This is a genomic window from Actinoplanes awajinensis subsp. mycoplanecinus, from assembly GCF_001509495.1.
Taxonomy (GTDB): domain Bacteria; phylum Actinomycetota; class Actinomycetes; order Mycobacteriales; family Micromonosporaceae; genus Actinoplanes; species Actinoplanes palleronii.
In genome coordinates this window covers 52,645-162,998 of sequence record NZ_LLZH01000234.1, presented here as the reverse complement: position 1 = coordinate 162,998, position 110,354 = coordinate 52,645, and the positions used below count along the sequence as shown (strand labels likewise).

Sequence of the window (110,354 nt, the reverse complement as noted above, 5' to 3'; positions counted from 1 at the left end):
TGGCTCGACGGGCTGGCCGACGAGAAGACGATCATGCGCTGGTTCGGCGAGTTCGTCGCCGGCCAGGGCGAAACTGTCCTGACCGATCTCATCACCACGCCGCCGATGGTCAATGCCAAGGTCGGTGGGCGCGGTGGCCGGCTGGACCTGATCGCGTCACACCTCGGCCTCGTCAACATCGACCTGGCGCTCGCGCCCGAGTTGGTGGCAATGACGCCGGTGCAGTCCAGCGAGAAATTCGTCAAGGTCTACAGTCGGCTCCTCGACGGGCTGGCGGCGGACGCGTTCGACACATACGACATCGTTCTCATCGATTGTCCGCCCAACTTCAACATCGTGACCAAAGCCGCGATGATCGCCAGTACCCACTATCTCGTGCCGGCTCGCGCAGACGATCTGTCGACCCTGGGCATCCAGTACCTGCGTAAGGGCATCAGCGATTTGGTCGGCGACTACAACGAGAGCCTCACTGTGTCGCCGGGCGACCGGGCCAAGGCGGAACCGGTCATGGCCGGGGTCGTCTTCACCATGGTCGAGGTGCGCAACGGGCGGCCAACCCGGATCAACCAGGACTTCATTCACCGTGTGAGAAGTCAGCCGGGCCTCTGCGTGCTCGACACGACGATCAGGCACAACCAACGCCTCCATGCGGGCGCGACGACCAGCGGGGTCCCGCTGGCCGTCACCGGTGGCGTGCCGACCGACATCGCGGCCGAGCTCGCTGCTCTGGCAACCGAGTTCCTTCAGACGCTCGAAATGACAGGAGGTCCCGCCGGTGGACGCTAAGAGCAGGTTCGTCGCTCTGTTGAGAGACGTCGCCACCACAATCAACAGGCTGAGCCCCGAACAGTTCGACCAGATGGCAGCCGGCGATGCCCGGCTGGCCTTCGTGCCGCCCGGCGGCGACGTGGTCGTCGCCGGGCCCGACGCGGGGCCCATCCGGGCCAAGCTGGCGGCGACGGAAAGCCGGCGGGCCGCCGCCGCCTATCTCGACGGCCTTGGCCTCAAGAGGGACGCGCTGATGTCACTGGCCCGGCAGTTGAGCGTGGCCGTGCTCAGCAAGGACCCCAAGCCGATGCTCGTCCAAAAGATCGTTGACGCCACGGCCGGGGCGCGGGAGGACACGACCGCCATTCACAGCCCTAAGTGGCGCTGAGGTTCAGGCCGAGGCGTCGAGCACGACGAGGACCGCCGCCGCCAACTGTTCGATCCAGTCGATGGTCTGTGTGACCACGGCGGAGTCGATCGTCCGCTTGTTCGGCGGGTCGTCGGGGTCCTCGTCATACTCGTGGGCGATCTTGTTCCGGCGCCGGACGATGCGGATCAGCTGCTCGCGGACTTCGGCGCCGCTGCTGACCGATCCCTCGCCGGCCCGCTCGCTCAGGACCTTCGCGACGGCAGCCCAGAGGTTGCCGACGTTGCTCACCAATGAGAACGCCTCTCTGATCTTGTCCGGGTGCTGGTAGGCCAGGTGCCCGCGCGACTGGCCGAGCCGTTCGTCGACCACTTCCACCAGGGTCGCGCGCGACTGGAGAACTCTTTCGATGTCTTCGAGCGAGATCTGGAACGTCGCGTATCCCTTGGGCCGGGGTAGCCGGGTCGGACGCGCCGCCAGGTTCAGCATCCGGCCACGGACCTCTTGCCGGACCCACTGGTCGAGCGCGGCGACGCACTGCACCCAAGCCGCCCGGAACACGTCCGACACCTCGAACGAGCCCACCTCGAGTTGGGCCAGGTGCTGACCGGCCGTGGCCAGGCTTCGCGCGTAGTTGAGGTTGCGCTGAAGGCTCACAAACGGCGTGACCGGTTGACCGGCGGCGGGCCCGCGCCCGTCCGGGTTCTTGTCGTCCACTAGGGCCAAGATCCGCGCCATAACCGCGTCGGCTGCTCCGGTCTCGATCACCATGTTGAGCGGCGGCAGGCTGGGCAGTTCGCGCTCCACCACGGAGCGGGGCAGATCCAGGCGCAACCACCGGACTGGGCGAACGTGACGCACTTCGTCGCGCAGGTCGAGACGGTAACGGTAGTCGCCTGTGATCCAGCCGACCGCCACGTCCGGTCGGCTGCGCCGCAGCAGCAAAACCAGGTCTTCGGGGCCGATGCCGCTGCGGAACTGGAACAACTGGACGGCGTAGGCGTCGGCCGAGGCCGTCTCCACGAAGGGGTATGCGGCTTTGACCCGGGCCCGAATGTGGGCCTGGTCCGCCACTGCGGCCAGATCACCCACGGCGGCCCAGCCCACGGCAACCAGGCCTTCACGGAAGGCGATCTCCTCGTAGGCTGCGGCGCGTAGCGAACGGATGATCCATAGTCTGGCCATCGCAGTCCCCCTGGATCAAGTGGTACTCATATCGATCAACGTCTTTTGCTCTTTTGCGACAACCTTCGACGTCGACCAATTTCGCTCCACTGAATACGATGGTTGTCGCGCTTAGGTCGCACGGCGGGACCCTCGCTTGGCGATCATTTCCGCACAGCATCGGGCGGTCCGGAGGTCTTTCGTTGCCACCACGTCAAGCCGCTGACGCCGGCGCCGTGGCGGCCTTGCTGCGGGAGTTGCTCGTCAGCGACGAGCGGTACCGCCGGCAATGGCAGAATTTCAGCCAGCGCCGATCGTCGTCGTTACACCAGGCTGCGGTTGCCAAGGTGCTCGCCCTTCATTTGTGGGACCGTGGCGAACGCAGCGATGCCGCGGTGTCGTTGCCCCGGGAGCTCAAGGACAGGGTGTCGCGAGCGTTGAACGGCACGGCGATCTCGGTTGAAACGCTGACCTGGGTCATCGCCGCGTTCGCCATCGACCAGGTGGACCAGGCACGGCTGTGGGAAGCGTTCGACGGATACCGCGACCCGCGGGGTGTCTCTCGAACGCTACTCAGGCAACGGCAACTGGCGCGCCGTCAGCGGCACCACACCGTCAGCCTGTTCGAGCGGTACCTGGTGACCGGCGATCGTTCGCTGCTCATGCGCAGCACCGCCCACACTATTCAGGCGGCCGAGGACGGCGTCACCGCGTACATTTTCAACCACGAACCTGCAGCCGACTGGGTCGAAGTGATCCACGGCGGACACCTCGGCGAGCGGCTGCGATATGGCGATGGGCTCCATGCAGTCGAAATAGTCCTGGACCATGAACTGCACCAGTGGGAAAGCACCAGCCTCGAGTACCGGACGCACTTCCGGGCCGGCACGCAGTTCCCGACCGAGGTGCGCCGCCCCGCCTTCGCGCGGGCTCGGAACATCGATCTCGCGGTGCATTTCGACGGAGCGCCGCCCCGCCATGCCTGGTGGTGCGTGTGGTCCGACCATGTCGACGGCAATCCGCTCCGGGAAGCGCCTGAGACCATACGTGGGGCATCGATCCGGCGTTACGTGCCGTTCATTGAGCAGACGGTTGTCGGTTTCCGCTGGGAGTGGTGACAGGCCCATGAAGGTAAGGCGTCGGTGGGGCGGAGGGCCCTGTCGTGGTAAGTGATGAAGTCGAGAAGCTGTAGGGCGATGACACTGACCGACGCTGATGCGTGGCGTGTGAGATCGGCACGTACGGCCCTGGGCAAAATCGCATGTAGGCCGCGTCGCCACGGTCAATGGCACTGCGCATCAGAAGACAAAATATCCAAGATCGGCTTTACTCTCATGCCGCGATCGCCGGGCGGCGGTTTCTCGCGGTAGCCCGCTCGGTCGCCAGCTACGGCCGCAGGCTGATCCGGGGGTCGCCGCTCTCGCCGATCCAGGGCAGGTTGAGTGCTGTCAGCCACGTGGTGAACGGGCCGCCGATGATGCCCAGCTCCTCGTGGGCGGACTCGGCCTCGACCGCCGCTGCCTCCACGCGCTCGACCGGGATCTCGAACAACCGGGCCAGCGAGGCCCGAGCCGCTGCGCCCTCGACCAGGACGGCGCCGGGCTCGAGACCGCCGAGCGCCGGGATGTCCGTCGACGTCGGTTCGCCCTCGTCGAACGGTTCGCCGGTCTCGTCGTCGCGGGGATGGATGTAGACGTGGTGCACCCGGTGCGGCCGGCCGTCGACGAGCCCGAGCGCAAGGTGTTCTGCCCCGTATTCGTCGTGGTCGAGAGCGACCAGAGCCCGCCGCACCGCGCCGGGCTGAAGCATCGCGTCGGCGACCGAGCGGGCCAGCTGCTCGTATCCGACCCCGTCCGCCAGCAGTTCGATCCGGCAGCCGTCCGGCGTGCTCACCACCCAGGCGTCCAGGGGGAAACGGCCGGCGCCGTCACGCAGGGCGTCGAGGACCGTGGTGGCGTCGGCCGCGGACCGCAACTCGATCCAGGCCGCACCCATGAACGTCGACATCCCGCCTCCACCGGCCTCACGCGTCGGACCCCCGAACAGTAGAAGACGTTCACCGACTACCGCCGGCCAAAGAAGAACTGGCGGGAGGGCCTTGCCGCCAGCAGGCCGGTGGTCACCACCACGAGCGCCATGGCTGCCACGGCGCCGAGCCAGTTCACGACGATCGACAGAGGCGTCCCTGCGTCAGTCGTCCCCTCGACCCACCTCGTGGAGGTGAACTGCATCGTTCTGGAGGTGAACGGGCCCGCCACCACCAGGGTCAACACCGGGAGCAGGAGCCCGGCCAGGCTTGCCCAGTACGCCAGCCGGACGCCGCCGCGCAGCCCGACCGCGGTCACCGCGAGCCAGGCGGCGAGCGCCAGCAGCGCATAGGGCGCAGCAAGGTCGCCGAATGCCTGCCTCGGCAGCAGCCCGGCCGTCACGACCACCACAGCCGTGACGGTGAGGACCACGGCGAGGATGAGCTGACACCAGAAAGCGGCAGTCACCACCCACGGCCGCCCGCTCCGGCCGTGGGTTGGTCGCAGGACAGCGGCTATGCGGCGCGTCCCCACAGGTCATAAGCCGTGCGGCCCGGGCGGAAGCCGTGCGCCTCGGCCATGGCGACGGCCTCCGGGAAGCCGTTGGCGACCAGGTCGGGGCGGTGGGCGTCGCTGCCGAAGCTGACCGCGTCGCCGCCCTCCTCGTGCCACCATTTCAGGATGGTCGCGTCCATCGGGATGCGCGTGTTGATTTCCAGGGCGCGGCCGGATGCGGCGGTGGTGCTCAGGGCGTACCGAAACTCTTCTTCGAACAACGCCGGGTTGAACGGCCCGGACGTGTCGGCGGGCCAGGACCGCAGCGGATAGTCGATGTGCGCCAGAATGGCGAACGGCTCATTGCCGGCGACCATGCGCGGGATTTCGGCGAGGTATTCACGGACCAGCTCGAAAGGGTCGCGGTGCGGGTAGAGCGCCCACGGCTCGCCGTAACCGTCGCCGTCGGGCAGGCAGTGCAGCGAGCCGAGGACCCGGTCGAACGTGCCGGCGGCCAGGATCGCCGCGACCTGCTCGGCGTGCCAGTGCGGTTCGCCGACCTCGAGGCCGCTGAGGATCCGCAGGCCGGGGAAGCGGTCCCGGCACTCGTCGACGGCGGCGAGGTAGCCGGTCACGTCGAAGGGCGGCGGGTGGACCAGGCCGTCCGGGTCGGCTGCGGCGGTCAGTTCGGCACTCATGTACGGACCGGACGTCGGCGCGGGCCAGCTGATGTGGTCGAGGTGCTCGGTGAACGCGATCACCGGCAGCCCCACCGCGACGGCGCGCTCGCACGAGCCCACCATGTCCCCGGCCGTGGTGTCCCAGGACCATTCGGTGTGGACATGACTGTCCGCCGGTAACGCCATGCCGATCATGATAGTAGGGGCACCCCGAGCCGCTCGCGGAGCTCCTCGAGGGAGATCCCGTACGTCTCCCGCACCACCACCCCGCCCGCCGTGATCAGGAACGTCGCCAGGTCGGTGTAGACCCGGTCGACGCAGCCCAGCCCGGTCAGCGGATACGTGCACTCCGGCACCAGCTTGGCCGACCCGTCCTTGGCGAACAGCGTCATCATCACGTACACGCTCTTCGCGCCGACCGCGAGATCCATCGCGCCGCCCACCGCCGGGATCGCGTCCGGTTCGCCGGTGTGCCAGTTGGCCAGGTCGCCGCGGGCCGACACCTGGAACGCGCCGAGCACGCAGACGTCCAGGTGACCGCCGCGCATCATCGCGAACGAGTCCGCGTGGTGGAAGTACGACGAGCCGGGCAGCTCGGTCACCGGCACCTTGCCGGCGTTGGTCAGATCCGGGTCGATCGCGTCGCCGGTCGCGGCCGGGCCCATGTTGAGCATGCCGTTCTCGGTGTGCAGCACGATCCCGGCGTCGGCGGGCAGGTGATCGGCGACCAGGGTGGGCTGCCCGATGCCGAGGTTCACGTACGATCCGGGTTCGATGTCCCGGGCCACCAGGGCGGCCATCTCGTGCTTGTTCAGGCTCATGCGGCCACCACCCGGTCGACGTAGATGCTCGGGGTCACGATCACTTCGGGGTCCAGCGCGCCGGTCGCGACGATCTCGTTCACCTGGGCGATCACCAGGCCGGCCGCGGTCGCCATCACCGGCCCGAAGTTGCGGGCGGTCTTGCGGTAGACCAGGTTGCCCATCCGGTCCGCGCGGTGCGCGCCGATCAGCGCCACGTCGCCCTTGATCGGGAATTCCAGGACGTACGTCCGCCCGTCGATCTCCCGGGTCTCCTTGCCCTCGGCGAGCGGGGTGCCGGCGCCGGTCCGGGCGTAGAACGCGCCGATCCCGGCACCTGCCGCGCGCATCCGTTCGGCCAGGTTGCCCTGCGGCACGACCTCCAACTCGATGCGCCCGGCCCGGTACAGACCGTCGAACACCCACGAGTCCGCCTGGCGCGGGAAAGAACAGATCATTTTTCGTACGCGTCCCTTGGCCAGCAGCGCGGCCAGCCCGGTGTCACCGTTGCCGGCGTTGTTGGACACGACGGTCAAGTCACCGGCGCCCTGCTCGATCAGCGCGTCGATCAGGTGTACCGGCATCCCGGCCATCCCGAACCCGCCGATCAGCACGGTCGAGCCGTCCCGGATCCCGGCGACCGCCTCAGCGGTGCTGTCACAGATCGTCGTGGCGCTCATGCCACATTCTCCAGCACGACGGCGAGGGCCTGGCCGACGCCGATGCAGATCGCCGCGACGCCGTAGCGGCCCTGCGACTCGATCAGCCGCGCGGCCAGGGTGCCGAGGATCCGGCCGCCGGACGCGCCGAGCGGGTGTCCGATAGCGATCGCCCCGCCCTTGGCGTTGACGATCTCCGGGTCGATGTCCCAGGCGTCGACGCAGGCGAGCGACTGCACCGCGAACGCCTCGTTCAGCTCGACCGCGGTGACGTCGTCCCAGGTGATCCCGGCGCGGGCCAGGGCCCGGTCGGCGGCCTCGACCGGCGCGTACCCGAACATCGGCGGCTCGACCGCGGCCACCCCGCGCCCGGCGATCCGCGCCAGGGGCGCCCGGCCGATCCGGTCCGCGGCCTGCGCCGAGCCCAGCACCAGCGCCGACGCGCCGTCGTTGAGCGGTGACGCGTTCCCGGCGGTGATCGTGCCGGTCGCCCGGAACGACGGCTTCAGCCCGGCCAGCTTCTCGGCGGTGCTGCCCGGCCGGATCCCCTCGTCCCGGTCCAGGTCACCGACCGGAACGGTCAGGCCGGCGTAGAACCCTTCGTCCCAGGCCCGCGCGGCCAGCACGTGCGAGCGCGCGGCGAACGCGTCCTGCCGCTCCCGGGAGATCGAGAACTTCTCGCCGAGCATCTCGTTCGCCTCGCCCAGCGAGACCGTCCACTCCTTCGGCATGTTCTCGTTGATCAGCCGCCAGCCCAGCGTGGTCGAGACCGCGGTGACGTTGCCGGCCGGGAACGCCCGCGACGGCTTCGGCAGCACCCACGGCGCCCGGGTCATCGACTCGACGCCACCGGCCACGATCACGTCGGCGTCACCGGACTCGATCGCCCGGGAACCGATCATCGCGGCGTCCAGCGACGAGCCGCACAGCCGGTTGACCGTGGTCGCCGGCACCGACACCGGCAGCCCGGCGAGCAGCACGGCCATCCGCCCGACGTTGCGGTTGTCCTCACCGGCCTGGTTCGCGCAACCCCAGACCACGTCACCGATCGCTGCCGGGTCCAGGTCAGGGATTTTTTTCAGTACGCCCTGGAGCGCGGCCGCGGCCAGGTCGTCCGGTCGCTCCTCGGCGAGGGCGCCGCCGAAACGACCGAACGGGGTGCGCGTCGCGGCGTAGAGGTAGGCGGAGTTCATGCCGTTCACGGTAGGCCGCCCGTACCGATTGACTCCAATACTGAATCACGCGCCATTGATAACCTCAGTGCATGGAACTGCGGCACCTGCGTTCGTTCGCCGCCCTCGCCTCGGAGCGGCACTTCGGCCGCGCCGCCGAACGCCTGCACATCGCCCAGCCCGCGCTCTCCCAGCAGATCAAGCAGCTGGAGCGGGAACTCGGCGTCGAACTGGTCACCCGCACCACCCGCCGGGTGGAGCTGACCGAAGCCGGTCACCGCTTCGCCGAACACGCCCGCACGGTCCTCGGCGCGGTCGACCGCGCCGCCTCGGAGATGGCCCTGGTCGCCGCCGGCCAGGCCGGCCGGGTGTCGGCCGGATTCATCGGCACCGCCACCTACGACCTGCTGCCCCAGGCCACCCGCTCGGTCCGCCACCAGCTCCCGGACATCCGCCTGGAGCTGCACGGCGAGCTGCTGAGCCCGGTGTTGCTCGAGGGCCTGCTCACCGGCACCTACGACCTGGTGGTGCTGCGCCCGGACGGCATCACCCGCCCCGAGGTGAACGTCCGGACCCTGCGCTCCGAACCCTTGGTAGCGGTCCTGCCCGACCGCCACCCCCTGGCCGCGCGCTCGTCCATCGACCTCGCCGAGCTGTCCGCGGAACCGTTCGTGACCCACCCGTCCGGCCATCGGTCGTCCATGCACGAACACGTCCTCGCCGCCTGTGCCGCCGCGGGCTTCCACCCCACGTCGATCATGGAGGTGGGGGAGACGGCGACGCTGGTCGTCTTCGTGGCGGCGGGCCTGGGGGTGGCGCTGGTCCCGGCCCCGGTGCGGAGTCTGGCCCTGGAGGGCGTCGCCTACGTCCCCCTCACCACCCCGCCCACGATCGACCTGGCCCTGATGACCCGCGCCGACGAGACCTCCCCAGCAGTCCACCAGGTAGCCACCATCATCACCCAACTGAGCCACCCCTGACCCACCAGCGAGGCCCATGGACGATGACCGCTCGCCGGTGTTTGTAGCGGTCGTGAGACGACCGTGGCCGCTCGCCGTTCGGCCGGGCGACGTGATGCCACGACACGCGCTCGCCCGCCGTGATCAGCCGGTGTCAGCAGCCCAGCTGGCCGTGACGGCCGTTATGGAGCCGGATAAGGGCCGTCACGGCCAGCCGAAGCTGCCCGGCTGGGCCTGGTGGCCGTTGTGGCGGCGGATAACGGCCGTCACGGCCAGCTGAAACTGCCCGGCTGGGCCTGGTGGCCGTTGTGGCGGCGGATAAGGGCCGTCACGGCCAGCTGAGGTTGTTCGGCTGGTGCTGAGGGCCGTTAAAACGGCCGTGAGGACCAGCCGGGGCCGCAACGCGCGCTGCTACCGCCCCGGAGCGCGGCACCGCGACGTACCGTGTGCGCTCACCGCCCCCAGAAGACCCGGACCAGCCCACTTACCGGGACCACCGCCCACGTTGCGGGACGACCGCGCCCCGGCTCGGCCGCGCCCGGCGCGTCAGACCGCGCCCGGCCACCGCGACGGGCGCATCAGGCCCCGGCCGCGCGTCAGCCGAGCGGGGCCTTGGCTGCCGGGGAGCGGTGCCGGACCGCCAGCCCGACCGCCAGCCCCAGGCCCACCGTGCACACCCCGGACAGCAGCAGTGTCGTCCGGCCGCCCAGCGCCGCCACCATCGGGCCGCCCAGCAGCGTCCCCACCGACGTCGCCGGAACGGTCAGTGCCGCCCGCGCGGCCAGCACCCGGCTCAACGCCTCCGGCGGCGTCCCCCGCTGGAACAACGCCGTGGAGATCGCCGTGTACGGCCCGTAGATCAGCCCGCCGAACGCCAGCCCGAGCATTCCCGGCAGCACCGCGTCGGTCAGCCCGAGAGGCAGCAGCGCCGCACCCCACCCCACGATGATCACGACGACGACGTTCGCCGGGGGGAACCGGGACAGCAGCCCGGAACCGAGCGCACCTACCGTCGCGCCGACGCCGAACACCGTCCAGTACAACCCGAGCAGGCCCGCCGAGCCGTGCAGTTCTGTCGCCACGTGCACCGGCAGCGCCACTTCCACCGGGCCGTACAGGAAGAAGAAGATCATGGTGACCACGAGCAGGCCGAGCAGTCGCGGACGGGCCCGGACCAGCTGCCACACCCCGGTGGCCGACTCGGCGGGCGGCGCGACCTGCTGGGCGCGCCGCGACACCGACCAGGCGGCGACGGCGAGGACCGCGAAGCTGAGCGCGTCCGCGCCGATCACCCAGCCGGGGCCGGCAAGCCCTGCGACCAGGCCGGCGATGGCCGGGCCGACCACGATCGAGGCTTGGGTGAACGTGGACAGCAGCGCGTTGCCGGCCACCCGCTGCTCGTCCGGCAGCAGCTCGGCGACCAGGGTGTATGCCCCGGCGCTGCCCCAGGCGTGCAGCAGCGAGGAGACCGCCAGCAGCACGACGTAGCCGACCGGGTCGAGGAGGTCGGTGATCGCGAGGGCGCTGATCGTACCCAAGCAGATTGCTCTTAAAGTGGCATCGGTCGCGACCAATCGGGCGGCCCGCAAGCCGCGCATGAAGCGGGACAGCAGGGCCGCGCCGATCGAGGCGGGCAGGGCGTAGGCCGCGACCGCGAGCCCGGTCCACACGCCGGCCTGCCCGGGCGGGGCGATCCGCACCGCCAGCCAGGCGACCGCGACCAGGCTCATCCCGTCGCCGAGCGCGGAGACCAGCAGGCCCGGCACGACGGGGTGCCGCAGCAGTTCACGCATCCGCTGATCGTCTCAGCTCAGCGGACCTGGAATTCCAGCAGCGAGTAGCCGTATGCGCTGAGCCGCTGCAGGCCGAACACCCGCACGTAGCGGGCGACCCGGTTCTTCGCCGGGATCTCCACGGTGCCGCCGGTGCCGTCGGCGGTGCCGTAGAGCTTGGTCCAGGTCTTGCCGTCCAGCGACGTCTCGACCCGGTAGCGCACCGCGTAGGAACGTTCCCAGCTCAGCGTGATCGTGGTCAGCTTCCAGCGGCGTTTCAGGTCGGCGCGCAGCCACTGCTTGTCGGTGAAAGCGCTGGACCAGCGGGTCGCCGGGTCGCCGTCACACGCGTATTTCGGCAGCCACGGGTCGCCCTCGACTCCGGAGGCGGTGCAGGTGCCGGCGAGCGCGAGGTTCGTACCGGAGGGGTTGGCTTTTCCGGTCGGACTCTTGCTGGCGGCCGGAGCCTTGCTCGGCGCCTGCGCCGCCTCGGTCGTCTCGGTCGCCTCAGCCGGTTCCGCCGTCTCCGTCGGAGACGGGGGCGCGAGGGTGGTTGCGGTCGGCGTGGGAGTCACGGACGCGTCCGATTTTGATCGGTACGCCACGGCGCCACCCGCCGCGAGCCCCACCACGAGCAGCCCGACCAGCCAGCCCCGCCCTCGGCGCTTCCGCGCAGGCTCCGGCGCTGGCGGCGGGGGCACCGGAGTCGGCACGGGCAGCACCGGCACCCCGGACGCGCCCGGCCTCGGTGGCCGTGGCGGCATCCGGGTCAGCCGCAGATTGTCCGCTCGCGACGGCACGCGCCGCTGGTTGTCGAACTCCGCCACCCACGCCCCCTGATACTCACCTGTGGAGGCATATCTTGGCGTACGCATCGCCCGGTTCCGGAACCGGGCGATACTTATCGGTCAATGGCAGGTCAGGCGGCCAAGGGGGTCGACAGCGACGCCAGCAGATCCTCCGGGTGCACCGGTCGGCACAGGTGGTAGCCCTGACCGAGATCGCAGCCGAGCAACCGCATGGCGTTGCGCTGCGCCTCGGTCTCGATCCCCTCGATCACGGTCCGCAGCCGCAGCGTGCGGGCCAGCTCGACGATGGTCCGGATCACCGCGAGGTCCGCGGTGGTCGGCTGCCCCTTGCTGATGAACGCCCGGTCGATCTTCAACTCGTCGACCGGCAGCCGCTGCAGGTACGACAGCGACGAGTACCCGGTCCCGAAGTCGTCGATGGACACGTCCACCCCGAGGTCCTGCAGGTCGCGCAGGCAGGCGATCGCCGTCCGCGGGTCGCTCATCAGCACCGACTCGGTCAGTTCCAGGGTGACCGCCTGCGGTGGCAGCCGGGTGTCGTTGAGCATCCGCTCCACGTCCGAGGCGAACTGCGGGTCGGTCAGCTGCCGACCGGACACGTTCACGTTGATCCCGAGGTCCGGCCGGATCCGGCGCCACACCGCGGCCTGGCGTCCCGCGGTGTTCAGCACCCACCGCCCGAGGTCGCTGATCAGGCCGGTCTCCTCGGCCATCGGCACGAAGTCGGCGGGGGAGACGTAGCCGCGTTCCGGGTTCTGCCAGCGGACCAGCGCCTCCACCCCGACCGGCTCACCGGTGTCCAGGGAGATCAGCGGCTGGTACTGCAGCCGGAACTCGCCGAGCGTGAGCGCCCGCTGCAGGTCGCCGTTGAGGGTCAGCCGGGCCAGCGCCTCGGCGTGCATCTGCGGCTCGAACAGCACGACCCGGCCCGGGCCCTCCTGCTTGGCCCGGTACATCGCCACGTCCGCGTTGCCCAGAACCTCGCCCGGCGCCGGACCGGGACCGGCCGCGATGCCGATGCTGGCGCCGATGAACACCTCCTGGCCGCCGACCACGAACGGCTGCTTGATCGTGTCGATCAGCCGCTGCGCGACCGGGACCGCCTGGTCGGCCGGGCAGGTGTCGAGCAGGATGGCGAACTCGTCACCGCCGATCCGGGCCGCCGTGTCGGCCGGGCGCAGGCAGGCGCGGACCCGCCCGGCGACCAGGCCGAGCAGTTCGTCGCCGGCCCGGTGCCCGAGGCTGTCGTTGACCGCCTTGAACCGGTCCAGGTCGATGAAGAGCACGCTGGTCGGCGCGTCCCCGGCGAGCTTCTCGGCGAGCATCTCCAGGAACAGCACCCGGGTCGGCAGGCCGGTCAGCGAGTCGTGCCGGGCCTCGCGCAACGAGTCGATCAGGGCGAGGCGTTCGGTGGCCTCCCGTTCGCGTTCCTCGCGCAGCCGCCGCTCGGCGGTGAGCAGACCGATGTTGGCCAGGGCCAGCCCGATGGTCTGCGCCATCGCCTGCAGCAGCTGGCGCTCCTCCGGGTCGAGAGGATCGCCGGCCCGGGCGACCAGCAGCGCGCCGTTCGGGTCGCCGCTGAACCGGGCGCTCGTCACGTGCAACTCGTCCAGTCCGGGCACGGTCAGCGTGGCCGGGCGCTGGTCGCCGGCCAGCAGGGTGTCCAGCTCGTCGCGGCCCAGGCCCCAGGCGACCTGGACCCGGCCGTCGCGCAGCACCGCGCCGATCTCGGTCTCCAGCACCTCGGCGGCCCGTTCGACGGCGACCATGACGGCGGAGAGCTCCTCCTGCGGCCCGCAGACCGCGGCGAAGAACTCGGTGAGCTGATGGGTGGTCCAGTGGTTCATGCCGCTTCCCCCGCTTTTTCCTCGCGCCGGTTCAATGGGGGCGCCCTCAGGCCAGTGCCAGCGTGACGAGCGTGAAGTGGTGCATGCCGAGCGCGCCGCGGACCCGGGCGATCTCGCCGGTGCTGTAGAAGCCGCCGTACGGGACCCCGTCGAGCCGCTTGCCGAACTCGGCGTTCTCCTGCTCTACCCCGGCCGGGCCCAGCTTGATCCACCGGCCGGCGCAGTCGAAGACCAGCATGCCCAGCGCGGGCGCGCCGCCGAGCGCGTCGAGCGCCTGCCCGGACGCGTCGGCCGCCCCGTTGATCAGTGACTCCTGATCCGTCTCCATCAGCCAGATCAGGGCGCCCTGCGGCACGTCGGCGAGGCAGAACAGCGACCGGTCGCTCCGGTCCCCGTCGTGGATCACCCGGATGTCCTCGCCGCTGCGCCGGGACAGCCCGAGCGGATGGTGGAACGCCAGGTCCCGGAACGCGGTGATGTCGTCGAGCGCCGAGTCGTCGACACCGAGCCGGCGCAGGAACACGTCGAGGGCCGGCTCGCCGTCGAGCTCCAGGATCCGCCCGCCGTTGCTGCTGGTGACGACGAGGGCGTCACCCTCCTTGCGCCAGCCGTGCGCGATGCCGACGCCCATCGGCCCGTCCGACCCGATCGCGATCCCGATCACCGCGTCCGACATGATCTCCACGCCGTCGCGGCCGCCGTGGAACTGGTAGGTGCGCACGTAGGTCAGGTCGTCGCCGGCGTACCCGCCGACCAGCGGGATCGCGGCGCCGACCACGGAGAACGCGCCCCGGACGATCTCGTGCTGGGTTCCGGTCAGCCCGTCGCCGATCATCAGCAGCGCTTTGTGCTCGCCGTCGAGGCCGGCCAGGCAGGCCGCTGCTTCGGCGCCGGCTTCGCGGAGGCGACCGGTCACGGCACGAGCGATTTTCGTACGCACGGTGAAGCCCGCCCCGCCCCACGCCGTGATCGCGACCCCGGCCCGGCTGACCCGGCCGTCGGCGAGCTGCCCCGACGTGGTGCAGCCGACGATCACGGTGTCCGCGCCGGCCTGTGCCCGCAGCGCGTCGAACAGCTCCGGCACGTGGTACCCGACCGAGCAGAACACGAACACCACGGCCGCGTCCCGCCCGGCCAGCGCCGTACCGGCCGCCTCGGCACCGGCGGCGGCGGGGTCGGTCAGGGTGCTGTGGCCGGTGCCGAACCAGCGGGTGGCCGTCCCGGTGCTGCTGACGTGACTCATGCCCGTGGTCATCGGCCGCCGACCCGCCGAGTTGAGTTCTGACACCGCGATCGGCCCCGCATCGACCGCTATCGTGCGACGGGTGACCGCCTTCATCCGCAACGTCTCGTTCGACGCCGCCGACCCGTATGTGCTCGCGGTCTTCTGGAGTGAAGTGGTCGGGCATCCGGTGCACCCGGACTGCGCGCCCGGCGACCACGAGGTGGTCATCGAGCCGCCCGGCGGGCCGCGCCTCTACTTCCAGGCGGTGCTGGAGTCGAAATCGGTCAAGAACCGGGTGCACGTCTGCCTGCAGTCGGCCGACCTGTCCCGGGACGCCGAGATCGACCGGCTGCTCGCGGCCGGCGCGACCCTGTTCGCCGACCACCGCACCCCGGACGGCGCCGGCTGGGCGGTCCTGCAGGACCCGGCCGGCAACGAGTTCTGCGTGACCCGCGCCGACGCCGAACGCCACCCGTGACCCGGCGCCGCCGCCGGGCGCCATCCCTGACCCGCGCCGCCGAGTCTCACGCTTGACCCGCGCCGCCGGGCCTCACGCTTGACCCGCGCCGCCGGGTCCCGCGCTTGAGCCGCGCTGGCGCTGAACCCCACGCCTGACCTGTGGGCGGACGGCCGCGGCGCGCGTCACCGCCCTTGGCTGGTTGTCAGGGGTGCCTCCGGCCTCTCGAGGCACCCCTGACAACCAGCCGGCTGCCGTGAGCTGGCTGCCAGCGGTGTCTCCGGCGTGCGGAGGCACCCCTGACGGCCAGCCGGGGATCGGCGGCTGGTGCTGGCGGTGGTGTCGGCGGGGTTGAGGCAGCCGTCAGCACCAGCCGGGGCCGTGACGTGGAGCGGCGTCCGGGCTTGATCGTGGTCAATATGCTCCGGGCATGTCTCCTCGCGTCGCCGCCCTCTGGGCCATCCCGTTCGCGATCGTGGGGTTCCTGCTCCGGATCGCCGCCCGCTGGGTCTCCTTCGACGAGGTGTTCGATTCGTTCCCGGCCGGCCTGCTCGCGGACTTGCTGGTGTTCGTGCTCAGCGTCGGGCTTCCGCTGGGCGGCTATCACCTGCTGACCCGGCCGGCCCGGCTGGAGCCGGCGACCTGGGTGCTCGACCCGGCCCGGAGCCGGTTCGTGGCCCGGTCAGCACCGCGGCCGGCGGGGTTCCCGCTGATCCTGATCGGACTCTGGGCCGCGACGGCCCTGCCGACCGAGCGGGTGCCGCACGAGAGTCATCGGCAGTTCGCCGCGTTCAGCACGCTGAACACGATCGCTTTCACCGCGGTCGGGCTGGTGTTCCTGGTGATCTTCTTCTCGGTGCTGGCCGGGCGGCCGTGGGTGGCGGTGGACCGGGACGGCGTCATCCGGCAGGATCTGCGCCAGGACCGCGTCGCCTGGGGCGAACTGACCCCCGAGCAGCCGGAGTGGTGGTCCTGGCTCTGGGTGCGGGGCCTGGCCGTCGGCAAGCTGAAGTTGCCGGTGACGTCGCTGCACATCGACCAGACCCTGCTCGCGTTCACGATCCGCAACTACAAGCGGGTGCCCGGGCTGCGCGAGCAGATCGGCACCGCGGAAGGCCTGGAAGTCCTGCAATCCGCCTACCAGAAAACCATCGCGCGGCGCTGACACGGCGGTTTTTTTGATACAGTTGCACCATGAAGAACGTTGACGGCATCAGCGCCTTCACCTCCGAGGAGGCCGAGCGCCGCTTCGCCGCGGCCTATCGGCAGGGGTTCGCCGACCTCTGGCCGGGGCCGGCCGTGCCCATCCCGGTCGCCACCAGTTATGGCGAGGCGGTCGCCTATCGGGTCGGCCCGGCCGAGGGGGTGCCGATCGTGCTCGTGCCCGGCTCGGGTGGCAACGCGCTGACCTGGTATCGCTATGTCGAGGCGCTCGCCGACCGGCATCCGGTGATCGCGCTCGACCCGATCGGCGAGCCCGGCGGCGCGACGCAGACCCGGCCGATCCGCGACGCCGGTGACGTGGCGGCCGCGCTCGAGGAGACCCTGGCCGGGCTCGGCGTCGAGCGCGCCCACCTGGTCGGCATGTCCTATGGCGGCTGGGCGCTGCTGCGCCACGAGCTGGCCTTCCCGGGGCGCGCGGCGAGTCTGACCCTGCTCGATCCGGGCGGTCTCGGCCGCCTCGGCGCGCGGTTCTGGATCTGGTTGGTGGGCGGCGCGGTCGCCGGTCTGGCTCCCGGTCCGCTGCGGCGGCGGCTTTCCTTTGTGGTACGCAACGCCGTGCTCCGCGACGACGCCCTGATGGCGTTCCTGCCCCTGATCATGAAGTTCCGCCGCCGTCAGCCGATGCCCGACGCGCTGACCGACGCGGATCTCGCGGCGCTCACCGTGCCGACGCTGGTCATGATGGGGGAGCACAGCGCGCTCTACCGGCCCGAGGCGGTCGCCGAGCGGCTGCGGCGTGTCCTGCCCGCCGCCCGGGTCGAGATCGTGCCCGGCGCGTCGCACGACCTGCCGGCGCACTCGCCCTACGTGGTCGCGGCCCGGATAGCCGAGATGGTTTCGCCTGTTCAGCGCCGGGGTAATTGATGACCATACCTCCGGTTTGGGACGACACTGCGGCATCGCCGTGTCGTGTCGGCCCGTCCCGCGGAGGTAACAATGCACAGCATGGTTCCGCTCGCCCTGATGGCGACGACGATCGGGTTCGCACCGACCGCCCAGGTGTACGACGCACGGATCTACGACCGGGACAGCCGGCTGCTCGCCGAGGCGCGCTTCGACGCCGCCGGTGACACGTTCACGGTGACGAAGCGGTCCGCCGACGGAGGCCGGGCCTATCTGGAGTTCCGCTACGTCCGGGTGGACGGCACGGTGCAGACCGGCAGGCATCAGGGCCCGGCCACGGCCGGCGCGAGTGTCAGTTTCGGTCACGATTTCGGCGAGGGCCGCCGGCTCACGTTCCGGGTGTGTGTCACCGAGGTGCACGGCTTCAACCCGTGCAGCGGCACGGCCGCCGGCGAGAACTGGACCGTCGCCTACGCCTGACCGGGCCGTGCCCGCGTGACGGGCCGTGCCCGCGTGACGGGCCGTGCCCGCGTGACGGGCCGTGCCCGCGCTTGCGGGACCGGGCGGCACGCTCCGGCCGCGGCGGGGAGTCCCGGTAGCGGTCGGCGGCGCCGCGCGGTCCGGAAACCGGATCGCTCGGTCTCGTCCCCTCAGTCGATCAGGCGGTAGCGGCGGCGCTGCGTGGTCACCTGGTAGATGACGTCGTTGGCCCGGCACAGGGTGGCGAGATCGGCAGGCCGGGCCGGCGCAGCACCTCCTCGACGGCGCGCATTCGGGCCGCCCGCGTCCGTCGGCTAGGCCCGGCCGCGGACCTCGGCCAGCCGGTCCAGCAGGAACGTCCGCTCCCGGTGGTTGCCGGTCAGGGTCAGGGCTTCCTCGTACGCCGACGCCGCCTCGGTCCACCGCTCCAGCCGGCGCAGGAAGTCGGCGCGGGCCGCGCTCAGGTACGCGTACGTCGCCAGCGCCGGGTCACCGAGCAGCGGGGCCAGCGCGGTCAGTCCCGCGGCTGGGCCGTCGCGCAGGCCGATCGCCGCCGCGCGGTTCAGCCGTACCACCGGCGAGCCCGGCCACAGCCGGTCGAGCACCCCGTAGAGCGCGACGATCTCACCCCAGTCCGTCTGCTCCCAGCTCGGCGCCGCGGCGTGCACCGCGGCGATGGCCGCTTCCACCGCGTACCGTGTGGGTGGTCTCCTCCGGAGCGCGTCAGTGAGCAGACCGCTTCCCTCAGCGATCTGGCCCGCATCCCACCGTGACCGGTCCTGGTCAGCGAGCAGCAGCATCCGCCCGTCCGCGCCGACCCGGCTCGCGGATCGCGCGTCGATCAGCAGGAGCAGCGCGAGCAGCGCGCCGACCTCGGCGTCGGCCGGCATCAGCAGGTGCAGCAGCCGGGCCAGGCCGATCGCGCAGCCGGTCAGGTCGGTCCGGATCAGGTCATCGCCGGCCGCCGCGGTGTGCCCGGTCGTGAAGATCAGATGTACCACCTGGAGCACCGCGCCGACCCGCTCGCCGAGCTGGTCCGGCCCCGGCACCCGGTACGGGATCCGCGCCGTGGCGATCTTGCGTTTGGCCCGGGTGATCCGCGCCGCCATGGTCGGCTCCGGCACCAGGAAGGCCCGGGCCACCTCGGCCGTCGACAGCCCGCAGACCAGCCGCAGGGTGAGCGCCACCTGGGTCTCGCGGGCCAGCGCCGGATGGCAGCAGGTGAAGATCAGCCGGAGCCGGTCGTCGGTGACCTCGTCCGGCCCGGGCGCCACCTGGTCCGCGACCAGCAGCGGCAACCGCCGGCGCAGCGCCGACTCGCGGCGCAGCACGTCGAGGGCCCGATTGCGGGCCACCCGGGTGAGCCAGGCGCCGGGCCGCTCCGGGACACCGGAGCGCGCCCAGACCTCGAGGGCCTGGGCGTACGCGTCCTGGGTGCACTCCTCGGCCAGCCCCAGGTCCCGGGTCAGTCGCGCGGTGGCGGCCAGCACCCGGGCCCAGTCGCGGCGGTGCGCGGCCGCCACCGCCGCGCCGGCCTCCCCGGTCATCCGCGGGTCACGACCGGGCGGATCTCCACGCCGCTGTGCGACGCGTGCACCTCGGGCAGTAGATCGACCAGCTTGAGCACCTCGTCGAGGTCGGCGGCCTCGATCAGGTAGAAACCGCCGAGCACCTCCTTGGTCTCCAGGAACGGCCCGTCGGTGATCAGCTGACTGTCCGATCCCGATCGGACGGTGGTCGCGGTCGAGGAGGCCTCGAGCTGCTCGCCGCCGAGCACGCGGGCGCCGGCGGCGTCGTTGAAGGCCTGGTGGGCGGCACCGTGCGCGGCCCACTCCGCCGGGGTCATCGCGTCCCAGCGCGCCTCGTCGCCGTGGATCAGGAGCATGAACTTCGCCATCGTGTCGTCCCTCTCGCCTCCGGCCCGGAGCCGGGCCACTGAACCTACGACGAACGGCGGCCGTACCGGATCGACAGCTCGGCGATCCGATCCGCGCCGACGTCGTACGCGCGCTGCCCGGCCCGGCGGTCCCGGGCGTGCAGGGTGTGCAGCACGGGGGAGTGCGGCCCGCCGAGGTCGACCAGGCTCGCCGACGCGCCGCGGACCGCGCGCACGGTGTCCGGCGCGGCGGTCAGGTCGATCCGGTTGACCACACCCGGCGTCACCCACACCGGCACGCCGGCCAGGAACCCGGACACCTGCGAGTGAAAGTGTCCGCAAAGGATCAAGCCGACGTCGGTCCCGGCGATCACCGCGGCGAGCTCGTCACCGTCGCGGAGGCCCATGGCCTCCTGCGCCAGCACCCCCGGGACGGCGAGAGGTGGGTGGTGGAAGGCGAGAATGCTCTGGTACGGCGTGCGCGCCAGCACCCCACGCAGCCAGTCCCGTTGCGCGGGGCTGATCCACCCGTACGGCTCGCCCGGCACCAGCGAGTCCAACGTGATGATCCGGTACCCGCCGACGACCGTCACGGCAGCGCGTTCCCCGCCGGCCGAGCGCAGCCACTCCACCGCGCCGTCCCGGCCGTCCGCACCCAGGTGGCCGCTGCCGAGCACCTCGGTGAACGCGCCCCGCTCGTCGTGGTTCCCGGTCGTGAAGACCACCGGCACCCGCCGCTCCCGGGCGAACCCGCCGACCATCGCCAGCACGTCCCGGTAGGCCGTCACCGACCCGTCGTCGGCCACGTCGCCGGTCACCAGGACCACGTCGACGCCGGGGACCTCGGCGCAGTCGAGCAGCATCCCGCGCAGCGCTTCCCGGGCGTCGATCCCGTCCCGGTTCACCCCGGCGGCCGCGGTGACGTGCGTGTCCGACAGGTGCAGGATCCGCATCCCGACACGCTATCGGCTGAATCCGCCGGTAGCCGCCCGCCGTCCGCCTTTGCCACAATCGTCGCGTGACAGCCGATGAGCTCGTGACGATCGAACTGACCGAAGAGGAACGACAGGTGCTCTCCCGGGCTCTGCACGAATGGGCCGGCCCGGCGCACTGCACCGAGGCACTCGCCGTCGCGATGGGCTTCGGTGGCGTCGCCGACCTGCTCGCCGAGGGAAGCCGGATGCGCCCACTGATCCGCGCCGGCGAGCCGCTCAGCCGCCGCGACTGGCGCCGGGCACTGATCTCCGCCGAGATCGTCTTCGCCAGCGACGTGTTCGGCTCGGGCATCGACTGGTCGATCGCCACCGGCCTGAGCGACGAGGAGACCATCCAGATCCTCCGCCCGCTCCAGCGCAAGATCGCCCGGGTCGCCCGGATCCACCAGCTCAGCGAGGCCTGACCGCCGGGGTCAGGTGAGTTCGGGCAGGACGGTGACCAGGTCGAACGCGTCCGCGACCGGCAGGTCCAGGTAGCCGTCCAGGTTGCGGTAGCGCTGCGGGCCGTCGGCGCCCCGCAGCGGCCGCAGGTCGGTGACCTGGGGCGCACCCGGCGCCGGCAGGAACGCTTCGACGCTGCCCGGGACCGGTGCGGTCAGGTCGACGGTGAGGACCTCGACGCCGGTCTCGGTGCCGGGGGCCGCCCGCCGGGTCGGGGTCCGTCCGCCGGTGCAGGTCAGAGCAATGCCGACGTACGCGTCGGCCAGCTCCGCGGCCAGGTGACTGCCCATGACCGGGACCTCGGCGGTGCCACCGAGCAGGATCGGTATCCGCTGCAGGTGGGTGTTGGCCGCCGAGATCACCAGCTTGCGGCCGTCGCGGAGCAGGTGCCGGGCGGTCTCCGCCATCGCCGCGTCCCGCACGTTCACCGCGGTGTGGATGCCGGAACCCCGCACGGCGTGCAGCTGGGCACGCAGCATCTGGTCGAGCAGCACCGCCAGGCGCAGCTCGTGGCGCGCGGTGGCGTACCCGTCGGCGCCACCGCCGTGCCGGTCGGGCCCGGCGTGCCCGGCCGCGCTCCCGTGCCGGGCGTACTGCGGGCGCAGGACGTCGACCCGGGCGGCCAGCTCGGCCAGCAGGACGGTCAGCGCGTCACGGTCGGTGGCCGGCGCCGCCGCGTAGGCCCGGAACGCCGGCATGGTGTGCGGGCTCGCCCACTTCCCGGCGTACGTCCGAATCTGATCGATGATCTGACCCGCCTCCGGATCGACTGCGGTGAGATAACCGGCGACCCCGTCCACCGCCGACAGCAGCGAGCCGAGCTGGGCCGGCAGGTCCAGCCCGGCGAAGCGCACGTCCCCGCCGCGCCGGTGCTGGTCCCGCAGCCAGCTGAGCCAGCGCCGGGTCTCGGCGGTGTGGCCGAATCCGTAGGTCAGGCCCCGCTCGGCGATCTCCGCGACGTCACCGGTCTCCTCGCCCCGCACCCACCGGCCGACGGTCAGGCCCTCGCTGAAGCCGGACTCCAGGGCCACCGCGGAGAATCCCATCCGCTCCACGAGGAACCGGGTCATCCGGTGCCTGACCTGCTGGTATTCGCGGACGTTGTGTGCCGACTCGCCGATCCCGACCACCTGCGCGTCCCCGAGGAGCTGCCGCAGCGGTTCCAGGTCGTCCAGCCCGGCATCCGGGTCCAGCGTCGCCATCGTGAACGCGTCAAGCTCGATCGCTTTGATCACCGGTGATCCTTCGTGTCCGATTTCAGGCAGGGACCGCCACCTTAGCGGCCACCCCGGGTTCCTAGAGTCCTAGGACGCTTGAGGGGTTGCGGTCGGGTTCACGCCGGGCTGATCGACGACCCCGGCCCGGTGACCGTCACTGGGTGCGCTGTTGGACGCAGCGGTGCGAGACCGGGAGCGCCGCCGGCCGGGTCGTGCTCGGTTGACGCGTCCGTCAGGGGAAGGACCTGGCTGACCGGCAGACGGGCGTGGGTAGGCTCGCCCATGCTGATCACGCACGTCAGCGGTGTGCCCGTGGCAGGGGGAGTTCGTGGAGTTCTCGGAGGCGGTCGCGAGCGGCGCGGGGATGTTCGGGCTGTGGTCGCCGCCGGCGTTTCGCGGGGTGGTCGACTACGGGACGTGGGAGGCGGAGCTGCTGGAGGACCAGGACATCGACCGGCACATCCGGTCCGGCGCGTTCGTCCCGATCAACATTCACAGCGACGGCGAGTTCCAGTTCCTGGTTCGCATCGGGTCCGCGGGCCTTCCGGCGGCTTTGACGGTACGGGAGAGGGCCTACCTGGTCGTCGCCTCGGAGCCGTACCTGTTCGTCGCGACGGACGGCGCCCTGCTCAGCGGCATCGAACACGCCGGCGCCAAGCCCGGACCGGCCCTGCGCGTGCCACTGCCACCCGGCCGCTGGCAGGTGTGCATCTTCCTGCTCGACTGGACCGCCGAACCCGGCCGCCAGGACGGCGAGGGCGCCCCGCTACCAGGAGCCCTCCCGGACTTCACCCTGCTGCTCAACCCGGCGCCCCCGACCGCCGTCTTCCGCACCAGCATCGAAACCTTCCCCCGAGCCATGCGCTGACCAGCAGGTCCCAAACCACCCGCACCACCCGTGCACCCGTGCACCCGCACCACCCGTGCACCCGCACCACCCGTGCACTCCCTGGCCGAGGGACCGTGCGGTGCGCTGCTGTCGCCACCGCAAGGGCGGTGGCAGTCCGCGGTGCCGCGACGCTTGCGCGGACCGCCCCCCTGAGGGCCGCAATCGCCCGCGATCGGCCATTGCGGACCCGCACCGCCCCCTTCACCCCTTGCCCGCCCCGACACCCGCGCCCGCTGCCACAGAGCGACGCTTTTGGCCCCGGCCGCCCAGCCCAACCCGGCACCTTCCAGTCCGGCCCAGCGCCGCTGCGCCCGGCCCGGCATCGTCGGCCCGCCGCTTCACCTCACCGGGACCGCCAAGCCACCCATAGCCGTCCGAACCCCAGCCGCTCGCCCACCCTCACCCCGCCCGCACAGGAATTTCGGCAAGCACAAGCGGCGGGCTGGTCCTGGGGGGTGTCAAACGGTGTCGGAGGCACCCCTGTCCGCCAGCCGGACGCGGCCGGCTGGTGCTGGGGGGTGCAAAACGTGCCGGAGGCACCCCTCACCGCCAGCCGGGTCCGTGCGGCTGGTGCTGGCGGCTGTCTCAGCGGCATCGAGGCGACCGTGACCGCCAGCCGGGTTCGTGTGGCTGGTGCTGGCGGCTGTGTCAGCGGCCTTGAGGCGACCCTCAGCGCCAGCCGCGTGCGGTTGCCGCCCCGCTGGGTGGAACAACGGGGGGCATAAGCCGCGCACTGCCCCTCACCGCCAGGGCCGGTCCGCCGGCTACCTGTTGAGACCCGCCGCCGTGACCTCCGCGGGCGCTGGGCTACGCGCTCTCGGCCCACTCCGCGACCACCTCGAAGATCGGGGCGCGTCCGGCGAACCGCTCCGCCATGTCCCGGCCGTCGTAGCTGTACCCGTTGGTGCCCGCCGCCGTGCCCGCCGCGGCCACCATCCGGGGCGCGAACCAGAAGAACCGCGCCGCGCCCGTCACCCGGATCGCCCGGCGCACCACGTCGGGCGCCACCGCCCCACGCATGCCCCGCACATACGCCGAGGTGACCGTCTCCAGGACCTCGTCCAGCAGTTTCACGTCGAGCAGGCCGTCGAAGAACGCGTCCAGCGCCATGTTCGCGGCGTCGCCGCCGATCGCGCCCGGGCCGACGAACGTCCAGTCCAGCAGCACCGGCCCGCGGTCGGCGCCGATCAGGTTCATCGCCCACAGGTCGTGGTGGCACATGGTCTGCGGCAATGCCCGGGCCGCCGCGAGCACCTCGAAGCGTCGCTCCCACAGCCGTCGCAACCCGGTCCGCAGCCGCGGTGACCAGGCCGCGGTCACCACCGGGTGATCCCAGTCCAGGTGGTCCGGCACCGGCTGGGCCAGTGTCGCGTCGGCCAGGAAATCCCGGGGCAGCCAGGCCGCTTCCAGGTGCGGGCGGGTGGTCCATCCGGCTTGGGCAAGACCGATTTTGTACGCGAGGTCGCCCATCTCGGCCGGCCCCCACGTCGCGCCGGGTGTCCCCGCGACGTCCTCGAGCCACATCGCGACCGAGCCGTCCGCGCGTTCGTGCGTCGACAGGCACTCCGGCGCGGAGAGCCCGCCCTCGGCGAACAGGGTGGCCGGGACTCCCGCCTCGTACGCTGAGGGCTCTCTCCTCCAGTAGTTGAAGTGACCTGGATCCGCGCTCGCGGCCATGTGTGCCGCGGCCCCCGCGCGCCGGGGTGTAGCGATCTTGAGGATGGCGGTCCGGTCGCCGCGGCGGACCCGCCACACGCCGCCGGTGGTCTCGTTCGCCGACCCGTGTTCGAGTTCCTCGGCGACCCACCCGTCCCGCAGCAGATCGATCGGCACCGTCATGATCCGAACGTACCGAAAAATAGTTCTGCCGGGGATGTCGAGAACGGGCGGGTGGCTCCGTCCCCGTGGCGAAGGTGACGACAATGGGTCGCACCGGCACCGAGGAGAATCATCATGGCGAAGTACCTGCTGCTCAAGCACTACCGTGGCGCTCCGGCCCCGTGCAACGACGTGTCCATGGACAAGTGGACGCCGGAGGAGGTCACCGCGCACATCCAGTACATGAACGACTTCGCGGCGCGGCTCGAGGAGACCGGCGAGTTCGTCGACGGGCAGGCCCTCGCGCCGGAGGGTGAGTGGGTCCGGTACGACGGTGAGGGCCGCCCGCCGATCACCGACGGGCCGTTCGCCGAGACCAAGGACCTGATCGCCGGCTGGATGATCATCGACGTGGACAGTCACGAGCGGGCGGTCGCGCTGACCGGGGAACTGTCGGCTGCGCCCGGCGCCGGTGGCGAGCCGATCCACGAGTGGATCGAGCTGCGGCCGTTCCTGGCCCACCCGCCGACGATCACGGAGTGACCTGCTGACCATGGATGATGCGCTGCTCCGGAGCCTCACCCCGGGCGTGCTCGGTGTTCTCGTCCGCCGCGGAGCCGACTTCGCGGCGGCCGAGGACGCCGTCCAGGACGCGCTGGTCGAGGCGGTCCGCACCTGGCCGGCCGACCCGCCGCGCGACCCGAAGGGCTGGCTGGTCGCGGTCGCCTGGCGCCGGTTCCTGGACGCGACCCGGGCCGACGCGGCCCGCCGCCGGCGCGAGGACCTGGTCGACGACGAGCCGGCACCACCGCCGGTGTCCGGGCTGGACGACACGCTGCACCTGTACTTCCTGTGCGCGCACCCGTCGCTGACCCCGTCGTCGGCGGTGGCGCTCACGCTGCGGGCGGTCGGCGGGCTGACCACGCGGCAGATCGCCCAGGCGTACCTGGTGCCGGAGGCGACGATGGCGCAGCGGATCAGCCGGGCCAAGCGGACCGTCGCGGGGGTCCGGTTCGACCAGCCCGGTGACGTCGGCACCGTGCTGCGCGTGCTCTACCTGGTGTTCAACGAGGGCTACTCCGGTGACGTCGACCTGGTCGCCGAGGCGATCCGGCTGACCCGGCAGCTGGCGGCGGCGATCGACCATCCGGAGGTGGCCGGGCTGCTGGCCCTGATGCTGCTGCACCATGCCCGCCGGTCGTCGCGGACCGCGCCGGACGGCAGCCTGGTGCCGCTCGCCGAGCAGGACCGGACCCGCTGGGACACCGCGGCGATCGCCGAGGGCGTGGCGATCCTGCAGACCGCGTTGTCCCGGGACCGGCTGGGTCAGTTCCAGGCGCAGGCCGCTGTCGCGGCACTGCACGCCGACGCGCCGACCGCCGAACAGACCGATTGGGTCCAGATCGTCGAATGGTACGACGAGCTGGTGCTCCTGACCGACAGCCCGGTGGTACGACTGAACCGCGCGGTGGCGGTCGGCGAGGCGGACGGCGCCCGGGCCGGTCTGGCGGTGCTGGCCACCCTGGACGACACGGTGCCCCGCTACGCGGCGGTGGCGGCCTACCTGCACGAGCGCGACGGCGACCCGGCCACGGCGGCCCGGCTCTACGCGGAGGCGGCCCACAAGGCCCCGAACGCGGCCGAACGTGATCACCTGACCCGCCAGGCGGCCCGCCTCAACACCGGTCGGTGACGTCTCCGGTCAGCTGGCGGGCCCCGGTCGGCTCGCCTCGGCGATCAGGCGCAGGACCCAGCGGGAGCCGATTTCAGCGCCCGGGCCGGCGAACCGGAGTTGGAGGCGCCGCTGCTCCTGCCGCCCGGCGGCGTCGAGGTGCCCGCCGCCAGCCAGGCAGGTGGCCGCCAGCCGCACCACCTCGGGGTCGGCGTCCGCACCCCGAATGGGCCGGCCCTTCGCCCGCCGCCGGAGCAGGTAGCCGAGGGCGGTCAGTGCCGCGGCGCGGCTGTCGCCGTACCAATGGGCGGGTTTCATCGGGAAGCGCCCGGCGGCGGACGGCGTGCGGTGACCGAGGCGTTTCGCCGTGCTGCGCCGGGTCGCATAGGCGCGGACCTCGGCCAGCCACCGCTCCCGGCTGGCCGTGAGCAGGTCGACGGCCCGCAGCAGCGCCGCCTCGTCGTGGCGGAACGGCCCGGCCACCTGTTCCAGATGGACGAACGTCGCCTTGAAGCCGACCGGTTGGTAGTGCTGCACGCAGCCCGCGAGGGCGGAGACCCGTCGCCCGTAGGGGAGCGCGGGGTCGCGCACCCGGCGCGCGTAGGTCCCGAAACTCATCCGGGCAGGCTAGTGCCTTGTGGTCGCATGGCTTCCGTATGCTCGCCGGTTCACGTTCATGTTCGGGTTGCGAAGCGCGGCGGGTTGTAATAGGAATGGTTACGATGGCATCGAACAGCAGAGTGACGATCGCGGCGCACGCGCTGGCCTGGCTGGAGCTGGCCCGGCGGCGCGGGCAGGGCTCGCTGACGTCCGACGAGGTGGCCGCGAGTGTGAATACGAACCCGGTGATCCTGCGGCGCAGTCTCGGCGACCTGAAACGCGCCGGTCTGGTCACCGCCCGGCGCGGCACCCGGGCCGGTTTTTCGCTGGCCCGGCCGGCCGAGGAGATCACCATGTACGACGTGTGGATGGCCGTCGCGGCGGAACCGCTGCTGGCCCTGCACCGCTCCGAGCCGAACAAGGAGTGCCCGGTCGGCAACGGCATCCAGCCGGTGCTGACCGATGTGTACGACGAGGCGTCGTCCGCGTTCGGCACCGCGCTGTCCCGGCGCACCATCGCCGACATGCTCGACCGGATCCTCAAGTGATCGTCGAGCTGCGGCGGTACACGCTGCGCCCGGGCCGCCGCGACGAGCTGATCGAGCTGTTCGACCGGGAGTTCATCGCGTCGCAGGAGGCGCTGGGGATGGCCGTGCTGGGCCAGTTCCGCGACCTGGACCGGCCCGACATGTTCGTCTGGTTCCGCGGCTTCCCCGACATGGCGGCGCGCTCGCGCGGGCTGCGGGAGTTCTACGGCGGCCCGGTTTGGAAGCAGCACGGCCCGGCGGCGAACGCCACCATGCTCGACTCCGACGACGTCCTGCTGCTACGCGCGACCGTGCCGCCGCCGGCGTCACCGCGCGACGGCGACGATCGGCGTGAGGCCGCGGTGGTGACGGCGACCATCTGGTACGCCGATCGGCCGTTCGACGAGGCGTTCGCGCAGTGGTTCGCCGACCAGGATTCCGGGGCGGTGGCGGTGCTGTCGACGGAGTATGCGGAGAACGACTTCCCGGCCTTGCCGGTCCGTGAGGGCGAGCACGCGTTCGTCTGGCTGACCCGCGACGGCCGCGAGATCGACGTGCCCGCCCGGTTCGCGGTGACCCGCACCGAGCGGCTCCGCCTGACCCCGACGACCCGCTCCGCCCTGTACTGAGCAGCGGCCCAGGGCGGGCGGTCCGTCACCGAGCGGCGGCGGGCAGCGCGATGCCTGCCAGCCGGCGGCGGTCCGGGGTGATCAGTCGGCCGGTTCGCCGAACCAGCGGGTCAGGTGGGTGTCGAGGTCGTGCTGGTCGTCGCCGATCCAGGCCACGTGGCCGTCCGGGCGTAGCAGGACGGCCGGAGCGTCCAGGGCCGCGGCCGGATCGCCGAGCTGGTCGACCCGGTCCGCCCAGCCGCCCACGGTCAGGCGCCCGGTGCGGTCCAGCAGCAGGGCGCGGCCGTGGTGCAGCTGGTCGTACAGATGACCGGTTTTGATTTCCAGGTCGGGCAGGCGGCGGCCGAGCAGATCCGGGCCCGGGCCGAAGTCGTAGCGGATCCCGATCGCGGTGATCTTCTCGAGCAGGCGGCGGTTCACCTCGTCGAAGTCCATCAGCTCGATGAGCAGCCGGCGCACCGCCTGCGGGCCCGGGCCGGCGGCGAGCAGCTCGGCCTGGGCGCGGGTGTTGTCCAGCACGTCGGCGGCGACCGGGTGGCGTTCGGCGTGGTAGCTGTCCAGGAGGGTGTCCGGGGCCCAGCCGTGGACCTGCGCGGCCAGTTTCCAGCCGAGGTTGACGGCGTCCTGGATCCCGAGGTTGAGGCCCTGGCCGCCGATCGGCGGGTGGATGTGCGCGGCGTCGCCGGCCAGCAGGATCCGGCCGACCCGGTAGTTCTCGGCCAGCCGGGTGGCGTCGCCGAACCGGGACAGCCAGCGCGGCGAGTGCACCCCGAAGTCGGTGCCGGCGACGGCCCGCAGCTGCCGCCGGAAATCCTCGAGCGTGGGCGGCGCGACGCGCTGACCGGCTTCCGCGCGGTCGCCGAGCGCCGCGTCGGGGGATGCCGCGTCGCCGAGAGGCGCGTCGGGGACAGGCGCGTCGGGGACGACGATGCGATAGACGCCGGGGCCGAAGGGCTGCACGCTGAACCGCTTGTCGGTCCGGTGGATCTCGCGCACGGCGGCGGCCACCTCCTCGGGTGGCACCCCCACCGCCATCTCGCCCATCAGCGTGGCGTTGCGGGACGGCTCGCCCGGGAAGCCCACCCCGAGCAGTTTGCGGACCGTGCTGCGGGCGCCGTCGCAGCCGACCAGATAGCGCGCCCGCAGCCGCTCCCCGCCGGCCAGTTCGACGGTCACCCCGTCGTCGTCCTGCTCGACACCGGTCACCGTCTCGCCGCGCCGGACCTGCGCGCCCCGGTCGGTCGCGTGCAGTTCGAGTTGCTCGACGACGACCGGTTGCGGGATGCCCAGCAGGTAGGCGTGCGCGGAGTCCAGGCCGGCCGGCGCGGGCTTGTCGATGGCGGCGAAGTAGCTGCCGGCCGGCCGCTGCCGCCCGCGGTCGCGGAGGCGGTCGAGCAGGCCGCGCATGGCCATCAGCTCGAGGGTGCGGATGTGCAGACCGACGATGCGGACGATCGATGTCGGCTCGGTGTCCTTCTCCAGGACGAGCACGCGTACGTCGTGCAGCCGCAACTCGGCGGCCAGCATCGCGCCGGTCGGCCCGCAGCCGGCAATGATCACGTCAAACGGAGAGAGCATGGGTGAAACCTTCCGGGAGTGATGGGGCACTCCCGGCGACGCCTACGTCAGTCGCCCGCCCGTGACGGCAGGGGGAGCACCCAGTTCGCTGCAACAGTCATGGGTCTCACCTCCTCGGGCCGTGTCACGGTCTAGCGGCAAACTACACGCCCGGTCACAGGATGACGAATGCGGGTGCCTCGTGGCGCAGGAAGTCGTGGTGCGAGATGTCCCAGCCGTACGCGCCGGTGCGGGCGAACACCAGCAGGTCGCCGACGCGCAGCCGGTCCACGTGCTGGCCGCGGGTGAGCACGTCGCGCGGGGTGCACAGCTCGCCGACCGCGTCGACCGCGGTGCCGGTGACCTGCGGGCGCGGGTACGGGCGGTCCCACGTGTCGACCGGCAGGACGGTGAACGGGTGGCTGTAGCCCCACGCGGCGGGTAGCCGGAAGTGGTGGGTGCCGCCGCGCAGCACCGCGAACGTGCGCCCGTGCGTGGTCTTGAGGTCGATCACCTCGGCGGCGTAGTGGCCGGCGTCGGCGGCCAGGTAGCGGCCCGGCTCGACGATCAGGTCGACGCCGTCCGGGACGGTCACGGCGGCGAGCGGTGCCACGTCCATCGACGCGTCCGAGAGGTAGTCGACGCCGAGCCCGCCGCCGGCGTTGACGATCCGCAGCTGCACGCCGTACCGAAGACTGGTTTTGATCGACCAACTGATCGCGTCGGTGAGGAACGCTGCGTGGGCGGTGCCGTCGAGGTTGTTGGAGACCGCGTGCAGGTGGAAGCCGAGCACGGTGAGGCCGGCCGGCAGTGCGGCGAGGACGTCGCCGAGCTGGGACTCGTCGATGCCGAACGGGGTGGGTGTGCCGGTCATCGCGTGGCTGCCGGTGACGCCGACGCTGGCGCGGTTGACCCGCAGGCAGATGCCGGCGTGCAGGCCGAGGGCGGCGAGCCGTTGCGCCTCGAACAGGCTCTCCACGTTGATCAGGGCACCGGCCCGGACCGCGGCGGTCAGCTCGGCGTCGGTCTTGGCGGGGCCGCCGAAGACGATCCGGCGGGCGCCGGCGGTGACGGCGAGGGCCAGTTCGCCACCGGAGGCGACCTCGAGGCCGTCGCACGCGTCGGCGAGAGCCTGGACGACGGCGGGGTGGCCGTTGGCTTTCACTGCGTACAAAATGGTGGTTTTCGGGGGGAGGGCGGCCCGCAGCGTGGCGGCTCTCGCGCGCAGCGCGGTCGTGTCGTAGACGTAGGCGCAGGCCGGCGTCGGCAGTGCGCGCACCGCGGCGGCGACGGGCGCGGGGACCTCAGCCATGCAGGGGATTCTCCACCGGGAGGTAGATGTCGCCGGCGCCGGCCAGCCGCATCCGGACCAGGGCTTTGTGCGGAACGGTCGGTGCGGTGAACGCGGCGTGGTCCTCGGCGGCGGCGGGCGACGTCAGGGTCGCGTAGGTCTCGTCGACGACGTCCCGGACGATCCGCCACGCCGCGGATTCATCGAGGGGGAGGTGCAGGACGATCTCGCCGAGGTGGGCCTGGAACGCGGTGTAGCCGAGCTTGGCGCGCATCACCGCCGGATCGTCGGTGCCGACGACCGATCCTGGCCACAGGTCGACGTGGTGTCCGGCGGCGGCCAGCCGGGGCAGGTGCAGGCGCAGGCCGGCGAAGTCGCGCAGCGCGAGGCGGTGGGGCCGGCCGTCGACGAAGGTGGGCAGGCAGTTCTGCAGGTGCGCTTCGAGGGCGACACCCTGGGTGGCCAGGCGCAGTAACGGCGGCAGGATCAACCGGCTGTAGTCGTGCAGCCAGGCGGCCGGGTCGCCGCCGTGCTTGCCGAGGAGCTCGGCCAGCCGGTACGGCAGGGCGCTGCCCGGGATCGCCTCCTCACCGGGTGCGAGCCGCCCGGTCAGCCCCTCGCGCAGGATCGCGGAGAAGTCGCGCCCGGACCCGGCGGGCACGGCGGCGCCCGCGGTCTCGGCCATCAGCAGCAGCGACGGCTCGTCGGCGGCGAGGCGGTGCAGCAGGGTGGAGACCGCCGGGCCGTTGCGGGTGCTGGCCACGCTGATGCTGCGCCGGGTCGAGGTGACCTGGATGTCCAGGGCGACCTTGAGGTAGTGCCGGGTGCCGTCGGCGGCCGCGGGCAGCAGCAGGGTGCGCAGCGCGGCGGTGGGGATCGCGTCCAGGTGCCCGTCGAGGTGACGCAGCGTGCCGTCGGCGAAGAGGTGTGCATAACGGTGGGTGACCATCTGGTGCTGCCAGGCGTGGAGTGGTTGCGCGCGGTAGCCGGCGGGTGCTGGGGGAATGTCGACGACGAGCGCCAGATCATCGCCGAGGTGGGCGGCGTCGCGGACCGCCACGAACCGGATCTGCGTGCCGCCGGACTCCAGGTCGTGCTCCAGCACGTCGCCGGTGTCCCAGCCCAGCCGGGTCCGCCCGCACGGGTGCAGGTTGTGACCGGAAATGGCCAGCCGCTCCCCGGCGATCGCGGCCTCGTCGGCGTCGCCGCCGGGCACCGGGCCGGGCCGGGCCAGCGCGATCGCCAGGTTGATCACCGCGTTGCGCAGCTCGGCCGCGAACGCCGGCGCGTCGATCCCGGCCAGCAGCTCCACCGGGTCGGCGACCCCGGAGCGGGCGAACTCGACCCGGTGGAAGGCGTGCCGGGTCCCGCCGGCCCGGTCGTCGGAGAGCCCCTCGCGGGCCAGGGCGCCGCGCAGCCGCCGCCCGACCGTGTCGGCGGCCTGCGGCAGCTGGTCGAGGAAACCCTCGACCAGCTGCGGCGCGTGCACGGCCAGGGCGGCCTGGGTGTGCGCGACCGCCGCGGCGAGTCGTCCGGTGGTGAGACTGGAAGTCATGCGTGCACCGCCATCGGGTTGGGCTGATGGGTCCAGATGTCGTCGAGCTGGTCGGCGGCGAGGCGCATCGCGGTGGTCGCCTTGATCGGCAGCGGTTCGGTGAGCAGCCGCGGTTCGGCGCGCAACCCGGCCGCGACGATCGCCCACAGCCGGTCCGGTTCCGCGCCGTGCCGCTCGGCGAACCCGTCGACGAGCTGGGTGGCGACCGTGCCGAGCGCGGCCGCCGCGACCTTGACGCGCAGCACGTCCGGGTCGTCGGTGGGCAGGTCGCCGTGCAGGTCGAGGCCGAGGCGCCGGTCGACCCGGACACCGCCGAGGTCGCGGTAGAGGGTCCGGACCGGGTGACCGTCGCGGAGCACGACGAGGGTGTTCTGCCCGTGCGCCTCGAGCGCGACACCGCGGCCGAGCACGGTGGTCAGCGGCGCGAACAGGACCGCGGTGAGTTCTTCGAGCCATCGGTACGGGTCGTCGACCGTGCCCAGCAGCCTCGACACGAAGACCCCGAGGGGTACGGCCTGCTCGCCGGGTGCCAGCCGGGGCGCGCGCCGGACCAGGTGGGCCAGCCGCCGGTCCGGCCCGTGCTCGGTGATCACCGCGCCGGCCTCGGTCTCGGCGAGGACGTCGATCGGCAGGTCCGCGGTGAGCCGGGTGAGGAACGCCGACAGGATCGGGCCGTTGTGCACCGCGGCCGGGGAGACGGTGCGCACCGCCGAGGTCATCTGCACGTCGACAGCGGTCTTGAGGTGCGGCCCGCCGCTGACCGGGGCGACCGTGCGCAGCGACATCAGCGGGCGCATCGGCCGGGTCGGGCCGGCGTCGGTCAGCCACGGGTACTCGCGCAGCAGCCGGGCGGCCTGCCACGGGTGTGCGTACAGGACCGGCTGGGCGGTGCCGTGCCAGCGCTCGGGCGGTACCCGCAGCCGGCGCAGGCGGATCACCGGGCGGTGCTCCGGGGCGTAGGCGAGCACGTCGGCGACGGTCATCCCGGTGCGGGTCCGGCAGCACGGGTGCAGGGGGTGCCCGTCGGTCTCCCACTGCTCGATCCGGCCGAGATCGGTGTCCGCCCGGTCCGGCGGGACGGCGTTCGCGCGGGCCAAGGCCAGGTTGGCGACGCTGTTGGCGACCTCGCCGACGAACGGAGTGCCGGGCCAGAGCTTCGCGGTTAACTCGACCGGGTCCATTTCTGAAAAAGAGGCGCCCGGAAGGGGCTCGCGCTCGATGGCCAGCCGGAGCCGGCGCAGCACGGCCGCGCGGGCTCCCGGCAGCGCCGCGTCGTAGCGTTCGACCAGGTCAGGCCGGAGGTTCTCGAGATCGATCCGGGTCTGCGCCGGGTCGGCGGTGGGAGTCGGCAGCGGCACCCCACCATTGTCGCGTTGATCCGCGGCAGCGTCCTTTCAGGGCGTGCCGGGGCGAGAAGGGCCACATTCACCGTACGAGCAGGGCGTTCAGCAGCTGGGTGAGCCAGGTCCGGGCGGCATGCGCGTCGGCGTCAAGCAGTAATTGGACAGTCACTCCGTCGTACGCGGCGATCACGGCGCGGGCCGCGGCCGGGACGTCCGGCAGCGCGGCCGGCAGTGTGAGCGGGGTGCTGGCCAGCCGCTGCTCGATGGCCTCGCGCAGCCGGGCGCGGTGCTCGGCGAGCCGGCCGGCGACGTCCGGGTGGCGTGCGGCGTGCAGCAGGAAGTCGGTTTTGATCAGCAGCCAGTCGCGGTCGAGCAGCAGGGTCGACGCGGCCCGCTCGACGGCGTGGTGAAACGACGGGTCGGGGTCGGCCAGCGCCGCGGTGACCTGGGTGGCGATCAGGTCGGCGCGTTCGTCGTAGAGCGCGAAGAACAGCTCGTCGAGGCTGTCGAAGTTCGAGTAGAACGCGCCGCGGGTGTAGCCGGCCGCGTCGCAGATCTCCTCGATCCGCACCTGGCCCCAGCCCTTGGCGGCGAAGACGCGCAGGGCGGCGTCGAGGAGCCGGCCACGGGTCTCGGCTCGGCGGCGGGTGACCATGCCGCCGAGCATAGCCTTTGCATACATTCGTGTATCGGATACATTCGTGTATCGGAGTGGTGCAGGTCACCGTTGGAGGTAGCTGTGGACGTCATCGTGGTGGGCGCCGGACTGGCCGGTCTGGCCGCGGCCCATGAGGTCACCAGCGCCGGCAAGCGGGTGATCCTGATCGACCAGGAGAACGCGGCGAACCTCGGCGGGCAGGCCTTCTGGTCGTTCGGCGGGCTGTTCTTCGTCGACAGCCCCGAGCAACGCCGGGCCCGGATCCGCGACAGCGTCGAGCTGGCCTGGAGCGACTGGCGCGGCTCGGCCGGGTTCGACCGGATCGGCGACGAGGACTCCTGGGCGGTCAAGTGGGCCCGGGCGTACGTCGAATTCGCCGCCGGCGAGAAGCGGTCCTGGCTGGCCGGGATGGGGTTGAGCTGGCTGCCGTTCGCCGGCTGGGCCGAGCGCGGCGACCTGCGCGCCGGTGGGCACGGCAACTCGGTGCCGCGCTTCCACATCACCTGGGGTACCGGCACCGGCGTGGTCGAGCCGTTCGCGGCGTCCGCGCAGCGTGCCTCTAGTGATGGGCTTCTGGAGTTCCGGCACCGGCATCGGGTCGACGAGCTGATCGTCGAAGGCGGCGTGGTGGTCGGCGTCCGCGGCCGGGTTCTGGCCGATGACGACGCCGCGCGCGGGGTGTCCTCCAACCGCGAGGAAGTCGGCGATTTCGAGGTCCGCGCGCAGGCGGTGATCGTCACGACCGGCGGCATCGGCGCCAACCACGACCTGGTCCGGCAGTACTGGCCGGCCCGGCTCGGCACCGCCCCGAAGGAGATGATCACCGGGGTGCCCGCCTACGTGGACGGGCGGATGCTCGGCATCGCCGAGGGGGCCGGCGCGCGCCTGGTCAACCGGGACCGGATGTGGCACTACACCGAGGGCATCCGCAACTGGGACCCGATCTGGCCCTCCCACGGCATCCGGATCCTGTCCGCGCCGTCGCCGATGTGGTTCGACGCGCTCGGCCGGCGGCTGCCGCAGCCGTACTACCCGAGCTACGACACCCTCGGCACGCTGCGCTACCTGCGCACCACCCCGGAACTGGCCGAGCACGACCACTCCTGGTTCATCCTCACCCAGAAGATGATCGAGAAGGAGTTCGCACTGTCCGGCTCCGAGCAGAACCCGGACCTGACCGCGAAGGATCGCAAGGCGTTCCTGCGTGACCGGCTGATGGGCAAGGGCGCGCCCGGCCCGGTCGAGGCGTTCAAGCAGCACGGCGCGGACTTCGTGGTGGCGTCCACCCTTGAGGAACTGGTCGCCGGGATGAACAAGCTGACCGACTCGCCGTTGCTCGACGCGGCGCACGTGCGCGGCCAGATCGAGGCGCGCGACCGGCAGCTGGCCAACAAGGTCACCAAGGACGCGCAGATCCAGGGGATCTACAACTCGCGGCGCTACATCGGCGACAAGATCGGGCGTACGTCGACGCCGCACCGGATCCTGGACCCGGCGGCCGGCCCGCTGATCGGCGTCAAGCTGCACATCCTGACCCGCAAAACCCTCGGCGGCATCCAGACCGATCTGGATTCCCGCGTCATCGGTACGGACGGGCAGGTCCTGCCGGGGCTCTACGCCGCCGGCGAGGTCGCCGGGTTCGGCGGCGGCGGGGTGCACGGCTACAACGCGCTGGAGGGCACGTTCCTGGGCGGCTGCCTGTTCAGCGGCCGCGCGGCCGGCCGGCACGCGGCCGCGGCGGTCTGATCTTCTTGGCCGGGCTTCCGAGAGCCGGGCAGTCTGGGAGGTAGCGGGTGGCAACGGTTCTGATCACCGGGGTCGGGCGGCAGCGCTCGATCGGCGCCACCCTCGCCGTCGGCCTGGCCGAGGACGGCTGGGACCTGGCGCTGAGCTACTGGTCGCCCTACGACGAGCGGATCGGCCTGGAACGCGGCGGCCACGACCCGGAGGACGTCGCCGCGCGGTGCCGGGCCCTGGGCCGCCGCGTCGACCTGCTGCCCGCCGACCTGACCAGCGTCACCGAGCCGGGCCGTCTGGTCGCGGCGGCCACGGCCCACGGTGACCTGCGCGGGCTGGTGCTGTCGCACGCCGAGAGCACCGACAGCTCCGTGCTGGACACCACCGTGGAGAGCTGGGACCGGCACTTCGCGGTCAACGCCCGCGCGTCCTGGCTGCTGATCAAGGCGTTCGCCGAGCAGTTGCCGCCCGCAGCCCCGGCCGGCGGGGTCACCGGGCGGATCGTCGCGCTGACCAGCGATCACACCGCGCACAACCTGCCGTACGGCGCGAGCAAGGGCGCCCTGGACCGGCTCGTGGTGGCCGCGGCGGTCGAGCTCGGGGCGCGTGGCGTGCGCGCCAACGTGGTCAATCCCGGCCCGATCGACACCGGCTGGATGACCCCGGAGATCCGCGAGTCCGGGATCCGGCAGACCCCGGCCGGCCGGCTGGGCACCGCGAACGACACCACCGACCTGGTCCGCTTCCTGATGTCCGATGCCGGCGGCTGGATCACCGGCCAGCTGCTGCACAGCAACGGCGGCTTCAAGACCAGCGGCTGACCGTTATCCGCTTCTCGCGGGCGACCCGGATTGTTAGCGTCCCGGGCATGCTGTCCGATCCGGCCCCGGAGCTGGCCACCGCGTTCGCCGCCGGCTCGGCGACCGGGCCGTTGATCCCGGTCGCCGGTGGCGTCTCGCACGAGCTGTTCGAGCTGCGCACGACCACCGGCCGCTATGCCGCCAAACGCCTCCACGAGGTGCCGGAACAGTGGTGGTGGGACGAGTACCACGCCGCGGCCCGGATCGAACAGGCCGCCGCCGCGGCCGGGGTGCGCCTGCCCGCCCGGCACGCTCCGCTGGTCGTGGCGCTCGACTCCGGCGCTGGTCCGCGGCACTGGCAGCTGCACGACTGGTGCGACGGGTACCACCTGACCGGCCCCGGTGACGAGGTCGCCGACTGGACCGGCACCACCCTCGCCCTGCTGCACCAGCGCCCCGGTGACGACCTGCCCGCCTTGGCCGCCCTGCACCCGGTCGACGCCTGGCACGACTGGCTGGCCGGCCACGAGACCGCTTTCGCCCAGCAGGTCCGCGAGCAGTTGCCGACCGTCGCCGCGGTACTGGCCTACGTCGCCGAGCCCGGGCCGCCGCTGACCGCGGTCGCCTCGCACCGCGATGTCAAACCCGACAACGTGCTGATCACGGCCACCGGTCCGGTCCTGCTCGACTGGGACAGCGCCGGCCCGGAGACCGCGGAACACGAGGTCCTGCGGTCGGCTCTGGCCATGGGTTTCCTCGAAAAACACCATTTCGTACGGACGATCGCGGCCTACCGCAAGGCCGGCGGTCGTGCCCTCCCGGCGGACCCGGCCCTGTTCCACGGCATCGTGGAAGCACAACTGCGGACCGCGGAGTGGCTGCTGTGGCGCGCTCTCGGGCACCGCGCCGACGACGCGCCCACCCGCGCCCGGTCCGCAATCGCATGCCTGGCCCGGCTCCGCGGCGCCGCCAAGAACCTGCGGCTCATCCCGGAGTGGGCCGGCTGGCTCAAGGGCACCTGAAAGTGCCTTCTGTCCGGTCGGGGCACGCCGCCATAACGTCGGATCATGACCGAACACCGGATTCACACGTACACCGCGGCCGAGGCGGGACTGTTCGTCAACAGCTACCTGGTCGAGACCGCCGACGGGGTCGTCCTGGTCGACGCGAGCCTGTTGCTGTCCGACGCCCGCGCGCTCGCCGACCGGATCGCGGCGTTGCACAAGCCGCTGCTCGGCGTGTTCGTCACGCACGCGCACCCGGACCACTTCAACGGGCTGCCGACCGTCGCCGGCCCGGACGTCCCGGTGTACGCCGCCGCCGAGGTGGCCGCCACGATCGCCCGGATCGCCGACGAGAAACGCGCCCAGTGGCAGCCGGTCTACGGCGACGAGTGGCCCGACCGGCACCGGGTCCCGGAGTACCGGCTCGCCGACGGGGAGGCGGTGGAGCTGGGCGGGCTGCGGTACGTCGTGCACACCGTCGGCGCGGCGGAGAGTCACGCGGACTCGTACGTCGTACTGGAAAATCGGGTCTTCCTCGGCGATCTGGCCTTCAACGGGGTCCATCCGTATACCGCCGACGGGCACACCGGCGCGTGGCTCGCCGCCCTTGACACGCTCACCGCCGCCCTCGACGGTCGCGAGCTGCTGCCCGGGCACGGCGCGCCGGGTGACGTCGGCATGCTGCGCGATCAGCAGCGCTACCTGCTGAAATACCGCGAGACGATCACCGACCTGGCCGCCGGCGCACCGACCCTGACCGACGACCAGCGCGAGCAGCTGACCAAGGTGATGACCGGCTACCTGCCCGACGCCCCGCTGACCTGGATGATCGGGCTGGGCGCCGACGCGGTCGCCGCCGAGCTCGCCACCCGCTGACGCCGCCGCCCGGCTGGTGCTCACGGCTGGTGCTCACGGCTGTTTCGGCGGCCGCGAGGCGGCCGTCAGCGCCAGCCGGGGCCTGCTGTCGTTGTTCGCCGGTTCGCCGGTTCGCCGGTTCGCCGGTTCGCCGGTTCGCCGGTTCGCCGGTTCGCCGGTTCGCCGGTTCGCCGGTTCGGCCGTTCGGCCGTTCGGCCGTTTGGCCGGGAGTGAGGCAAATTTCGGTGGGCTGTTCCACTTCGGTGGAGCGGGGCCGGTGGGTCACTACCGTGCGGATCATGAAGCAGGGATTGTCACGGCTGCGGTTCGTTCAGCTGGTCAACCGGGGTGTCACCCGGCTGACCCTCTCGCCTCGATGGGGGCGGCTGGTCGGCCGGGGCATCGCGATGCTGACCTACACCGGGCGCAGGTCCGGGCGGACCTTCACCATCCCGATCGGGTACCGCCGCACCACCGCCGGCATCCTCATCGCGGTGGCGCTGCCGGACGCCAAGACCTGGTGGCGCAACTTCCTCGGCGACGGCGGCCCGCTCTCGGTGAAGCTGGACGGCGTCGACCGCGCGGGCCACGCGACCGCCCACCGCGACGACCGCGGCCGGGTCACGGTCGCCGTCCGCCTCACCGACGTCCCGGGGTAGGTGGGCATGGCCACCCCGCCACTCCCGGCCGTCCCAGCCCCTGATTCCGCACATCACCGGGTACGCCGCAGCGCGCGCTCCTCCCCGCTCCCGGGCGACAAAAGGCACCTGCCGCAGCCGGGCTGGCGCTCACGGCCCCCTCAAGCGCGCTGAGTCAGCCGTCAGCGCCAGCCGGACGAGTCGCACCGCGCCCAGCCGCCCCGTGCCGGCTGGTTACCAGGGGTGTCTCAGGCACCCGGAGGCACCCCTGGTAACCAGCCGGCCCGCGCTGGCTGGGCAGCAGGGGTGTGTCGCGCGTTCGGACACACCCCTGGCGTCCAGCCGCCCCGTGCGGGCTGGCTTTCTGGGGTGTGTCGCGCGCCCGGTGGCACGAACCCCCGCATCGGCTGGTGCTCAGGGGTGTGTCGGGCGCCTGGATACACCTCTGGCGTCCAGCCGCCCCGTGCGGGCTGGCTGCCAGGGGTGCCTCGAGCGCCGCGACACACCCCTGACGACCAGCCGGGGGCCGGGACCGGGGGCCGGGACCGGGGTGAGGGCTAGGGCAGCAGCAGTTTTTCCTCTGCTGCGGGGGCGAGGCCCACCGATGGCCGGTCGGTGCGCTGCGGGGCCGCGCCCGGCAGGGACGACAACCACGCCCACGTGTCCGCCACCGTCTCCCGCACCGGGCGGCACCGCAGGCCCGCCGCCAGGGCCTTGCTCACATCAGCGCGGTGCATGAAGTCGTGGCTGTCGCCCGGCGGGAGCCAGATCGGCAGGTCGGTCCAGGGTTCGACGCCGGCGGCCAGGATCCGGTCCGGGTCGGTCCAGCGCAGCTCGGCGTGGCCGCCGGTGACCTCGTTCGCGGTGTCCAGCAGGGAACCCATCGTGGCGTGGCCGGACTCGCTGACCACGTTGAACGCGCCGGTCACCCCGACGTTCGCCAGGAGGAACAGGGCCAGGTCGCGGGCGTCGACGTACTGCAGGGGCAGGTCGCGCGGGCCGGGGGCCAGGGTCGGGCCGCCGCGGTGCAGGCGGTGCAGCCACCAGGGGAGCCGGCCGACGTCCTCGTGCGGGCCGAGGATCAGACCGGCCCGGGCGAACAGCACCGGGCCGCCGAACGCCGCGGTCGCCTGCTCGCCGCGCAGCTTGTCGCCGGCGTAACCGGGGTCGTCGAGGTCGGTGAGCGGGGCGTCCTCGGTGAGCACGTCGGTGGACAGCCAGCGGTAGACCGAGCGGCTGGAGACGTACGCGAAATGGCCCGCACGGCCCGCCAGCAGCGCCGCGGCCGTGCCCACCGCGGACGCCTGCGCCGACCAGGTGTCGACGACCGCGTCCCAGGTGCCGGTCGCGAGCGCGGTCAGGCCGCCGTCGGCGAGCCGGTCACCGAGCAGCGTGGTGGTGCCCGGCACCGGATCGCGCTGACCGCGGTTGAACACTGTCACGTCGTGGCCGGCCGCGAGCGCCTCATCAGCGAGCGCACGACCGACGAAACCACTGCCGCCGAGGATCAGAATCCGCATGGGCCGAGCCTGCCCCGAGAAGCCGGCCCGGCCCACAAAGATCTGCTGACGGCAGAGCGGAATCAGCTGCCCAGGAACGTCGAGATCGCCTCGACCACCAGCGCGTGGTCCTCCGCCTGCGGCAGGCCGGAAACGGTCACCACCCCGACCACCCCGACCCCCGCGATCCGCACCGGGAACGCGCCGCCGTGCGCCGCGAACAGCGTCGGGTCGACACCCATGGCCGGCCCCAGCTCCCGGCCCTTGGCCGCCAGCTGCCGCCCGATCAGGAACGACGAACTCGCGAACCGGTACACCACCCGGACCTTGCGCTCGATCCACGCGTCGTTGTCGGCGGTCGAGCCGGCCAGCCCGGCGTGGAAGAGTTGCTGCTCGCCGCGGCGGATGTCGACCGCGACCGGCAGGCCCCGTGCGGTGGCCAGCTTCACCAGCAGGGACCCGAGGGCCCACGCGTCGGCCTCGTCGAAGTGCGGGAAGACCAGCCGCTTCTCCTGGTCCTCGATCTCGGCGATCAGTTGCTGCGCTTCGTCGCTCATCACATCATTCTGAACTGATCGACGCCGAGCTTGATGATCAGGGCAAGGACAACGATCAAGAGCACTATGCGTACGAACCCGGAGCCCTTGCGCAGCGCCATCCGCGCACCGACCACCGCGCCGGCGACGTTGCAGACCGCCATCCCGGCGCCGAGCAGCCACGCCACGTGGCCGGTCGCGGCGAACACGATCAGCGCGCCCAGGTTCGTGCCGGTGTTGACGAGTTTCGCCATCGCGGAGCCGTGCACGAAGTCCGCGCCGACGATCGTGGTGAACGCGAGCACCAGGAACGTGCCGGTGCCCGGCCCGATCAGCCCGTCGTACGTGGCGACCAGCCCGCCGGCGACCGCCACGGCCAGCCCCCGCCGCAGCGTGGTGCGTTTCTCCGCGTGCTCGGTCAGGCCCATCGCCGGGCGCACCGTCACGAACACCGCGACCGCGATCAGCACCGCGAGCACCACCGGCCGGTACGCGCTCGCCGGGATCTGCCCGGCCAGCAGCGCTCCGCACCCGGCGCAGAGCAGCGCGAGCCCCGCGGACGGCCCGGCCACCGCCCAGTCGATCTTCGTGCGGCGCGCGTAGGTGACCGCGGCCGTGCTGGTCCCGCAGATCGCGGCGAGCTTGTTGGTGCCGAGCGCGGTCGGCAGCGGCAGTTGCGGCGCGGCGACCAGCAGCGCCGGCAGCAGCAGGAGCCCGCCCCCGCCGACGACCGCGTCCACCCACCCGGCGGCCGCGGCCGCGATCAGGAGCGTGACGATCACTTCCGGCCACGGTGCTTCTGCAGCCACATCCCGAACATCGCGACGGCGATGAACACCATCATCGTGCAGCAGAGCGCCTTGGTGAACATCCACACGTCCCGTCGATAGCCGCGTCCGTACCGCTGGAGGCTACCTGCCCGGCCGTGTTGACCTTGTGCGGCACAATCCCCGGGTGCTGTCCGACGCGCTCGACCAGGTGCCCTACCCACAACGGATCTCCACCCTGCTGCGTCTGCTGCGCGCGCAGGACGATCCGGGTGCGCGGATCGCCGAGCTCGCGACCGGCGGACCCTACGAGCGGTACCTGGCGGTGGTCGCGGCCGCCGCGTTCGCCTTACGACCGATAGTGGTCACTGCCCTGCACGATCCAGATTTTTCGGTACGGGCGGAAGCGACCCGGCAGGCGCTCCGGCTGGGCTGGGCGACCGGGAGTGAGGTGCTGGCCGAGGCTCCGCCCGTACTCCGGAAGTTGATCCTGAAGTTGTTGCGGCAGCGACCCGGCAGCGGTGATGCGGTGATCGGTCTGGTCCGCAGCCGTCACGGCGACCACGAGGCGGCGGCCCTGCTCGCGGCGTGCACCCCGGAGACGGTCGCGCGGCTGCTCCCGGAGCTGGCGCCCGCGGTCGTCGGATGGAAGGTCCTCGCGCGGCGGCACGCCGGCGTCGTGCTGGACTGGGTGGACGCCCGGCTGACGACGACACCGGACTGGGCGGCGGTGCTGGCCCCGGTCCGGGCATGTCTGCACGCTGAGCCGGCCCGGGTGCTCGACCTGCTGGAACGCCACGCCCTGAGCACCCTGCCGGAGGTGGACCTGGCCCCGCTCGCCGCCCGGTTCCCGGACCGGGTGGTGACCCTGCTGACCACCCGGGACCTGGGCGGTCACGCCTACCGGTACGTAACGCCTCGGGTGCGCCGGCACCTGATCGCCGGGCTGGGCCTCGACGGCCTGGTCGCCGTCGACGCGCTCGACTACCAGTTCCTGCGGATGTTGCCGCCGGCCCGGCGCGACGAGGTCTTCGCCGCGGCGCCGCAGGCGGAGCTGCCGTGGGAGGGCCGGATCGAGGTGCTGCCGGCGCACACCCGGGTGCGTGAGGTGCGCCGGGTGCTGGCACTGCCGCAGATCGCCGCGGACGCACACGCCACGCTGCGGTGGAGCCGCTACCTGCCGGCCGCCGAGGCGCTGCCGCTGCTCGACGGGCAGTTGCGCTCCGCCGACGCCTACGCCCGGGGCCAGGCCTACGACTGGCTGGTCGGGGTCGCCTGCCGGGAGCCGGCCGCGCAGCCCGAGGTGATGCGGCGGCTGCTCCGGATGCGCAACGAGCGCGAAGCGGTCTGGCGTCCCATGCTGGAGGAGCTGTCCTCGCTGATCCCGCACCTGGTGCCGGCCGTGGTGCCGGCGCTGACCGACGTCACCGACGCGGTGATCGAGGCCCGGGACCTGTCCTCGCGCACCCGGACCGTGCTGGCTGAGCTGGCCTACGGGGCGCTGACCGACTCGCTTCCCGGCGCCGAGGTGACCGGCTGGGTGCTCGGCATGATCGCCCGGTTGCCGATCGAGTCCTGGCTCGGCCGGCCGCTGCGGCCCGGCGCCGAGCACCTGCTCACCGCGACGCTGCGCAAACGGATCACCGCCGACCCGGCCGAGCTGTTCCGCCTGGTCGAGCTGCTGGAGAACCGGGCCCGGCACGTCCCCGAGCTGCAGGACCTGCTGCGCCGCGCGGCGGCGCCCACGTCCGCGCCGGAGATCCGCGCGGAGGCCGTGAAGTGGTGGCTGGACGATCCGCACACCCGCGCCGCCCGGGTCGCCGAGCTGCTGCGTGAGGACCCCGCGGCGATCCGGCTCGCCCCGGTGTGGCGGGAGGTGACCGGTTACAGCACCACGCTGCTCGACCCCGTGGTGACCGGCCCGCCCACGCACGTCCGCCGGTGGACGCCCCGGCAGCAGCGGGTTCATGCCACGGCGTTGGCGGCCGTCGCCGCCGACCCGGATCTGCAGGTGGGCTCACGCGTCACGGCGCTGAAGCACCTGGCCCGGGTGCCGGTGGCCGGCCGTGAGCTGCTGGCCGGTTTCCTGGACGCGCCCGATGTGCCGATCGCGGAGGCGGCGCTGGGTGCGCTGCCGTGGACGGATCGGCCTGACAGGGCGCTGCCGGTGCTGCTCGGCTATGCGGGCGGGCCCCGGGCCCGGGTGGCGCTGCCGGCCGCCGAGCGCGCGGCCTGGTTCGTGAGCGCCCCGACGCTGCTCGCGCTGTTGCGCGGGGTCCTGCTCGCGCCACAACCCGGTGTTTTGCCCGCGCCGCAGTCGGGTGTTTCGGTCGCGCCGCAGGCCGACGTTTCGGCCGCCCCGCAGTCCGGGGCCTCGGCCGCGCCGCAGGCCGGGTCGATCGGGGTGACCAGCCGGAAGGCTGCGATCCGGATCCTCGCCCGGTATGGCCCGCCGGAGTCCACCGGTCTGCTCGCCGAGGTGTGGCAGGCACCCGGCGCCCATCCGGACGTGCGGGCCGTGGTCCTCACCGCCCTGCGGACCGCGACGCCGATCCCCTGGGAGATCTTCACGGAGGCGGCGCATTCCGCGGTCCCCGTCGAGGTGCGGGCGCTGCTCGCGGTCACCCCGGCGGAGCTGACCGAAACCGATCGGCCCCGGTTCGCGGCGCTCGTCGTCGCGGTCTGCGCGAGCCCGGACCGGCAGATCTCCCGGGCGGGGTTCGACAAGCTCGGGCAGTGGATCCGCTGGGCGCCCGAGGCGACCGCCCGGATCGTCGACGTGCTCGGCGATCCGGACCGGACCGGTCCGCAGGCGTCCTGGTATGGCGACGGCCCGAAGTCGCTGGTCGAGGCGCTGCTGACCGTCCCGCAGAACCCGGAGTGCAGCGCGCTGGAGACCGTCGTCGACCGGCTGGTCGCCCACGACCGGCAGGACCCGGAGCCGGGCACCTGGGATCACGACCGCCCGGCCCGCCGCTGCGTGATCCGCATCGTCGCCGACGTGTCGACCTGGGCGCAGTCCCACCGCCCGGCGCGGGACCAGGCCGCGGCGCGGGACCACGGCCCGGCGCCCGCCGCGGGGGAGCGCGGTCCGGCCGGCTTCGCGTCGCTGCGTGCGGTCGCGCGCCGGCTCGCGTCGCACCCCGGGTTCCTGGGCGAGGGCGCCGAGCTGCTGCTCACCCTGGCCGATCTGGACCCGGACCGGCTCGCCGAGGTCGCCGACCTGGCCGCCGCCCGCCCCACCCTCGCGGTCCGGCTGGCCGCGCAGCTCGCCGGGACCCGACCGGAGCGGGGCCGCGAGGACGAGCATCTGGCCACCGCCCGGCAGCTCGCCGGGCGTACCGACCTGGCCGGTGGCCTGTTCGCGCTGACCCTGGTCACCGCGCTGGGCGAGACGTCCACGCCGTCCCGCTGGAGCGACGCGTGCCAGCGGGAGATGCAGCAATTGCGCCGCCACCCGCACCCGGAAGTCGCGGACGCGGCGCTGCGCCAGGCCATGGTCAGGTAGGCCGGGCGGCCCGGCCGTGCCCGCGTTGACTAGGGTCGGCGTGTGCGTCTGGCCACCTTCAATCTGTTGCACGGCAGGTCGCTGTCCGACGGCGTGGTGCACGCCGACCGGATCCGGGCCGCGGTCGCCGACCTCGACGCCGACGTGCTCGGTCTGCAGGAGGTCGACCGGGCCCAGCCGCGCTCCGGCAACCTCGACCTGACCGCGCTGGCCGCCGAGGCCCTCGGTGCGTCCGTGCACCGGTTCGCCGCCGCGGTGGTCGGCACCCCCGGCGAGATCTGGCAGCCCTGGCACGCCGAGGCCGACACCGCCCACCCGCAGTACGGGATCGCCCTGGTCACCCGCTATCCGGTGCAGCGCTGGCAGATCACCCAGCTGCCGGCCGCGCCGGTGCGGTCGCCGGTGCTCACCCCGCAGGGTCTGCTGCTGCTCAAGGACGAACCGCGGGTGCTGCTCGCCGCGGTCCTGGAGACTCCGCGCGGGCTGCTCAGCGTCGGCACCACGCACCTGTCGTTCGTGCCCGGCTGGAACGTGCGCCAGCTGCGCCACGCGGTCCGCGCCCTGCGTGCCCTGCCGGCGCCGCGGATCCTGCTCGGCGACCTGAACATGCCGTCCGGCCCGGTGCGCGCGTTCACCGGCTGGCGGTCGCTGGCCCGCGCGGCGACGTTCCCGAGCCCGTACCCGCGCACCCAGCTCGACCACGTGCTGGCCGACCCGCGCGGCGACAAGGCGCTGGGCCGGGTGGTCCAGGTCCGCACCCCGCACCCGGCGGTCTCCGACCACCGCCCCCTGGTCGTCAGCCTCGACCGCTGACCGCCGCCGGGTCCCCGGCTGGTTCTGAGGGGTCTTTCGGTACGGGTGAGACACCCCGGGGAGCCAGCCGGCGCCCGGGAGGCGCGCCGCGGTCCGGAGTGGCAGCGGTGTCGCGTCCGCCTCACGGGCGGGACGTGGCTCGTAGCCTACGGACGGGACCCGGGCATTCGTACCATATTGATGTTGGCGGTCAGGGGCGGAGATAAACGTCTTCGAGGCCGTCTTCCGGGTCCCACTGCTCGCCGATCTTGCGGAAGCCGAAGCCGCGGATGGTGGCGCGGGAGCCGGCGTTGTCCGGGCGGATGCTGGCGCGGACGCCGGTGACGCGCGGATCGGCGTCGGCGCGGTCGAGCAGGGCCCGCAGGATCGCGCGGGCGTAACCCCGGCGGCGGTGTTCCGGGTCGACCGAGTAGGCGACCTCGACGATGCCGTCGGCGTCCGGGGGACCGTGGAAACCGCCGTGGCCGACGACGACACCCTCCGGGTCGGCGAGTGCGGCGCGGGCGATCCAGTCGGCGGCTTCCGGGTCGGCGTGGATGTCGTCCAGGCGGATGCGCCACAGCCAGTTCTCGTCGACCAGGAACTGACTCAGCGGCGTCTCGGCGGCTTTGCTCGCGGCGTCCAGGTCGCCGTCGATGAGAGCGGCCAGGACAGCGGGCGAGAGCTTCAGGAAGCGGATGACCGGCATCTCGCGATGATCACACGGGGTGGTGGCCCACGCCACCATTCAGTTGTGCACAACTGAATTGCGCACTACTGTTCTGGCATGGCGGAGAGCACGGCACTGGACGAGATGATCTGCTTCCAGCTCTATGCGGCCAGCCGATCCCTGACCGGGCTGTATCGGCCGCTGCTGGACCCGCACGGCCTGACCTACCCGCAGTACCTGGTGTTACGGGTGCTCTGGCACGACGGCTCGACCACGGTCCGTGACCTCGGCCGCACGCTCCAGCTCGACAGCGGCACCCTCTCGCCGCTGCTGAAACGCCTCGAGGCGCAGGGCCACCTGGTCCGCACCCGGGGCGCCGACGACGAGCGCACCGTCCTGATCACCCTCACCGGCGCCGGCCAGGCGCTGCGCGACGAGATCGGTGACCTCACCCAGGCTCTGCTCTGCTCGATCAACCTCACGGTCGACGAGCTGACCCAGCTGAACCAGCTTTTGCTCCGCGCCCGCGGAACCTCGGCGCTCGACGAATCCCCCTAGAAAGGTGACCCCCGCATGACCGCGATCTACACCGCCTCTGCCACCGCTACCGGTGACGGCCGCAACGGTCACGTCCGCTCCAGCGACGGCGTGCTCGAGTTCGACCTGGCCATCCCGAAGGAGATGGGTGGCCCCGGCGGTGCGCTGACCAACCCGGAGCAGCTGTTCGCGGCCGGTTACGCCGCCTGTTTCCACAGCGCCCTCAAGCGGGTCGCCAGCGCGCAGAAGGTCACCCTGACCGACACCGCGATCACCGTCGACGTCGGCATCGGCCAGCTGCCCAGCGGCGGTTTCGGCCTGTCGGTCGAGATCGAGGCCGAGCTGCCCGGGCTGAGCGAGGAGCAGGCGACCGCGGTGCTCGAGGCCGCGCACCAGCTGTGCCCGTACTCGAACGCGACCCGCGGCAACGTCGAGGTCAAGCTCACCGTCGCCTGAGACGCCGGAAAGCCCGGAGCCCTTTGGGGGTTCCGGGCTTTTCTCATCCCTTCTCGCGGTCGAGCAGCGCCGCGACGGCTTCCAGCCGATCACTCGAGGTAGTCGATCACGTCGCGGCGGGCGGCCATCCAGGTCCGCGATTGTTCGGTACGGCAGGGGAGCCGCGGTCGGCGACCTGCCGGCGCGCCTCGCCGGCCAGGTGCGGGTAGGTGGCGGCGATCACCGCGTACACGGTGTCGCGGATCGCGGCGGTGGCCTCGGCCCGGCCCACCCGGGCGTAGAGCCCGTCGAGCACGGCGTCGTAGACCGTGGTCTCCTGGCGCAGGTAGTCGACCATCCAGCGGTGCAGGGTGGCCGGTTCGACGGTGTCCGCGGTCGCCGGATCGGGGGCCTGGCCGAGGTCCGCCGACCGTTGCCGGTCGAGCCGGTTGCGGTGGGCGACCGCCAGCCGGGCCAGTTTCACGGTGTCCAGGATCGGCACCCGGATGTCGAGCGCGGCGACCTCGGCCAGCAGCGCGGCCCGGCGGCCCTCGGTGATCGCCCGGCCGCGGGCGGCGCGCAGCACCGACCGCTCGCGCCACCGCCGCCACTGCTCGGTCTCCTCGGCCGCGACCACCCGGGCCAGGTCGAACAACAGCATCGGGGCCGGGCGGAACACCGGGCCCGGCTCGGTGAGGTCGGGTGCGCCGAGGAACCGGCGGATCGCCGCCACGGTCCAGCCCCGCTCGGCGAGACCGCCCGCGCTGACGTAGTCGTCGTCGTCCGTCACCGGCGGGGGCGCCGGACGTCGTGGGGCATGCCGCAACTGCATGCCCGTCATCTTGTCGTCGGTCAATGCCGCCCTGCCAGACAGCTGGTCCGTCTGGGTGCTCCGAAACACCCGGACGGACCAGCCCCGGCCGGTGCGGCACTCGGCCGGCCCGCGGCTCTCAGCCGGTCGGCGGCAGGTGGCGGGCACGCTGTGCCTGCATCGCCTCGACCTGCTCCGGCGTCATCGCGGCCAGCGCCGCCGAGCGCCGTTCCCGCATGGCGGTCAGCTCCTGCGGGGTCAGCGTGGCGGCGTACTCCTGCCGCCGGCGCTGCATCTCGGCGAGCTGTTCCGGGGTGAGTGGCTGATCCATGGTGACCATCTCCTCGATCAACTGGACGAACTCGGACGTCGACGGCTCGGCCATCCGGTCGAGCGCGCCGAGCACCCCGTGCAGGCGGGCCCGCAGGCTCATCCCGCGCCGGATCCGCTCCTCGGTCTCGGCGAGCTGGCGGCGCAGCAACCCGACCGGGTCACCGGACGCCGCGCCGAGCGTGTCGCGGATCTCGGCCAGACTCAGCCCGAACCCGCGCAGCGCCAGGATCACGTGCAACCGGCGCACGTCCGCGCCGGTGTAGCAGCGATGCCCGCCCGCGGTGCGGGCCGACGGCACGAGCAGACCGAGCCGGTCGTAGTGGTGCAGCGCCCGGACCGTCACACGGGTGGCCCGGGCCAGCTCACCGACCCGCCATTGGCGTGGGGACTCGTCCACCGAACACTCCTTTCCGGGGTACGCCGTCGACGGTATGACCTGACGCGACGTCGGGTTCAAGCCCGGTTCGTCACGACGCCAGGAAACCCTCCGCGCCGAGCCAGGCCGCGCAGTTCTCCGCCCAGCGCGCGGTGTGCGGAATGTGGATCTCGCCGTGGTCGCCGTACGCGACACCGTTCGCCAGGCCCAGTCCGTGCTGCCCGCGCGGGTAGATGTGCAGCTCCACCGGGATGCCGGCGGCGAACAGCGCGGACGCGTAGGCCAGGGCGTTGGGGAACCCGGGCGGGTCCTCGGCGGTCGCCCAGAGGAACGTCGGGCAGGTCGCGGCGTCGATGTTCCGGGCCGGGGAGAGCTCGTCGCGCAGTTCCATCCGCCCGTCCAGCACGAACGAGACCGGCGCGTCCGGCAGCAGGTGCAGATCCGCCACCGCGTAGGCGAGGATCGCGAAGTCCGGCCGCGGCGGCGCGGCGTCGAGCCGTTCCGCGGACATCACCGTGCCGGTCGCCAGCAGCCCGGCGATGTGCCCGCCGGCGCTGGAGCCGATCACACCGACGTGCTCGCCGACGTCCAGGCCGTGCTCGCCGGCCCGGATCCAGTCCAGGGCGGCGCGGCCGGCCTCCAGCGGCGCGGGGAAGCGGTGGTCGGTCATCAGCGGGTACCGCAGCACGAACGCGTGCAGTCCGATCCCGCTCAGCCAGCGGGCATAACCCTCGCCCTCGTGCCCGGCGTGGAACCGGTACCCGCCGCCCGGGAACACCAGCACGGCCGGGCGTGGCCCGGTGAAGCGCCGGTCAGCGGGGTAGGTGGTGATGTCGAGCGCACCGTCGGCGTGGTCCCGCCGCGCGGTGGTGGTGTCGATGGTCATGCATACCTCTCGTCGTCAGTGCGGACGACGGAGGCGGCAACAGCCCGGATGACAGCACGGTGAGGAGCGAGAGGCACAGAAATCCGGATAGGACCGACCGAGAGCGCAGCGCTCAGCGGTGGCTCGAAGTTGCCGCCTCCATCGTGTCGGCCCATCCGGGGCTCGCCGACACGGTAACACGCGGATTTCTCTGACCTGAGTCAACTATCGTGGGGCGGGTGGACGAGATCGAGCGGATCCGCGCGTTCAACCGGTTCTACACCCAGCACCTCGGCCTGCTCACCGACCGCTACCTGGACCAGGAGCGGGCGCTCGGGCCGGCCCGGCTGCTCTACGAGATCGGGGACCGGGCCGACCTGCGGGACCTGCGCGCCCGGCTCGGTCTGGACGCCGGGTACCTGAGCCGGCTGCTGCGTACCCTCGAGGACCACAACCTGGTGCGGGTCGGCCCGCACCCGGCGGACGGCCGCGCCCGGGTCGCCGCACTGACCGAGACCGGCCGCCGGGAACGCGCTGACCTGGACGAACGATCCCGCCGGGCGGTCACCGACGCGCTCGGGAACCTCACTGCGGAGCAGCGGGCCGAGCTGGTCGCCGCCCAGACGACGGTCCACCGGCTGCTGCGGCTGGCCGGCACGGGGATCGCTCCGGTCGATCCGGCCGCCGCTGAGGCCCGCACCAGCCTGCTCCGGTACGCGGTGGAGCTCGCCGAACGGTTCCCGGAGGGCTATGACCCGGCGACGCTGACCGCGCCCGGCGACGTCGACGGCACGATGCTGCTGGCGACCGAGAACGATCACACGATCGGCTGTGGTCTGTGGACCCGGCTGGCCCCCGGGACCGCCGAGCTGCGCCACCTGTGGGTCGCCGCCGAGGCGCGCGGGCTGGGGCTCGGGCGGCGGCTGCTGGCGGCCCTCGAGGCGGACGCCGCGGCGCACGGGATCACCGCGCTGCGGCTGGGTACCCACGCGGCGCTGACCGAGGCGATCGCGCTCTACCGCGGGGCCGGCTACCTGCCGATCGACGACTACAGCGACTCGCCGTACAACCAGCTCGCCTTCGAGAAGGTGCTGCTCACTCCAGGTTCGCGCGGGGGATCGGCGGGCCGATCTGGAAGTCGCGGAACATGACCTCGAGCCCGGCGCGCTCGGGTGAGCAGCACATGACGCCGACGTCGACGGTTTCCGGCAGGTCCAGGTGTCCGAGACGGATCAGCTGCCAGGTGCCGTCGGGTGCGGCCCGGTGCACGCAGACCGCGGAGCCGAAGCGGGTCAGGCGCAGGGCCAGCTCGTCGCGGTGCTCGGGCACCGGCACGACCGACAGGTCGGAGTCGTCGCGGGTCAGCACGGTGCTCAGCTGCACAGCGCCGGAGGTCACCTCGAGGCCGGTCTTGAGCCAGGTGCGCTCGTCGGCGCGCAGCATCAGCCCGGCCTGGTCGAACAGCGCGGAGTGCCCGGCGGAGACCACCACCTCGGCGGTGAAGTCACCGGTGACCGGGCGGTGGTAGAAGTGCCCGTTGTCGGTGACGTAGCCGTAGAACGTGCGGCGCCAGAAGTCCGTCTTCAACCCGGTGACGACGCGGATCACGCCGGCCTCGTCGGACCAGGACGGCGGTTCGTTGAGCCAGGACATGCGGTTCGGCATCGCGTCAGCTTATGGGCGTCGATACCATCTCGTCTCGTGCGGGACAGGCCGGTGGGGGTGGACGAGCGCGATCTGACGCCGGCGCTGCTCGACGGGTGGGGCATCACGGCCGGTGAACTCGAGTACCTGCCTGTGGGCGCGGGGAGCTATCACTGGGCGGCCGGTCCGTGGTTCGTGAAGGTCGACGATCTGGGCGTGGACGCGCCGTCGCGGGTGTTCGAGGATCTGCGCCGGTCGTTGACGGTGGCGCTGCGGCTGGGGCTCGCGTGTGTGGTCGCGCCGGTCGTGGCGGTGGACGGGTCGGTGGTACACCGGCTCGGTGATCGTTTTGCGGTGGCGGTGTTTCCGCTGGTGGCCGGAGTGGCGGGGGAGTTCGGGCCGCACCGGGCGGAGGATCTGGGCGAGGTGGCCCGGTTGCTGGCGCAGGTGCACGGGGCGACGCCGGCGGTGGTGGATCTCGCGCCGCGTGCGGATCTGCGGCTGCCGGGGCGCGGTGGGCTGGAGGAGGCGCTGCGGACGGTCGAGGTGCCGTGGACCGGTGGGCCGTTCGCGGAGCGGGCGCGGGCGGTGTTGCGTCGTCATGCCGGGCTGGTCCGGGACTGGCTGGCCGAGTTCGATCGGCTGGTGGCCGGGGTGCGGGGGACGTCGGCGGGGTGGGTGGTGACTCATGGCGAGCCGCATCCGGGGAACGTGCTGCGGACGGCGGACGGGTTGCGGCTGATCGACTGGACGACGGTGCAGATCGCGCCGCCGGAGCGGGATCTGTGGATGTTGGGCGAGGGGCTCGAGGTGTACACGGCGGAGGCCGGTCGTGAGGGCTCGCCGATGTCGCCGCGTTCACCGCTGACCTTCGCGGGCCGCACGGTGGCGGGCGGGACTCGGCTGCGGCGTTGCGGTATCTCAGCGGTTATTTCGAAAACTGAGGCGCTGGGGAGACCGTTCGGTTACTTCCTAGAATCCTAGGATGGCCTACGGGCAGTGCGGCGAGCCGCACCAACTGCAGAACGACGGCTGCGCCGACAGGACAGACAATTTGGTTTGTGCGGGCTGCTGACCCGGTCACCGGCTCACTAGGCGTTGATCAGCGTCAGCAGCCGGGCGCATTCGGACCGGCCCGCGATGCGGGCGATCGCCGTGCGGTAGAGCAGCACGTCGGCCAGCACGTCGAAGCGGCTGCCGCGGGCGTGCTCGGTCAGCCACCGGTCGATCAGGGTCCACGTCTGATCGTCGCTCAGCTCGTCGAGGCGGCACGACAGATGCCCCCAGGCGTGTCCGCGCAGGGTCGCGGTGCCGAGGTTGCGGTGCACCTGTGCCACCCACTCGACGATCTCCGACGGGTCGAGAAGGTACAGCACCTCGGCGAGGACCTCCTGTTTCAGCTCGGCCGGGTCCGGTCCGCCGATCGTGTACAGCACCCGGTACGCCGACGCCCGATCACCGTGGTGGGCGTACCCGACGGCGAGGCCGGCCTTGACGTACGCCCGCAGGGTCCCGCTGTCGATCCCCGAGGTGTCGGCTCGTTCCTCGAGCAGTGCCAGCTGCTTGGCGGAGAACAGCGGGGTCAGCGCCAGCGCCTCCCGCGCCCAGTCGTCGAACTCGCCGCGGCCGTGGTTGTGCTCGGGCCCTTCGACACCGTCGCCGTAGCCACCGTCGAAGAGCAGGTCGCGGATGAGCGGCCGGACGTCGGGGGCGAGGAGGCGGACGAGGAACGGGGTCCACCCGTCGGCGCTGCCGGCCAGCCAAGGGCTGTCCGGCGGGAACGGGTACACCGGACCGCGCTGCGCCGCGATCTCGCGCAGCCGGCCGATCCGGGCCTGAATCTCGGCCAGGGCGGCGTCGCGGTGATCGCCGGGCGGCCGGCGGGTGACCGCGGCGAGGCGGCAGAGGGCGAACCACGGCCCGGATCCCGATCCGGGCTCCAGCCGGGGGCCGCCCGGCGGGTACCGGCGTTCCCCGCCATCCGGCGAGGATCCCCAGTACGCGGCGGTCCACCACGCGGTCAGCGGCGGCTGTTCCGGCGGCTCGTCGAGGTGTTCCGCCGGAAGGTGGGTGTTCAGCAGCCAGCCCAGCTCGCCGGACACCTCGGAGGTGCGGCCGCCGTGCACCTCTTCGAGCACCGCTTCCGCCTCCCGTGGGCTGGTGGCCGCCCGGCGGGCCAGCAGTTCCTTGCGGGACCGATGGAAGGTGGCGGCCGCGGCGATCGGCATGAGGTCGCGGGCCTGCTCGAGGGTGAGGTGCTCGGCGGCGGCGGCGACGAGCCAGGTCTCCGCGCCGGTGCGTTCGATCAGGTCGACGATCAGGTCGGTGCAGCCCGCGCGGACCATCGCCGGCACGGCCGGTATCAGCTTGTTGAGACTGTCGGTGAAGGCCTTGAGGTCCTGCGGCGCGGCTCCGGCGATCTCGGCGGCGGTGTCCTGCCGGGCCGGTGGATCGAGCAGCGGGAGCAGCTGCGCCAGGCAGCACAGCCGATTCGCGCCGGTCAGCTCCGCGCGGACCCAGGTGGCGACCTCATCGGCGTCGGCGGCGGGCAGCACGCTGAGCAGCCCGTCGTAGTTGATGCCCGGCAGGAGTACCTGCTCCTGCTCGTACCGGCTCATTCTCGCCGCCGGATCGGGGCCGAGCCGATCGAAGAGCACCCATCGGATGATCGCGCTGACCTGGTCCTGCGGCATCCAGGGCGCGGCCGCGACGAATGCGTGGTGCTGCAGGTGGTTCAGGTAGACGAAGGGGGTGTCGCCGTACCCTTGCTGGCGGTACCGGTCCAGCGCGCCGATCAGGAAGGCCGCCGGCTCGGTGAGGCCGAGCCGTTCGGCGCGCTGCGGGTGCAGCGTCGCGGTGAGATGACCGATCGCGTACGTGTCGTCGTGCTCCTGATCCGACTCGGTGATCTCCCGGACCACCGTGGCGAGCGCGCCGGCGGCCAGGTCGTCGGGCATCCTCGCGATCAGTTCGGTCAGTGTCCAGATCGCGACGTACCGGCGGGAGTCGTGGCCGTCGGGCAGCCGGAACGCCGCTTGCAGGGCTTCCGCGACGTGGCCGAGCTCGTGGAGGCGTACCGCCCAGGCGGAGATCGCGGCGGCGAGCTCCTCGGAGTACGTGTTGCGGTGTGCCTCGTCGAGCAGCTGTTCCAGCGCGGGCAGGTCCTCGACGGGGATGACCGGCGCGAGGGCGGCCACCCCGTACGCCCGATCGGAGAGCCCCGGGTGGGTGGTGGTCGCGAGGTAGCCGAGGGCCCGGCCGGGCCGCCACAGCCCGTGGCGGACCAGTGCGGCGGCGAGCCCCGCGGACATGCCGGTGCCGAGGGCGCGCTGTTCGGCGGCGATCTCGGCGGCGCAGATCACCCGTTCCGGAAGTAGCCGGGGTTGCTCGCCGCGGGTGCGGCGCTGCTGGTCGAGGCGGCGGGCGTGACTCGCGACCGTCTCCACGTCGGCGCGGAACGCCCCGATGTCGTCGCCGGCGGCGTCCTTGACCCGCCGCCACAGCGGACCGGCCAGCTGCGGCGCGTACGGATGGAAGGTGTCCTGCGACGTCAGGTGGCCGGCCAGGTGCCGGGCCAGGTAGGTGGGCACCTCGCCGGGGGACAGGTCGCCGGTGTGCAACCGGTCGAGGGTGTCGACGCCCCACGACACGAACGCCTGCCGGTACTCCGTGGTGGAGCCGTCCTGCTCGAGACGGTCCCGGAGCATGTCCGTGATCACCTGATGGGCGACGATCACGGTGCCGCCGGTCCGGCCGGGGAGCACGAACCTGCTCAGCACGGTGAGGGCCGCGTCGACGCGTACCGCGTCCAGGGGTTGCCGCAGGCGGCCCGCGAGGGTGAGCAGGTCCGCGCGGGTGACCGGCCCTTCGGCGATGACGAGGATGCGCAGCAGCCGCTCGGCGTCGTCGACGCGGCCCTCACCGTGCCCGGACCAGAGGGTGCGCTGCTCCTTCCACCAGACGGCGAAGAAGCCGGCGAGCCCCGGCGGGGTCCGGGCGGCGTTCGCGGTCCAGGCGGCGAGCCGGCCGCCCGGCTCGGCGGGGAGCGCCTGCAGGTGCAGGGCGACGGTGACCGGTTCGCCGTCGGTGAGCGACCACAGCCGGGCCGCGGCCGCGTCGAGGTCGGCGGCCGGCGCGTCGGGCAGTGCCTGGCGCAGCAGCCCGGCCATGGCGGGCGCGCCGAGGCGGGACAGGGTGGTGGTGCGCGCGGCGGGCAGGCCGAGCTCACCGGTCGTCCAGGCGGCCGCGTCCGGGTGTTCACCGGTGTGCCGGGCGGACAGCAGCAGCCGGACCCCGGCGCCGGGGTGGTGCGGGAAGAGCCGGGGCCCCGGTGTCCAGCCGGCCGCCTCGTCGAGCGCGTCGACGATCACCACGATCCGGGTGCCGGTCGGCGCGGGTCGGCTGAGCAGGGCGCGGACGCTCTGGCGGGCGTCGGCGGCGCTCATGGTCCGGTCGTAGCTCTCCTGGTGCACCCGGCTGAGCCGGTGTACCAGCGCGAGCAGCGTCTCGCGGGCCTCGTTCGTCTCGTACCGGACGCTGATCGGTACCAGCACGACGTGCAGGTCGCGGCGGGCGGCGATCCGAGCGGCCCAGCGCACCAGCAGGGTGCTCTTGCCGATGCCAGCGGGTCCGCTCACCAGGTGGTGCGGCGGCGCGTCCGGCTCGGCGAGCCATCCGTCGAGGGCGGCGAGGTCGTCGTCGCGCCCGGCGAACGGCAGATCACCGCCGGGGCCGCGCAGCTGGGCGGTGACGAAGTCCTCCACCGCGAGCCGGGACGGGGCCTGCAGGTCACCGGCGAGGTCGAGCGCCGGTGCCGAGACCGGTCGCAGCGCCGGCCACCGGGCGGTGACGTCGTTGACGCGGGTGGCGTAGACGACACCGCCGACCGCGGTCTCCGGGTCGTCGTCGGACTCCTGCATCCAGCGAGCGACGCCGACGGCGACCGGACCGGCGGGGGTGCGGGCCAGCGCCGGTGAACCGCTGAACCCGCGGGGCCGGACCCCGCCGATCAGCTGGTCGGCGTAGAGCTGGAGCACCGTGGTGCCGGCGCCGATGACGCTCTGCTGTTCGACCCGGCATGGCAGGGTCCGCGCGGCCACCGCGGTGATCCGGTCCAGCGGCCAGCCGGTGACGTCCACCGCAGACTCACGCGGGGCGTCGTCGTCGCGTCCGAGCGCCACCGGTGACCAACCGGCGGGCAGCCGGAACGGCGGCCGGAAACCGAGCAGTGCCACGTCGGTGTCCTCGTCGTCCTGCAGCAGGACGACGGCGCCGGTCAGGTCCGGCGCGAACGTGACGGTGATCGCGGCCCCGGCGGGCCGGTCCCGGACACAGTGCCGGCAGGTGAGCAGCAGGTCGTCGGTGACCACGAACGCGGTGCCGCGCGCGCGGCCGCCGATCCGCACCTCACCGATGGCGAGCCCGGCCACGACGTCACGCCCTCGCGGTCCATTGGATCGCCACCTTGAACGCGGCGGCGGTCTTGCCCTTGCAGACCACGATGCCGGTCTCGGCCTCCAGGTTCAGGCCGAATTCCATGCTGACCTGCGACATCTCCCAGCGGCCTGGTTCCGGCGCCGGCGGGGTGTCGCGTTCCAAGGCGGCGCGCAACCGCTCGGCCATGCCGGCGACGGCAGCGCCGATCTCGTCGGCCCGGGTGCTGAAGCGTTCGAGGACGTCGACGGCGCCGATCTCGCCGCGCCGGTCGGGGCTCACCTCGACCTCGATGCGGACCAGCTCCAGGGACTGCGCGCCGTCACCGGCGTCCGCAGGGTCGGCGACGGCGGCGGTGTCGGCGAGGATGCGGCGATAGTTGATCGGATCTGACATGTCGGCCACGGTTGTCAGCTATACCGCAGCCACCGTCCGTGTCCTAGCAGGAATGCGTCAACGTGCGTGGGGGGCCATCCGCAGGCGGGCGCGGCCGGACCTGGGCGGTGTGCGGTGGCGGGGCGCGGGTGTCACGGGCCCCAGTCGAGCTGGGCTTCCGGGACGCCGACGGACCGGCCGTACGAGATGGCTTTTCGGCGGGCGGCGGTGTCGCCCACCGCGTACTGAAAGACGCGGCCGGCGAAGACCACGACGTGCCCGGTGCCGGAGCGGAAATCCGCATACCACCCGCCGTCGGCGGCGAGGCCGGCGCTGAGCGCCGCGGCCAGCTCCTCGGCGCGCTCGTCGGGTGCGGTGACGTCGAGCAGGGTCCAGACCGGTGGCTGGGCGGGGCCGGGCTCGGTGACGCTGACCCGGGAGACCCTGGTCAGTTCGAGGCCCGGCACCGCCAGCGCGGCGCCGGGACGAAGGCTTTCGGCGATGATGCGTCCCTTGACCATGCCGTGGATCCTGCCACCGAGGTACGACGGTTTCAGGGGCGCGGCCGGACCCGGGAGGTGTCCGGGGGCCGGGTCGTGTCGACGTACCTCGGGATCTGCATTTCGTCGGCGCGCAGCGGCGCGAGAGCCGCGTCGATCCCCTCCATGATCAGCCGCGTGGCGTGCATGGCCTGGGCGCCGGGTGTGCCGGTGTTCGCGGTGAGGTCCACCGGGGTGCCGAAGTGGACCTGGACCACCGGCCGTCGCAGCAGGGCGCGGAGCAGAGCGCGGCCCATGCCGGTCGGTGCCGCGTAGGGCAGCACCGCGTGGGCGCCCCACTGGGCGACCGGCAGGACCGGCGCGTCGGTCATCGCGGCCATCCGGGCGACGCCGGTCTTGCCGCGTTCCGGCCACATCCACGGGTCGAGGCCGATCCGGCCCTCGGGGTAGACCAGTACCGTCGCGCCGTCCTTGAGGGCCTGCGCGGCGGCCGGGAGGGCGTCGGCGGCCCGGCTGTCGCCGCGGTCGACCCGGATGTGCTGGCAGGCGCGCATGGCGGCGCCGACGATCGGGGTGTCGAACACCCCGCCGGTGATCATGATGCGCGGGGCGATGCCGATCTTGTGGCAGGCAGCCACCATGATCAGGGGGTCGAACGGGCTGACGTGGTTGGCGGCCAGCAGGACCGGGCCGGTGCGCAGCTCGGCCGGCACGGTCCCGGTGACCCGCAGGCGGCACAGTGGGAGGATCGCCACGCGGGACAGGGCGAGCAGGAAGCGCCACAGCAGCGGCGGTCGCCAGGTTGTTGACGTCTCCATAGGCGGGCCATGATGGCATGCCGGTGCCAGGGTCAGCTATCGGCCGGTCAGCGCGTCCAGGTCGCGTTCGGCGAACAGGCGGTGCTCCCATTCCTCGTTGAGGATGGCGCCCAGGCAGCGTTTGATCGGGTAGCCGGCCGGGTCGGGGTAGCCGGGCGCGTCGACCGGGGTGGTCGTGGCGCCGAGGTCGAGATCGGGGTCGTCGAGGACCCGCCGGACGGTGGCCATCCGGTCGGCGCGCAGTGCGAGGATCTCGTCGAGGGTGGGCCGGGCGCTGGGGTCGACCGGGACGGTGCCGGGCGGCATCTCGTCGTGCGGCAGGCCGAGCGGGGACCACGGGGCCGGTTGGCCGAGGACGGCGCGCAGCACCCAGGCGTCGGTGGCGAAGACCAGGTGGCGCAGGGTTTCGATGAACGACCATTCGCCGTCGACGCGTTCGTCGAGCAGTTCCGGGGGCAGGGTGCGGGCGCGCTCGACGGTGCCGGCCCAGAGCCGTTCCAGGATGGTCCAGGCCTCGCGGTAGCCGGCCGGGTCGGTGGGGGACATCTTGGCGCGGTCCGGGTAGCGGCGGTTGAGTTCCGCCTCGATCAGCGGCGCGACCTCGACGCCGTTGACGGTCAGGCCGGTGATGTAGCCGTCGATGTCGGTGTTCTCGAGCACCGCGCCGCGGATCAGCGCGCCGCTGAGATCGACGTTGCGGAACCGGGCGTTCTGAAGGTTTTCATTGATGAACTCGATCACTTTGCCATCCTGCCGGGAGTGCTAGCGTTTGTCACGGCACCGCGACGCGGCTGCCCCGGACGAGTTGCGTGTCGTACCCGGCCTGACAAGACGACCGCCTTTTCATCGAGGTGAGTCAGTCATGGCATGGATGGTGCTCGTCGTCTCCGGTGTGCTGGAGACCGTGTGGGCGATCGCTCTGGACCGCAGCGCCGGGTTCTCCCGTCCGCTGCCGACCGCGGTGTTCGGCGTCGCGATCGTGCTGAGCATGCTGGGCCTGGGGTATGCGCTGCGGACGATCCCGGTCGGTACCGGCTATGCGGTCTGGGTGGGCATCGGGGTGGTCGGCACCGCGCTGGTCGGGATGGTCGCGCTCGGCGAGAGCGTGTCGCTGCTGCGGGTCGTCTGCTTGTTGCTGGTGGTCGGTGGCGTGGTGGGATTGAAGTACGCCCACTGACCACGGTCCGATCTCTTCCTAGAATCCTAGGACGCTCTAGAGGTAGTGCGGCAAGCCGCACCGAGGAAACCACCCAAAGGACGGCTTCGCCGACACCCATAAAGATTTTGTTTTCGTACGGAGGTCAGGAGCCCTCATGTCGTTCACCCATCGCCTCGCCGACCGTGCCGACCTGCCGGACCTGCTCGTGGTGATCGAGGCGTCGATAGCCGAACTGCAGAAGGAGTTCCTGGACGCCGCGGAGATCGCCGCCAGCCGGGCGATCATGGGCCTCGACACGGCGCTGATCGACGACCGGACGTACTTCGTGGTCGAGTCCGCGGGCCGGATCGCCGGCTGCGGCGGCTGGAGCCGGCGGGCGACGCTGTACGGCGGTGATCACTCAGCCGGGCGGGACGCGGCGCTGCTCGAGCCGGGCCGGGACCCGGCGAAGGTGCGGGCGATGTACACCCACCCGGACTTCGCGCGCCGCGGTGTCGGGCGGCTGGTGCTCGGGCTCAGCGAGGCGGCGGCCGCGGCGGAGGGGTTCACCGTCCTCGAGCTGATGGCGACGCTGTCGGGTGAGCCGTTGTACCGGGCGGCCGGGTTCGTGCCGGTGGAGCGCCTGGTCGACGAGGCCGGTGGCGCCGCGGTGCCGCTGGTCCGGATGCGCAAGCCGATCGTCTGAGGTGCCGCGCGGTCGCGGCACCGGTCACCAGTCGCGCCACTGGTCGGTGAGTTCGGCGCGGTCGATGCCGCGGCGGGTGGTCAGCGCGGTGACGTCGATGCCGGCCTTGTCGAGGACGTGGTCGAGGTACTCGGCGAGTTCTTCGCGCTCGATGGTGTCGATGCCCTCGTCGGCCTGGTTGAGGGCGGTGACGACGTGCTCGACGGTGGCCCAGATCTGCTCGTCGGTGGCGGCCGGGGTGAGGGCGCGGACCTCGGCCTCGTAGCCGGCCAGGGCCTGGTCGACGGCGGCGATGAAGGCCGGGTCGATGTCGACGGCGTAGGACTCGCCGGGGCGCACACCGGCGGCCACGGCCGCGGTCTTCGCGTTCTGCCAGGTCTGGCTGGGGCGTTCGGTCATGCCGGGAACCCTAGCGGCGCCCTACGACATTTCCGGCCGGCCGGGGATCAGGGCGGCGGTGTCCGGCCAGGCCATGCGCAGCACCTGCGGGGTGCCCTGCAGCACGCCGGCCGGGGCGCCGTCGAAGCGGGTGGTCTCCACGACCGTGGCGCCCATCGCCCGGTAGAAGCTTTGCGCGGGCTGGTTGACGGCGAACACCCACAGGTACAGCGGGCTGCCCGCGCCGATCGCGGTGGCGGCGCGGGTCAGCAGTTCCCGGCCGAGGCCGTGGCGCTGCCGGTCGTGCGCGATGTGGATCTCGTCGATCTCGGCGCCCCACTGCGGGTCGGAGCCGGCGACGAAGTGGACGAATCCGGCGAGGTGGCCGTGGTCGTCGGCGACGATGGTGCGGCGCGGGCCGGGGACGCTGAGCCGGCGGGTCCAGACCGGGAGGCGGTCGGCGAGCGGGTCGCCGTCGAGGAACGTGTCGGTGAAGCAGCCGCGGAAGTGGCGTTGCCAGCTGTCGGCGTGCAGGGCGGCGATCGCTGCCGCGTCGTCCGGTCCGGCGGGGCGATAGATCGTCATGAGGGGGACCCTATCGGCTGTTTTCCGCCGTATGTGCCCCGCGTCCGTTTACCGGTGGCGGTTCAGATCCCCAGGGCCGCTTTGACCAGGGCGAGTGCGGTGTCCGGCGGGATGCCCAGGGCGCGGGTGCTTTCGGCGTACGTCATGGCGGCGGCCTGGGCCCGCCGCGACGTCCCGGTGGCGCGGGCGGTGACCACCGTGCCGAGCCGGCCCCGGGTCTCGACGAGGCCGGCCTGTTCGAGTTCCTTGTAGGCGCGCGCGACGGTGTTGGCGGCCAGCCCCAGGTCGGTGGCGAGCTGGCGTACCGGCGGCAGTTTGGTGCCGGCGGCCAGGGTGCCGTCGGCGGCGAGTGCCGCGATCTGGGTGCGGACCTGCTCGTAGGGCGGGTCGGCTGCGTCCGGGTCGATGGTGAGGTTCATCAGACCAGTGTCGGCGGGGTGTTGCCGGCCGCGACGATGGCGCGCCGGATCGGGACCAGGGCCAGCAGGACGCCGCCGACGAGGAAGAACACCACGAGCGAGACGATGCCGAGGCGGTAGCTGTCGGTGAGCTGGAAGACCAGGCCGAACAGCAGCGGGCCGAGCCAGCTGGTGCCCTTGTCGCTGATCTCGTAGAAGCCGTAGTACTCGCCTTCGCGGCCGTCCGGGATGAGCTGGGAGAACAGGCTGCGGCTCAGGGCCTGGCTGCCGCCGAGGACCAGGCCGATCCCGGCGCCGAGGATCATGAAGGGGATCGGGGCGCCGGCCGGGAGCCAGAACGCGGCGATGACCACGCCGAGCCACAGGGCGAGGCTGATCAGGATGGTGTTGCGGGCGCCGATGCGGGTGGCGAGCGCGCCGAGCAGCAGGGCGCCGCCGAACGCGAGGAACTGCACGATCAGGATCGTGATGATCAGGGTGGACTGCTCGAGTTTGAGTTCCTCGGTGCCGAACTGGCTGGCCAGGGTGATCACGGTCTGGATGCCGTCGTTGTAGATCAGGTACGCGCCGAGGAAGGCCAGGGTGAGCGGGTAGGCGCGCATGTGCCGGATGGTGTGCCCGAGTTGTTTGAAGCCGTCGGTGAGCACGTTGGCGCCGGGGCTGGTGGTGGCGTCGGCGCCGGGGCGTTCGCGCAGCCAGAGCAGCGGCAGGATGGTGAACGCGGCCCACCAGATGCCGGCCGAGACGATCGACCAGCGGGCCAGGTCGAGGGTGCGTTGCGGGTTGCCCTCTTCGCTGAGCGCGGTGACGGCGACGAGGTTGAGCAGCAGCAGCAGGCCGCCGCCGAGGTAGCCGATGGCCCAGCCCTTGCTGGAGACCCGGTCGCGCTGGTCGGGTTCGGCCAGGTGCGGCAGAAACGAGTTGTAGACCACGACGGCGGCGCCGAACGCGATGTTCGCGATCAGGAACAGGATGCCGCCGAGCAGGTAGCGCTGGCCGGTGACGAACCCCATGGCGATGGTGGCGGCGGCACCGACGAACGCGGCGCCGGCCAGCAGCGGCTTCTTGCGCGGTGCCCGGTCGCAGATCGCGCCCATCACCGGCAGGACGAACACCGTCAGGAGTACCGACAGCGACACGACGTACGGGTAGAAGCTGCCCGCGGCCACGGTGAGCCCGAGCGGGTGCACCACGGCGTTGCAGTCGTCGGCGTCGATCGCGCAGCCGGCGGCCTGTTCGGTGACCGTGGTCAGGAACGGGCCGAGGAACACGGTGATGACGGTGGTCTGGAACGCCGAGTTGGCCCAGTCGTAGAGGTACCAGCCGTGCCGCTCGCGTTTACCGGCGGGTACGGGTGTCGGCGTGCCGGTGACGGCCATCGTGTGCGCTCCTGGGTGTGGGTCGGTGCGCGCACATGATGCCATCCGCGCGCTCAGCGCACGAGACCCTGATCACTGTTCACCGGGTGTCCACCAGCGGGCCAGGGCGCTGATCGCGGGGTCGTCGGAGGCGGCCAGGGTGGCCCAGGGGTCGGCGCCGTCGGGGATCTCCACGCCGGCGTGGGCGGCCAGGGCGAGGGGGTCGACGGTTTCCAGCGGCGGGGTGTAGGTGTCGGCGCTGCCCAGGGTGGTGGCGTCGACCCAGGGGAAGCCGTCGACCGGTTCGGGCAGGTCGCCGACGTCGAGGGCGGGCGGGAAGTCGTCGGTGGCCGCGACGGTGTCGTGCGCGTGGTCGGGCTGGTCGTGGCCGTCGTCGTCGAGCGGGTCGTGGTGGGTGAGGTCGTGGTGGTCGAGTTCGGGCAGCTCGTGCAGGTCCGGGTCGTGGTCGGGTACCGGCACGTCGGGCAGTTCGTGGGTGTCGGGCAGGTCGTGGGTCTCGCCGAAGTCGGGCAGCCCGTCATCGTCGTGGTGGTCGAACCCGCCCCAGTGGTCGGTCATGATGACTGCCTTTCGTCGTCGATCGGTGCCGGTGTCAGGGCGCGTGCCCGTAGCAGGGCCTCGTCGGCCTGCCGGAGTCGTACGCGGACGGTGTCGAGCTCGTGCTGGGCTGCGGCGCGCCGTTTGGCGCGGCCGGATGCGTCCTCGGCGGCGGCCGCGTCGATCTCGGCGATCTGGGCGTCCAGGTCGCGCAGCCGGCGCTGGGCGGCGTCGTCGAGGGCGACGGAGAGCGCGTACTGCAGGTCGGTGAACCGGACGGTGATCTCGTCGGCGAGCGCGGCGCGAGCTTCGGCGAGCACGTCGCGCAGCCAGGTGCGGGCGTGCTGGCGGTCGCTGTGCACGCGGCGGCGGTAGAGCACGTAGCCGCCGGCGGCCAGGCCGAGGCCGAGGCCGGCGACCGGGACGAGCAGGCCGCCGGCGACGCCGAGCACGGACATGCCGAGGGCGGCGCCGCGGCCGGCCATGAACGCGATGCCGCCGGCGGACAGGGCGATGAGCATGTTGTCGCCGGAGCCGTCGCGGGGCGGGGTGGCGGCGAGCACGTGCCGCAACGTCGCGTTGATCTTGCCGAGGACGGCGTCGCGGTCGTCGGCGTCGACCGCGCTGGTCAGCACGGTCTCGGCGACCTGACCGAAAGTGATCTCGAGGCGTTCGGAGAGTTCGGCGGCGAGGGCCTGCAGGTGCAGGTCGAGGTCGTCGGGCAGTTTGGCCAGTTGCTCGCCGCGCAGTTTCTCGATCCGGACGCTGAGGTCCTGCTGGATCTCGGCGATCCGGCTGCGCAGGGCGCCGACGGTGGCCACCCGGGCGCGCTGGACCTCGGCGTTGAGCAGCAGGGTCCACTGGCGGGCCTCGGTGCGTTTGCGGGCGCCGAGCTCGGCGCGGTCGGTGCGCAGCTGGGCCTGGCGGGCCGGGTCGGCGGTGGCGGCCTGCACCTTGGCGTCGGCGAGGGTGTCCAGGCGGGCGAGTTCGCCGCGGGCGGCGCGCAGCACGTTGGCCAGTTGCAGCTGGTGGCCGCGGCCGGCGAGTTCGATCAGGGCGTGTTGCAGGCCGGGGATCTGCGAGGCGTCGGCCAGGGTGCTCTGCTGGGCGCCGGTGGCGGCCAGGGCGAGTTCGGCGAGCCGGGCGGAGACCGGGAACCAGGGTGCGGCGGCGAAGCGGGGGGCGTGGGCCTGCAGCAGGGCGCGGTTGTCGTCGGCGATGCGGCGCCACTGCGGATACGCGTCGATCTTGGTGAGGGCGAAGACGACGGCGTCGACGCGGGCGGCGGCCTGGGCCAGGAAGTCCAGTTCGGGCTGGGACAGCGGGGCGGACGCGTCGGCGACGAACAGCAGGGCGGTGCCACGGCGCACCGCGTCGAGGGCGACGGTGGCGTGCACCGGGTCGAGGCCGCCGGCGCCGGGGGTGTCGAGCAGGCTCAGGTACTGCAGCAGCGGCGCGGGGTGGGTGACCTCGATGCGGCGGGCGCGGCGCCGGCCGGCGGCCCAGTCGGCGAGGTCGTCGACCGGGACCGGTTCGCCGCCCTCGGGCAGCCAGGCGCGGGCGGCGAAGGCCGGGCCTGGCACGAAGTCGAGGAACGCGGCGGTGGTGACGGCGGCGTCGACCGGTGACAGCCCGGGCACCCCGAGCAGTGCGTTGACCAGCGAGCTCTTGCCGCGTTTGGTTTCGCCGACGACGACGATGCCGGGGCGGGTCAGCTGGATGCGGCGCAGCTCGGCCAGGTCGGCGGCGGCGTCCATGTCGGCGGTGCGCAGGTAGGCGAGGGTGTCGCGGACGGCGGCGTCCATGGTGGCGGTCAGGTCGCGCACGGCCGTGCCCCCTGCTCGTGCTGGTCGGGTGCTGATCGGAGCTCCTGGGCCAAGAGTTGGAAGCCGCGGTGCGCGACGTGGGCGAGGCGGGCCTGGGCGGGTCCGGCGCCGTCGACGGCGTACGCGCGCCAGCGCCCGGCGGCGGTGATCGCGGCGGTGGCCAGGTCGGTGTCGGCGGCCTGTGGCAGGTCGAGGATCCAGCGCGGGTCGGTGGAGGTGGCCAGCCGGACCAGTTCGGTCTCGCGGTCGGCGGGCAGCCGGACGGCGCCGGTGGCGGCGCGCTGGGCGGCGTCGAGCAGTCGCAGCCGGTGGTAGGCCGGGTCCTGCAGGACCTGTTCCATGCCGTCGCGGACCCGGGCGCGCAGCGCGGGGTCGCCGGTGTGCCCGGCGATGCGTTCGAGGCGGGTCAGTGCCCAGCCGGCTTTGATGGCGTCGGAGCGCCAGCCGAACGACTGGTCCAGGCGGTGCCGCAGCCGGGGCATGCCGGACGCGGCGAGCAGGCGCCGGACGAGTTCGCCGGTGCCGAGGCGGGGTTCGGCGCTCAGCTGGGCGCAGGCGAAGCCGATGCCGTACAGGTCGAGGCGGGTCAGCAGGCGTTCGCGGTGCTCGGCGTCGACCGGGGCGGGCTGGCTGCGGAACAGGTCGACGGAGATCAGCAGCAGGTTCAGTTCGGTGCCGGGCAGCGCGGCGAGCCGGGCCAGGGCGTCGCGGTCGGTGTCGGTGAGCCGGCCGGCGCCGGCGGTCTCGGCGAGCAGCCCGGCGATCGGGACGACGTCGCCGACGGTGCGGCGCAGCAGGTGCGCCTGGGACGCGGCGAGGGGCCCGGCGATCGGCCACGGGTCGTCGGCGCCGCCGGCCAGGGTGTCGATCTTGCCGAGGACGCCGATCGCGTTGATCGGGCTGGCCGCGAGGCGGGCCGACGCGTCGTGGAAGGCGTTCAGGGCGTGCAGGTCGTCGGCGCGCACGGCCTGGGTGAACACGTAGATGACGGCTTCGGCGGCGGCGACCTCGGCGGCCGAGCCGGCGTCGATGCGGTCGTCGAACGGGGCGTCGCCGACGACCTGCTGGGCGCGTTCGCTGGACGCGACGTCGGTGGAGGACAGCCCGGGGGTGTCGACGACGGTGAGGGTGCGCAGCCGGTCGTCGGTGAGGGTGACGTCGAGGTAGGCGATCCGGGTGGCCGGGGTGCCGAGCCGGGCCGGGATCATGCCGTCGTCGTCGAGGGGCAGGCTGCGCCGGGCGCCGTCACGGGTGACCACGTCGATGCGGTCGGCGGGCCCGTACCGGAACCGGGTCACCACCCTAGTGCACTCGCCGGCGGCGGTCGGGGCGACGCGCCTGCCGATCAGAGCGTTTACTAGTGTCGACTTTCCGGCTTTCAGACGCCCGGCGATCGCGACGCGTAACGGCTCGTGGAGACGGTTTTCGATCTGTCGTAGCTGGCCACCAGCCTGGGAGCCGAAATCCGTGACGATCTCATGACACAGCGTAGCCAGCCTGGCGCTGAGGGGTCCGGTCACCACGACTCGTCAGCTGAGCACACCGTCAGCGACAATGTGCAGAACGCGGCAGTCGACGTCACGTACGGGGCCTTTCTCGCTGGGGAGCAGGATGCGATCACCTGCCCGCAGCACAGCCTACGGACGCGGATGCCACGTGCGGGATCCCGAGTTCGTGCCAGGCAACGAGGAGGACACTAGTGGCGGACGAGCCTTACCTGGCCGCATCCTCCACTCTGCGTCACGGCCCGGCCCTCGTCGTGCTGACCGGACCGCCCGGATGCGGGCGCAGCACCCTGCTGCACCGCATCGCCGCGGCGGCCGGCGGGCCGGTGCACGCCGGTGGTGGCCTGGCCATGCTCGCCACCGTGCCGGCGCTCGCGCTGAGCCGGGCGGTGCGGGCCCGGCTGCCCGGTGACGACGTGCACCTGCTCGCCGAGGCGGTCCGCTCCCGGGTTCGCGGCGGCCTGCTGGTCCTCGACGACCTGCAGCACTGCGACCCGGCCACCGTCGCCGCGCTGCCGCACCTGGCCCGCACCTGCCGGGTCCTGGTCGCGCTGCGCACCCCGCACCGGCTGCCCGACGACCTGCACGACGCGCTGCGCGCCGCCGCCACCGCGTGGGTGCCGGTCGCGCCGCTGAGCGGCGAGGAGGCCGCCGCGCTGGCCCGGCGCACCGCGGCCCGCCTGGACGAGGCCACCCTGGACGCGGTCACCGCCCGGGCCGGCGGCAACCCCCTGGCGATCATCGCGCTGGCCCGGCAGGCGGCCGCCGGTCGCGGCCCGGCCGCCCAGGACATCGACCAGATCGCGTACGCGATCGCCACCGCCCTGGCCGACCTGCCCCGCCCGGCACGCACCGCGCTGGCCGCGCTCGGGCTGCTCGGCCGGCCCGCACCGGCCGGGCTGCTCGGCCCCGGCGCCAGCGACCTGCAGGCGGCCGGGCTGGTCGACACCGAACCCGGCGGCGCGCTGTTCCCGGTGTCGGCGTACGTCGCCGAGACCGCGGCCGGCCTGCTGGACGCGGGCGCCCGCGCCGAGATGCACCAGCGCCTGGCGCAGCTGACCCCGCCGGCCGAAGCCGCCCGGCACCTGGCCGCCGCCGGCGACAACGCCGGGGCGTACCGGCAGGCGCTGCTCGCCGCCGACCAGGCCGCCGGCGGTGAACGCGCCGCGCTGCTGCTGTTCGCCTGCGGCCTGGACACCCCGGTCGACCTGCGGGTCCGGCTCGCCGCCGCGGACGCCGCCCTGATCGCCGGGCGCGCCGGCGACGCCGCCGCGGTGCTCGCCGCCGCCGGGGCCCGCCCGACCGGCGCGGCCGCCCCCCTCGCGCTGGAGGTCGCCGTGCTGCACGGCGAGGCGCTGCTGCAGGCCGGCCAGCCGGAGCAGGCCCGCGCCGCGGTCCGTGGCGTGCCGGACACCGCCGCGGTCGCCGTGGTCGCCGCCCGCGACCGGGTGCTGCTGCTCGCCGCCCTGGACACCACGCCGATGTCGGCCCTCGACCTGGCCGAGAAGGTCGCGGCCCGGCACCCGGCGCCACTGCCCGGGGTCGCCGCCGCGCTGGCCGCGGTCCGCGCCGCGCACCGCACCCCCGGCTGGGACACCGCCCTGGAAGAGGCCGCCGACCCGGGCGGCGACCCGCTGATCACCCGGTGGAGCGCGTGGCTGCTGGTCGAGCACCTGGCCGCCGACGGCCGCCTGGTCGACTCGGCCGCCGCGGCGCTGCGGGCCGCCGACGCCGCCGCGACGGTGTTCGCCTACGGCTGGCAGACCCGGTTCATCGCCGCCGCCGACTGGGCCCTGGCCCTGCACGGCCCGGCCCTGCCCGAGACCGGCCCGGACGCCGCGGCGGTCCCGCCGGCCGGCTGGGACGGCGTCGAGGGGGTGCTGCGGCGCGCGGCGAACCTCACCGACCTGGCGCTGCCCGACGACGCGCGCGGCTACGCCACCGCGGCGACCGCGCTGATCGAGGCGGACACCGGGCTGCTGGCCGCCGCCCGGGCCCGGCTGGCCGGGGCGCCGGCGCACCCGGCGGTGGCCTGGGTGGTGCGCGAGGCCGCCTGGCTCGACGGGCAACCCGACCGGGCCGATGCCACCGGCGCCGACCAGGAGAGCGCCGGGCTGCTGTCCGGGCTGCAGGCGATCACGGCGCGGTGGGCGGCGCACGACCTCGGCGTACGCGAGAATGCTCCGATCCCCACCGGACTGCCCGGACCGGCGCGGCGGACCTTGACCGCCTGGGCCGTCGGCCAGGGTTTCCCGGCCGCCGCGGACAGCTGGCAGCCGATCGTGCTGCGCGAACAGATCCGCTGCCTGCTCGCCGCCGGGCTGACCGATACCGATCGGGACCGGGCGGTGGCCGCGCTGCTGCGTGCCGAGGACCTCGCCGACCGGGCCGGGCTGACCGTGCTCGCCGGGCGGGCCCGCCGCGGCCTGCGCCAGCACCGGGTGCACCGCGACACCCGCAGCCGCCGCTCGCACGGCGGGCTCACCCAGCGCGAACAGGACGTCCTGGCGCTGGTCGCGGCCGGTGAACCGACCCGGCGCATCGCCGGGCAGCTGGGCATCTCCACCGAGACCGTCGACACCCACATCCGGGCCAGCATGCGCAAGCTCGGCGCCCGGACCCGGACCGAAGCCGCCGCGCTGGCCTTCGCCGCGCCCCCGAGCCGACTCGATCCCAGCGACAACAGCGAGGATGGCCGGTGAACACACAGCCCGACGCACCACGCCACGTAGTTGCCACCGCGGCCGACGCCGACGCGGTGCTGCGCCGCCTGGCCCGGGAGGGCTGGACCGCCCGGGTCGGTTTCGCCCTGCCCGACCAGGCCTGGGACGTCGCCGCGGCGCACATCGTGCTGCACGGCCGGATCGGCGACGACGACACCGAGACGGTGCGCCTGGCGGTGCTGGCGGCGGCCCGCGGCACCGGCATCGTCGCGGTCTGTGACGCCGAGTCGCCGGCCGGGCGGGCCCTGGTCGACGACCTGGGGCGGATCGGTCCGGTGCGGCGCGGCGCGGACGCCCCGGAGACCGGCGGGGACCCGGTCGCCAGCCTCATCCCGGAGCAGCGCGCCCTGCTCGACCGGCTCGCCGCCGGGGACACCATCGCCGCCGCGGCCGCCGCCGAGTTCCTGTCGCTGCGCACCGCGAACCGGCGCATCGCCGAGGCCCGCACCCTGTTCGGGGTCCGCACCACCCGCGAGGCCGTGCTGGCCTACCTGCGCCAGCGCCAGCCGGAATAACCCCCGCCGTCTGCGTCCGGGCCGCTGTCGCCTGCGGTCACTGCTTTTCCGGTACGGCGTGAGCGCGCGTGCCGGTGATGCGACCATCGTCGAGGCCCTCTCCCGTGGCGCGCACCACGTTGACACCTCCTGGAACACAGTTCCAGGATGGTTATGGAACGGCATTCCAGACGACTTCCCGAAGGACACCAAGATGACGACACCGGTCACGATCGTCGGCGCGGGACTCGGCGGCCTCACCCTGGCCCGGGTCCTGCACGTGCACGGCATCCCGGCGACGGTCTACGAGGCCGAACCGTCCGCGGACTCGCGCGCCCAGGGCGGGCAGCTCGACATGCACGCCCACAACGGCCAGGTCGCCCTGGAGGCCGCCGGGCTCACCGCGGCGTTCCGGGCGATCATCCATGAGGGCGCCGCCGCGTCGCGGGTGCTCGACAAGCACGCCACGGTGCTGCTCGACGAACCCGACGACGGCACCGGCGCGCGCCCCGAGGCGCTGCGCGGTGACCTGCGCCGGATCCTGATCGAGGCGCTGCCGGCCGGCACCGTGCAGTGGGGCCGCAAACTGACCGCGGTGACCGCGCTCGGCGCCGGCCGGCACGCGCTGAGCTTCGCCGACGGCGCCACGGTCACCAGTGAGCTGCTGGTCGGCGCGGACGGCGCCTGGTCCAAGGTCCGCCCGCTGCTGTCCGCGGCCACCCCGTGGTACGTCGGCACGGTGTTCGTCGAGACGTACCTGCACGACGTCGACACCCGGCACCCCGCGGTGGCCGCGCTCGTCGGCGCCGGGACGATGGCCGCGCTCGCCCCCGGGCAGGGCATCACCGCGCACCGCGAGGCCGGCGGGATCATCCACACCTACACCCAGCTGAACCGGCCCGCCGACTGGGTCGCCGCGATCGACTTCACCGACACCGCCGCCGCGGCCGGCCGGGTCGCCGCCGAGTTCGCCGGCTGGGCCCCGGACCTGCTCGCGCTGATCACCGGCAGCGACACCCCGCTGGCGCCCCGCATGATCCACTCATTGCCGGACGGGCACCGCTGGGACCGTACGCCCGGGGTGACCCTGATCGGCGACGCCGCGCACCTGATGCCGCCGGCCGGCGAGGGCGCCAACCTGGCCATGCTCGACGGCGCGGAACTCGGCCAGGCCCTGGCCGCGCACCCCGGCGACCCGGAAGCGGCGCTGAGCGCCTACGAAGCGGTGATGTTCCCGCGCAGCGCCGCCGAGTACGAGGACGCCCACGAACTGCTCGACACCATCCTCGGCGACCGGGCCCCACAGGGCCTGGTCGACTTCTTCGTCAGCGCCGGGCAGCACTGAGCCCGGGTCCCGGCGCCGCCGGGAGGGCGTCACCCAGTTCGGCGACGCGCTGGCCGACAAGATCCTGGCGGACGTCACCAACCCGTTCCCCGCCGACGCCGGCGGGCTCGTGAGCGGGCCGGGCAGCTCGGGTGCTCAGGTGAGAGTCAGCGGTGCGAACGGGTGGGACTGCCAGATCTGCCGGGCGGCCTGCTCCGGGTAGGTGGTGACCGTGCCGGGGGTGTCGAAGACCTGGGTGAGCTGGCCGGCCGCGGTGTAGGCGGGCCAGCCCGGGTCGCCGTCGCGGACGAACGCGATCCACGCGGCCGTCATCCGCGCCGACAGGGCGACCGCGTCCGGGCCGGGCCCGCCGGCCTCGCGGGCTTCACGGGCTTCGCCGGTCTCGCGGGCTTCGCCAGTCTCGCCGGCGAGCAGCAGCGCCGGCTGGGTGCCGGTGAGGTTGCCGAAGACCAGCGGGACGTCCAGGCCGTGGCAGGCGCCCAGCACCCCGCCCAGGCCCGGGGCCGGCCAGGTCAGCTCGTACAGATGGGTGCGGCCGCCGCCGGTGACCTGCGCGTCGGCCAGGCGTACCGATGGCATCCGGAACAACCAGTCGGAGTGGACCAGCTCGTAGAGGCGGTCCGGGCCCGCCTCGGGAAACGCCGCGCGATAGCGGCCGGCACCGTCCGGGGCGGGCGCGAACCGGTCGAGGGCGGCGGTGGCCTGCTCCGCGGTGATCTGGCCGAGCAGCCCGGCCATCGCGGTGAACAGCCGCTGCTCGTCGCGGGTGTGCCCGGCGAGCAGCGCGACGTCCCGCCCGGCGCCGCCGGCCAGGGCCTGCCACGGGGTGGCGGGCAGGGTGTCGCCGTCGACGACCGGGGCGAACAGGATCTGCCGGGCGGCGGCCGGCCCCCAGCGGTCGGCGGGTGCGGCGGTGACCGCGTCCCCGGCGGCGGCCAGCCGGGCCGGATCGACATCGGACAGGTCCGCGACGGTGGGCACGCAGCCCACCCGCGCCGCGACCGCCGCGGTGATGTCGGCGGCCAGCGCCGGGGTGAAGAACGGGCCCGGGACACTCTGCGCGATCGCAGCGCGGAACAACCCGGCCGCGGCCGGCATGGCCAGCAGCGCGGCGACACAGCCGGCGCCGGCGGACTCCCCGGCGATCGTCACCCGGCCCGGGTCACCGCCGAACGCGGCGACGTTGTCACGCACCCAGCGCAGCGCGGCGACCAGGTCCAGCAGCCCCCGGTTGACCGGCGCCGGGTGGGTGGTTGCGCCGGTCAGGTGGGCGAAACCCTCGACGCCGAGGCGGTAGTTGACGGTGACCACGACGATCCGGCCAGCGCGGGCCAGGTGGGCGCCGTCGAACTCGGGCCGGCTCGACATCCCGACGACGTAGGCGCCGCCGTGGATCCAGACCAGCACCGGCAGCCTCGCGGCCGGGTCGAGCGCCGGGGTCCAGACGTTGGCGGTCAGCCAGTCGTCGCCGGGCACCGCGGCGCCACCGCCGAGCGCGTCGCTCTGCGGGGCGCTCGGGCCGAACGTGGTCGCCGGGCGCACCCCGTCCCAGGGGTCCACCGGCCGCGGCGCGGCGAACCGGTGCGCGCCGACCGGCGGCGCCGCGTACGAGATCCCGCGGAACACCGTCAGACCCGGCTCCTCGGCACCGGACACCGCGCCACCGGTCACCCGGACGGTGGCGGTCACGACCGCTCCCCGGCCGCGGACCGCTCGGTGTCCGCGCCGGCCGGGACGACCGGACGGTCGGGCGGCGCACCGGCCCGCAGCACGGTGCTCTCGGCCGCACCGCTCGGCCCGGCCAGGTTCAGCAACATGACGGCAGCCTGGCAGCCATCCCGGCGTACCACGACCGATTTTCCGGTGCCACCGCCGGGAGCGAGCGGCGGTTCCCGGTGATGTGGACGGCCTGATGCTGCCGGCCGCGCGCGTCCGGCAGTGGTCAGACGCCGGACGCTTTCAGCGCCGCGTCAGCCGTGTTCCAGAGCCGGATGCGACGGTGCGTGTGGTCATTCGGAAACGAAGCCAGATGGGAGATCCAACCGATATGAATCGTCTCTCGACACACCTGCCGCGCGTCTGGCGCGCGCTGGCCACGGCCGTGGTGGCGGTCGCGGCGTCGGTGACCCTGCTCGGCGCCGGTCCGGCGCGGGCGGCGGCCGACACGACGCCGCCGACCGTGCCGACCGGACTCACCGCGTCCAACGTGTCGTTCACCTCCGCGACAGTGACCTGGAACGCCTCGACCGACAACTCGGGCTCGCTCTACTACGAGGTCACGATCAACCAGACGACCGGGCCGTACACGCAGATCGTGTCGGATCCGACGGTGCAGTTCGGTGGCCTGACGGCCGGCCGTACGTACACCGTGGCGGTGCGCGCGCTCGACTTCGCCGGCAACGCCTCGGCGTCCGCGTCGACCCAGTTCATGACGCTGGCGCGTACCGGGCCGCCGCCCACGGCGCCGGCCAACCTGCGTGGCGTGCTCACCGGCGGCGTCCTCACCGACATCGCCTGGGACGCCTCGGTCTTCGACGGCCACGTCTCCTACCAGCTCTTCGCCAACGGCACCTGGGCGTGGGCCACGTCGAAGACCAGCGTGACCGTGCGCCAGCTCGTCGCCTCCGAGGGGGTCGCGGCGGGACACACCTACACCTTCACCGTTCAGGCCATCGGCACCGGCAACTACCTCTCCGATCTGAGCGCGCCGGTGACGCTCACGATCCCGGCACGCTGACCAGCGACAACCGCCGGGCGGTGGAGGGCTGCGGCCTCCACCGCCCGGCCACGGCCGTTGATACTGGCGAGAGCGCCTATTCAAGTGTTGCGTGTTCGCAGCTGAGGAAGCCTCCGCCGACAACGCCCCGTAGTTGAAGGGCGCGATGCCACCACAGCGTGGCATCAGCTAGCCGGGCCGTTCCCAGCGCTGACATCTGGGTGCGGGGCGCCGGGATGCCGGCCCGGGGCGCCCGTGGGTGTCATCGTGCCGGGCGCCAACGGGTGACGGGGCTGAGCGCCGTGTGACCCCGCCACCCGTTTGATCGCACCTGGTGGGTCAATCGTGCCGGTTTGACGGTGAATGGCTCGTGGACTACAGGTCGAAGAGCCGGGTGCACGCCTGGCCGAAGGCGCCCTGCCTCTTCAGCCACAACTCGTGTTCCGGCCGTGCCTGCGACTCGCCCTCAACGGCGACGAGCCACGCGGCCAGCCCGCTACGGCGAAGGTGGTGGTTGGGCCACGGCACATCGTCCCTCGCTTCAGCCAGGCGAGCGTCGACTACCTCGGTGAACAAGTCCAGCATCCGATCCGGCACCGGCGCGGTCGTCGCGCACAACCAGCTCAACGCGGCGGCGAACCGCACGTCAGGCGGGTTGCCCGGGTCGGCCCACAGCGCAGCCGTCCACGCCACCACGTCCGAGTTCGCGTGTTCCACCGCCAACTGCGCGAGAGCCAGCACCAGACTGATCCGTACGGCTGGGGACGTTTCGACCACGAGGCGCTCCCGCAGCGCGGCCGTCACCTCGGGCGGTGGCATCAGCGCGCCCGCCAGGGCGTATGCCGCGTTCGCCCGGACCGGTGGAGTCGGATCGTCGAGCAGGCCGATCAGCAGCGGGGCGTCGACCGTGACCGCTTCCCGCGCCGCCTGGCAGGTCCACGCGACGGTGCGACCGTACCCGTCGATCGTCTCGCGGTCCTGTTCGGTGCGCACCATGGTCCACAGCTCGCTGAGCTGTTGGAAGCGTGGTCGGGATTAGACAGCGCCCGCAGCAGGCCGGGAACCGCGTCGGGTGCCCAGCACTCGTCAGTGAACCGCCCCCCAGGGAACGGCGTCCAACTCCGGCGCGCCGGCCCCACGCAGTGCCGCCATCACCCACCGGACGTCCTGCTCTCCGCCGGGCTCACAAATCTCCATCACGCCGCGATCATGCCCTGCCGGTACGACGCTTCTGTGGCTCCTCAACGTTCGCACGCTCTGATCTTTACCCCGTGCAGAGGACCTCGGACAGCCGTGCACAGCACCTCAGAAATCGACAGCCGGGCTTTACTCGCCTCGTCGATGGGATTAAAGCCGTGCGGTCCCGAGGCCGTGCAACTGGTTGCTGTAGAAGATGAGGGGGGCGGCGGTGGGAGAGCGGTGCAAGGCATGGATTCGCAGGAGTGTCAGCACGTGGTCGCCGGCGTCTACCTCGGTCTGGATGCTGACCTGGAAGGCAGTGGTGACCTGGTCGAGGAAGACGGCCCCGTGGTCCGTGGTTTTCCACGTGACTCCGTCGAATCGTGCAGATGCGGGTCGCGAGAGTCGTGCGAGGTCGGCTTTGTGGTGTTCGCCGAGCACACTGATGCCCCATTGTGGCACGCGGCGAAGACGTGGCCAGGTCGTCGAGGTACGCGCGAAACTGAGTGCCGCCAGTGGCGGGTCAAGAGAGACCGAGCTGAACGAGTTCGCCAGCATGCCGACCGGCCGTCCGTCGACGAGCGCGGCGACCACCGTGATGCCGGTGGCGAAGCCCGCGAACGCGTGGCGCAATTCCCTCGGTGCCGGGGGCGCGCCGTCGGCTGCCGAGGCCGGTGCGCTCAGGTCTGTGCTTCCAGTCATGTCGATAGCCCCAAAATCCGTCACGCCAGTGCGCCCGGCCGGAGCGACTTGAGGTGGCCTGGCCGGGCGTAGGCCGCAGCGTGGGTCAGTTGTAGATGAGGCGGTTGACTCGGACCAGGAGGTCCTTGCCGAGGTCGCTGGTGGGGTCGCCCATCAGTTCGGCGATGACGTGCATCGCCAGTTCGCGGCGTTTCGGGGAGCGTTCGGCGATGGCTTTGCTGAGTGCGCTGGGCATCTGCTCGGCGGTGAGGTCGGTGCAGTAGACGGGACTGCCTGGCTGCTGGCGCCACGAGTCGGTGATGGTGCCGGCGTCGAAGCCCTCGAAACCCGTCTGGTCGACCAGCTGCATGCCCAGGGCCCGGTCGTCATCGTCGTCCGCGGCGACGGGGATCGCGATCCGGCCGGAAGTACCGCTCGGGCTGGCGTAGGCAACGAAGGACTGGGCCGTGATGGCGTTCCACGCCTTGACGACGGGCCGGCCGAGGTGCTCTCCGACCCAGCGGCTCTCCACCTGCCCGCGATCGAGGGCCGGAATGTGCCCGTCGCGGGCCGGGTAGTAATTCGAGGTGTCGATGACGACGGCGTGAACGGGCAGCCCGCTCAGCAGCGGTTTGAGGTCGGGCACTCGGATGAGAGGGACCGAGGTGATAAGAACGTCCACGTCCGCGGCGACCTCACCCGCCGACACCGCTTGGGCGCCGGTGGCGAGGACCTCGGCGGGGATCGTCTGCGGCCCGCGGGAGTTCGCGATCGTGACCTGGTGGCCGTGGGCGCTCAGCCGCGGGGCCAGCACGCTGCCGATGCTGCCAGCTCCCATGATGCCGATCTTCATGAAGTACTCCTCCTAAGTGATGTGCTGCGTGTCGTTCGTGGTCCTGGCTCGGGTGCAGCACGCGAACGGTCGTCAGCTATCCGCGGCGTCACCTGAGGCCGGTCACTACTCGGCGCCTGTGAGGCGCGGGTCGGGTCCGTACTGGTGGGGCACCCCGAGGTTCGCGCGCAGGGTCGTGCCCGGGTATTCGGTGGGGTAGAGGCCGCGTTTCTGCAGGATCGGCACGACCTCGTCGACGAAGGCGTCGACGCCGTCCTCGTAGATGTCGGGTGTCACCCAGAAGCCGTCGGCGGCTCCCGCCTCGAACCACTCCTGCAGGTGGTCGGCGTGCAGCTCCCCTGGGCCTACGACGGTGGGGTGGAAGTCGATCACGCCGTGGGCCAGGATGTCGCGCGGGGACCATCCCTGGCGGGCCACCGCGAGAGCGTTCGACGATCGCGGGTCCCTCGGTGAGGCGTGCGCGGAGACGAGTTGCTCCGGGGTGAGGGGCTCGTCGTACCGGTCCGGGTGGATCTGGATGCCGAGTATCGCGCCGAGGTGGGGCAGGCGGGCCTCGATGACCTCGCCGGCATATTTCAGGCGGCGGTCGAGGCCTTCGCGCACTGTCGGTGCGACGGTGGTCATGATGCCGGGGATGTATTTGATCTCGTCGGGGTCGCGGCCGGCGTCGCGTGCCGCGTTGCGCACGAGCTCGCGCTGGGCGCATGCCTGTTCGATGGTCCACACCTCGGCGATGAAGCCGCTGGCGTAGCGGCCCGCGATGGACAGCAGATGCGGGCTGGGGCCGCCGGCGGTGAAGACGACGGGCTGGCCCTGCTCCGACGGTGGGATACCCAGGGGTCCTCGCGAAGCGAGATATTCGCCTTGGAGGTTGACCGGTCGCAGCTTCGACGGGTCGATGAAGCGGTTCGCTTGCTGGTCCTTGATCCACGCGTCTTGCTGCCAGCTGCCCCAGAGTGCCTGGACGATCTGGATGGCCTCGTGGGCGCGCTGGTAACGCTCGTCGCGGTCGGCGACAGGCCTGCCGTAGTTGGCGGCGACGGCCGGATCGCTGGTCGTGACGGCATTCCAGCCGGCGCGGCCGTGGCTCATGACGTCGAGGGCCTTGAACTGGCGTGCCGTGTTGAACGGCTCCTGGAAGGTCGTCGACCCGGTGGCGACGAAGCCGATGTTCGTGGTCTCGCGCGCCACGGCGGCCAGCTGGATCAGTGGGTCCATGAGGTTGCTGATCGTCGAGTGCTCGACGTCGGCGCGTACGGCGGGGAAGTCGGGGGTGAACAGGAAGGCGAACTTGCCGCGCTCGGCGGCTCTGGCATGACGCACGGTGGCGTCGACGTCGGCGTAGGTACCAGGGTCAACGTGCGGGGCACGCCAGGCACCGTGCAGGCCACCGTATCCGTCGATCAGCCCCATACCGAGGATGAGCTTCTTGTCCGTCATGGTCACCGGGCCACCGTCTCGCCGACCGCTGCGTCGGTGGCCGGCTCGCCGCCGACCGGTGCGCCCGGGACTGGACCGTCGGCGGCCGGATTCGGTGTCCGACGGATGAAGAGGGCACCCACCAGTACGAACAGGCCGATGACCCAGGCGGTCAGGAAGGCGGCGTGCCCGGCGGACGTGGCCTGGTCCGTGCTGAGCACGCCGGCGTCGCGGGCACCGGAACCGATGGTGTACGCGGAGATGAACACCGCTCCGAAGGCGGCCCCGGCGAGCTGCTGGATGGTGGCGAAAGCCGCGGAGCCGTGCGGGAACAGTTCGGTTCGCAGGGCGCCCATCGCCACCGTCGTGAGCGGCGCCCACATCGTGGCCATGGCGCTGGTGAACACCAGCCAGGCGAGGATCAGCGTGATCACGCTCGTGCTCTCGTCGACGCGGCTGAGGAACCACAGGACAGCCAGCCAGACGATGGCAGCCGGGATCACCAGCGGGCGCGGTCCGACGCGGTCGTACACCCGGCCACTGAGCGTCGCCATGATCGAGATCGCCGCGCCGCCGGGGATCAGGAAGAGGCCGAGCTGCAGGGTGCTCAGGCCGGTGACGTTGGTCAGCACCAGCGGCAGGACGACCAGCAGGCCGATCCCGTTGCCGGCGACGAAGACCATCACGAGGATCGGCAGGGTGAATGACCGCTGCAGGAAGATCCGCATGTCCAGGAACGCGTTGTTGCGGCGCTGCAGCGGGATCTGCCGCAGGGCGAACGCCAGCAGGCCTGCCAGACCCACCGCGATCGGCAGGTAGGGAGGGATCGGGGCGTGCCCGGCGGACGCCTCGCCGAGCAGGGAGAGTCCGTAGACCAGGCCGCCGAACCCGACCGCGGACAGCAGCAGCGACAGCAGGTCCAGGGTCACCGGCTCCGGGGTGGTGATGTTGCGCAGCTTCCACGCTCCCAGGGCCAGGGCGGTGATGGCGATCGGCAGCATCAGGATGAACAGCCAGCGCCAGCTCAGTGCGGACAGCACGAGACCGGACAGTGCCGGGCCGAGCGCCGGCGCGATGGACGGGACGGCCGTCGTGATCGCCATCATCTGGCCGCGGCGAGCGGCCGGGACCAGCTGCATGGTCGTGGTCATCAGCAGAGGCAGGAAGACGGCGGTGCCGGACGCCTGGATGATCCGGCCGGTCACCAGGACGCCGAACGTCGGCGCGATCGCGGCGAGCGTCGTCCCGACGATGAACAGCGACAACGCGACCAGGAAGATCGTCCGCAGGTGGAACCGCTGCATCACGAAACTGCTGGCCGGGATCAGCACGGCCATGGTCAGCAGGAAGCCGGTCGTGACCCACTGCCCGGTGCTCGGGCTGACGCCGAAGTCCTCGATCAGCGTGGGCAGAGCGACACCGAGGAGCATCTCGTTGAGGAAGACGATGAACGTCGAGACCATCAGCACCCCGATGACCAGGGCCACGCCCGGGGGAAGCGGGTCGCCCGAGGGCACCTTCGGTGCCGCAGCGGCGACGTCAAGTTTTGGTGGGGTGGTCATGTGCGTTCTCGCTGTCTCGTGAGGTGAGAAGAGGAAGACCGATCGGGCGACGTGCGCGACTCATCAGCGCCTGGAGTCAGGTCCGGGCCGGACACGTCGGCGCACGGAGGGCAAACACGTGATCGGCGGCCGGACCGGGTGAGCACAGACCCGCAACCGCCCGAGGGTGGCACTGCGTCCCGGACAGCCGCCGATCGTCGTGCCATGACCGCAGCGCCCGTCGCGAAGCCCGTACGGGTACATCGCATCGTCTGCGGTGTCACGCTCTGCGGGCGGCGTCGTGGGAGGTTGCCGGTCTGGACCATGCGACCATCGTGCAACCTTCACACCATGTGAATGTCAACTCTGAGCGACGAGTGGTCACTCACAGCCCGTCAACCTTGACATGACTGTAACGTTGGTGAGGAGGTGATCATGTTGCCGAGGAGGTGGTCATGAAGATCGGTGAACTGGCGAAACGCACCGAGGTTCCGACGCGCATGCTGCGCTACTACGAAGAGCAAGGGCTCATCACGCCGCGGCGGCAGCAGAACGGCTACCGAGAGTACGACGAATACCTGGTCGATCGCGTGAAGAAGATCCGCGGCCTGCTCGACTCCGGCATCCCCACCCGCATCATCGGCGACATGCTGCCGTGCCTCAACCAGCCCCAGGAGATCGTCGTCGCCGATCCCGACCCTGAGCTACGCGAGATGCTCGTGCGTGAACGCGACCGGATGACCGAGCGCATCGCCCTGCTGGAGCACCACTGCCACGCCCTGACGAAGTACATCGCCGCCATGGACCGATCCCTCGCCGCCACGACCGAGATCCGCCTACCGCAATGAACCTCGACCTTAGGACGACCGCAATGACCTTGCTCGATCTCAACCCGGACCAGCTGCTCTCCACCACGCGGGCGGTCCGCAAACGACTCGACTTCACCCGGCCGGTGCCCGACGACGCCATCCGCGAATGCGTGGCGATGGCCCTGCAGGCCCCATCCGGATCGAACATCGTGACCATGCGGTTCGTCGTGATCCGCGACGAGGCGAAACGCCGCGCGGTCGGCGAGGTCTACCGCGAGGTGTACGCCGGCTACAAGACTTCACCGTATTACGCCGGTAAGCCCACCGGTGACGACGCCCGCGACGCCGTACAGCAACGGGTGGCCGGCTCCGCCGACTACCTGGGCGAGCACCTGGGCGACGCACCGGTACTGGTCCTGGCCTGCAACGAAGGACCGAACCGGGAGTCGGCGGTCGGCGGCATGAGCAACGTCATCCCGGCCACCTGGAGCTTCATGCTCGCCGCCCGAGCCCGAGCACTGGGCACCGCGTGGACGTCGATGCACCTCGCCCGCGAACGCGACGTGGCCGACATCCTGGGACTCGACTACGAAACAGTCGCGCAAGCCGTGCTCACACCGGTCGCGTACACGAAGGGCACGGATTTTCAGCCGGCCGGGCGACCCGCCCCGGACGAGGTCATCCGCTGGGTCTGAGGCCTGTCTCGTAGGCAATCATCTGGCCGGCCTCGCGGCACGCGCACACGTCGGCGGCTTGCACGCCAGGAGCTGAGCAGACCGGACGGGGCAGGCGCTATCGGCTCGCCGAGCCACCGGCTACTGCTCGTCCACCGCGTCCGGGTCACGCCGCGCCCGGCAGGTGCGCCCGCGCAGGTCGGGCAGGGTGGACGTGTAGTGACCGTGGACCCGGATGTGGTGACGCACATACGGCGAGAGCCGGGCGACGTCGGCGTCCAGCACCGGATAACCCTGCCCGCGCAGCCCGGCCAGAACCAGGTCGAGGTAGACGGTGTTCCACAAGGTGATGCAGTTCAGCACGAGCCCGAGCGCGCCGTACTGGTCCTCCATGCCGTCGTGGTAGGCGCGGTGCAGTTCGCCGCGGCGGCCGTGGAACACCTGCCGGGTCTTGAAGATGCGCCCGTAGCCGGCCATCGCCGGCCGACAGCAGAACCAGCGTGTAGCACGAGGACCCGATCTCCCTGAGGATCTAGTCGGGCTGGCCGGAGTGTCCACCGACGCCCAGGAACCGGCTCGCCAGATCGACAAGGCTTGCGGCAAGTTTGGTGATGGAGTCAGGACCGGCCGGTGGCTACTGCGCCGCCTACTCGGGCGTAGCGTTCGGCGATGTCTTCCGGCACCGGGGATCGCATGAGCACCAGTTCGTAGAAGATCGGCGCGCTGGAAGCGATCAGAACAGTTCGTGCGTCGATGTCTTCAACGGCCTCACCCCGGCGGACTGCTCGTTCGACGGCGACGGCAGCGCGGGCGTAGCGGTTCTCCCAGAATGACCGGAGCGCGTGGGCTGCGGCCGGTGAACGGAACGACGCCGCGACGAGTGCCCGGGTGATTGATGGTTCCTCCGTCAAGGCGGCGACGATCTGGCGGTTGATGGCGACCAGGTCGTCCAGTAACGAGCCGGTGTCCGGCGGTTCCCACGGGTGTTCACGGGCGGCATCGAGGGAGTCCGCGAGAAGGCCGCCGGTGTCACGCCAGCGGCGGTAGACGGTGGTGCGATGGACTCCCGAGCGCGCCGCGACGGCGTCCATGGTCACAGCGTCGTAGCCGCCCTCGAGCAGCAGTGACGCGACGGCGTCGAGTACTCGTTCGCGCGTACGGGCGGTTCGGCCACCGGGCCGGGTTTCTCCGGGAACCGCGGAAGGGACTTGCGCATCCGACATCATGTGCCTAATGCTACATCTGTAGTCTTTAGGGAGGGGAGCTGATGTCACCGCTTCGAACAGCACGGTGCCGTGAGGTAGTCCTGCCGCCGGGTTGGGCACCGTACGCCGTGGCGGGGGACGCCGCCGGGGACCTGTGGATGACGATGGTGACTCCGCCGGGACTCGCGCGGTTCAGTCCTGCCGACGCCTCGGGCGGCGGCGAGACAGCCTCCGCGTTGCGGCACGAGTTCCTGCCGCGCCGCGACGGTCATCCGATGCTGCTGACCGTCGCCTCTGACGGCGCGCTCTGGTGCACCAGCACCGATGGTCGGCTGAGCCGCCGCGACGCCTCCGGCGACCACACGACGATCAACCTGGCCGCCGGATCAGCGCCCTACGGCATCGCCGCCGCGCCTGACGGCGGAGTCTGGTTCACCGCACCGGGGACCAACCAGATCGGCAGGGTGGTCACCGCATCGGGCGACGTGACCATACGTGACCTGCCGGTTCCCGACGCGCGGCCGGCCATGGTCACCGTCGACGCCGGAGGTCGGCCGTGGGTTGCACTCAACGCCGCCAGCGCACTCGCGTATGTGGACGGCGGTGTGGTGCAAATAGTCGAACTGCCCCGTGGCCGGGCTCCTGCCGCACCGGTCGGCATCGCCGCCTCCGCGACGGGGATCTGGTACGCGGACATCGCTGGAGGCTGTGTCGGTCGTGTCGATCCGTCCGGCTCGGTAGAGAAGATCAGCTTCGCTGACGCCGGATGCCGGCCACACGCCGTCGCGCCCGACCCCGACGGCGGATGCTGGGTCACGCTGTGGGGCTCCGGACAGCTGGCCCGGATCGCCGCCGACGGGGACGTGACCCTTCATCAGTTGCCCGGGCGAGAGCCGCATGGGCTGTGGGTCGAGGACGGTCTGGTGTGGGTGGCGATGGAGAGCGGTTCCCTGGTCGCGGTCGAGAAAGGCGAGAGTGCGTGAGGGAGGAAATCCTTTTCGAGGTCGACGGTGGCACGGTGGCCGCCCTGGATCACGGCGAAGGCCCACGACAGAAGAGATCGCGGCCACGACCACCGCACCACCGGACGCGCCGGTCTACCCCAGCATCGACGTCTACGACCGGATCACCTGCCCGATGACCATCGTGCTGGCCCGCCACGGCTTTTACGCGGACCGGCGGGACGAAGTCACCACCATCGTGCAGACCACACCTCAGCGGCGCCTCGTGGAGATCACATCCGGGCACAACATCGTCAGGACACACCCCCCAGAACTGACAGCTGCTCTCACGGCCATGACGGCCTGAACGCGTGACAACGGCCCTGCTCCCGGTTCCGGCCACGTCATCGATCGCGACCGTCCGTGCAGCCGCGGGTCAGGACACCAGGAGGCGGCCGGCGGCGAGCTGGTCCGCGGCCGCGGCCGGGGTGATGCCGGTGCCGGCGGCGGTGTCCAGCAGGCCGGTCAGGGTGGCGCCGATCGCGGCGACCCGCTGGGCGGCCTGCTCCGGGGTCTCGTGCAGCAGTTCGCGGGCGGTGGCGTGGATCAGGCCGCCGGCGCTGACCGCGATGTCCGGCGCCCACAGGATGCCGCGCTCGTGCAGCAGCCCGGCGGTGGCGGGCACGTCGAGCTGGTTGTTGGCCGGGCCGGCGATCGCGGCGCAGCGCAGCGTGGGCACCGTGGCCGCGGTCAGCAGCCCGCCGAGCGCCGCCGGGATCAGCACGTCGACGTCCGCGGTGAGGCAGTCCTGCGGGCTGACCCAGGTCGCGCCGTACCGGGTGGCCAGGTCGCGGCGGCCGGGGTCGACGTCGGCGGCGATCACGCGGGCGCCGGCGAGCATCCGCAGCACGTGCGCGCCGACGCGGCCCAGGCCCAGGACGGCGACACTGCGCGCGGACAGGTCGTCGCCGCCGAAGCGGTGGGCGCAGACCGCGCGCAGGGCGGCGAGCACCCCGGTCGCGGTGTGCAGTGACGAGTCGCCGCTGCCGCCGGCCGACTCCGGGCGGCAGAACACGTAGTCGGTGCGTTCGCCGATCACCGCCATGTCGTCCGGGCCGGTGCCGACGTCCGGGCCGGTCGCGTACGCGCCGTGCAGGGAGGCGATCAGGTCACCGATGTCCTGCAACAGGTCGCGGCGGGCGGTGGTGCTCATATCGTACGAAAGAGGAAGTGACACCACGGTCTTCCCGCCGCCGAGCGGCAACCCCGCGATGGCGCACTTGCCGGACATCGCCTGCGAGAGCCGCAGCGCGTCGGTGACCCCGTCGCGCCAGTGCGGGTAGGCGGCGATCCGGCAGCCGCCCGCGGCCCGGCCCCGCGCGGTCGAGTGGATCGCGACGGTGATCGGCAGCCGGCTGCGGCGGCCGCGCTGGGTGACGACGTGTTCGTGGTTCATCGGAAGGCCCCTGTCGTTCGCACGCTGTGATGCGCCGACGGTAGCCATCCGACCGGTCGTGATCGCCCGATTCCGTACGACGTTCGGCGGGTGCGCGATAATACCGGTCGTGGACGAACTTGATTCGGCGATCGTGGCCCAGCTGCAGGCGGATGCACGGCAGACCAACCGGGACCTGGCCCGTGCGGTCGGGATCGCGCCGTCGACGTGCCTGGAACGGGTCCGGTCGCTGCGCGAGCGCGGGGTGATCACCGGGTTTCACGCCGAGGTCGCGCTGGGCGCGCTCCACCGCGGGGTGCAGGCGTTGCTGCACGTGCAGGTCCGGCCGCTGAGCCGGACGGTGATCGAGAGCTTCAAGGCGTACGCGATGACCCTGCCCGAGGTGCTGTCGGTGTTCGTGGTGGCCGGCGGCGACGACTTCCTGGTGCACGTCGCGGTCCCGGACGTCGACGGGCTGCACGGCTTCCTGATGGACAAGTTCACCGGCCGCCGCGAGATCATCGGGTTCCGCAGCTCGGTGATCTACGAACACGTCCGCAAGCCGGTGATCGAGGCACTCGACCTGTGAGGCGGCCGGGCCGGAACGGTCCTCGCGGTGAGGTCGGTTGACGCGGGCGGCCGTCAGAAGGCCGGATAACGGCCCGCACGGCCAGCCGGGGTCGTCGGGCTGGCTCTGACGGCCCGTATCGAGGGCCCATAACGGCCCGCAGGACCAGCCGGGGTTGTCGGGCTGGTCCTGACGGCCCGTATCGAGGGCCCATAACGGCCCGCACGGCCAGCTCGGTCCGGTCGGCTGGTGCTCAGGGCCCTTGACGCGGCATCGAGACGACCGTGCGGACCGGCCGGCCCGTGACGCGCGCCGCCGGCGGTCACGGGCCGCGGAACATCGCGGAGACCCCGGCGTACCGTGTGCGCGGAGCGCCCACAGAACCCGGACCGGCCACCTGCCACGCGCGGGAGGTTCACGTGGCCGGGCTGGTGCCTTCGGCGGTGGCCCCGCGCTGGGCGGTATCGGACAGGACGGTGAGCAGCTCGGTGTAGCGGGCCTCGGCGGCCGTGGCCCGGGCCTCCGCGGCCGCGGTGGCGACCCGGGCGTCGTGCAGGTGGCCGGTGAGCGCGGTGTTCTCCGCCCGCAGCGCGGCGGCGACCGCGGCCTGGTCCTTCTCCCGCCCGGTGGCCGCCTGGCGTAGTTCGGTCAGGTCGGCGAGCCGCTGCTGCTGGTCCTCGATCCGCTGGGTCAGCAGGCGGTGGGCGGTCTCGGCGGCGTGCACCCGGTGCTGCAACTGGGCGATTTCGGTCGCGGCCGCCGCGGCCTGCTCGCGCACCAGGCCGGCGTCGGCCACAGCGTCGCGGGCACGACGCTCGGCGGCCCGCTGGTGGTCCTCCGCGGCCTGCTGGCGGGCCGCGGCCTCGCCGTGCTCGCGTTCCACCGCGGCCAGCCGGTCGGTGGCGGCGGCGATCCGGGCCTCGGCGTCGGTGCGGGTCTCGGCCATCCGCAGCTGGGTCGCGCGGGTCTCGGCCTGCGCGGCGCCGGCCGCCGCGGTGGCGCGGGTCTCGGCGTGGCGGGCGGCCTGCGCGGCGCGGTCGGCGTCGGCGGCCCGGTCGAGGGCCTCGGCCATCTGGCGTTCGGCCTCGCCGACGCGGGTCAGCGCACCGGTACGGACCTCGCCGACCGCGGTCAGCACCGCGCTGAGCTGCGCGGCGAGCGGGCCCGCGACCGCCAGGAGCCGGTCGGTGGTGACGGTGTACTCCTCGAGCGGGGCGTCGAGGCCGGCGGCGCGGACCCCGTCGCGGTCGGCGGCGGCCATCTGCTTGCAGGTCTTGCCGCCGGGCCACGATCGGGTCACGGGCGCACAGTACTCCGGCGGGCGGCCCTTGCCGTCGTAAGCCAGTTCGTTGCCGCACGGCGCATATCCGCACCGCCGGAGGGCCGGTGCCGGATCGCGGCCGTCGGCGAGGCGGGCAGGCCGGCGCACGCTGCCGGTGAGGTCGGTGGGCCCGGGTGGCACGTCGGTCATGACCGGAACCTACAGTTTTGTTTCGACGTTACAAGTAACTGTTCCGGCGTTTCGATAACTCAGAAGTGGCCCGGTGTAGGGGCGTAAGATAATGACCGTTATCCTACAAACATGACTGGAACCGAGCCGCCGTCCGACGTCGCCGTCGCGCAGCCGGGCCTGCGTGCCGGGCTGCCCGAGCTGCCGGCCCCGGCGCTGAACCGGCTCGACGTGCTGACCGCGAGGTGGCTGGCCCGGCAACGGTCCGCGCACACCCGCACCGCCTACCGGCGCGACCTGTGGCAGTGGGCCGACTGGTGCGCGGCCGTGCGGCTGCACCCGCTGACCGCCCGGGCCGCCGACCTCGACGCGTGGATCATCGAGCAGCGCGCCACCGGCGCCCGCGGCCGGCCCGCCGCGGAGTCCACCATCGCCCGCCGGCTGTCCGCGGTCGCGTCCTGGTACGACTACCTGATCGACAACACCGCCGCCGACCCGGAGCCCCTGGCGGTCTACAACCCGGCGCGGACCGCGGCCCGCCCGCGCATCGACCCGGACGACAGCAGCACCGTCGGCCTCGACCGCGCCGAGGCCGACCGGCTGCTGCAGGCCGCCCAGCACGAGTCGGTGACCAGCCAGGCGCTGATCGCGTTGCTGCTGCTCACCGGGGCGCGGGTGGGTTCGGCGATCGACGCGCGCGTCGAGGACCTCGGCACCGACCGCGGTCACCGGGTCCTCGACGTCACCGTCAAGGGCGGCCGGCGCCGCCGGCTGCCGCTGCCGCCGCCGCTGGCCTACGCGCTCGACCGGATGCTGGCCGGGCGCGGCAGCCCGCCGGCCGGACCGCTGTTTCTGACCCCGTCCGGGATCGGCATCTACGAGCTGTACGTCTACCGGCTGATCCGCCGGCTGGCCCGCCGCGCCGGGATCGCCGCCGCGGACACGATCAGCCCGCACTCGCTGCGGCACACCGCGATCACCGAGGTCCTCGACGCCACCGACGGCGACCTGCGCCGCGCCCAGGACTTCGCCGGGCACGCCGACCCGCGGACCACCCGCCGCTACGACCGGCGGCGCAACCAGCTCGACAACCACGGCGCGTACCTGCTCGCCGGCCGGTTCAGCATGGCCGACGAGCCGGACGACGACTGAGCCGGGCCCGGGTGGGGAAGCCCCCGCCGGGGCCGGCGGGCGGGGTTACCGGAAATCCTGAGAGGATGGCGCCAGCAGAACCGGCCCGGCGCCGCTCAGCCGTACCGCCGGGCGAGCGCGGCGCCGATCGTGGCCAGCTGCTCGCGCACCTGCGGCGGGCCGGTCACCTCCAGCCATTCGACCAGCCCGGCGAGCTCACCGGCGAGCGCGTACGCGTTGTAGCCGCGGATGACCACCTCGACCCGGCCGTCGGCGGTGGACCCGCCCACCTGCAGCCGGCGACCGAGCATCATCCGCAGCAGGTACATCCCGTCGGGCCGGCACAGCGCCTGGGTCTCCAGCGGGGTGCGCCGGCGGTCGACCTCGTCGGCAATCTCGCGCCAGCTCGCGGCGAGGTCGAAGTCCGCGGGCCGGTGCACCGGATCACCGGTCGGGACGGCGGACGCCACCCGGTCGATCCGGAAGGTGCGCCGGCCGGTTTCGGTGTGGGCGACCAGGTACCAGGACGGCCCTTTGGCGACGATGCCCAGCGGATGGACCGTGCGCTCGGTGGCCGCGCCGGTGCCGTCGACGTACCCGAGCCGCACCTGCACGCCGCGTATCACCGCGTCCTGCAGGTCGTCGAGCCAGCGCGGCGCCTGCGGCTCGACCGGCGCCGACCCCCACCGTTGCGGGTCGCTGACCAGCGACGACGCTGCCGCCTCGGCCTGCGCCCGGAACGGTTCCGGCAGCGCCCGGACGAGCTTGCGCAGGGCGGCCTTCACCGCCGGTGTCGCCGCCGACGCCGGGCCGGCGACCAGGAACAGCGCGCGGGCCTCACCGGCGGTCAGCCCGGACAGGTCGGTGCGGGCGCCGCCGAGCAGCCGCCAGCCGCCGCCGCGGCCCTGCGTGGCGTAGACCGGCAGCCCGGCCATGGCCAGGGCGTCCAGGTCGCGGCGGGCGGTGCGCTCGGAGACCTCCAGCTCCCGGGCCACCGCGGCGGCGGTCACCTGCTCGCGCCGTTGCAGCATGAGCAGGATGGCCACCAGCCGGTCGGTTCGCATGCCGGCAACATTGTCAGCTAAACCGGTCAGGAGGTGACCGGTTCAGCTCGGCAGGATGGCGTCATGACCTCACCGGTACTGTCCGATCCCGCCGATTTTCCCGAGCCCACCCTGATCGCCGTCAACGGCGTGCAACTGGAGGTCTTCGAAGCCGGCCGGCACCACGGCGGCACACCCGTCGTGCTCTGCCACGGCTGGCCGGAGCACGCGTTCTCCTGGCGCCACCAGATGTCCGCCCTCGCCGCCGCGGGCCATCACGTCATCGCCCCGAACCAGCGCGGCTACGGCAACTCGTCGCGGCCGGGCGACGTGACCGCGTACGACATCGCCCACCTGACCGGTGACCTGGTCGCGCTGCTCGATCACTACGGGTACGACGACGCCACCTTCGTCGGGCACGACTGGGGTGCCATGGTCGTCTGGGGACTGGCCCTGCTGCACCCGCAGCGGGTGAACGCGGTGATCAACCTGAGCCTGCCGTACCAGGAGCGCGGGGAGCGGCCCTGGATCGAGGTGATGGAGCAGTTCCTCGGCGGCGACTTCTACTTCGTGCACTTCAACCGGCAGCCGGGGGTCGCGGACGCCGTGCTGGACGCCAACACGTCCCGGTTCCTGCGCAACCTGTACCGGACGAACCTGCCGCCGAGCGCGCCGGAACCGGGCATGGCGATGATCAATCTGGCGACCGCGGAGACCCCGCGGGGCGAGCCGCTGATGAGCGACGGTGACCTGGCCGTCTTCGTCGACGCGTTCACGACGTCGGGGTTCACCGGCGGCATCAACTGGTACCGGAACCTGGACCGCAACTGGCACCTGCTGGCCGACGTGGACCCGATCATCCGCCGGCCCACGCTCATGATCTACGGCGAGCGGGACACCATCCAGCAGTCGGCGAACCTGGCGGCGTTCGTGCCCGGGGTGGAGGTGGCCACCCTGGACTGCGGGCACTGGATCCAGCAGGAGAAGCCGGCGGAGACCACCCAGCTGATCCTGAAGTGGCTGGACCAGCGCAACGCCACGTAGCCGCACCCGCCCGGCCGATATTCGCTGGCCGCCACCTCGCCGACCCGGCAGAGTCGGCGAGGTGGCGGCGGTGCGCAGATTCCGGGGTACGGACGCCGGGGTGCTGTGGGCGCTGAACGCGCTGCCGAACACCGGACACCGGTGGCGGCGCCGAGATCCTGCGGGTCCGGGTGCATCCGGCGACCCGGCGGCGCGGGATCGGGCGGGCGCTGATGGCCGGGCTCGAGCAGCGCGCGGCAGGCAGCGTGCTCCGGACGGCGCACCTGGACACGGCGACCAACCAGCCCGCGGCCATGGCGTTCTACCAGGACCTGGGCTACCGCGAGACCGGCCGGGAACGACAGCCCGGCTGGACGTGGACGCTGGTCTACTACACCAAGCCCCCGACATGACATCATTGTTGTCATGTCGGGGGAGCGGGGTGCGGCGCGCGGGGCACGGATCTACGAGGTGCTGCGGCTGACCCGGCCGCTGGTGCTGAACTCGGCCCGGGTGGTCGAGGCGGCGCTCAAACCCGACGGGGTCAGCGTCGGGATGCGCGCGGTGCTGGAGATCCTCGCCGAGTGCGGGCCGCTGACCGTGCCCGCCGTCGCCGACCGCCTCGATCTGGCCCGGCAGGGGATCCAGCGGCACGTCGACGACCTGGCGCGGCTCGGGTACGTCGAGACACGGGCGAACCCGGCGCACCGCCGGTCGGTGCTGGTCCACCTCACCGGCGGCGGGCAGGCGCTGTTCACCCGGGTCCGGCAGGCCGAGCTGGCCCGGCTGGCGACCATGGCGCCCGACTGCAGCGCCGAGGAGATCACCGCGGCGCTCACGGTGCTGCAGGCGCTGCACCGCGACGTCCAGCAGCGCGTGAAGGACGACCAGCGCGCGCCGGCGGAAACCGACCAGCGGGAGGGACCCCGCTGATGCGTACCGACACCGAGATCTACGACCTGACCACCGAGAACCGGCTGATGATCGCCGGCCTGCTGGAGGGGCTCGACGACACGCAGTGGCAGGCCGCGACGCTCTGCGCCGGGTGGACCGTGCACCATATGGCCGCCCACCTGGTCCAGCCGATGCTGATCGGCTTCGGACGGTTCTTCCTGACCGCGATCCGCTACCGCGGGGACACCGACCGGACCGTCGACCACGTCACCCGCCGGATCGCCCGCCGTGACCGGGCCGACCTGATCGGGCTGCTGCGGGCGCACGCCGGCGACCGGGTGAACCCGGCCCGGGTCGGGCCGATCGGCCCGTTCGCCGAGACGTGTGTGCACCTGCGCGACATCGCCCGCCCGCTCGGCCTGACCGCCGACGTGCCGGCCGCGCACTGGCGGATCCTGCTCGACTACCTGACCGGCCCGCACCCGGCGCCGGGCCTGGTCGCCCCGGGCCGGGTGTCCGGGGTCCGCTGGCAGGCCACCGACATCGACTGGTCCGCCGGCGTCGGCCCCCTGGTCACCGGCACCGCCGAGGCGCTCGGCATGGTCCTCACCGGCCGCACCGCGGCGCTGGCCGACCTGACCGGCCCGGTCCCACCACTGCCCGGTCCCGCCGCCGCCCGGAACCGGCGGAGCGCAGGACACGGCTGAGCCGCGATCAGGTCCCCGGATCGATGCCCCTGGCTTCGTTCGCGAGTTTCGGCTCCACCTTGCCGGCACCGCCAGCCGAGATGTCCGTGAGAACCGGCACCGCAGGTGGATCTCCACCGCCGACCGTCTGTACAGGACCACGAAGCGCCTAGCGCGCTGGGTGTGCTGAGTGGGCGGCTCCGTCAGGCGATCAAGCGGTCAGCGGTCAGCGTGCGGGGGGTGCCTGCGAGCAGGCTGCGCAGCCTGGCCGCCGGCAGCGGGGCGGCGCCCGGGTCGGCGGCGGGCGGCTGAGGGGCGGTGCCGGAGCGCAGGGCTGCCACGAACTGTTCCCAAGCGGCCCGCATCGCGTCGGGGTCTGCGCAGTACGGCAGGGTGTAGGGGTCGGTCTCGGGTTCGAACCGCCAGCTTTCGGCCAGGGGTCCCACGTCGACGGTGTCGAACCCGAGCCGGCTGATCAGCTCGGCGGCACTGGACTTGGCCCGCGGGTCGTCGCCGGCGATGGGTAGCGCGGTGCGGTCGGCCGCGCCGGCGGGGCGCGCCAGGGCGGAGATGTGGGATGCGCTGAGATTGTTGAAGGCCTTGACGAGGTGCGCGCCGGGCAGCTGCTGCTGGACGTATTCACTGGTGGTGAGCTCACCCGCGTCGAGGGCGGGGACATGGCCGTCGCGTGTCGCGTAGTAGTTGCCCGTGTCGAGCACCACCTTGCCCGCCAGTTCAGCCGCGGGCAGCTGCTGGTACGCGGCGAGCGGGAGGATGCTCACCACGACCCAGTCGCCGGCTCGGGCGGCTTCCTCGGGGGTCGCGGCACGGGCCCGCGGGCCGAGTTCCGCAATTGTCCCGGTGAGGGTTTCCGGGCCGCGGGAGTTGGCCAGGACGACGTCGATACCCGCGTCGATGGCCCGCTGAGCGATTCTGGTGCCGATGGCGCCGGCGCCGATGATGCCGAGTGTTGACATGGAAGGGTGTCTCCTCATCTCGCGGACGGAGTTGTCCGCCGGTGGAACGCCAGCCGGGTCGGGAAGCCGCGGGCACCGGCCCGATCAAGCGGAGCAGATGCTCCGCAACAAGCTATCAGCAAGCGGAGCACTTGCTCCTATCGCGGAAGTCACAAGCGGAACAAGCGCTCCGCAACCTGCGTCCTGTCGTACCCTCGACACCATGACGCTGGACGAACCCGCCGTCCCCGTGCCCAGGCGCGGCCGCCGCGCCGACGCCGAGCGCAACCGAGCCGCGATCATCGAGGCGGCCGGTGCGGTGTTCGCCGAATGCGGCGGGGGCGTCGACGTCCGGGAGATCGCCCGGCGCAGCGGCGTGGGCATGGGCACGCTCTACCGCCATTTCCCGACCAAGGACGAGCTGCTCGCTACCGTCCTGGAACAGCAGTTCAACGCGTGGCTCACCGACGCCCACGAGCAGGCCGTGGCCACCGACGACCCCTGGCAGGCGCTGGCCGGTTTCTTCGAACAGCTGCTCGACAACTACGCCGACAACCGCGCCGTCGTCGAGAGCTACGCCGCCACCGGCGGACCCAGCGAATCCTGCATCCAGCGCTGCTACTCCCTCATCGACCAGGTACGCATCCGCTGCGTGGACGCCGGCGTTCTGCGCCCCGGTGTCACCACCGAAGATCTGTTCCTGCTCAGCGGCTCCCTGAGCCAGTCCATCCTGACCACCGCCGACAGCCACCCGGGTCGGTGGCGCCGCCTGCTGCGCATCTCCCTCGACGGCCTCAGCAGCCGTAACACCGAACCCCTACCTGACCCCGGCGCGGGCGCGGACATGTCAGCAACGACTGACCGCGTCCGGTCGGAGACGCACCAGCCACCCCGCTGACAATCACGGGCGGCCGAATTGGCGATGGCGAGAGGTGGTCCGGCTCGCCATCGGATCCGAGGCAGATTGCAGGATCGCCGAGAGTCGCGGTGCAGGCGGCGCGGCGTGATTTTCGAGGTCAACAGTCGAAGCGCTCAGCACTGGTCTTTCCGGATGCGTCACCTCACCCGGCAGTGCGCTGTCGCTCGCTGAGCGCCTCACCGACGCCCGCCCCGACCGCTGGGTCAACCACGCTGTAGCCGGCGAGTAATACATGGACCATGTCCGAAGCCGGCGAGATGTTGCCCAGGCGGCGACGTAGCCACCACGGTCAATCATTGCGGTGCAGGGGAACCCGGCGGTGGTGAACAGGGTGAACCGACCGGCGATCTGCCGGCCGCGTGTACCGGCGAACAAGCCCCGCCGGTCCCGCGGATCTGCTACGTGCCCCTCGCGCGTACTTGAGAAGAAATTCGCAGTGCAACCAAGCGGCAACCGAGAGTGCCCATTTCCTGCACCCGTCACCGCGAAAAGTTCCCCCTGCAACCGACATTCCGGGGGGAACCGAGATGACCGTGACCACGCTGAACACCGACAAGTCCGTCACCCGCGCGCAGGAGCAGATGATCCGCGACAACATGGCGCTGGTCGGTCACATGGTCCGCGAGATGCTGTTCAAGGTTCCGCCGCACGTGCACCGTGACGACCTGGCCTCGGCCGGCTACGCCGCGCTGGTCACCGCCGCCCGCGCGTTCGACGCCGAGCGCGGCATCCCGTTCGGCCGGTTCGCCGCCGTCCGGGTCCGCGGCGCCCTGCTCGACGAGCTGCGCAGCATGGACTGGGCGAGCCGGTCGGTGCGGGCCCGGGCCCGGCGCGCCGACGTCGCCCGCGAGGAGCTGACCCGCCAGCTGGGCCGCACCCCGACCGCCGAAGAGCTCGCCGAGCTGCTCGGTGTCGCGGTCGGCGAGCTGTCCAGCGTCGACGACGACGTGCAGCGCGCCTCGGTGCTGTCGCTGCAGGGCTTCGCGACCGGCGCCGCCGACGACATGGTCACCGAGAACGCGATGAACCCGGAGGAGATGCTGCTGCACCGCGAGCGGCTCGGCTACCTGCACGACGCGGTCACCGTGCTGCCCGAGCGCCTGCGGTTCGTCGTCGAGGCGTCGTTCCTGCAGGAACGCCCGCTCGCCGAGGTCGCCGCCGAGCTGGCCGTCACCGAGTCGCGGGTCTCGCAGCTGCGCACCGAGGCCCTGGCGCTGCTGCGCGACGGCCTGACCACCCACATGGAGCAGGTCGCCGCACCGACCGCCAAGGACGGCTGTGTCACCCGCCGCCGCGCCGCCTACGCCGCGCAGATCGCCGCCCGCAGCACCATGTCGACCCGGCTGAGCGTCACCGACGCCCAGGGCATGCGCCTGGCCGCGGCCGCATGATCCACCGTACGGCGGGGCCGACCCGGCCCCGCTCTCAGTCCTCGACCGGCACCTGGCCCTTCACGTCGTCGTAGCCGCGCTCGGCGGGCGGCTCACCCGGCGCGTAGATCACCCGGATCACCCCGGTCGGGAACACCTCGGTCGCGGTGACCCTCAGGTGGTACGGGCTGTCCCCGTCGTCGAACAGCCGCCGCCCCTTGCGGGCCGCCACCGGGTGCACCAGCAGCCGCAGCTCGTCGACCAGCCCGGCGGCCAGCAGTTGCTGCACCACCGAGATCGAGCCCGGGATCAGGATCCCGGTGACGCCGGTGTCCGCCTTGAGCGCCGTCACGGCCTCGGTGAGCTCCCCGTCAAGCCGTTCCGAGTTGCGCCAGGTGAACGCCTGCTCCTGCCGGGTCACCACGACCTTGCGCAGGTCGCCGAGCTGCTTGGCGAACCCCGCGTCGTCACCGCCGGCCGCCTCCCGCTCCGGCCACGCCCCGGCGAAACTGTCGTAGGTCGAACGCCCGATCAGCAGCACGTCGGCGGTGTCGTAGTCCTCGCCGACCGCGCGCCCCATGTTCTCGTCGAAATACCGGAAGTGCCAGTCCGGGTCGATCTCGGCGACCCCGTCCGCCGCGATGAACAGCGTCGATATCACTTTCGCCACCACACGTCTCCTTCGGCTCGGATGTGTTCGCCGCTCCATTCTGACCCGGCCTCAGACCGGGAACCGCGCCATCAGGTGGTCCCGCCACGCACCGACCGCCAGAGGCCGGCAGCCTGCTCGGCGGCGCGGTGCTGCACCGCCTGGCCAGCCGCCGTCAGCGGCTCGCGAGCGCCGCGCCGAGCCGCCGCAACCCCGCCACGATCTGATCCGGCGCCGTCGAGGTGAACGACAGCCGCAACGTCGCCCGATCCGGCGCACCGGCGAAAAACGGCGCCCCCGGCACGAACGCCACGTCATGCTCCAGCGCCACCGGCAGCAACTGCGCGGTGTCCACCCCGCCGGGCAGCCGCACCCACACGAACATCCCGCCGTCCGGATCACTCCACGTCGCCCCGTCCGGCACCACCTGCGGCAGCATCGCCACCATCGTGTCGCGGCGCTCCCGGTACGCCCCGCACAACATCCGCACGTGCCCGTCCAGGTCGGCCGACGCCAGATATTCCGCCGCGGCCGCCTGATCGACCGTCGAGGTGTGCAGGTCAGCGGCCTGCTTCGCCACCACCAGCGCCGCCCGCAGCTCCCGCGGCGCCCGCACCCAGCCCAGCCGCAACCCCGGCGCCCCGACCTTCGACAGACTCCCGAGATACACCACCGCTTCGTCGTACGACGCGAGCGCGCTCAGCCCCTGCCCGCGATACCGCAGCTCCCCATACGGATCGTCCTCGACCACGACCACCCCGTACCGTCGGGCCAGCTCGACGAGCGCGGCCCGCCGCTGCGCCCCGAGGGTCCGCCCGGTCGGGTTCGCGAACGTCGGCACCAGGTACAGCAGCACCGGCCGCTCGCGCGCGAACACCGCCGCCAGCTCCCCGGGATCCACCCCGGCCCCCACCGGCACCACCCGAGCCCCCGCCATCCCGAAACACTGCAGCGCCGCCAGATACGTCGGCTCCTCCACCACGACCACGGCCCCCGGATCCAGCAGCGCCGCCGCCACCAACGTCAGCCCTTGCTGCGACCCGGTCGTCACCAGCAGATCCTCCGCGCCGGTGGCCAGCCCTCGCCGGCTCAACCGCTCCGCCACGAGCCCCCGCAACCCCGGATTCCCCTCGGTAGGCGCATATTGCAGATACCGCCGCGCCGCAGACCCCGACAGCACGGTGTCGAAAGCCGCCCGCCACCCGTCCACATCAAAGAGTTCCGGCGCCGGCAAACCCCCGGCAAACGAGATCACCTCCGGCCGCTCGATCAGCGCGAGCAGATCACGCACGGGGGAGCTGACAACCTCAGCAAGACGACGACTGACCATCACAGAGTCCATTCGCGGGGGAGAGGAAACACCACAGCCCACGAACCCGAACGGTCATGCCATCAGCACGTGCGGCACAGAAAGCACCTGGTCAAGGCGCCCCAGCAGCCTAACCCCGCCCCACCGGAGGATTGGCCCCACAATTGGTCCGCCCCACAACCCACCTCACCCGTCGCTGCCCAGGCCGGATCCCACGGAGGCCGAACCGCCCCCACCGCGCAAACCAACTTGCCCCCAGCAACCCCTACCAGGCACAGTGACCCAAATGCCCGCCCATCTCAAAGCCACCTCCCTGGGACAAGCCCACGACGGCGACCTGCTCTTCGACGGCTTCGACCTGGTCCTGCAGGACGGCGACCGGATCGGCGTGGTAGGCCCCAACGGCGCCGGCAAAACCACCCTGCTGCGCGTCCTCGCCGGTGAACTCACCCCCACCCACGGCGCGGTCACCCGCAGCCCCGGCGCCCAGATCTCCTACGTCACCCAGCAGGTCCCCGACCCGCACGGCACCGTCGGTGACTTCCTCACCGAAGGACTCGGTGACCTCGCCGACGTCACCGCCACCATGCGCGCCCTGGAAACCCGGCTCGCCGCCGGCGACGACGTGCTCGACGAGTTCGCCGACGTCCAGGAACGCTGGACCGCCCTGGAAGGCTGGACCGCCGAGACCCGGCTGACCGAAATCCGCCAGCGCCTCGACATCGACCACCTCGACGACAACCTCCCGCTGGCCACCGTCTCCGGCGGCGAACAAGCCCGGCTGATGCTCGCCCGCGCCCTGCTCGCCGGCCCCGACCTGCTGCTGCTCGACGAACCCACCAACCACCTCGACGCCGACGGCGCCGCCTGGCTGCGCGACTGGCTCCAGGACTTCCCCGGCGGCGTGCTCACCGTCAGTCACGACCGCGCGTTCCTCGACGCCGTCGTCACCCGGATCATCGAACTCGACGGCATCGACGAACAACCCCAGGACTATCCCGGCGCCGGCTACACCGCCTACCGCGACGAGAAACAACGCCGCTGGCAGCGCCTGCTGCTCGACTTCGAAGCACAGGAGAAGGACCGGATCCGCTGGGAAGCCGACATCGAACGCACCATGGGATTCGCCCACGGCGTCGAGAACGCCGACCGCTCCAGCGCCACCGCCCCGCACCTGCGCCGCGTCGCCCGCCTGGTCGCCCGCAAAGCCAAGGTCCGCGAACGCCGCCTGCGCCGGCAGATGGCCTCGGTCCGGTGGATCGCCGAACCCCGCCGCCGCCCGCCACTGACCCTGGCGTTCCCCGCCGACACCGGCGACCCCGGCGAGATCGTCCTGAAGGTCCGCGACCTCAGCATCGCCTTCGCCGGCCGCACCCTGCTGGACCGCATCGACCTCGACGTCACCCGCGCCGACCGGATCCTGATCACCGGCCGCAACGGCTCCGGCAAGACCACCCTGCTGCGCGCCATCGCCGAGGCCCACCCCGACGTCGCCGTGCTCCCGCAGACCACCGACCACCTGCGCACCGACACCACCGTCATGGACTACTTCCGCGCCGAAGTCCCGGTCTACGTCGACGACGCCGAACGCCTGCTCACCGGCCACCAGTTCGAACCCGAACAGTGGACCTCCCGGCTGCGCGACCTGTCCGCCGGAGAACTACGCCGGCTGCTGCTCGCCGTCCTGGTCAACAGCCCCGCCCGGATCCTGCTGCTCGACGAACCCACCAACTTCCTCGACTTCGCCGCCCTCGACGTCATCGAAGAAGCCCTGCGCCGCTACAAAGGCACCCTGCTGACCGTCAGCCACGACCGGTACTTCGCCGGCGCCGTCGGACACACCCGCACCTGGCATGTCGCCGACCGCGCGGTGATCGAAAGCTGAGAGCATGGGGCGCATGTCGCTGCTGCCCCACATCTCCGCCTCCGCACACCAGTTCACCGAGGCCTGGCTGGAGAACCGGCGGCTGTCCGACCACACCCGCGACGCGTACCGCCGCGACGTCACCACCTGGCTCGACTGGTGCGCCGGCCGCGGCCTCGACCCGCGCGCCGCCACCTTCCTCGACGTCAACGCGTACGCCCGCGGCCTGGAAGCGCGCCCGATGGCCGCCGCCACCGTCGCCCGCAAACTCTCCGGCCTGTCCAGCTGGTACTCCTTCCTGCTCAAACTCGGCGCCGTCGCCACCAACCCGGTCGGCGGCGCCGACCGGCCCTACGTCGACCGCGACCACTCCGCCACCGTCGGGCTCACCGGCGAAGAAGTCGACGCGCTGCTCGCCGCCGCCGACCGCCAGACCGGCCCGGCCGCGATCCGGCACCGCGCCGTACTCACCCTGCTCGCCGACCTCGGCCTGCGCGTCAGCGAACTCGTCAGCCTCGACCTGAGCGACCTCGGCTGGGAACGCGGCCACCGCACCGTCCGGTTCATCGGCAAAGGCGGCCGCCCCCGCCGCCGCGTGCTCACCCCCGGCGCCGCCCTCGCCCTCGACGAATACCTGCGCGTGCGCGGACCGGGGGAGGGACCCGTGTTCGCCACCACCACCGGCGCCCGCCTCGACCGGCACGCCGTCTTCCGCCTGGTCCGCCGGCTCGCCGCCGACGCCGGCATCCCCGGCGCCGAGAAGATGTCCCCGCACTCCCTGCGCCACGCGTTCGCCACCACCGCCCGCGCCGAAGGCGTACCCCTCGAAGACGTCCAGGACGCCATGGGCCACGCCGACCCACGCACCACCCGCCGCTACGACCGTGACCGCCACAACCTGGACCGTGACCCCGCGTACACCATCGCCGCCGCCCGGGACCGCCGTCGCTCGGCGTGATCGGCACCCCTATGCTCGGGACCGGCCAGGCACAGTTCAACAGGGCGGGATCAGGTTTTGAATATCTTCGAAGCGGTGTTGCTGGGCGCGGTGGAGGGCGTCACCGAGTTCCTCCCGGTGTCCAGTACCGGTCACCTGACCATCCTGGAGAAACTGCTCGGTTACCAGATCGACGACCCGGACATCACCGCGTTCACCGTCATCATCCAGTCCGGCGCAGTCGTCGCCACCATCATCTTCCTGCTGAAGGACATCCTGCGGATCGTCCCGGCGTTCCTCGGCGGCCTGGTCAGCAAACCCAAGCGCGACAACCCCGACTACCGCTTCGGCTGGGCCGTCATCCTCGGCTCCATCCCCATCGTGATCATCGCGCTGCTGTTCAAGGACACCATCGAGACCACCCTGCGCAGCCTCTGGTTCGTCGCCGGCGCCCTGCTCGTCTGGTCCGGCGTGATGGCCTTCGCCGACCACGCCGCCACCCAGGTCCGCCACGAGGACGACGTCACCTGGAAAGACACCCTGATCATCGGGTTCGTCCAGTGCATGGCCCTGATCCCCGGCATCTCCCGCTCCGGCGCCACCATGTCCGCCGGCCTGCTGCGCGACTTCGACCGGGTGACCGTCACCAAACTGTCGTTCTTCCTGTCCATCCCGGCCCTGCTCGGCGCATCCCTGCTGCAGGGCTACCAGGAATACGACCGGATCGCCGGCGGCGTCGGCTGGGTCAACACCCTGGTCGCCACCGCAGTCAGCTTCGTCGTCGCCTACTTCTCGGTGAACTGGCTGCTCAAGTTCGTCGCCAAACACTCCTACAGCGTGTTCATCTTCTACCGCCTCGCCCTCGGCTCCCTGCTGATGCTGCTGCTCGCCACCGGCACCATCACCGCCCAGTAGCATCCCGGCGCAGAAAAGCGCTCGCACCGAACGGTGCGAGCGCTTTGTCGTTCACCGGGCCTACACGCCCGGCGAACCCGCCTCGCCCAACTCCGCCAGCCGCGCCTCGATCTCGGCCAGCTCGGCCCGCAACCGCTGCGCCTGCGACTCCGCCTCGGTCCGCTCCGCGGACAGGATCTGCTCCACCGCCTCCTGCACCCCCGGCACGTCGATCAGCTGCACCATCTTCAGCGCCTCCGCCGGACGAATCACATACGGCTTCGCCAGCGCCTTCACGCCCTGCGTCGCCCCCACCGTCCACTCACCCTCGCCATAGGCCAGCGTGACCGTCAGCGACGGTGCCGGTTTCGTCTTCACCGGACGAGCCACCTTCCGGGGGGCCGGAGCCGGAGCCACGTCCTGCACTTCGTTGTCCACCGCGTCCTCATTCTTACGCTGCGCCGGCGCCGGCTTCGGCCGCTCGATCGGCTTGTCGATCAGAAACTCCGGCCCGGACAGCACCGGCACCGGTGCGGGCTCGGGCGCCGGCGCCTTCTTCGGCAACGGCCCCTTCGGCGCGATCCGCAGGTCACTGGGGGAGAAGGGCAGCTCATCACGCCCGAACTTCACCACCACCCACTCATCGGACACCGCCGGGTCCTCCAACCCGATCACCTGCCCGATCTGCCCCGCGATCTGCCCCGCCGACTCGGTGAACTGCACCTTGGGCTTGCGCCCCGCCGCCAGAGCATCCCGGAACCCGTCCAACTCCTCCGTGGATAACCCACGGGCCTCCACGTTCGCCGCCACCATCGAACCCACTTTCGTACGCCTGTATGAGAGGGACTCTTTCTACCAGCCCCCACCGACAACAACCCCCACGCCTCGCCGACCAGCCACATCGACACCAACGAAGATCATCACCGTAGGGGATCGGCGACGATCCCCGCCCCGGCGGCCTCCCCGCGCCCCATCACCCAGCTGCCGGGAATGCGTCACGAAGCGTGACCGCCCCTGCAGGCGGTGTTAATTTCGCGGCACCGAGAGCCAACCAGGGGAGGGGCACGTGTACACCAAACTGGCCCAGGGCATCCTCAAAACCCTGCCGCAGACCGAAGCGGAGCTGCGCCAGGAAGCACTGGCACCCGCCGACAAAGAGCTACGCGACCGCCTCACCAAGGTCAAGACACTCGCCGACCTGCTCGACGCGCTACGGTCACTGGAACTCGTGATCGCGGCCCGCACCGCCCTCACACTGTCGCAATACGCCTGGACCGTGCCGCTGATGAAACAAGACGACCACAGCGCCGAGGTCCGCCGGCAGGCGACAGTGCTCTACACCGCCTACCGCACCGTGGCCGCGAAGATCGCACCCGTGCTGGCCGCCGGACTGCCCGCAGCGCCCGGCGACCCGGCGGAACTGCTCACCGCCAAGGCCCACTTCGGCACGATCACCGGCCGGATCACCGTCGACACCGGCCAGGACCTGCCCGGCACGGCCGACTACCTGCACGTGATCCACCAGATGCTGCTGCTCTGCCTCGCCGTCACCACCCGTGGCCCGCACGGCCGCCGGCTGCTCGCCGAACTGGCCGCCAGCCCGCAAGCGGCGATCACCATCGACCAGCGGTACAAATTCCGCCCGTCGAGCCTGCTGGCCTACGGCCCGGACAACCCCGCCGGTCCCCAGTGCGCGACACCGGCCGCCCCGCTCACCGGGGCCGTACCCCTGCCGGACCGGGGCGTCGGCTCGCACAGCTACCTCGGCGCCCCAGTCTGGCTCGACGGCAAAATCGGCAGCAAGGAGGCCGGGGCGCTGCTGTTCACCCAGCACCTGCCGATCGAGCAGGCACACCAGCGGATCCTGCTCGGCAGCCTGTCCTTCAGCGAGAACAAGTACGCGTTCTACACACCACTGCGGATCGAGCTCCTGCACGAATTGCTGCACGTGCTGCACAACGCGCAGGGCGCCAACCGGATCGCCGTCGTGCTGACCGGCGGGCTGACCACCGAGGTGTGGACCGACGCCGAGGAGTACGCCACGATCGCCGGCGGCGACCTCACCGAGAACATGCTCGGCGCGGAGATCGGCCTGCCGGACCGCTACGGGCACGGCGGCCTTTCACTGGACTTTCTCAGCTCGAAGTCCGAAGCCGCCGTCGACAGCCTGGCCGACCTCAGCCGGATCCCCTGAGCGGGGGAGAAGAGCGTCAACTCCCGGTTGACGGCGTCGGGGAACCTGTCGCTCCGGCGGTATCCGGCAAGATCGCGATATGGCCCGGGAAAGCGGGGCCGCGCCGGCAGGAGCGGACGCGGGGTTACCCGGCAGCGATCACCGCTGCCGAACGCGATCACGGACGACGACCGCGGGCGCCGTCGGCAGGTCCGTCGCCACCGCGGCACGCGGAAACTGTCGACAACGCACGAACTGCCTTGATGACGCCCACGCCGCCGGAGGCATTATCAAGGCGCTCCCCACCCTGAAATCCCTGGTCGATAATCTATATTATGTCAACTAGCGACCGGAGAGGGGTCGTGCGGGAGCGCGGCGAACACGTGTCAGACCCATCCCGGCGCCAGGCGGCAGCCTTCCCTCCAGGTTTTCCTTCGGTACGACCACAGCACGCACCGGCGCGCAGTCCCGCGACGCGCACACGTCCGGCCCGCGCAACAGGCGTCGCGAACAGCGCGCCAGCTGCCAGCATCCACAGCCCGGCGACGAGTTCCCACGCGTTTCAGCCCCCACAAGCCGGCAAAAGCCGCGCGCCGGCCTCCGCAAGGCCCCGCCCTCCCCGTCCCGGAGCCCGGCTGGCCCCCAGGGGTGCCTCGCAGCGCCGGAGGCACCCCTGGGGGCCAGCCGGTCACCCGCCAGCCGACGGTTTCGGGGGCTTCGTGAGGGTCGGTGTTCGTGTTCGGGTGAAGACTGTTCGGGCATTGAGTGGGATGGTAGGGTCCAGACAGGCACGAATGCGGATATATCATGCATAATATCTCTTATGCAGCACGAACCACCCGTCGAGCCGTCCACCGAGCTGACCGAGCTCGTCGCCGAGTTCCTCGCCGCCCGCGCCACGCGTAAGCCGTCCGCGCACACGCTCTCGGCGTACAAAAGAGATCTTTCCCTGGTGGTGCAGCTGGCGGTGCCCGCGCCCGCCTCCCCGGCCGACCTCTCCCCTCGCGTGCTGCGTGCCGCGTTCGCGCGGTTCGCCGCGGACCGCGCCCCCGCTTCCGTGGCGCGGGCCTGGTCGTCGTGGAACGCGTTCTTCACGTTCCTGGTGACCGAGGGTGTGGTGGCGGGCAATCCGATGTCGGCGGTGGACAAGCCGCGGATGGTGGCGCACTCCCCCAAGCCGTTGCGTGGTGAGGACACGCCGGAGGAGTTGTTGCGGGTGGTGAGCCGGGCCGATGAGCGGCAGCGGGATCCGTGGCCGGAGCGCGACGTGCTGGTGCTGGCGTTCGCGTTGTGTGCCGGGTTGCGGTTGTCGGAGTTGCTGGGTCTGCGGGTGGGTTCGGTGTCGGGGCGTGACGGCGAGCGGCGGGTGGAGGTGGCCGGCAAGGGTGGGCGGCCGCGCACGGTGCCGATCGACGGTGGCCTGGATGCGGTGGTGGAGCGGTATGTGGCGAGTCGCCGGGTGCGGTTCGGCCGGGTGGAGAAGACCGCTCCCCTGCTGGTGGATCGGGTGGGTGCGCCGTTGCAGCGGGGTGGTTTGCAGTATCTGGTGCGGGCGTGTTTCCAGCGGGCCGGGATCGGTGATCGGGTGCCGCGGGGGGCGCAGTTGCACGCGTTGCGGCACACGTTCGCGACGCGGCTGGCGGAGGACGGTGCGAACGCGTCGGAGATCATGCGGTTGCTGGGGCATGCGTCGCTGGCGACGTCGCAGAACTACATCGAGGTGACGGCGGAGCAGCAGCGCGCGGCGATCCAGTCGAATCGTACGAATCGGGTGTTGCGGGAGTTGGGCTGATGGTCGTGCGTCCGGTGGTGCTGGTGGATGTCGACGGGGTGCTGAATGTGCCGGGCGCGCCCGGGTTCGTCGATCATGACGTGTTCGCGGGTGAGGTGCCGGTGCGGCTGAACCCGGTGCACGGGGTGTGGATCGGCGAGCTGGCGCGGGTGTTCGACGTGGTGTGGGCTACCGGGTGGAGTCATGAGGCGAACCGGTTGCTGGCGCCGCTGCTGGGGGTGGGGCCGTTCCCTGTGGTGGAGATGCCTGCGGGGACGTTCGTGCCGGAGGACAAGGTGCCGCGGGTCGCCGCGTATGTCGGTGCGCGGCCGGTGGCGTGGGTGGATGACCAGCTCACGCCGGTGGCGCGCCGGTGGGCGGCGTCGCGGCGCTCCCCCACGTTGCTGGTGCCGGTGGACCCTGCGGTGGGTCTGACGCGGGTGATGGTGGACGAGTTGCTGGCGTGGGCGCGGGCGGTCAGCACGGCCAACTAGGTTGATCGTCATGAAGCTGCGTGAGGACGAGGTCCGGGTGCCGTCGCCGGCGGGCGATATTCGTACGGTGGTGATCGCCCCTGCCGGTGCTGGGGTGTTGCCGGGGGTGGTGCTGTACACCGACATCTTCCAGTTGACCGAGTCGACGTTGCGGACGGCGCGGCGGCTGGCGTCGGACGGGTTCGTGGTGGCGGTGCCGGAGATCTATCCGCATGGTGAGCTGGCCGGGGTGGCGCTGGAGTTCGACGATGCGGGTAAGGCGCGGGGGCTGGAGGGTGCCGGGTCGACGTCGACGGCGCAGTTCGACGCGGATCGGGTGGCGGTGCTGGACTATCTGGAGCAGCGCGCGGACGTGTCGCAGCTGTTGGTGACCGGGTTCTGCATCGGCGGGCATCTGGCGTTCCGGGCGGCGTTCGATGCTCGGGTGGCGGCGACGGTGTGTTTCTATCCGACCGGGTTGCAGACCGGTGGGCTGGGTGGCGACGTCGCGGATTCGTTGTCGCGCGCCGGTGACATTCAGGGCCGGTTGATGGTGGTGTTCGGGTCGCGGGATCCGCATGTGCCGGCGGATGCGCGGTTGCTGGTGGTGGGTGCGCTGTATGCGGCGGGTCTGGATGACGTGGAGTTGCACGTCTATCAGGGTGGGGAGCACGCGTTCATGCGGGATGTGGGTGTCCGGCACGATCCGGTGCTGACCGATCTGGCCCTCGCCGAGGCGGTGTCGTTCTTCCGCGGTCGCTGAGCTTCGCGTGGGGCAGGTGTCCACTTCCGGTCAACCGGTTGCCCGGACGCCACGAGCCGCGCCGGGCCCGTGAGGCCACCCGTCGCCCGGCCGCCCGGCTGGCTTCCAGGGGTGCCTCACCGGCCCGGACACACCCCTGACGGCCAGCTGGCTTGCGGCGGCTGGCTTTCCGGGGTGTGTCACAGGCTCTGAGGCACCCCTGACGACCAGCTGGCTTTCGGCGGCTGGCCGTCAGGGGTGTGGCCCTTGAGGGCTATCGGCAGTGGATCCGGCGCTAAGCCTCTGGGCTGTTGACGTTCGTGGATGTGCCGTACGTTGATCGGTCGTGCCGACCAGATTCTTGACGGATGAGCAGATCGCGCAGTTCGGCCGGTTCGCGGCTGCGCCGCCGGACCAGGCGACGTTGGAGCAGTTCTTCTTCCTGGATGACGCGGACCGGGACCTCATCGCGAAGCGGCGGGGCGATCACAACCGGCTGGGGTTCGCGTTGCAGTTGGTCACCGTTCGGTGGCTGGGGACCTTCCTGACGGATCCGTTGGATGTGCCGCTGGTGGTCCTGGACTACGTCGCGACGCAGGTCGAGGTGGCGGACCCGTCGTGCGTGAAGCGGTACACGGAGCGGGAGAAGACCCGACTGGAGCATCAGTGGGAGATCGCGCAGGTTGGCGGCTTCGTGTCGTTCGCCTCGGCGCAGGAATCGTTGGTGCAGTGGCTGGATCGGCAGGCGTGGACGACCGGCGACGGGCCGAAGGCGTTGTTCGTCGCCGCGGTGGCCTGGCTGCGCACGCATAAGGTGCTCCTGCCCGGGGTGACGCCGCTGGTGGAGCTCGTGGCGGAGGTGCGCCAGGCCGCGGAGACGCGGCTGTTCGACCAGCTCGCGGGAGTGGTGTCGGTGGACCAGGCCCGGTTGTTGGAGTCGGTGCTGCAGGTGCCGGAAGGGCAGCGGCGTTCGCAGCTGGACCTGTGGCGCCGCGGCGAGCGGTCCACGACCGGCCGGGGCATGGTGGCGGCGTTGACCCGGGTGGCGTCGATCGCCGGGCTGGGGATGCGCCGGGTGGACGTGACGGGGGTACCGACCCGGCGGGTGATCGAGTTGGCCCGGTACGGGATGGCGGCGAAGGCGCCGAAGCTGGCCCGGCATCCGTACCGGCGCAGGTTGGCGACGGTGTTGGCGACGGTGCGGTGGCTCAAGGTGACGGCCACCGACGACGCGTTGGAGTTGTTCGACGTGTTCATGTCCAACGAGCTGATCGGGCGGGCGTCGAAGGCATCGGACAAGGACAAGCTGCGTCGGCAGCCTGGCTACGCCCGGCATGCCGCGGTGTTGCGCGCGGCGGTGCAGGTGCTGCTGGAGTCCGACGAGTGGGGCGAGGGCATCCCGGTCGAGGTGGTCTGGGACGCGATCGAGACGGCGGTGGGGTCACGGGATCGGTTGCGAGCTGCGGTGGACGGGGTCGCGGAGATGATCCCCCCGGCCGGCGCGGACCCGGACGGGCAGTGGCGGGCCGCGGTGGTCGAACGGTTCGCCACGGTGCGCCCGTTTCTGCGGATGCTGTGCGAGGTGGTCGAGTTCGGGGCGACCGCGGGCGCTGCCGCAGATTTTGGACATGCGGCCGAGCGAGCGGATCCCGAAGGGCTACGCCGATGCGCGCAAGGTGGATGTGGATCTGGTGCCGGGCGGGTGGTGGTCCCGGTCCGCACCGCGGACGCTCGGGCGAACCCGAAGTATTTCGCCCGCAAGCGGGGCGTGACCTGGCTGAACATGATCTCCGACCAGGCAATCGGGCTGGCCGGCAAGGTGTTGTCCGGCACCCCACGCGACACCCTGAACGTCGTCGACCTGGTGTACAACCCCGACGGCGGGCCGCAGCCGGAGGTGCTGATCACCGACGCCGGGTCGTACTCCGACGTGGTGTTCGGGATCGTCACCTTGCTCGGCTTCGACTACCGGCCGGTGCTCGCGGATCTACCGGATACCAAGCTGTGGCGCGTCGACGCCCGCGCCGACTACGGCGTACTGGATAAGGCCGCCCGGGGCCGGGTCGACCTGGACAAGATCCGCCGGCACTGGCCGGACGTGCTACGAGTGATCGCCTCGGTGCACACCCGGGAGATCTCCGCGCACGATGTGATCCGGGTGTTGCAGCACGACGGGCCGGCTCACCGACCTCGGCGAGGCGGTCGCGCACTACGGGCGCATTAGCACAAACACATCAACGTTCACGGCCACTACACCTTTGCCCTGCCCGAGTTGGGTGGTGCTCGCCGGCCGCTACGCGACCCCGACGCCGTCGAAGAATAAAGCTTCCAACGACCAGCAGGCGGGCCGTCAGACGGCGCGGAGGGCGGTGCGGTGTGGGCGCTCGCGTAGGTGAGTTACCGCCGCGGCGGTCGCGTCATCAGCGGGTAGGAGAAGGATCAGTTGCTGGGCGTCTGAGGTGGGAAGCTCAAGGACCTCCCGGTTCCATCGCAGTTGATGGGCGTGTGGGTGAGTCATCCTCAGCGGGACTCGGGCCGGAGGGATGTGGCGGTGCAGCCGCCGTGTGAACTCGTCGCCGGCGACGGTCGCGAAGTCTGCCGTGAACCATTCGAACGTTTCGGTCGAGGGTCCGAGCCACAGGTTGAAGACCTGCTCGTCGGCGATCTGGTCCCAGTCGACGAAGGTGGTTCTGGCCTGAGGATGGGTGAAGACATACCTGGTGAGGTTTGGCTCCTCGGCGTCCAGCAGGCCGGTGTCGCGCATGACCGTGCCGAAGCCGTCGGTGTGGGCAAGCACGTCACCGAGTCGGTTGGTGACGAAGGCGATGCCCGGCTCCAGGAGGGTGAGTATCTGGCGTACGGCTGGCCGTACGGTGCGCTCGGGCGGCCGCGGCCGGACGTGCCCGGCGCACGCCCCACCGGTGATCTTGGCGAGGTAGCCCAGATGGGTGCGTTCGGCGGTGTCGAGGTTGAGCGCGTCGGCGAGGGCGTTGACGACCGAGCGCGACGGGTTGCGGTCGCGGCCCTGTTCGATTCTGGTGAGGTACTCGACGCTGACTCCGGCCCGAGAGGCCAACTCCGAACGTCGTAGCCCGGGAGCACGTCGTCGCTGGTGTGCCGGAAGGCCCAAGTCCTCTGGTCGGATGCTGTCGCGCTTGGCCCGGACGAAGTCCCCTAGCGGCGTACCCATGCTGCGAGCCTACGGCCCGGTACTGCCGGCCGGCGGGGTGCAGGGTAGCCCTGCGGGGGCCAGCCTGCAGGCGGT

Annotated in this window: 109 protein-coding genes, 1 pseudogene and 1 riboswitch (1 of these 111 running past the window's edge); of the genes and pseudogenes, 51 read left to right on the top strand and 59 right to left on the bottom strand. The window is 72.2% G+C overall.

All coding sequences use genetic code 11. The features are described from left to right. Window positions 1-786, top strand: the 3' portion of a protein-coding gene (locus ADL15_RS23655; RefSeq protein ID WP_067695167.1) for a ParA family protein. The gene continues 159 nt to the left of window position 1, outside the view; only the last 786 of its 945 coding nucleotides appear in the window; its start codon lies off the left edge, out of view; the stop codon is at window positions 784-786. Further along, window positions 776-1,156 carry a hypothetical protein gene (locus ADL15_RS23650; protein WP_067695165.1) on the top strand — a complete coding sequence of 127 codons (381 nt, stop codon included), beginning with the start codon at window positions 776-778 and terminating at the stop codon, window positions 1,154-1,156. Before ADL15_RS23655 ends, ADL15_RS23650 begins: the two co-directional genes overlap by 11 nt. A 3-nt stretch (window positions 1,157-1,159) precedes the next feature. On the opposite strand, the gene ADL15_RS23645 is transcribed toward ADL15_RS23650, so the two are convergent. Further along, window positions 1,160-2,320 (bottom strand): hypothetical protein, encoded by a 1,161-nt coding sequence (locus ADL15_RS23645; protein WP_157441563.1) that lies wholly within the window; start codon window positions 2,318-2,320, stop codon window positions 1,160-1,162. A 215-nt stretch (window positions 2,321-2,535) separates the two neighbouring features. Here ADL15_RS23645 and ADL15_RS23640 point away from each other — a divergent pair, with 215 nt between their 5' ends. After that, a complete protein-coding gene (locus ADL15_RS23640) occupies window positions 2,536-3,417 on the top strand; it encodes a hypothetical protein (RefSeq protein WP_083971640.1) in 882 nt (293 codons plus the stop codon). A 268-nt stretch (window positions 3,418-3,685) separates the two neighbouring features. Here the strand turns inward: ADL15_RS23640 and ADL15_RS23635 are convergent, their stop codons facing one another. Genes ADL15_RS23635 through ADL15_RS23610 form a run of 6 tightly spaced genes read right to left on the bottom strand, consistent with a single transcriptional unit; the run spans window position 3,686 to window position 8,153 of the window. Then, window positions 3,686-4,306, bottom strand: a complete 621-nt coding sequence (locus ADL15_RS23635; RefSeq protein WP_067695154.1) for a hypothetical protein — start codon at window positions 4,304-4,306, stop codon at window positions 3,686-3,688. 56 nt (window positions 4,307-4,362) lie between these two features. Continuing rightward, window positions 4,363-4,794, bottom strand: coding sequence for a hypothetical protein (locus ADL15_RS23630; protein ID WP_067695147.1), 432 nt, complete (start codon window positions 4,792-4,794; stop codon window positions 4,363-4,365). Window positions 4,795-4,841: 47 nt separating this feature from the next. Then, window positions 4,842-5,687: a PHP domain-containing protein gene (locus ADL15_RS23625; protein ID WP_067695405.1), complete on the bottom strand. Its 846-nt coding sequence runs from the start codon at window positions 5,685-5,687 to the stop codon at window positions 4,842-4,844. A gap of 5 nt (window positions 5,688-5,692) precedes the next feature. Further along, window positions 5,693-6,322, bottom strand: a complete 630-nt coding sequence (locus tag ADL15_RS23620; protein ID WP_067695144.1) for a 3-oxoacid CoA-transferase subunit B — start codon at window positions 6,320-6,322, stop codon at window positions 5,693-5,695. Next, window positions 6,319-6,981, bottom strand: coding sequence for a 3-oxoacid CoA-transferase subunit A (locus ADL15_RS23615; protein WP_067695140.1), 663 nt, complete (start codon window positions 6,979-6,981; stop codon window positions 6,319-6,321). Before ADL15_RS23615 ends, ADL15_RS23620 begins: the two co-directional genes overlap by 4 nt. Further along, window positions 6,978-8,153: a thiolase family protein gene (locus ADL15_RS23610; RefSeq protein WP_067695137.1), complete on the bottom strand. Its 1,176-nt coding sequence runs from the start codon at window positions 8,151-8,153 to the stop codon at window positions 6,978-6,980. The genes ADL15_RS23615 and ADL15_RS23610 overlap by 4 nt, the downstream gene beginning before the upstream one ends. A 71-nt stretch (window positions 8,154-8,224) precedes the next feature. Between ADL15_RS23610 and ADL15_RS23605 the strand changes: the two genes are divergently transcribed. After that, window positions 8,225-9,112: a LysR substrate-binding domain-containing protein gene (locus ADL15_RS23605; RefSeq protein ID WP_067695135.1), complete on the top strand. Its 888-nt coding sequence runs from the start codon at window positions 8,225-8,227 to the stop codon at window positions 9,110-9,112. Between the two features lie 575 nt (window positions 9,113-9,687). Here the strand turns inward: ADL15_RS23605 and ADL15_RS23600 are convergent. The 4 genes from ADL15_RS23600 to ADL15_RS23585 all read right to left on the bottom strand — a co-directional run bounded on the left by ADL15_RS23600 (window position 9,688) and on the right by ADL15_RS23585 (window position 14,762). Then, complete coding sequence (locus ADL15_RS23600) at window positions 9,688-10,884, bottom strand: MFS transporter (protein ID WP_067695133.1); 1,197 nt, start codon at window positions 10,882-10,884, stop codon at window positions 9,688-9,690. Window positions 10,885-10,901: 17 nt separating this feature from the next. Continuing rightward, window positions 10,902-11,690 (bottom strand): discoidin domain-containing protein, encoded by a 789-nt coding sequence (locus ADL15_RS23595; protein WP_067695130.1) that lies wholly within the window; start codon window positions 11,688-11,690, stop codon window positions 10,902-10,904. A gap of 92 nt (window positions 11,691-11,782) precedes the next feature. Beyond that, a complete protein-coding gene (locus ADL15_RS23590; RefSeq protein WP_067695122.1) occupies window positions 11,783-13,519 on the bottom strand; it encodes a putative bifunctional diguanylate cyclase/phosphodiesterase in 1,737 nt (578 codons plus the stop codon). Window positions 13,520-13,565: 46 nt separating this feature from the next. Then, window positions 13,566-14,762 (bottom strand): FIST signal transduction protein, encoded by a 1,197-nt coding sequence (locus ADL15_RS23585; RefSeq protein WP_157441561.1) that lies wholly within the window; start codon window positions 14,760-14,762, stop codon window positions 13,566-13,568. A gap of 82 nt (window positions 14,763-14,844) precedes the next feature. Here ADL15_RS23585 and ADL15_RS23580 point away from each other — a divergent pair, with 82 nt between their 5' ends. From ADL15_RS23580 to ADL15_RS23565, 4 genes are all read left to right on the top strand, one after another. Further along, the gene (locus ADL15_RS23580) at window positions 14,845-15,222 is read left to right on the top strand and encodes a VOC family protein (protein WP_067695119.1); all 378 of its coding nucleotides are present in this window, start codon (window positions 14,845-14,847) and stop codon (window positions 15,220-15,222) included. A 409-nt stretch (window positions 15,223-15,631) separates the two neighbouring features. Further along, window positions 15,632-16,366: a hypothetical protein gene (locus ADL15_RS23575; protein ID WP_067695116.1), complete on the top strand. Its 735-nt coding sequence runs from the start codon at window positions 15,632-15,634 to the stop codon at window positions 16,364-16,366. 29 nt (window positions 16,367-16,395) lie between these two features. Further along, a complete protein-coding gene (locus tag ADL15_RS23570) occupies window positions 16,396-17,289 on the top strand; it encodes an alpha/beta fold hydrolase (RefSeq protein ID WP_067695114.1) in 894 nt (297 codons plus the stop codon). 81 nt (window positions 17,290-17,370) lie between these two features. Next, on the top strand, window positions 17,371-17,748 hold the full coding sequence (locus ADL15_RS23565) for a hypothetical protein (RefSeq protein WP_157441560.1): 378 nt from the start codon (window positions 17,371-17,373) through the stop codon (window positions 17,746-17,748). 314 nt (window positions 17,749-18,062) lie between these two features. Here the strand turns inward: ADL15_RS23565 and ADL15_RS23560 are convergent, their stop codons facing one another. From ADL15_RS23560 to ADL15_RS23550, 3 genes are read right to left on the bottom strand one after another with little or no spacing between them, the layout of a single operon-like run. Continuing rightward, the gene (locus ADL15_RS23560; protein ID WP_067695110.1) at window positions 18,063-19,295 is read right to left on the bottom strand and encodes an RNA polymerase sigma factor; all 1,233 of its coding nucleotides are present in this window, start codon (window positions 19,293-19,295) and stop codon (window positions 18,063-18,065) included. Continuing rightward, the gene (locus tag ADL15_RS23555; protein ID WP_067695401.1) at window positions 19,292-19,645 is read right to left on the bottom strand and encodes a YciI family protein; all 354 of its coding nucleotides are present in this window, start codon (window positions 19,643-19,645) and stop codon (window positions 19,292-19,294) included. Before ADL15_RS23555 ends, ADL15_RS23560 begins: the two co-directional genes overlap by 4 nt. A gap of 44 nt (window positions 19,646-19,689) precedes the next feature. Further along, on the bottom strand, window positions 19,690-20,577 hold the full coding sequence (locus ADL15_RS23550) for a metallophosphoesterase (protein WP_067695108.1): 888 nt from the start codon (window positions 20,575-20,577) through the stop codon (window positions 19,690-19,692). A gap of 65 nt (window positions 20,578-20,642) precedes the next feature. On the opposite strand from ADL15_RS23550, the gene ADL15_RS23545 reads away from it, so the two are divergent. Continuing rightward, complete coding sequence (locus ADL15_RS23545; protein ID WP_198170979.1) at window positions 20,643-21,023, top strand: hypothetical protein; 381 nt, start codon at window positions 20,643-20,645, stop codon at window positions 21,021-21,023. A gap of 9 nt (window positions 21,024-21,032) precedes the next feature. Here ADL15_RS23545 and ADL15_RS23540 read toward each other — a convergent pair whose 3' ends face one another. Beyond that, on the bottom strand, window positions 21,033-22,295 hold the full coding sequence (locus ADL15_RS23540) for an erythromycin esterase family protein (RefSeq protein ID WP_067695105.1): 1,263 nt from the start codon (window positions 22,293-22,295) through the stop codon (window positions 21,033-21,035). Window positions 22,296-22,605: 310 nt separating this feature from the next. Here ADL15_RS23540 and ADL15_RS53185 point away from each other — a divergent pair, with 310 nt between their 5' ends. Then, the gene (locus tag ADL15_RS53185) at window positions 22,606-23,145 is read left to right on the top strand and encodes a hypothetical protein (RefSeq protein WP_157441559.1); all 540 of its coding nucleotides are present in this window, start codon (window positions 22,606-22,608) and stop codon (window positions 23,143-23,145) included. Between the two features lie 828 nt (window positions 23,146-23,973). Here the strand turns inward: ADL15_RS53185 and ADL15_RS23530 are convergent. Further along, on the bottom strand, window positions 23,974-25,005 hold the full coding sequence (locus tag ADL15_RS23530; RefSeq protein WP_067695100.1) for an aminoglycoside phosphotransferase family protein: 1,032 nt from the start codon (window positions 25,003-25,005) through the stop codon (window positions 23,974-23,976). 114 nt (window positions 25,006-25,119) lie between these two features. Here ADL15_RS23530 and ADL15_RS23525 point away from each other — a divergent pair, with 114 nt between their 5' ends. Both ADL15_RS23525 and ADL15_RS23520 read left to right on the top strand, forming a co-directional pair. After that, window positions 25,120-25,527 (top strand): YciI family protein, encoded by a 408-nt coding sequence (locus ADL15_RS23525; RefSeq protein WP_067695098.1) that lies wholly within the window; start codon window positions 25,120-25,122, stop codon window positions 25,525-25,527. 10 nt (window positions 25,528-25,537) lie between these two features. Next, a complete protein-coding gene (locus ADL15_RS23520; protein WP_067695095.1) occupies window positions 25,538-26,677 on the top strand; it encodes an RNA polymerase sigma factor in 1,140 nt (379 codons plus the stop codon). A 9-nt stretch (window positions 26,678-26,686) separates the two neighbouring features. Here ADL15_RS23520 and ADL15_RS23515 read toward each other — a convergent pair whose 3' ends face one another. Continuing rightward, complete coding sequence (locus tag ADL15_RS23515; protein ID WP_067695091.1) at window positions 26,687-27,274, bottom strand: hypothetical protein; 588 nt, start codon at window positions 27,272-27,274, stop codon at window positions 26,687-26,689. A gap of 104 nt (window positions 27,275-27,378) precedes the next feature. Between ADL15_RS23515 and ADL15_RS23510 the strand changes: the two genes are divergently transcribed. Further along, on the top strand, window positions 27,379-27,804 hold the full coding sequence (locus tag ADL15_RS23510) for an Rrf2 family transcriptional regulator (RefSeq protein WP_067695088.1): 426 nt from the start codon (window positions 27,379-27,381) through the stop codon (window positions 27,802-27,804). Then, window positions 27,801-28,412 carry an NIPSNAP family protein gene (locus tag ADL15_RS23505; RefSeq protein ID WP_067695085.1) on the top strand — a complete coding sequence of 204 codons (612 nt, stop codon included), beginning with the start codon at window positions 27,801-27,803 and terminating at the stop codon, window positions 28,410-28,412. Before ADL15_RS23510 ends, ADL15_RS23505 begins: the two co-directional genes overlap by 4 nt. An 81-nt stretch (window positions 28,413-28,493) precedes the next feature. Here ADL15_RS23505 and ADL15_RS23500 read toward each other — a convergent pair whose 3' ends face one another. The 5 genes from ADL15_RS23500 to ADL15_RS23480 form a co-directional block, all read right to left on the bottom strand. Continuing rightward, window positions 28,494-29,990: an FAD-dependent monooxygenase gene (locus ADL15_RS23500; protein ID WP_067695081.1), complete on the bottom strand. Its 1,497-nt coding sequence runs from the start codon at window positions 29,988-29,990 to the stop codon at window positions 28,494-28,496. A gap of 154 nt (window positions 29,991-30,144) precedes the next feature. After that, entirely contained in the window at window positions 30,145-31,281 is a 1,137-nt protein-coding gene (locus ADL15_RS23495; protein ID WP_067695075.1) for an alanine racemase, read from the bottom strand. Continuing rightward, entirely contained in the window at window positions 31,274-32,815 is a 1,542-nt protein-coding gene (locus tag ADL15_RS23490; RefSeq protein ID WP_067695072.1) for an IucA/IucC family protein, read from the bottom strand. Before ADL15_RS23490 ends, ADL15_RS23495 begins: the two co-directional genes overlap by 8 nt. After that, window positions 32,812-34,173 (bottom strand): IucA/IucC family siderophore biosynthesis protein, encoded by a 1,362-nt coding sequence (locus tag ADL15_RS23485; RefSeq protein WP_232344299.1) that lies wholly within the window; start codon window positions 34,171-34,173, stop codon window positions 32,812-32,814. The genes ADL15_RS23490 and ADL15_RS23485 overlap by 4 nt, the downstream gene beginning before the upstream one ends. A 67-nt stretch (window positions 34,174-34,240) precedes the next feature. Further along, entirely contained in the window at window positions 34,241-34,840 is a 600-nt protein-coding gene (locus ADL15_RS23480; RefSeq protein ID WP_232344298.1) for a TetR/AcrR family transcriptional regulator, read from the bottom strand. Between the two features lie 57 nt (window positions 34,841-34,897). Here ADL15_RS23480 and ADL15_RS23475 point away from each other — a divergent pair, with 57 nt between their 5' ends. The 5 genes from ADL15_RS23475 to ADL15_RS23455 all read left to right on the top strand — a co-directional run bounded on the left by ADL15_RS23475 (window position 34,898) and on the right by ADL15_RS23455 (window position 39,871). Further along, window positions 34,898-36,562, top strand: a complete 1,665-nt coding sequence (locus tag ADL15_RS23475) for an FAD-binding dehydrogenase (protein ID WP_067695065.1) — start codon at window positions 34,898-34,900, stop codon at window positions 36,560-36,562. Between the two features lie 47 nt (window positions 36,563-36,609). Further along, window positions 36,610-37,374: an SDR family oxidoreductase gene (locus tag ADL15_RS23470; RefSeq protein ID WP_067695062.1), complete on the top strand. Its 765-nt coding sequence runs from the start codon at window positions 36,610-36,612 to the stop codon at window positions 37,372-37,374. Window positions 37,375-37,421: 47 nt separating this feature from the next. Continuing rightward, the gene (locus ADL15_RS23465; protein WP_067695059.1) at window positions 37,422-38,375 is read left to right on the top strand and encodes an aminoglycoside phosphotransferase/kinase family protein; all 954 of its coding nucleotides are present in this window, start codon (window positions 37,422-37,424) and stop codon (window positions 38,373-38,375) included. A 45-nt stretch (window positions 38,376-38,420) separates the two neighbouring features. After that, window positions 38,421-39,233: an MBL fold metallo-hydrolase gene (locus tag ADL15_RS23460; protein ID WP_067695055.1), complete on the top strand. Its 813-nt coding sequence runs from the start codon at window positions 38,421-38,423 to the stop codon at window positions 39,231-39,233. Between the two features lie 278 nt (window positions 39,234-39,511). Continuing rightward, entirely contained in the window at window positions 39,512-39,871 is a 360-nt protein-coding gene (locus tag ADL15_RS23455) for a hypothetical protein (RefSeq protein WP_067695395.1), read from the top strand. Between the two features lie 536 nt (window positions 39,872-40,407). Here ADL15_RS23455 and ADL15_RS23450 read toward each other — a convergent pair. From ADL15_RS23450 to ADL15_RS23440, 3 genes are all read right to left on the bottom strand, one after another. Next, window positions 40,408-41,370: an NAD-dependent epimerase/dehydratase family protein gene (locus tag ADL15_RS23450; RefSeq protein ID WP_067695392.1), complete on the bottom strand. Its 963-nt coding sequence runs from the start codon at window positions 41,368-41,370 to the stop codon at window positions 40,408-40,410. A gap of 62 nt (window positions 41,371-41,432) precedes the next feature. Then, window positions 41,433-41,906, bottom strand: a complete 474-nt coding sequence (locus ADL15_RS23445) for a heme-degrading domain-containing protein (RefSeq protein ID WP_067695041.1) — start codon at window positions 41,904-41,906, stop codon at window positions 41,433-41,435. Then, complete coding sequence (locus ADL15_RS23440; protein WP_083971635.1) at window positions 41,906-42,667, bottom strand: sulfite exporter TauE/SafE family protein; 762 nt, start codon at window positions 42,665-42,667, stop codon at window positions 41,906-41,908. The genes ADL15_RS23445 and ADL15_RS23440 overlap by 1 nt, the downstream gene beginning before the upstream one ends. Window positions 42,668-42,839: 172 nt before the next feature. On the opposite strand from ADL15_RS23440, the gene ADL15_RS23435 reads away from it, so the two are divergent. Beyond that, on the top strand, window positions 42,840-46,160 hold the full coding sequence (locus ADL15_RS23435; protein ID WP_157441557.1) for a hypothetical protein: 3,321 nt from the start codon (window positions 42,840-42,842) through the stop codon (window positions 46,158-46,160). 42 nt (window positions 46,161-46,202) lie between these two features. Further along, a complete protein-coding gene (locus ADL15_RS23430; protein ID WP_067695034.1) occupies window positions 46,203-46,973 on the top strand; it encodes an endonuclease/exonuclease/phosphatase family protein in 771 nt (256 codons plus the stop codon). Between the two features lie 190 nt (window positions 46,974-47,163). On the opposite strand, the gene ADL15_RS23425 is transcribed toward ADL15_RS23430, so the two are convergent. After that, complete coding sequence (locus tag ADL15_RS23425; protein WP_067695386.1) at window positions 47,164-47,661, bottom strand: GNAT family N-acetyltransferase; 498 nt, start codon at window positions 47,659-47,661, stop codon at window positions 47,164-47,166. A gap of 78 nt (window positions 47,662-47,739) precedes the next feature. On the opposite strand from ADL15_RS23425, the gene ADL15_RS23420 reads away from it, so the two are divergent. Continuing rightward, on the top strand, window positions 47,740-48,180 hold the full coding sequence (locus tag ADL15_RS23420) for a MarR family winged helix-turn-helix transcriptional regulator (protein ID WP_067695032.1): 441 nt from the start codon (window positions 47,740-47,742) through the stop codon (window positions 48,178-48,180). A 15-nt stretch (window positions 48,181-48,195) separates the two neighbouring features. Continuing rightward, window positions 48,196-48,615, top strand: coding sequence for an organic hydroperoxide resistance protein (locus tag ADL15_RS23415; protein WP_067695030.1), 420 nt, complete (start codon window positions 48,196-48,198; stop codon window positions 48,613-48,615). Between the two features lie 106 nt (window positions 48,616-48,721). Here ADL15_RS23415 and ADL15_RS23410 read toward each other — a convergent pair whose 3' ends face one another. From ADL15_RS23410 to ADL15_RS23400, 3 genes are all read right to left on the bottom strand, one after another. Next, window positions 48,722-49,426 carry a hypothetical protein gene (locus ADL15_RS23410; protein ID WP_157441556.1) on the bottom strand — a complete coding sequence of 235 codons (705 nt, stop codon included), beginning with the start codon at window positions 49,424-49,426 and terminating at the stop codon, window positions 48,722-48,724. Between the two features lie 118 nt (window positions 49,427-49,544). Continuing rightward, window positions 49,545-50,135, bottom strand: coding sequence for a MerR family transcriptional regulator (locus ADL15_RS23405; RefSeq protein WP_067695026.1), 591 nt, complete (start codon window positions 50,133-50,135; stop codon window positions 49,545-49,547). A gap of 70 nt (window positions 50,136-50,205) precedes the next feature. Further along, window positions 50,206-51,000, bottom strand: a complete 795-nt coding sequence (locus ADL15_RS23400; protein WP_067695023.1) for an alpha/beta hydrolase — start codon at window positions 50,998-51,000, stop codon at window positions 50,206-50,208. A 218-nt stretch (window positions 51,001-51,218) separates the two neighbouring features. On the opposite strand from ADL15_RS23400, the gene ADL15_RS23395 reads away from it, so the two are divergent. Next, entirely contained in the window at window positions 51,219-52,130 is a 912-nt protein-coding gene (locus tag ADL15_RS23395; protein WP_067695020.1) for a MarR family winged helix-turn-helix transcriptional regulator, read from the top strand. Here the strand turns inward: ADL15_RS23395 and ADL15_RS23390 are convergent. Further along, window positions 52,075-52,644 carry a DUF1349 domain-containing protein gene (locus tag ADL15_RS23390; protein WP_067695017.1) on the bottom strand — a complete coding sequence of 190 codons (570 nt, stop codon included), beginning with the start codon at window positions 52,642-52,644 and terminating at the stop codon, window positions 52,075-52,077. The two genes, ADL15_RS23395 and ADL15_RS23390, sit on opposite strands and share 56 nt — an antisense overlap. Window positions 52,645-52,701: 57 nt before the next feature. Between ADL15_RS23390 and ADL15_RS23385 the strand changes: the two genes are divergently transcribed. Continuing rightward, entirely contained in the window at window positions 52,702-53,607 is a 906-nt protein-coding gene (locus tag ADL15_RS23385; RefSeq protein ID WP_232344297.1) for a phosphotransferase, read from the top strand. 107 nt (window positions 53,608-53,714) lie between these two features. On the opposite strand, the gene ADL15_RS23380 is transcribed toward ADL15_RS23385, so the two are convergent. From ADL15_RS23380 to ADL15_RS23360, 5 genes are all read right to left on the bottom strand, one after another. Then, entirely contained in the window at window positions 53,715-58,052 is a 4,338-nt protein-coding gene (locus ADL15_RS23380; RefSeq protein WP_067695014.1) for a serine protease, read from the bottom strand. A 4-nt stretch (window positions 58,053-58,056) separates the two neighbouring features. Next, the gene (locus tag ADL15_RS23375; RefSeq protein WP_157441555.1) at window positions 58,057-58,452 is read right to left on the bottom strand and encodes a CU044_2847 family protein; all 396 of its coding nucleotides are present in this window, start codon (window positions 58,450-58,452) and stop codon (window positions 58,057-58,059) included. Window positions 58,453-58,583: 131 nt separating this feature from the next. After that, on the bottom strand, window positions 58,584-58,952 hold the full coding sequence (locus ADL15_RS23370; protein ID WP_067695004.1) for a hypothetical protein: 369 nt from the start codon (window positions 58,950-58,952) through the stop codon (window positions 58,584-58,586). A gap of 32 nt (window positions 58,953-58,984) precedes the next feature. Then, a complete protein-coding gene (locus ADL15_RS23365; protein ID WP_067695001.1) occupies window positions 58,985-59,749 on the bottom strand; it encodes a lysophospholipid acyltransferase family protein in 765 nt (254 codons plus the stop codon). A gap of 36 nt (window positions 59,750-59,785) precedes the next feature. After that, window positions 59,786-60,490, bottom strand: a complete 705-nt coding sequence (locus ADL15_RS23360; protein ID WP_067694998.1) for a DinB family protein — start codon at window positions 60,488-60,490, stop codon at window positions 59,786-59,788. Between the two features lie 33 nt (window positions 60,491-60,523). Next, a riboswitch (guanidine-III (ykkC-III) riboswitch) is annotated at window positions 60,524-60,591 on the top strand. 20 nt (window positions 60,592-60,611) lie between these two features. Between ADL15_RS23360 and ADL15_RS23355 the strand changes: the two genes are divergently transcribed. Together ADL15_RS23355 and ADL15_RS23350 are read left to right on the top strand one after the other, a co-directional pair. Then, the gene (locus tag ADL15_RS23355) at window positions 60,612-60,926 is read left to right on the top strand and encodes a DMT family transporter (RefSeq protein WP_067694994.1); all 315 of its coding nucleotides are present in this window, start codon (window positions 60,612-60,614) and stop codon (window positions 60,924-60,926) included. A gap of 136 nt (window positions 60,927-61,062) precedes the next feature. Beyond that, on the top strand, window positions 61,063-61,593 hold the full coding sequence (locus ADL15_RS23350; RefSeq protein WP_067694992.1) for a GNAT family N-acetyltransferase: 531 nt from the start codon (window positions 61,063-61,065) through the stop codon (window positions 61,591-61,593). A gap of 24 nt (window positions 61,594-61,617) precedes the next feature. On the opposite strand, the gene ADL15_RS23345 is transcribed toward ADL15_RS23350, so the two are convergent. The 7 genes from ADL15_RS23345 to ADL15_RS23315 form a co-directional block, all read right to left on the bottom strand. Continuing rightward, complete coding sequence (locus ADL15_RS23345) at window positions 61,618-61,992, bottom strand: hypothetical protein (protein WP_067694989.1); 375 nt, start codon at window positions 61,990-61,992, stop codon at window positions 61,618-61,620. A 21-nt stretch (window positions 61,993-62,013) separates the two neighbouring features. Next, window positions 62,014-62,556: a GNAT family N-acetyltransferase gene (locus tag ADL15_RS23340; RefSeq protein ID WP_067694986.1), complete on the bottom strand. Its 543-nt coding sequence runs from the start codon at window positions 62,554-62,556 to the stop codon at window positions 62,014-62,016. Window positions 62,557-62,618: 62 nt separating this feature from the next. Continuing rightward, on the bottom strand, window positions 62,619-62,975 hold the full coding sequence (locus ADL15_RS23335) for a GntR family transcriptional regulator (RefSeq protein WP_067694980.1): 357 nt from the start codon (window positions 62,973-62,975) through the stop codon (window positions 62,619-62,621). Then, window positions 62,975-64,354, bottom strand: coding sequence for an MFS transporter (locus ADL15_RS23330; protein WP_067694977.1), 1,380 nt, complete (start codon window positions 64,352-64,354; stop codon window positions 62,975-62,977). The genes ADL15_RS23335 and ADL15_RS23330 overlap by 1 nt, the downstream gene beginning before the upstream one ends. Before the next feature lie 72 nt (window positions 64,355-64,426). Next, on the bottom strand, window positions 64,427-64,912 hold the full coding sequence (locus ADL15_RS23325) for a hypothetical protein (RefSeq protein WP_067694972.1): 486 nt from the start codon (window positions 64,910-64,912) through the stop codon (window positions 64,427-64,429). Then, a complete protein-coding gene (locus tag ADL15_RS23320; RefSeq protein WP_067694968.1) occupies window positions 64,909-66,717 on the bottom strand; it encodes a dynamin family protein in 1,809 nt (602 codons plus the stop codon). Before ADL15_RS23320 ends, ADL15_RS23325 begins: the two co-directional genes overlap by 4 nt. Beyond that, window positions 66,705-68,237 carry a dynamin family protein gene (locus tag ADL15_RS23315; protein ID WP_067695383.1) on the bottom strand — a complete coding sequence of 511 codons (1,533 nt, stop codon included), beginning with the start codon at window positions 68,235-68,237 and terminating at the stop codon, window positions 66,705-66,707. The genes ADL15_RS23320 and ADL15_RS23315 overlap by 13 nt, the downstream gene beginning before the upstream one ends. Window positions 68,238-68,416: 179 nt before the next feature. On the opposite strand from ADL15_RS23315, the gene ADL15_RS23310 reads away from it, so the two are divergent. The 3 genes from ADL15_RS23310 (at window position 68,417) to ADL15_RS23300 (ending at window position 72,784) form a co-directional block, all read left to right on the top strand. Further along, window positions 68,417-70,924 (top strand): LuxR C-terminal-related transcriptional regulator, encoded by a 2,508-nt coding sequence (locus ADL15_RS23310; protein ID WP_067694964.1) that lies wholly within the window; start codon window positions 68,417-68,419, stop codon window positions 70,922-70,924. Beyond that, complete coding sequence (locus tag ADL15_RS23305) at window positions 70,921-71,460, top strand: LuxR family transcriptional regulator (protein ID WP_067694961.1); 540 nt, start codon at window positions 70,921-70,923, stop codon at window positions 71,458-71,460. Before ADL15_RS23310 ends, ADL15_RS23305 begins: the two co-directional genes overlap by 4 nt. A gap of 193 nt (window positions 71,461-71,653) precedes the next feature. Continuing rightward, window positions 71,654-72,784 (top strand): FAD-dependent oxidoreductase, encoded by a 1,131-nt coding sequence (locus tag ADL15_RS23300; RefSeq protein WP_067694958.1) that lies wholly within the window; start codon window positions 71,654-71,656, stop codon window positions 72,782-72,784. A 135-nt stretch (window positions 72,785-72,919) separates the two neighbouring features. On the opposite strand, the gene ADL15_RS23295 is transcribed toward ADL15_RS23300, so the two are convergent. Then, window positions 72,920-74,473, bottom strand: coding sequence for a carboxylesterase/lipase family protein (locus ADL15_RS23295; protein WP_067694955.1), 1,554 nt, complete (start codon window positions 74,471-74,473; stop codon window positions 72,920-72,922). Continuing rightward, on the bottom strand, window positions 74,470-74,601 hold the full coding sequence (locus ADL15_RS56510; protein ID WP_269748371.1) for a hypothetical protein: 132 nt from the start codon (window positions 74,599-74,601) through the stop codon (window positions 74,470-74,472). The genes ADL15_RS23295 and ADL15_RS56510 overlap by 4 nt, the downstream gene beginning before the upstream one ends. Window positions 74,602-74,831: 230 nt before the next feature. Here ADL15_RS56510 and ADL15_RS23290 point away from each other — a divergent pair, with 230 nt between their 5' ends. Beyond that, the gene (locus ADL15_RS23290) at window positions 74,832-75,521 is read left to right on the top strand and encodes a fibronectin type III domain-containing protein (protein WP_067694952.1); all 690 of its coding nucleotides are present in this window, start codon (window positions 74,832-74,834) and stop codon (window positions 75,519-75,521) included. Between the two features lie 354 nt (window positions 75,522-75,875). On the opposite strand, the gene ADL15_RS23285 is transcribed toward ADL15_RS23290, so the two are convergent. The 5 genes from ADL15_RS23285 to ADL15_RS23265 form a co-directional block, all read right to left on the bottom strand. Further along, on the bottom strand, window positions 75,876-76,496 hold the full coding sequence (locus ADL15_RS23285) for a HEAT repeat domain-containing protein (RefSeq protein ID WP_067694949.1): 621 nt from the start codon (window positions 76,494-76,496) through the stop codon (window positions 75,876-75,878). Window positions 76,497-76,847: 351 nt separating this feature from the next. Then, a complete protein-coding gene (locus ADL15_RS23280) occupies window positions 76,848-77,381 on the bottom strand; it encodes a flavin reductase family protein (protein ID WP_083971632.1) in 534 nt (177 codons plus the stop codon). 85 nt (window positions 77,382-77,466) lie between these two features. Next, entirely contained in the window at window positions 77,467-78,213 is a 747-nt protein-coding gene (locus ADL15_RS23275) for an NADPH-dependent F420 reductase (protein WP_067694943.1), read from the bottom strand. 105 nt (window positions 78,214-78,318) lie between these two features. Continuing rightward, window positions 78,319-79,653: an NtaA/DmoA family FMN-dependent monooxygenase gene (locus ADL15_RS23270; RefSeq protein WP_067694940.1), complete on the bottom strand. Its 1,335-nt coding sequence runs from the start codon at window positions 79,651-79,653 to the stop codon at window positions 78,319-78,321. A 2-nt stretch (window positions 79,654-79,655) separates the two neighbouring features. Continuing rightward, window positions 79,656-81,194, bottom strand: coding sequence for a DHA2 family efflux MFS transporter permease subunit (locus ADL15_RS23265; RefSeq protein WP_083971630.1), 1,539 nt, complete (start codon window positions 81,192-81,194; stop codon window positions 79,656-79,658). A gap of 434 nt (window positions 81,195-81,628) precedes the next feature. Between ADL15_RS23265 and ADL15_RS23260 the strand changes: the two genes are divergently transcribed. Beyond that, window positions 81,629-82,021, top strand: a complete 393-nt coding sequence (locus ADL15_RS23260; RefSeq protein ID WP_067694932.1) for a MerR family transcriptional regulator — start codon at window positions 81,629-81,631, stop codon at window positions 82,019-82,021. 23 nt (window positions 82,022-82,044) lie between these two features. Then, window positions 82,045-82,677, top strand: coding sequence for a nitroreductase family protein (locus tag ADL15_RS23255; protein WP_067694929.1), 633 nt, complete (start codon window positions 82,045-82,047; stop codon window positions 82,675-82,677). A 120-nt stretch (window positions 82,678-82,797) separates the two neighbouring features. Here the strand turns inward: ADL15_RS23255 and ADL15_RS23250 are convergent, their stop codons facing one another. Further along, a complete protein-coding gene (locus ADL15_RS23250) occupies window positions 82,798-83,133 on the bottom strand; it encodes a Tn3 family transposase (protein ID WP_067694925.1) in 336 nt (111 codons plus the stop codon). A 140-nt stretch (window positions 83,134-83,273) separates the two neighbouring features. Then, window positions 83,274-83,882, bottom strand: coding sequence for a TetR/AcrR family transcriptional regulator (locus ADL15_RS23245; protein ID WP_394326951.1), 609 nt, complete (start codon window positions 83,880-83,882; stop codon window positions 83,274-83,276). A gap of 41 nt (window positions 83,883-83,923) precedes the next feature. Between ADL15_RS23245 and ADL15_RS23240 the strand changes: the two genes are divergently transcribed. Beyond that, the gene (locus tag ADL15_RS23240; protein WP_067694922.1) at window positions 83,924-84,844 is read left to right on the top strand and encodes a Vgb family protein; all 921 of its coding nucleotides are present in this window, start codon (window positions 83,924-83,926) and stop codon (window positions 84,842-84,844) included. Between the two features lie 154 nt (window positions 84,845-84,998). Beyond that, on the top strand, window positions 84,999-85,169 hold the full coding sequence (locus ADL15_RS53180) for a hypothetical protein (protein WP_157441553.1): 171 nt from the start codon (window positions 84,999-85,001) through the stop codon (window positions 85,167-85,169). A gap of 69 nt (window positions 85,170-85,238) precedes the next feature. Here ADL15_RS53180 and ADL15_RS23235 read toward each other — a convergent pair whose 3' ends face one another. Further along, on the bottom strand, window positions 85,239-86,258 hold the full coding sequence (locus ADL15_RS23235; RefSeq protein ID WP_067694919.1) for a Glu/Leu/Phe/Val dehydrogenase family protein: 1,020 nt from the start codon (window positions 86,256-86,258) through the stop codon (window positions 85,239-85,241). A gap of 109 nt (window positions 86,259-86,367) precedes the next feature. Here ADL15_RS23235 and ADL15_RS23230 point away from each other — a divergent pair, with 109 nt between their 5' ends. Further along, a complete protein-coding gene (locus ADL15_RS23230) occupies window positions 86,368-86,826 on the top strand; it encodes an Lrp/AsnC family transcriptional regulator (protein WP_067694916.1) in 459 nt (152 codons plus the stop codon). A gap of 394 nt (window positions 86,827-87,220) precedes the next feature. Here the strand turns inward: ADL15_RS23230 and ADL15_RS23225 are convergent, their stop codons facing one another. Then, window positions 87,221-88,276, bottom strand: a complete 1,056-nt coding sequence (locus tag ADL15_RS23225) for a hypothetical protein (RefSeq protein WP_067694913.1) — start codon at window positions 88,274-88,276, stop codon at window positions 87,221-87,223. A gap of 111 nt (window positions 88,277-88,387) precedes the next feature. Here ADL15_RS23225 and ADL15_RS23220 point away from each other — a divergent pair, with 111 nt between their 5' ends. Next, the gene (locus ADL15_RS23220; RefSeq protein ID WP_083971628.1) at window positions 88,388-89,407 is read left to right on the top strand and encodes a tyrosine-type recombinase/integrase; all 1,020 of its coding nucleotides are present in this window, start codon (window positions 88,388-88,390) and stop codon (window positions 89,405-89,407) included. Between the two features lie 95 nt (window positions 89,408-89,502). On the opposite strand, the gene ADL15_RS23215 is transcribed toward ADL15_RS23220, so the two are convergent. Then, a complete protein-coding gene (locus tag ADL15_RS23215; protein ID WP_067694910.1) occupies window positions 89,503-90,450 on the bottom strand; it encodes a helix-turn-helix transcriptional regulator in 948 nt (315 codons plus the stop codon). Window positions 90,451-90,513: 63 nt separating this feature from the next. Between ADL15_RS23215 and ADL15_RS23210 the strand changes: the two genes are divergently transcribed. The 4 genes and pseudogenes from ADL15_RS23210 to ADL15_RS23195 all read left to right on the top strand — a co-directional run bounded on the left by ADL15_RS23210 (window position 90,514) and on the right by ADL15_RS23195 (window position 93,053). Then, window positions 90,514-91,473, top strand: coding sequence for an alpha/beta fold hydrolase (locus ADL15_RS23210; protein ID WP_232344295.1), 960 nt, complete (start codon window positions 90,514-90,516; stop codon window positions 91,471-91,473). A 146-nt stretch (window positions 91,474-91,619) separates the two neighbouring features. After that, window positions 91,620-91,865: pseudogene (locus tag ADL15_RS23205) on the top strand (GNAT family N-acetyltransferase); the annotation flags it as partial. Between the two features lie 13 nt (window positions 91,866-91,878). Then, window positions 91,879-92,385 (top strand): MarR family winged helix-turn-helix transcriptional regulator, encoded by a 507-nt coding sequence (locus tag ADL15_RS23200; protein ID WP_067694904.1) that lies wholly within the window; start codon window positions 91,879-91,881, stop codon window positions 92,383-92,385. Next, window positions 92,385-93,053, top strand: a complete 669-nt coding sequence (locus ADL15_RS23195) for a maleylpyruvate isomerase family mycothiol-dependent enzyme (RefSeq protein WP_067694901.1) — start codon at window positions 92,385-92,387, stop codon at window positions 93,051-93,053. Before ADL15_RS23200 ends, ADL15_RS23195 begins: the two co-directional genes overlap by 1 nt. A 182-nt stretch (window positions 93,054-93,235) precedes the next feature. Here ADL15_RS23195 and ADL15_RS23190 read toward each other — a convergent pair whose 3' ends face one another. Further along, on the bottom strand, window positions 93,236-94,027 hold the full coding sequence (locus ADL15_RS23190) for an NADPH-dependent F420 reductase (RefSeq protein WP_338025562.1): 792 nt from the start codon (window positions 94,025-94,027) through the stop codon (window positions 93,236-93,238). Window positions 94,028-94,211: 184 nt separating this feature from the next. Here ADL15_RS23190 and ADL15_RS23185 point away from each other — a divergent pair, with 184 nt between their 5' ends. Next, window positions 94,212-94,886 (top strand): TetR/AcrR family transcriptional regulator, encoded by a 675-nt coding sequence (locus ADL15_RS23185; protein WP_083971625.1) that lies wholly within the window; start codon window positions 94,212-94,214, stop codon window positions 94,884-94,886. Between the two features lie 548 nt (window positions 94,887-95,434). Then, window positions 95,435-96,298 carry a sigma-70 family RNA polymerase sigma factor gene (locus ADL15_RS23180; RefSeq protein WP_067694895.1) on the top strand — a complete coding sequence of 288 codons (864 nt, stop codon included), beginning with the start codon at window positions 95,435-95,437 and terminating at the stop codon, window positions 96,296-96,298. A gap of 34 nt (window positions 96,299-96,332) precedes the next feature. Here the strand turns inward: ADL15_RS23180 and ADL15_RS23175 are convergent, their stop codons facing one another. Continuing rightward, the gene (locus tag ADL15_RS23175; protein WP_067695370.1) at window positions 96,333-96,947 is read right to left on the bottom strand and encodes a dihydrofolate reductase family protein; all 615 of its coding nucleotides are present in this window, start codon (window positions 96,945-96,947) and stop codon (window positions 96,333-96,335) included. Between the two features lie 154 nt (window positions 96,948-97,101). Further along, a complete protein-coding gene (locus ADL15_RS23170) occupies window positions 97,102-98,217 on the bottom strand; it encodes an aminotransferase-like domain-containing protein (RefSeq protein WP_232344294.1) in 1,116 nt (371 codons plus the stop codon). Between the two features lie 304 nt (window positions 98,218-98,521). On the opposite strand from ADL15_RS23170, the gene ADL15_RS23165 reads away from it, so the two are divergent. The 3 genes from ADL15_RS23165 to ADL15_RS23155 are packed head-to-tail and all read left to right on the top strand — an operon-like array spanning window position 98,522 to window position 101,951. Then, a complete protein-coding gene (locus ADL15_RS23165) occupies window positions 98,522-100,120 on the top strand; it encodes an ABC-F family ATP-binding cassette domain-containing protein (RefSeq protein WP_067694890.1) in 1,599 nt (532 codons plus the stop codon). Window positions 100,121-100,124: 4 nt separating this feature from the next. Next, the gene (locus ADL15_RS23160; RefSeq protein WP_067694887.1) at window positions 100,125-101,057 is read left to right on the top strand and encodes a tyrosine-type recombinase/integrase; all 933 of its coding nucleotides are present in this window, start codon (window positions 100,125-100,127) and stop codon (window positions 101,055-101,057) included. 57 nt (window positions 101,058-101,114) lie between these two features. Next, entirely contained in the window at window positions 101,115-101,951 is an 837-nt protein-coding gene (locus ADL15_RS23155) for an undecaprenyl-diphosphate phosphatase (RefSeq protein ID WP_067694884.1), read from the top strand. 60 nt (window positions 101,952-102,011) lie between these two features. Here the strand turns inward: ADL15_RS23155 and ADL15_RS23150 are convergent, their stop codons facing one another. Further along, window positions 102,012-102,743 carry a hypothetical protein gene (locus ADL15_RS23150; RefSeq protein WP_067694880.1) on the bottom strand — a complete coding sequence of 244 codons (732 nt, stop codon included), beginning with the start codon at window positions 102,741-102,743 and terminating at the stop codon, window positions 102,012-102,014. 253 nt (window positions 102,744-102,996) lie between these two features. Between ADL15_RS23150 and ADL15_RS23145 the strand changes: the two genes are divergently transcribed. The 5 genes from ADL15_RS23145 to ADL15_RS23125 all read left to right on the top strand — a co-directional run bounded on the left by ADL15_RS23145 (window position 102,997) and on the right by ADL15_RS23125 (window position 109,313). Beyond that, window positions 102,997-104,124 (top strand): hypothetical protein, encoded by a 1,128-nt coding sequence (locus tag ADL15_RS23145; RefSeq protein ID WP_067694875.1) that lies wholly within the window; start codon window positions 102,997-102,999, stop codon window positions 104,122-104,124. Between the two features lie 802 nt (window positions 104,125-104,926). Next, window positions 104,927-105,895, top strand: coding sequence for a tyrosine-type recombinase/integrase (locus tag ADL15_RS23140; protein WP_083971623.1), 969 nt, complete (start codon window positions 104,927-104,929; stop codon window positions 105,893-105,895). Next, window positions 105,895-106,368: a hypothetical protein gene (locus ADL15_RS23135; protein ID WP_067694870.1), complete on the top strand. Its 474-nt coding sequence runs from the start codon at window positions 105,895-105,897 to the stop codon at window positions 106,366-106,368. The genes ADL15_RS23140 and ADL15_RS23135 overlap by 1 nt, the downstream gene beginning before the upstream one ends. Before the next feature lie 10 nt (window positions 106,369-106,378). Next, window positions 106,379-107,110 carry a dienelactone hydrolase family protein gene (locus ADL15_RS23130; RefSeq protein WP_067694868.1) on the top strand — a complete coding sequence of 244 codons (732 nt, stop codon included), beginning with the start codon at window positions 106,379-106,381 and terminating at the stop codon, window positions 107,108-107,110. A 325-nt stretch (window positions 107,111-107,435) separates the two neighbouring features. Further along, window positions 107,436-109,313: a DUF4158 domain-containing protein gene (locus ADL15_RS23125; RefSeq protein WP_067694865.1), complete on the top strand. Its 1,878-nt coding sequence runs from the start codon at window positions 107,436-107,438 to the stop codon at window positions 109,311-109,313. A 126-nt stretch (window positions 109,314-109,439) separates the two neighbouring features. Here ADL15_RS23125 and ADL15_RS23120 read toward each other — a convergent pair whose 3' ends face one another. Continuing rightward, the gene (locus ADL15_RS23120) at window positions 109,440-110,279 is read right to left on the bottom strand and encodes a helix-turn-helix domain-containing protein (RefSeq protein ID WP_067694861.1); all 840 of its coding nucleotides are present in this window, start codon (window positions 110,277-110,279) and stop codon (window positions 109,440-109,442) included. Window positions 110,280-110,354: the final 75 nt, after the last annotated feature.

Excerpts from the sequence above, each read along its gene's own strand:
- ADL15_RS23645 (WP_157441563.1), bottom strand. The coding sequence starts at position 2,320 with ATGGCCAGACTATGGATCATCCGTTCGCTACGCGCCGCAGCCTACGAG.
- ADL15_RS23635 (WP_067695154.1), bottom strand. The coding sequence starts at position 4,306 with ATGTCGACGTTCATGGGTGCGGCCTGGATCGAGTTGCGGTCCGCGGCC.
- ADL15_RS23625 (WP_067695405.1), bottom strand. The coding sequence starts at position 5,687 with ATGGCGTTACCGGCGGACAGTCATGTCCACACCGAATGGTCCTGGGAC.
- ADL15_RS23620 (WP_067695144.1), bottom strand. The coding sequence starts at position 6,322 with ATGAGCCTGAACAAGCACGAGATGGCCGCCCTGGTGGCCCGGGACATC.
- ADL15_RS23615 (WP_067695140.1), bottom strand. The coding sequence starts at position 6,981 with ATGAGCGCCACGACGATCTGTGACAGCACCGCTGAGGCGGTCGCCGGG.
- ADL15_RS23610 (WP_067695137.1), bottom strand. The coding sequence starts at position 8,153 with ATGAACTCCGCCTACCTCTACGCCGCGACGCGCACCCCGTTCGGTCGT.
- ADL15_RS23605 (WP_067695135.1), top strand. The coding sequence starts at position 8,225 with ATGGAACTGCGGCACCTGCGTTCGTTCGCCGCCCTCGCCTCGGAGCGG.
- ADL15_RS23600 (WP_067695133.1), bottom strand. The coding sequence starts at position 10,884 with ATGCGTGAACTGCTGCGGCACCCCGTCGTGCCGGGCCTGCTGGTCTCC.
- ADL15_RS23590 (WP_067695122.1), bottom strand. The coding sequence starts at position 13,519 with ATGAACCACTGGACCACCCATCAGCTCACCGAGTTCTTCGCCGCGGTC.
- ADL15_RS23585 (WP_157441561.1), bottom strand. The coding sequence starts at position 14,762 with ATGAGTCACGTCAGCAGCACCGGGACGGCCACCCGCTGGTTCGGCACC.
- ADL15_RS23575 (WP_067695116.1), top strand. The coding sequence starts at position 15,632 with ATGTCTCCTCGCGTCGCCGCCCTCTGGGCCATCCCGTTCGCGATCGTG.
- ADL15_RS23570 (WP_067695114.1), top strand. The coding sequence starts at position 16,396 with ATGAAGAACGTTGACGGCATCAGCGCCTTCACCTCCGAGGAGGCCGAG.
- ADL15_RS23565 (WP_157441560.1), top strand. The coding sequence starts at position 17,371 with ATGGTTCCGCTCGCCCTGATGGCGACGACGATCGGGTTCGCACCGACC.
- ADL15_RS23560 (WP_067695110.1), bottom strand. The coding sequence starts at position 19,295 with ATGACCGGGGAGGCCGGCGCGGCGGTGGCGGCCGCGCACCGCCGCGAC.
- ADL15_RS23555 (WP_067695401.1), bottom strand. The coding sequence starts at position 19,645 with ATGGCGAAGTTCATGCTCCTGATCCACGGCGACGAGGCGCGCTGGGAC.
- ADL15_RS23550 (WP_067695108.1), bottom strand. The coding sequence starts at position 20,577 with ATGCGGATCCTGCACCTGTCGGACACGCACGTCACCGCGGCCGCCGGG.
- ADL15_RS23530 (WP_067695100.1), bottom strand. The coding sequence starts at position 25,005 with ATGACGGTGCCGATCGATCTGCTGCGGGACGGGTGGGTCGCCGAGGAA.
- ADL15_RS23525 (WP_067695098.1), top strand. The coding sequence starts at position 25,120 with ATGGCGAAGTACCTGCTGCTCAAGCACTACCGTGGCGCTCCGGCCCCG.
- ADL15_RS23520 (WP_067695095.1), top strand. The coding sequence starts at position 25,538 with ATGGATGATGCGCTGCTCCGGAGCCTCACCCCGGGCGTGCTCGGTGTT.
- ADL15_RS23515 (WP_067695091.1), bottom strand. The coding sequence starts at position 27,274 with ATGAGTTTCGGGACCTACGCGCGCCGGGTGCGCGACCCCGCGCTCCCC.
- ADL15_RS23510 (WP_067695088.1), top strand. The coding sequence starts at position 27,379 with ATGGCATCGAACAGCAGAGTGACGATCGCGGCGCACGCGCTGGCCTGG.
- ADL15_RS23500 (WP_067695081.1), bottom strand. The coding sequence starts at position 29,990 with ATGCTCTCTCCGTTTGACGTGATCATTGCCGGCTGCGGGCCGACCGGC.
- ADL15_RS23495 (WP_067695075.1), bottom strand. The coding sequence starts at position 31,281 with ATGGCTGAGGTCCCCGCGCCCGTCGCCGCCGCGGTGCGCGCACTGCCG.
- ADL15_RS23490 (WP_067695072.1), bottom strand. The coding sequence starts at position 32,815 with ATGACTTCCAGTCTCACCACCGGACGACTCGCCGCGGCGGTCGCGCAC.
- ADL15_RS23480 (WP_232344298.1), bottom strand. The coding sequence starts at position 34,840 with ATGTATGCAAAGGCTATGCTCGGCGGCATGGTCACCCGCCGCCGAGCC.
- ADL15_RS23465 (WP_067695059.1), top strand. The coding sequence starts at position 37,422 with ATGCTGTCCGATCCGGCCCCGGAGCTGGCCACCGCGTTCGCCGCCGGC.
- ADL15_RS23460 (WP_067695055.1), top strand. The coding sequence starts at position 38,421 with ATGACCGAACACCGGATTCACACGTACACCGCGGCCGAGGCGGGACTG.
- ADL15_RS23455 (WP_067695395.1), top strand. The coding sequence starts at position 39,512 with ATGAAGCAGGGATTGTCACGGCTGCGGTTCGTTCAGCTGGTCAACCGG.
- ADL15_RS23450 (WP_067695392.1), bottom strand. The coding sequence starts at position 41,370 with ATGCGGATTCTGATCCTCGGCGGCAGTGGTTTCGTCGGTCGTGCGCTC.
- ADL15_RS23445 (WP_067695041.1), bottom strand. The coding sequence starts at position 41,906 with ATGAGCGACGAAGCGCAGCAACTGATCGCCGAGATCGAGGACCAGGAG.
- ADL15_RS23425 (WP_067695386.1), bottom strand. The coding sequence starts at position 47,661 with ATGCCGGTCATCCGCTTCCTGAAGCTCTCGCCCGCTGTCCTGGCCGCT.
- ADL15_RS23420 (WP_067695032.1), top strand. The coding sequence starts at position 47,740 with ATGGCGGAGAGCACGGCACTGGACGAGATGATCTGCTTCCAGCTCTAT.
- ADL15_RS23415 (WP_067695030.1), top strand. The coding sequence starts at position 48,196 with ATGACCGCGATCTACACCGCCTCTGCCACCGCTACCGGTGACGGCCGC.
- ADL15_RS23410 (WP_157441556.1), bottom strand. The coding sequence starts at position 49,426 with ATGCAGTTGCGGCATGCCCCACGACGTCCGGCGCCCCCGCCGGTGACG.
- ADL15_RS23400 (WP_067695023.1), bottom strand. The coding sequence starts at position 51,000 with ATGACCATCGACACCACCACCGCGCGGCGGGACCACGCCGACGGTGCG.
- ADL15_RS23390 (WP_067695017.1), bottom strand. The coding sequence starts at position 52,644 with ATGCCGAACCGCATGTCCTGGCTCAACGAACCGCCGTCCTGGTCCGAC.
- ADL15_RS23375 (WP_157441555.1), bottom strand. The coding sequence starts at position 58,452 with ATGTCAGATCCGATCAACTATCGCCGCATCCTCGCCGACACCGCCGCC.
- ADL15_RS23370 (WP_067695004.1), bottom strand. The coding sequence starts at position 58,952 with ATGGTCAAGGGACGCATCATCGCCGAAAGCCTTCGTCCCGGCGCCGCG.
- ADL15_RS23365 (WP_067695001.1), bottom strand. The coding sequence starts at position 59,749 with ATGGAGACGTCAACAACCTGGCGACCGCCGCTGCTGTGGCGCTTCCTG.
- ADL15_RS23355 (WP_067694994.1), top strand. The coding sequence starts at position 60,612 with ATGGCATGGATGGTGCTCGTCGTCTCCGGTGTGCTGGAGACCGTGTGG.
- ADL15_RS23350 (WP_067694992.1), top strand. The coding sequence starts at position 61,063 with ATGTCGTTCACCCATCGCCTCGCCGACCGTGCCGACCTGCCGGACCTG.
- ADL15_RS23345 (WP_067694989.1), bottom strand. The coding sequence starts at position 61,992 with ATGACCGAACGCCCCAGCCAGACCTGGCAGAACGCGAAGACCGCGGCC.
- ADL15_RS23340 (WP_067694986.1), bottom strand. The coding sequence starts at position 62,556 with ATGACGATCTATCGCCCCGCCGGACCGGACGACGCGGCAGCGATCGCC.
- ADL15_RS23335 (WP_067694980.1), bottom strand. The coding sequence starts at position 62,975 with ATGAACCTCACCATCGACCCGGACGCAGCCGACCCGCCCTACGAGCAG.
- ADL15_RS23330 (WP_067694977.1), bottom strand. The coding sequence starts at position 64,354 with ATGGCCGTCACCGGCACGCCGACACCCGTACCCGCCGGTAAACGCGAG.
- ADL15_RS23325 (WP_067694972.1), bottom strand. The coding sequence starts at position 64,912 with ATGACCGACCACTGGGGCGGGTTCGACCACCACGACGATGACGGGCTG.
- ADL15_RS23300 (WP_067694958.1), top strand. The coding sequence starts at position 71,654 with ATGACGACACCGGTCACGATCGTCGGCGCGGGACTCGGCGGCCTCACC.
- ADL15_RS56510 (WP_269748371.1), bottom strand. The coding sequence starts at position 74,601 with ATGTTGCTGAACCTGGCCGGGCCGAGCGGTGCGGCCGAGAGCACCGTG.
- ADL15_RS23290 (WP_067694952.1), top strand. The coding sequence starts at position 74,832 with ATGAATCGTCTCTCGACACACCTGCCGCGCGTCTGGCGCGCGCTGGCC.
- ADL15_RS23285 (WP_067694949.1), bottom strand. The coding sequence starts at position 76,496 with ATGGTGCGCACCGAACAGGACCGCGAGACGATCGACGGGTACGGTCGC.
- ADL15_RS23280 (WP_083971632.1), bottom strand. The coding sequence starts at position 77,381 with ATGACTGGAAGCACAGACCTGAGCGCACCGGCCTCGGCAGCCGACGGC.
- ADL15_RS23275 (WP_067694943.1), bottom strand. The coding sequence starts at position 78,213 with ATGAAGATCGGCATCATGGGAGCTGGCAGCATCGGCAGCGTGCTGGCC.
- ADL15_RS23270 (WP_067694940.1), bottom strand. The coding sequence starts at position 79,653 with ATGACGGACAAGAAGCTCATCCTCGGTATGGGGCTGATCGACGGATAC.
- ADL15_RS23265 (WP_083971630.1), bottom strand. The coding sequence starts at position 81,194 with ATGACCACCCCACCAAAACTTGACGTCGCCGCTGCGGCACCGAAGGTG.
- ADL15_RS23260 (WP_067694932.1), top strand. The coding sequence starts at position 81,629 with ATGAAGATCGGTGAACTGGCGAAACGCACCGAGGTTCCGACGCGCATG.
- ADL15_RS23255 (WP_067694929.1), top strand. The coding sequence starts at position 82,045 with ATGACCTTGCTCGATCTCAACCCGGACCAGCTGCTCTCCACCACGCGG.
- ADL15_RS23250 (WP_067694925.1), bottom strand. The coding sequence starts at position 83,133 with ATGGCCGGCTACGGGCGCATCTTCAAGACCCGGCAGGTGTTCCACGGC.
- ADL15_RS23245 (WP_394326951.1), bottom strand. The coding sequence starts at position 83,882 with ATGATGTCGGATGCGCAAGTCCCTTCCGCGGTTCCCGGAGAAACCCGG.
- ADL15_RS23240 (WP_067694922.1), top strand. The coding sequence starts at position 83,924 with ATGTCACCGCTTCGAACAGCACGGTGCCGTGAGGTAGTCCTGCCGCCG.
- ADL15_RS53180 (WP_157441553.1), top strand. The coding sequence starts at position 84,999 with ATGACCATCGTGCTGGCCCGCCACGGCTTTTACGCGGACCGGCGGGAC.
- ADL15_RS23235 (WP_067694919.1), bottom strand. The coding sequence starts at position 86,258 with ATGAACCACGAACACGTCGTCACCCAGCGCGGCCGCCGCAGCCGGCTG.
- ADL15_RS23225 (WP_067694913.1), bottom strand. The coding sequence starts at position 88,276 with ATGACCGACGTGCCACCCGGGCCCACCGACCTCACCGGCAGCGTGCGC.
- ADL15_RS23220 (WP_083971628.1), top strand. The coding sequence starts at position 88,388 with ATGACTGGAACCGAGCCGCCGTCCGACGTCGCCGTCGCGCAGCCGGGC.
- ADL15_RS23215 (WP_067694910.1), bottom strand. The coding sequence starts at position 90,450 with ATGCGAACCGACCGGCTGGTGGCCATCCTGCTCATGCTGCAACGGCGC.
- ADL15_RS23210 (WP_232344295.1), top strand. The coding sequence starts at position 90,514 with ATGACCTCACCGGTACTGTCCGATCCCGCCGATTTTCCCGAGCCCACC.
- ADL15_RS23200 (WP_067694904.1), top strand. The coding sequence starts at position 91,879 with ATGTCGGGGGAGCGGGGTGCGGCGCGCGGGGCACGGATCTACGAGGTG.
- ADL15_RS23195 (WP_067694901.1), top strand. The coding sequence starts at position 92,385 with ATGCGTACCGACACCGAGATCTACGACCTGACCACCGAGAACCGGCTG.
- ADL15_RS23190 (WP_338025562.1), bottom strand. The coding sequence starts at position 94,027 with ATGAGGAGACACCCTTCCATGTCAACACTCGGCATCATCGGCGCCGGC.
- ADL15_RS23185 (WP_083971625.1), top strand. The coding sequence starts at position 94,212 with ATGACGCTGGACGAACCCGCCGTCCCCGTGCCCAGGCGCGGCCGCCGC.
- ADL15_RS23180 (WP_067694895.1), top strand. The coding sequence starts at position 95,435 with ATGACCGTGACCACGCTGAACACCGACAAGTCCGTCACCCGCGCGCAG.
- ADL15_RS23165 (WP_067694890.1), top strand. The coding sequence starts at position 98,522 with ATGCCCGCCCATCTCAAAGCCACCTCCCTGGGACAAGCCCACGACGGC.
- ADL15_RS23160 (WP_067694887.1), top strand. The coding sequence starts at position 100,125 with ATGGGGCGCATGTCGCTGCTGCCCCACATCTCCGCCTCCGCACACCAG.
- ADL15_RS23150 (WP_067694880.1), bottom strand. The coding sequence starts at position 102,743 with ATGGTGGCGGCGAACGTGGAGGCCCGTGGGTTATCCACGGAGGAGTTG.
- ADL15_RS23140 (WP_083971623.1), top strand. The coding sequence starts at position 104,927 with ATGCAGCACGAACCACCCGTCGAGCCGTCCACCGAGCTGACCGAGCTC.
- ADL15_RS23135 (WP_067694870.1), top strand. The coding sequence starts at position 105,895 with ATGGTCGTGCGTCCGGTGGTGCTGGTGGATGTCGACGGGGTGCTGAAT.
- ADL15_RS23130 (WP_067694868.1), top strand. The coding sequence starts at position 106,379 with ATGAAGCTGCGTGAGGACGAGGTCCGGGTGCCGTCGCCGGCGGGCGAT.
- ADL15_RS23120 (WP_067694861.1), bottom strand. The coding sequence starts at position 110,279 with ATGGGTACGCCGCTAGGGGACTTCGTCCGGGCCAAGCGCGACAGCATC.